This is a genomic window from Streptomyces sp. NPDC017246 (assembly GCF_044331325.1).
Lineage (GTDB): Bacteria > Actinomycetota > Actinomycetes > Streptomycetales > Streptomycetaceae > Streptomyces.
The window spans coordinates 112,306-226,285 of record NZ_JBIRMW010000003.1 but is presented as its reverse complement, the minus strand read 5'-3'; the positions used below and the strand labels follow the sequence as shown (position 1 = coordinate 226,285).

At 73.2% G+C, this 113,980-nt stretch carries 90 protein-coding genes and 4 pseudogenes (2 of these 94 running past the window's edge); 42 read left to right on the top strand and 52 right to left on the bottom strand.

Annotated elements, in window-relative coordinates; translation table 11 throughout:
* Positions 1-1,469: the 5' portion of a molybdopterin cofactor-binding domain-containing protein gene (locus ACH4MY_RS09575; protein WP_397999934.1), read on the bottom strand. It extends 925 nt beyond the left edge of the window; only the first 1,469 of its 2,394 coding nucleotides appear in the window; the start codon lies at positions 1,467-1,469; its stop codon lies off the left edge, out of view.
* 264 nt (positions 1,470-1,733) lie between these two features.
* The gene (locus ACH4MY_RS09570) at positions 1,734-2,081 is read right to left on the bottom strand and encodes a hypothetical protein (protein ID WP_397999932.1); all 348 of its coding nucleotides are present in this window, start codon (positions 2,079-2,081) and stop codon (positions 1,734-1,736) included.
* A gap of 181 nt (positions 2,082-2,262) precedes the next feature.
* Between ACH4MY_RS09570 and ACH4MY_RS09565 the strand changes: the two genes are divergently transcribed.
* Both ACH4MY_RS09565 and ACH4MY_RS09560 read left to right on the top strand, forming a co-directional pair.
* Positions 2,263-3,093 carry a type 1 glutamine amidotransferase gene (locus ACH4MY_RS09565; protein ID WP_397999929.1) on the top strand — a complete coding sequence of 277 codons (831 nt, stop codon included), beginning with the start codon at positions 2,263-2,265 and terminating at the stop codon, positions 3,091-3,093.
* Between the two features lie 104 nt (positions 3,094-3,197).
* Positions 3,198-3,635 carry an OsmC family protein gene (locus ACH4MY_RS09560; RefSeq protein WP_397999927.1) on the top strand — a complete coding sequence of 146 codons (438 nt, stop codon included), beginning with the start codon at positions 3,198-3,200 and terminating at the stop codon, positions 3,633-3,635.
* Between the two features lie 38 nt (positions 3,636-3,673).
* Here ACH4MY_RS09560 and ACH4MY_RS09555 read toward each other — a convergent pair whose 3' ends face one another.
* Positions 3,674-4,384: an RraA family protein gene (locus ACH4MY_RS09555; protein ID WP_397999924.1), complete on the bottom strand. Its 711-nt coding sequence runs from the start codon at positions 4,382-4,384 to the stop codon at positions 3,674-3,676.
* A 210-nt stretch (positions 4,385-4,594) separates the two neighbouring features.
* Here ACH4MY_RS09555 and ACH4MY_RS09550 point away from each other — a divergent pair, with 210 nt between their 5' ends.
* The gene (locus ACH4MY_RS09550) at positions 4,595-6,091 is read left to right on the top strand and encodes an APC family permease (RefSeq protein ID WP_397999921.1); all 1,497 of its coding nucleotides are present in this window, start codon (positions 4,595-4,597) and stop codon (positions 6,089-6,091) included.
* A gap of 1 nt (position 6,092) precedes the next feature.
* Positions 6,093-6,509: a universal stress protein gene (locus ACH4MY_RS09545; RefSeq protein WP_397999918.1), complete on the top strand. Its 417-nt coding sequence runs from the start codon at positions 6,093-6,095 to the stop codon at positions 6,507-6,509.
* Between the two features lie 147 nt (positions 6,510-6,656).
* On the opposite strand, the gene ACH4MY_RS09540 is transcribed toward ACH4MY_RS09545, so the two are convergent.
* The 3 genes from ACH4MY_RS09540 to ACH4MY_RS09530 all read right to left on the bottom strand — a co-directional run bounded on the left by ACH4MY_RS09540 (position 6,657) and on the right by ACH4MY_RS09530 (position 11,891).
* Positions 6,657-8,846 carry a sulfatase-like hydrolase/transferase gene (locus ACH4MY_RS09540; protein WP_398000568.1) on the bottom strand — a complete coding sequence of 730 codons (2,190 nt, stop codon included), beginning with the start codon at positions 8,844-8,846 and terminating at the stop codon, positions 6,657-6,659.
* Between the two features lie 277 nt (positions 8,847-9,123).
* Positions 9,124-10,566, bottom strand: coding sequence for a carboxylesterase/lipase family protein (locus ACH4MY_RS09535; protein WP_397999915.1), 1,443 nt, complete (start codon positions 10,564-10,566; stop codon positions 9,124-9,126).
* A gap of 101 nt (positions 10,567-10,667) precedes the next feature.
* Positions 10,668-11,891: an MFS transporter gene (locus ACH4MY_RS09530; protein ID WP_397999912.1), complete on the bottom strand. Its 1,224-nt coding sequence runs from the start codon at positions 11,889-11,891 to the stop codon at positions 10,668-10,670.
* 266 nt (positions 11,892-12,157) lie between these two features.
* On the opposite strand from ACH4MY_RS09530, the gene ACH4MY_RS09525 reads away from it, so the two are divergent.
* Positions 12,158-12,523 (top strand): hypothetical protein, encoded by a 366-nt coding sequence (locus tag ACH4MY_RS09525; RefSeq protein ID WP_397999909.1) that lies wholly within the window; start codon positions 12,158-12,160, stop codon positions 12,521-12,523.
* On the opposite strand, the gene ACH4MY_RS09520 is transcribed toward ACH4MY_RS09525, so the two are convergent.
* The 3 genes and pseudogenes from ACH4MY_RS09520 to ACH4MY_RS09510 form a co-directional block, all read right to left on the bottom strand.
* Positions 12,514-12,945: a DUF4440 domain-containing protein gene (locus tag ACH4MY_RS09520; protein ID WP_397999906.1), complete on the bottom strand. Its 432-nt coding sequence runs from the start codon at positions 12,943-12,945 to the stop codon at positions 12,514-12,516. The two genes, ACH4MY_RS09525 and ACH4MY_RS09520, sit on opposite strands and share 10 nt — an antisense overlap.
* A gap of 5 nt (positions 12,946-12,950) precedes the next feature.
* The gene (locus tag ACH4MY_RS09515) at positions 12,951-13,460 is read right to left on the bottom strand and encodes a DinB family protein (protein WP_397999903.1); all 510 of its coding nucleotides are present in this window, start codon (positions 13,458-13,460) and stop codon (positions 12,951-12,953) included.
* Positions 13,461-13,587: 127 nt separating this feature from the next.
* Positions 13,588-14,397: pseudogene (locus ACH4MY_RS09510) on the bottom strand (arylsulfatase); the annotation flags it as partial.
* Between ACH4MY_RS09510 and ACH4MY_RS09505 the strand changes: the two are divergent.
* Together ACH4MY_RS09505 and ACH4MY_RS09500 are read left to right on the top strand one after the other, a co-directional pair.
* Positions 14,395-14,565: pseudogene (locus tag ACH4MY_RS09505) on the top strand (TauD/TfdA family dioxygenase); the annotation flags it as partial. The pseudogenes ACH4MY_RS09510 and ACH4MY_RS09505 overlap by 3 nt on opposite strands.
* The gene (locus ACH4MY_RS09500) at positions 14,562-15,971 is read left to right on the top strand and encodes a sulfatase-like hydrolase/transferase (protein ID WP_397999900.1); all 1,410 of its coding nucleotides are present in this window, start codon (positions 14,562-14,564) and stop codon (positions 15,969-15,971) included. The pseudogene ACH4MY_RS09505 and the gene ACH4MY_RS09500, both read left to right, overlap by 4 nt.
* Before the next feature lie 65 nt (positions 15,972-16,036).
* Here the strand turns inward: ACH4MY_RS09500 and ACH4MY_RS09495 are convergent, their stop codons facing one another.
* Positions 16,037-16,408 (bottom strand): cupin domain-containing protein, encoded by a 372-nt coding sequence (locus ACH4MY_RS09495; protein ID WP_397999897.1) that lies wholly within the window; start codon positions 16,406-16,408, stop codon positions 16,037-16,039.
* A 371-nt stretch (positions 16,409-16,779) separates the two neighbouring features.
* Between ACH4MY_RS09495 and ACH4MY_RS09490 the strand changes: the two genes are divergently transcribed.
* From ACH4MY_RS09490 to ACH4MY_RS09480, 3 genes are all read left to right on the top strand, one after another.
* Positions 16,780-17,139, top strand: coding sequence for an SPW repeat protein (locus ACH4MY_RS09490; protein WP_397999894.1), 360 nt, complete (start codon positions 16,780-16,782; stop codon positions 17,137-17,139).
* Positions 17,140-17,333: 194 nt separating this feature from the next.
* Positions 17,334-17,687: a DUF805 domain-containing protein gene (locus tag ACH4MY_RS09485; RefSeq protein WP_397999892.1), complete on the top strand. Its 354-nt coding sequence runs from the start codon at positions 17,334-17,336 to the stop codon at positions 17,685-17,687.
* A 241-nt stretch (positions 17,688-17,928) separates the two neighbouring features.
* On the top strand, positions 17,929-19,218 hold the full coding sequence (locus ACH4MY_RS09480) for an ATP-binding protein (RefSeq protein ID WP_397999889.1): 1,290 nt from the start codon (positions 17,929-17,931) through the stop codon (positions 19,216-19,218).
* Here ACH4MY_RS09480 and ACH4MY_RS09475 read toward each other — a convergent pair.
* Complete coding sequence (locus tag ACH4MY_RS09475) at positions 19,196-20,134, bottom strand: carbohydrate kinase (protein ID WP_397999886.1); 939 nt, start codon at positions 20,132-20,134, stop codon at positions 19,196-19,198. The genes ACH4MY_RS09480 and ACH4MY_RS09475 overlap by 23 nt on opposite strands.
* 240 nt (positions 20,135-20,374) lie before the next feature.
* Between ACH4MY_RS09475 and ACH4MY_RS09470 the strand changes: the two genes are divergently transcribed.
* Positions 20,375-20,953: a YdeI family protein gene (locus ACH4MY_RS09470; RefSeq protein ID WP_397999883.1), complete on the top strand. Its 579-nt coding sequence runs from the start codon at positions 20,375-20,377 to the stop codon at positions 20,951-20,953.
* Positions 20,954-20,975: 22 nt separating this feature from the next.
* On the opposite strand, the gene ACH4MY_RS09465 is transcribed toward ACH4MY_RS09470, so the two are convergent.
* The gene (locus tag ACH4MY_RS09465; protein WP_397999881.1) at positions 20,976-21,500 is read right to left on the bottom strand and encodes a GNAT family N-acetyltransferase; all 525 of its coding nucleotides are present in this window, start codon (positions 21,498-21,500) and stop codon (positions 20,976-20,978) included.
* A gap of 94 nt (positions 21,501-21,594) precedes the next feature.
* Between ACH4MY_RS09465 and ACH4MY_RS09460 the strand changes: the two genes are divergently transcribed.
* Positions 21,595-22,272 carry an NADPH-dependent F420 reductase gene (locus tag ACH4MY_RS09460; RefSeq protein WP_397999878.1) on the top strand — a complete coding sequence of 226 codons (678 nt, stop codon included), beginning with the start codon at positions 21,595-21,597 and terminating at the stop codon, positions 22,270-22,272.
* A 397-nt stretch (positions 22,273-22,669) separates the two neighbouring features.
* Here the strand turns inward: ACH4MY_RS09460 and ACH4MY_RS09455 are convergent, their stop codons facing one another.
* Complete coding sequence (locus tag ACH4MY_RS09455) at positions 22,670-23,692, bottom strand: hypothetical protein (RefSeq protein ID WP_398000565.1); 1,023 nt, start codon at positions 23,690-23,692, stop codon at positions 22,670-22,672.
* 593 nt (positions 23,693-24,285) lie between these two features.
* Here ACH4MY_RS09455 and ACH4MY_RS09450 point away from each other — a divergent pair.
* On the top strand, positions 24,286-25,755 hold the full coding sequence (locus tag ACH4MY_RS09450; protein WP_397999876.1) for a PP2C family protein-serine/threonine phosphatase: 1,470 nt from the start codon (positions 24,286-24,288) through the stop codon (positions 25,753-25,755).
* Positions 25,756-25,941: 186 nt separating this feature from the next.
* On the opposite strand, the gene ACH4MY_RS09445 is transcribed toward ACH4MY_RS09450, so the two are convergent.
* Positions 25,942-27,435, bottom strand: coding sequence for a hypothetical protein (locus tag ACH4MY_RS09445; RefSeq protein WP_397999873.1), 1,494 nt, complete (start codon positions 27,433-27,435; stop codon positions 25,942-25,944).
* 233 nt (positions 27,436-27,668) lie between these two features.
* Between ACH4MY_RS09445 and ACH4MY_RS09440 the strand changes: the two genes are divergently transcribed.
* The 3 genes from ACH4MY_RS09440 (at position 27,669) to ACH4MY_RS09430 (ending at position 33,559) form a co-directional block, all read left to right on the top strand.
* On the top strand, positions 27,669-28,796 hold the full coding sequence (locus ACH4MY_RS09440) for an aminoglycoside phosphotransferase family protein (RefSeq protein ID WP_397999871.1): 1,128 nt from the start codon (positions 27,669-27,671) through the stop codon (positions 28,794-28,796).
* A 463-nt stretch (positions 28,797-29,259) separates the two neighbouring features.
* Positions 29,260-31,200, top strand: a complete 1,941-nt coding sequence (locus ACH4MY_RS09435) for an N-acetylmuramoyl-L-alanine amidase (RefSeq protein WP_397999868.1) — start codon at positions 29,260-29,262, stop codon at positions 31,198-31,200.
* Positions 31,201-31,360: 160 nt separating this feature from the next.
* The gene (locus ACH4MY_RS09430; protein WP_397999865.1) at positions 31,361-33,559 is read left to right on the top strand and encodes a germacradienol/geosmin synthase; all 2,199 of its coding nucleotides are present in this window, start codon (positions 31,361-31,363) and stop codon (positions 33,557-33,559) included.
* Positions 33,560-33,622: 63 nt separating this feature from the next.
* Here the strand turns inward: ACH4MY_RS09430 and ACH4MY_RS09425 are convergent, their stop codons facing one another.
* From ACH4MY_RS09425 to ACH4MY_RS09385, 9 genes are all read right to left on the bottom strand, one after another.
* Entirely contained in the window at positions 33,623-33,988 is a 366-nt protein-coding gene (locus tag ACH4MY_RS09425) for an RNA-binding S4 domain-containing protein (RefSeq protein WP_397999862.1), read from the bottom strand.
* A 17-nt stretch (positions 33,989-34,005) separates the two neighbouring features.
* Positions 34,006-34,506, bottom strand: coding sequence for a hypothetical protein (locus tag ACH4MY_RS09420; protein ID WP_397999860.1), 501 nt, complete (start codon positions 34,504-34,506; stop codon positions 34,006-34,008).
* A gap of 56 nt (positions 34,507-34,562) precedes the next feature.
* Positions 34,563-34,829, bottom strand: a complete 267-nt coding sequence (locus ACH4MY_RS09415; protein ID WP_397999857.1) for a hypothetical protein — start codon at positions 34,827-34,829, stop codon at positions 34,563-34,565.
* The gene (locus ACH4MY_RS09410; protein ID WP_397999854.1) at positions 34,747-37,689 is read right to left on the bottom strand and encodes an ATP-binding protein; all 2,943 of its coding nucleotides are present in this window, start codon (positions 37,687-37,689) and stop codon (positions 34,747-34,749) included. Before ACH4MY_RS09410 ends, ACH4MY_RS09415 begins: the two co-directional genes overlap by 83 nt.
* A 253-nt stretch (positions 37,690-37,942) precedes the next feature.
* The gene (locus ACH4MY_RS09405) at positions 37,943-38,335 is read right to left on the bottom strand and encodes an ACT domain-containing protein (protein ID WP_397999851.1); all 393 of its coding nucleotides are present in this window, start codon (positions 38,333-38,335) and stop codon (positions 37,943-37,945) included.
* A gap of 33 nt (positions 38,336-38,368) precedes the next feature.
* Positions 38,369-39,535 carry a thiolase domain-containing protein gene (locus ACH4MY_RS09400; protein ID WP_397999848.1) on the bottom strand — a complete coding sequence of 389 codons (1,167 nt, stop codon included), beginning with the start codon at positions 39,533-39,535 and terminating at the stop codon, positions 38,369-38,371.
* Positions 39,528-40,586, bottom strand: a complete 1,059-nt coding sequence (locus ACH4MY_RS09395; RefSeq protein ID WP_397999845.1) for a thiolase domain-containing protein — start codon at positions 40,584-40,586, stop codon at positions 39,528-39,530. The genes ACH4MY_RS09400 and ACH4MY_RS09395 overlap by 8 nt, the downstream gene beginning before the upstream one ends.
* On the bottom strand, positions 40,583-41,542 hold the full coding sequence (locus ACH4MY_RS09390; RefSeq protein ID WP_397999842.1) for a Zn-ribbon domain-containing OB-fold protein: 960 nt from the start codon (positions 41,540-41,542) through the stop codon (positions 40,583-40,585). The genes ACH4MY_RS09395 and ACH4MY_RS09390 overlap by 4 nt, the downstream gene beginning before the upstream one ends.
* A 132-nt stretch (positions 41,543-41,674) precedes the next feature.
* Entirely contained in the window at positions 41,675-42,475 is an 801-nt protein-coding gene (locus tag ACH4MY_RS09385; RefSeq protein WP_397999839.1) for a crotonase/enoyl-CoA hydratase family protein, read from the bottom strand.
* Between the two features lie 184 nt (positions 42,476-42,659).
* Between ACH4MY_RS09385 and ACH4MY_RS09380 the strand changes: the two genes are divergently transcribed.
* A complete protein-coding gene (locus tag ACH4MY_RS09380; RefSeq protein WP_397999836.1) occupies positions 42,660-44,306 on the top strand; it encodes an acyl-CoA synthetase in 1,647 nt (548 codons plus the stop codon).
* Here the strand turns inward: ACH4MY_RS09380 and ACH4MY_RS09375 are convergent.
* Positions 44,303-45,823: an alpha/beta fold hydrolase gene (locus tag ACH4MY_RS09375; RefSeq protein WP_397999834.1), complete on the bottom strand. Its 1,521-nt coding sequence runs from the start codon at positions 45,821-45,823 to the stop codon at positions 44,303-44,305. The genes ACH4MY_RS09380 and ACH4MY_RS09375 overlap by 4 nt on opposite strands.
* Before the next feature lie 102 nt (positions 45,824-45,925).
* Here ACH4MY_RS09375 and ACH4MY_RS09370 point away from each other — a divergent pair, with 102 nt between their 5' ends.
* The gene (locus tag ACH4MY_RS09370; protein WP_397999831.1) at positions 45,926-46,741 is read left to right on the top strand and encodes a pentapeptide repeat-containing protein; all 816 of its coding nucleotides are present in this window, start codon (positions 45,926-45,928) and stop codon (positions 46,739-46,741) included.
* 45 nt (positions 46,742-46,786) lie between these two features.
* On the opposite strand, the gene ACH4MY_RS09365 is transcribed toward ACH4MY_RS09370, so the two are convergent.
* From ACH4MY_RS09365 to ACH4MY_RS09355, 3 genes are all read right to left on the bottom strand, one after another.
* Complete coding sequence (locus ACH4MY_RS09365) at positions 46,787-48,589, bottom strand: protein kinase (RefSeq protein WP_397999829.1); 1,803 nt, start codon at positions 48,587-48,589, stop codon at positions 46,787-46,789.
* A gap of 101 nt (positions 48,590-48,690) precedes the next feature.
* The gene (locus ACH4MY_RS09360; RefSeq protein WP_397999826.1) at positions 48,691-49,485 is read right to left on the bottom strand and encodes a GNAT family N-acetyltransferase; all 795 of its coding nucleotides are present in this window, start codon (positions 49,483-49,485) and stop codon (positions 48,691-48,693) included.
* 119 nt (positions 49,486-49,604) lie between these two features.
* Positions 49,605-50,822 (bottom strand): cytochrome P450, encoded by a 1,218-nt coding sequence (locus ACH4MY_RS09355; protein WP_397999824.1) that lies wholly within the window; start codon positions 50,820-50,822, stop codon positions 49,605-49,607.
* A gap of 347 nt (positions 50,823-51,169) precedes the next feature.
* Between ACH4MY_RS09355 and paaK the strand changes: the two genes are divergently transcribed.
* Positions 51,170-52,465 (top strand): phenylacetate--CoA ligase PaaK, encoded by a 1,296-nt coding sequence (gene paaK / locus ACH4MY_RS09350; RefSeq protein WP_397999822.1) that lies wholly within the window; start codon positions 51,170-51,172, stop codon positions 52,463-52,465.
* A 115-nt stretch (positions 52,466-52,580) separates the two neighbouring features.
* Here paaK and ACH4MY_RS09345 read toward each other — a convergent pair whose 3' ends face one another.
* Complete coding sequence (locus tag ACH4MY_RS09345; protein WP_397999819.1) at positions 52,581-54,107, bottom strand: fatty acyl-CoA synthetase; 1,527 nt, start codon at positions 54,105-54,107, stop codon at positions 52,581-52,583.
* A 220-nt stretch (positions 54,108-54,327) separates the two neighbouring features.
* Here ACH4MY_RS09345 and ACH4MY_RS09340 point away from each other — a divergent pair, with 220 nt between their 5' ends.
* Positions 54,328-56,739, top strand: coding sequence for a penicillin acylase family protein (locus ACH4MY_RS09340; protein ID WP_398000562.1), 2,412 nt, complete (start codon positions 54,328-54,330; stop codon positions 56,737-56,739).
* Between the two features lie 48 nt (positions 56,740-56,787).
* Here the strand turns inward: ACH4MY_RS09340 and ACH4MY_RS09335 are convergent, their stop codons facing one another.
* Both ACH4MY_RS09335 and ACH4MY_RS09330 read right to left on the bottom strand, forming a co-directional pair.
* Entirely contained in the window at positions 56,788-57,885 is a 1,098-nt protein-coding gene (locus ACH4MY_RS09335; protein ID WP_397999817.1) for a calcium:proton antiporter, read from the bottom strand.
* 41 nt (positions 57,886-57,926) lie between these two features.
* Positions 57,927-58,331, bottom strand: a complete 405-nt coding sequence (locus tag ACH4MY_RS09330; RefSeq protein ID WP_398000559.1) for a MarR family winged helix-turn-helix transcriptional regulator — start codon at positions 58,329-58,331, stop codon at positions 57,927-57,929.
* Positions 58,332-58,507: 176 nt separating this feature from the next.
* Here ACH4MY_RS09330 and ACH4MY_RS09325 point away from each other — a divergent pair.
* Positions 58,508-58,687, top strand: a pseudogene (locus ACH4MY_RS09325) (TetR-like C-terminal domain-containing protein); the annotation flags it as partial.
* 66 nt (positions 58,688-58,753) lie between these two features.
* Here ACH4MY_RS09325 and ACH4MY_RS09320 read toward each other — a convergent pair.
* The 3 genes from ACH4MY_RS09320 to ACH4MY_RS09310 all read right to left on the bottom strand — a co-directional run bounded on the left by ACH4MY_RS09320 (position 58,754) and on the right by ACH4MY_RS09310 (position 62,254).
* Positions 58,754-59,455 carry a GNAT family N-acetyltransferase gene (locus tag ACH4MY_RS09320; RefSeq protein WP_397999815.1) on the bottom strand — a complete coding sequence of 234 codons (702 nt, stop codon included), beginning with the start codon at positions 59,453-59,455 and terminating at the stop codon, positions 58,754-58,756.
* Positions 59,456-59,597: 142 nt separating this feature from the next.
* Complete coding sequence (locus ACH4MY_RS09315; RefSeq protein ID WP_397999812.1) at positions 59,598-61,148, bottom strand: acyl-CoA synthetase; 1,551 nt, start codon at positions 61,146-61,148, stop codon at positions 59,598-59,600.
* Positions 61,148-62,254 (bottom strand): NAD(P)H-dependent flavin oxidoreductase, encoded by a 1,107-nt coding sequence (locus ACH4MY_RS09310; RefSeq protein WP_397999810.1) that lies wholly within the window; start codon positions 62,252-62,254, stop codon positions 61,148-61,150. Before ACH4MY_RS09310 ends, ACH4MY_RS09315 begins: the two co-directional genes overlap by 1 nt.
* Positions 62,255-62,372: 118 nt before the next feature.
* Between ACH4MY_RS09310 and ACH4MY_RS09305 the strand changes: the two genes are divergently transcribed.
* The gene (locus ACH4MY_RS09305; protein ID WP_397999807.1) at positions 62,373-64,205 is read left to right on the top strand and encodes a serine hydrolase; all 1,833 of its coding nucleotides are present in this window, start codon (positions 62,373-62,375) and stop codon (positions 64,203-64,205) included.
* Between the two features lie 18 nt (positions 64,206-64,223).
* On the opposite strand, the gene ACH4MY_RS09300 is transcribed toward ACH4MY_RS09305, so the two are convergent.
* The 7 genes from ACH4MY_RS09300 to ACH4MY_RS09270 form a co-directional block, all read right to left on the bottom strand.
* On the bottom strand, positions 64,224-65,147 hold the full coding sequence (locus ACH4MY_RS09300) for a LysR family transcriptional regulator (RefSeq protein ID WP_397999804.1): 924 nt from the start codon (positions 65,145-65,147) through the stop codon (positions 64,224-64,226).
* Positions 65,148-65,348: 201 nt separating this feature from the next.
* Complete coding sequence (locus tag ACH4MY_RS09295) at positions 65,349-66,548, bottom strand: glycine C-acetyltransferase (RefSeq protein WP_397999801.1); 1,200 nt, start codon at positions 66,546-66,548, stop codon at positions 65,349-65,351.
* A 3-nt stretch (positions 66,549-66,551) separates the two neighbouring features.
* A complete protein-coding gene (gene tdh / locus ACH4MY_RS09290) occupies positions 66,552-67,586 on the bottom strand; it encodes an L-threonine 3-dehydrogenase (RefSeq protein ID WP_398000556.1) in 1,035 nt (344 codons plus the stop codon).
* 237 nt (positions 67,587-67,823) lie between these two features.
* Positions 67,824-69,392: a phytoene desaturase family protein gene (locus ACH4MY_RS09285; RefSeq protein ID WP_397999798.1), complete on the bottom strand. Its 1,569-nt coding sequence runs from the start codon at positions 69,390-69,392 to the stop codon at positions 67,824-67,826.
* Between the two features lie 168 nt (positions 69,393-69,560).
* Positions 69,561-71,822, bottom strand: coding sequence for a tetratricopeptide repeat protein (locus ACH4MY_RS09280; RefSeq protein WP_397999796.1), 2,262 nt, complete (start codon positions 71,820-71,822; stop codon positions 69,561-69,563).
* Between the two features lie 26 nt (positions 71,823-71,848).
* A complete protein-coding gene (locus tag ACH4MY_RS09275; RefSeq protein WP_397999793.1) occupies positions 71,849-72,718 on the bottom strand; it encodes an oxygenase MpaB family protein in 870 nt (289 codons plus the stop codon).
* A gap of 27 nt (positions 72,719-72,745) precedes the next feature.
* Positions 72,746-73,156: a MerR family transcriptional regulator gene (locus ACH4MY_RS09270; protein WP_398000553.1), complete on the bottom strand. Its 411-nt coding sequence runs from the start codon at positions 73,154-73,156 to the stop codon at positions 72,746-72,748.
* A 48-nt stretch (positions 73,157-73,204) separates the two neighbouring features.
* Here ACH4MY_RS09270 and ACH4MY_RS09265 point away from each other — a divergent pair, with 48 nt between their 5' ends.
* Positions 73,205-74,080 carry an NAD(P)-dependent oxidoreductase gene (locus ACH4MY_RS09265; RefSeq protein WP_397999790.1) on the top strand — a complete coding sequence of 292 codons (876 nt, stop codon included), beginning with the start codon at positions 73,205-73,207 and terminating at the stop codon, positions 74,078-74,080.
* Positions 74,081-74,139: 59 nt separating this feature from the next.
* On the opposite strand, the gene ACH4MY_RS09260 is transcribed toward ACH4MY_RS09265, so the two are convergent.
* Entirely contained in the window at positions 74,140-75,510 is a 1,371-nt protein-coding gene (locus ACH4MY_RS09260) for an FAD-binding oxidoreductase (protein WP_397999787.1), read from the bottom strand.
* Positions 75,511-76,020: 510 nt separating this feature from the next.
* On the opposite strand from ACH4MY_RS09260, the gene ACH4MY_RS09255 reads away from it, so the two are divergent.
* On the top strand, positions 76,021-76,962 hold the full coding sequence (locus ACH4MY_RS09255) for an ADP-ribosylglycohydrolase family protein (RefSeq protein ID WP_397999785.1): 942 nt from the start codon (positions 76,021-76,023) through the stop codon (positions 76,960-76,962).
* Positions 76,963-77,002: 40 nt separating this feature from the next.
* On the opposite strand, the gene ACH4MY_RS09250 is transcribed toward ACH4MY_RS09255, so the two are convergent.
* Both ACH4MY_RS09250 and ACH4MY_RS09245 read right to left on the bottom strand, forming a co-directional pair.
* Positions 77,003-78,193 (bottom strand): acyl-CoA dehydrogenase family protein, encoded by a 1,191-nt coding sequence (locus ACH4MY_RS09250; protein ID WP_397999782.1) that lies wholly within the window; start codon positions 78,191-78,193, stop codon positions 77,003-77,005.
* Between the two features lie 313 nt (positions 78,194-78,506).
* A complete protein-coding gene (locus ACH4MY_RS09245; protein WP_397999779.1) occupies positions 78,507-78,707 on the bottom strand; it encodes a hypothetical protein in 201 nt (66 codons plus the stop codon).
* Positions 78,708-79,245: 538 nt separating this feature from the next.
* On the opposite strand from ACH4MY_RS09245, the gene ACH4MY_RS09240 reads away from it, so the two are divergent.
* On the top strand, positions 79,246-80,100 hold the full coding sequence (locus tag ACH4MY_RS09240) for a siderophore-interacting protein (protein WP_398000551.1): 855 nt from the start codon (positions 79,246-79,248) through the stop codon (positions 80,098-80,100).
* A 263-nt stretch (positions 80,101-80,363) separates the two neighbouring features.
* Here the strand turns inward: ACH4MY_RS09240 and ACH4MY_RS09235 are convergent, their stop codons facing one another.
* The gene (locus ACH4MY_RS09235; RefSeq protein WP_397999776.1) at positions 80,364-83,735 is read right to left on the bottom strand and encodes a BTAD domain-containing putative transcriptional regulator; all 3,372 of its coding nucleotides are present in this window, start codon (positions 83,733-83,735) and stop codon (positions 80,364-80,366) included.
* Between the two features lie 290 nt (positions 83,736-84,025).
* Between ACH4MY_RS09235 and ACH4MY_RS09230 the strand changes: the two genes are divergently transcribed.
* Both ACH4MY_RS09230 and ACH4MY_RS09225 read left to right on the top strand, forming a co-directional pair.
* Positions 84,026-86,110 carry a SpoIIE family protein phosphatase gene (locus ACH4MY_RS09230; RefSeq protein WP_397999773.1) on the top strand — a complete coding sequence of 695 codons (2,085 nt, stop codon included), beginning with the start codon at positions 84,026-84,028 and terminating at the stop codon, positions 86,108-86,110.
* A gap of 19 nt (positions 86,111-86,129) precedes the next feature.
* Complete coding sequence (locus tag ACH4MY_RS09225; RefSeq protein ID WP_397999770.1) at positions 86,130-87,155, top strand: PHP domain-containing protein; 1,026 nt, start codon at positions 86,130-86,132, stop codon at positions 87,153-87,155.
* Between the two features lie 74 nt (positions 87,156-87,229).
* On the opposite strand, the gene ACH4MY_RS09220 is transcribed toward ACH4MY_RS09225, so the two are convergent.
* Both ACH4MY_RS09220 and ACH4MY_RS09215 read right to left on the bottom strand, forming a co-directional pair.
* Entirely contained in the window at positions 87,230-88,627 is a 1,398-nt protein-coding gene (locus ACH4MY_RS09220; RefSeq protein WP_397999767.1) for an NADP-dependent succinic semialdehyde dehydrogenase, read from the bottom strand.
* Positions 88,628-89,142: 515 nt separating this feature from the next.
* Positions 89,143-89,829, bottom strand: a complete 687-nt coding sequence (locus ACH4MY_RS09215; RefSeq protein WP_397999765.1) for a ThuA domain-containing protein — start codon at positions 89,827-89,829, stop codon at positions 89,143-89,145.
* Between the two features lie 141 nt (positions 89,830-89,970).
* On the opposite strand from ACH4MY_RS09215, the gene ACH4MY_RS09210 reads away from it, so the two are divergent.
* Complete coding sequence (locus ACH4MY_RS09210) at positions 89,971-90,804, top strand: DUF3626 domain-containing protein (protein ID WP_397999763.1); 834 nt, start codon at positions 89,971-89,973, stop codon at positions 90,802-90,804.
* A 156-nt stretch (positions 90,805-90,960) separates the two neighbouring features.
* Positions 90,961-91,767: a class II aldolase/adducin family protein gene (locus ACH4MY_RS09205; protein ID WP_397999760.1), complete on the top strand. Its 807-nt coding sequence runs from the start codon at positions 90,961-90,963 to the stop codon at positions 91,765-91,767.
* On the opposite strand, the gene ACH4MY_RS09200 is transcribed toward ACH4MY_RS09205, so the two are convergent.
* On the bottom strand, positions 91,731-92,435 hold the full coding sequence (locus ACH4MY_RS09200) for a TetR/AcrR family transcriptional regulator (protein ID WP_397999758.1): 705 nt from the start codon (positions 92,433-92,435) through the stop codon (positions 91,731-91,733). The genes ACH4MY_RS09205 and ACH4MY_RS09200 overlap by 37 nt on opposite strands.
* A 102-nt stretch (positions 92,436-92,537) precedes the next feature.
* On the opposite strand from ACH4MY_RS09200, the gene ACH4MY_RS09195 reads away from it, so the two are divergent.
* Genes ACH4MY_RS09195 through ACH4MY_RS09185 form a run of 3 tightly spaced genes read left to right on the top strand, consistent with a single transcriptional unit; the run spans position 92,538 to position 97,057 of the window.
* The gene (locus ACH4MY_RS09195; RefSeq protein WP_397999756.1) at positions 92,538-95,264 is read left to right on the top strand and encodes an FHA domain-containing protein; all 2,727 of its coding nucleotides are present in this window, start codon (positions 92,538-92,540) and stop codon (positions 95,262-95,264) included.
* A 3-nt stretch (positions 95,265-95,267) separates the two neighbouring features.
* The gene (locus ACH4MY_RS09190) at positions 95,268-96,074 is read left to right on the top strand and encodes a hypothetical protein (RefSeq protein ID WP_397999753.1); all 807 of its coding nucleotides are present in this window, start codon (positions 95,268-95,270) and stop codon (positions 96,072-96,074) included.
* Positions 96,074-97,057, top strand: coding sequence for a serine/threonine-protein kinase (locus ACH4MY_RS09185; RefSeq protein WP_397999751.1), 984 nt, complete (start codon positions 96,074-96,076; stop codon positions 97,055-97,057). The genes ACH4MY_RS09190 and ACH4MY_RS09185 overlap by 1 nt, the downstream gene beginning before the upstream one ends.
* Positions 97,058-97,132: 75 nt before the next feature.
* Here the strand turns inward: ACH4MY_RS09185 and ACH4MY_RS09180 are convergent, their stop codons facing one another.
* Positions 97,133-98,506, bottom strand: a complete 1,374-nt coding sequence (locus tag ACH4MY_RS09180; protein WP_397999748.1) for a streptophobe family protein — start codon at positions 98,504-98,506, stop codon at positions 97,133-97,135.
* 307 nt (positions 98,507-98,813) lie between these two features.
* On the opposite strand from ACH4MY_RS09180, the gene ACH4MY_RS09175 reads away from it, so the two are divergent.
* Entirely contained in the window at positions 98,814-100,340 is a 1,527-nt protein-coding gene (locus ACH4MY_RS09175) for a DUF6777 domain-containing protein (RefSeq protein ID WP_397999746.1), read from the top strand.
* On the opposite strand, the gene ACH4MY_RS09170 is transcribed toward ACH4MY_RS09175, so the two are convergent.
* Entirely contained in the window at positions 100,325-100,576 is a 252-nt protein-coding gene (locus ACH4MY_RS09170) for a hypothetical protein (RefSeq protein WP_397999743.1), read from the bottom strand. The genes ACH4MY_RS09175 and ACH4MY_RS09170 overlap by 16 nt on opposite strands.
* Positions 100,577-100,677: 101 nt before the next feature.
* On the opposite strand from ACH4MY_RS09170, the gene ACH4MY_RS09165 reads away from it, so the two are divergent.
* Both ACH4MY_RS09165 and ACH4MY_RS09160 read left to right on the top strand, forming a co-directional pair.
* Positions 100,678-102,147 (top strand): PLP-dependent aminotransferase family protein, encoded by a 1,470-nt coding sequence (locus ACH4MY_RS09165; RefSeq protein ID WP_397999741.1) that lies wholly within the window; start codon positions 100,678-100,680, stop codon positions 102,145-102,147.
* Positions 102,148-102,264: 117 nt separating this feature from the next.
* Positions 102,265-102,768 carry an FBP domain-containing protein gene (locus tag ACH4MY_RS09160; protein ID WP_397999739.1) on the top strand — a complete coding sequence of 168 codons (504 nt, stop codon included), beginning with the start codon at positions 102,265-102,267 and terminating at the stop codon, positions 102,766-102,768.
* Between the two features lie 19 nt (positions 102,769-102,787).
* Here the strand turns inward: ACH4MY_RS09160 and ACH4MY_RS09155 are convergent, their stop codons facing one another.
* Entirely contained in the window at positions 102,788-103,990 is a 1,203-nt protein-coding gene (locus ACH4MY_RS09155) for an acyl-CoA dehydrogenase family protein (protein ID WP_397999736.1), read from the bottom strand.
* Between the two features lie 136 nt (positions 103,991-104,126).
* On the opposite strand from ACH4MY_RS09155, the gene ACH4MY_RS09150 reads away from it, so the two are divergent.
* Positions 104,127-105,311, top strand: a complete 1,185-nt coding sequence (locus tag ACH4MY_RS09150) for a CaiB/BaiF CoA transferase family protein (RefSeq protein WP_397999734.1) — start codon at positions 104,127-104,129, stop codon at positions 105,309-105,311.
* An 82-nt stretch (positions 105,312-105,393) separates the two neighbouring features.
* Positions 105,394-106,086, top strand: coding sequence for a GntR family transcriptional regulator (locus ACH4MY_RS09145; protein WP_397999731.1), 693 nt, complete (start codon positions 105,394-105,396; stop codon positions 106,084-106,086).
* 94 nt (positions 106,087-106,180) lie between these two features.
* Here ACH4MY_RS09145 and ACH4MY_RS09140 read toward each other — a convergent pair whose 3' ends face one another.
* A complete protein-coding gene (locus tag ACH4MY_RS09140; protein ID WP_397999730.1) occupies positions 106,181-107,596 on the bottom strand; it encodes a hypothetical protein in 1,416 nt (471 codons plus the stop codon).
* Positions 107,597-107,782: 186 nt separating this feature from the next.
* Between ACH4MY_RS09140 and ACH4MY_RS09135 the strand changes: the two genes are divergently transcribed.
* The 4 genes and pseudogenes from ACH4MY_RS09135 (at position 107,783) to ACH4MY_RS09120 (ending at position 112,097) form a co-directional block, all read left to right on the top strand.
* Entirely contained in the window at positions 107,783-108,553 is a 771-nt protein-coding gene (locus ACH4MY_RS09135; RefSeq protein ID WP_397999727.1) for a hypothetical protein, read from the top strand.
* An 86-nt stretch (positions 108,554-108,639) separates the two neighbouring features.
* Positions 108,640-109,197: pseudogene (locus ACH4MY_RS09130) on the top strand (exonuclease domain-containing protein); the annotation flags it as partial.
* A gap of 71 nt (positions 109,198-109,268) precedes the next feature.
* The gene (locus ACH4MY_RS09125; RefSeq protein WP_397999725.1) at positions 109,269-109,862 is read left to right on the top strand and encodes a TetR/AcrR family transcriptional regulator; all 594 of its coding nucleotides are present in this window, start codon (positions 109,269-109,271) and stop codon (positions 109,860-109,862) included.
* A gap of 147 nt (positions 109,863-110,009) precedes the next feature.
* Positions 110,010-112,097: a discoidin domain-containing protein gene (locus tag ACH4MY_RS09120; protein ID WP_397999722.1), complete on the top strand. Its 2,088-nt coding sequence runs from the start codon at positions 110,010-110,012 to the stop codon at positions 112,095-112,097.
* A 98-nt stretch (positions 112,098-112,195) separates the two neighbouring features.
* Here ACH4MY_RS09120 and ACH4MY_RS09115 read toward each other — a convergent pair whose 3' ends face one another.
* A complete protein-coding gene (locus tag ACH4MY_RS09115) occupies positions 112,196-113,512 on the bottom strand; it encodes a YncE family protein (RefSeq protein WP_397999719.1) in 1,317 nt (438 codons plus the stop codon).
* Between the two features lie 140 nt (positions 113,513-113,652).
* Between ACH4MY_RS09115 and ACH4MY_RS09110 the strand changes: the two genes are divergently transcribed.
* Positions 113,653-113,980: the 5' portion of a CBS domain-containing protein gene (locus ACH4MY_RS09110; protein WP_397999716.1), read on the top strand. It continues 296 nt past the right edge of the window; only the first 328 of its 624 coding nucleotides appear in the window; its start codon is at positions 113,653-113,655; its stop codon lies beyond the right edge, outside the window.

The window sequence follows — 113,980 nt, the reverse complement described above, 5'->3', positions numbered from 1 at the left end:
GTGAGGACCTCGCCGAGCGTGTACGTGGCGCGGACCCGGGAGGTGGACATGGGGTGCGTACGGCCCTGGCGGAAGTCGTCGGTGCGGTGCCACATCAGCTTGACGGCCTTGCCCATGGCGCGGGAGATCTCGGCGGCCTCGTGGGCGGCGTCGTGGAAGAGCTTGCGGCCGAAGGAGCCGCCGCCCTCGGTGACATGGACGCGGACGGCGGAGACGGGCAGACCGAGCTTCAGGGCGATCTGTTCCCGGGCGACGATCGGGGCCTTGAGCGAGGCCCAGATCTCGGCGGAGTCCTCCCGCACGTCGGCGATCGCGCAGTTGGTCTCCAGGGCGGCGTTGCTGGAGAAGTGGAAGGTGAAGCGGGCGTCGACCGCCTTGGTGAGCAGGGGCAGCGGCGGTACGACCAGGGGGAGTTCGGCGCGGCGGAGCTCCGCCAGGACGGTGGCGTCGGAGGCGCCTTCGGCGGTGCCGGGCCCCCAGTCGACCCGGAGGGCGCGCACCGCGTCGATGCACTGGCCGAAGGTGCGGCCGCGGACGGCGACGCCGGTGGAGACGGTGACGACGTCGGTGACGCCGGGCATGGCCCGTACCTCGGCGAGGTTGGCGACCGTGCGGACCGTGCCGTTGATGGTGGGCGGGCGGCAGACCATGGTGGGAAGGGCGTCCGGCACCTGGAGGTCCATCGCGAACCTCTTGCGGCCGGTCACCGCGTCGAGGGCGTCGACACGGCGCTGCCCGGTGCCGATGACCCGGAAGCGGGAGCGGTCCTTGAGGGTGACCGTGACGGCTGTGTCGGACACCGCGGCGGCCTTTTCGGCGAGTTCGCCGTAGCCGAGCAGCGTCCCGGACGGGGAGAGGACGGCGCCGGCCTTGGTGGTGAGGGTGGTGACGGCCTCGCCGAGGACGAGGGAGGCGGCCTTGAGGAGCCGGCCGCGCGCGACGGCGGCGGCAACCCGGATGGGGGTGTAGGTCGAGTAGGTGGTGTTGGAGCCGCCGGTCAGCTGGTTGAAGAGCAGCTCGGGCCGGGCGTCGGCGAGCGTCACCCGCACCTTGTCGAGGGGCAGGTCGAGTTCTTCGGCGACGATCATGGCGCTGGAGGTGGTGACGCCCTGGCCGACCTCGGCGCGCGGCAGGGCGAAGTGGGCGGTCCCGTCGGCGTCGATGCGGATGGTGATGAGGTGGCTGGTGGGGAGGGCCGCGAGGGTGAGCAGCTCGTTGAGGTCGAGGAGTTCGGCGGGTCCGGGGAGCGAGGGGATGAGCGCCGGCGCCGCGGCGGCCTCCCGGGGGGCGAGGGCCTCGGCGCCGAACTGGGCCGCGACGGTGAGGGTGGGTGCGGCGAGGACGTACCCGAGGAACCGGCGGCGGCCGATGCCGGGTGCGTCCTCGGCGTCCGCGGTCTCGGGACGCGCGGTTCCGTCCCCGGTGCCGCTCGTGGGGTGGTCGTCCCGCACGGGGTGCCGCCTCGCCATTCGGTGTGCCCTTCGTCATGGCCCCGAAGCCGACGCCCGGGTGCCTCCTCGGATGTGGTGATCATCGCTCATGCGGGTGACCTCCGAGGACTGTTCGGACGGACGGCTGTCAGGTCACCGTCAAGCCACTTCCCTCCTCCCCGCCCCCTCCTGGAGCGGTCGTGAGGGGTGGCCGACACCCGGCTGCCCCTCACGCCCGCTCACGAGCCTTTTCGCCGTCAGCGGGCGTACGACCAGGAGGTCACGCTCGACGTGTACCGCCGGTCACCGGACCGCGTCGCGGAGCAGCCGGCGGTGGCCGGTCTCGTCGGGTCGGCCCGTCCGGTGCGGGAGCCGCACCCCGAGGAGAGCACGCCGCAGGCCTTCCTCCTGGCGCGCGAGGCGCGCGACCGAGCCCGGGCGGCGCATCGCGCCCGAGCGGAGCTGGGCGGACGAGATCCGGGCGCGCTGGCCGCCGCCCGCGATCAGGGCGTTGACGGAGGCCATCGGGTCCCCGCCCACCGACCGGGCGATCAGGGCACCGAGCACCACGGGGCCGAGGGCGACGGCGAGGGCCGTGCCGGTGGCGGTGACGTGCTGGAGGGGGCGGGCGCGCCGGGCGTCGGAGGTCATGGTGACAGTCCAGCAGGGGACGGGGGCCGCCGTATCGGTCGAGGTACTCAGGTGTGCGTACGGGGCTACTCAGCCGCGCCGGCGCGGAGGCCCTGAGGGGTGCCGTGCGGGCACGTCTTCGGCGATCCTCTGGGAACGCGACCGGGCGCACCCGGGGGCAGAACGTGGAGGCGGAACAACCATGACGACGCAGACGGCGGAGACGACCCGGACGCCCGGGGCGAGCGAGGCGACCGGGGCGACCGGCATGCGGGTCGCGGACGGCGCCGTGCCCGTACCCCCGGTGCTGGTGGTGCAGCACGAGGAGGACGCGGGCCCGGGGCTCGTCGGCACCCGCCTGGTGGGCAACGGCCTCCGGCTCGACGTGGTGCGCGCCTGGGAGGGCGAACCCCTCCCGGCCGACCTGCGCGGCCACGCCGGACTGCTGGTCCTCGGTGGGAGCGTCAACTGCGAGGACGACGAGGCGGCTCCGTGGCTGCCCGGGGTCCGGGCGCTCGTGCGCGAGGCGGTGGCCGGAGAGGTACCGCTGCTCGGGATATGTCTGGGCGGCCAGATCGTCGCCGACGCGCTGGGCGGTTCGGTCGCCGTGCGGCCCGGGGGCCCTGAGGTGGGCGCGGTCCCGCTGCGGAGACTGCCGGCGGTGTCGGGCGACCCGGTGTTCGGCGCGGTGCCGGACGGGGCCCCGGCGGCCCAGTGGCACTGGGACGAGGTGGACCGGCTGCCGCCCGGGGCGGTGCCCCTGCTGACCGGCGACGCATGTCCGCACCAGGCCTTCCGGATCGGGAACGCGGGGTGGGCGGTCCAGTTCCACCCGGAGGTGGGCGGGGACGCGGTCGCGCGGTGGGCGGTCGACGACGCCGAGCGGATACGTGAGGCGGGCGGCGATCCGATCGCCGCGGTGGCATCGGTACGGGAGGCGGAAGCCGAACTCCACGCGGTCTGGGGCGCGGTGTCGGAGACGTGGGGGGCGGTGGTGCGGGCCCGTGCGGTCGTCTCCGCGAACCCGGCCTGATCGGCGGAACACGCTCCCCGGCGTGGAGGTGGTGGGGTTGCCCGGGCCGGCGACCGTACCGTACGGGAGAGCACACCGGCACGAGCACTGAGGAGACCGCCGCCATGGCCGACTACCGGATCGAGACCGTCCGCACCGGGTACCGGAACTGGACCGCCCGTAACGACCGGGGCGCGGAGGTCCGGATGGCCGCCGCGGACGACGCCGACGCCCAGCCCTCGTTCACGCCGGTCGAGTTGCTGCTCGCGGCGATGGGCGGCTGCGGCGGGCTCGTCGTGGACCGGACCGCGCGGGCCGTCGACCACGACGACCTGAGGATCGTGGTCGAGTCGGTCTCCGGGCCGGAGGACGACGGGCGGGTGGGACGTATCCGGGTGAGCTACGAGTTCGAGCTGCCGGACAACAACCCGCGGGCGGCCGAGGTGTTCGCCCGCGGGGTGCGGCTGACCCACGAGAAGTTCTGCACGGTGAGCCGGACCGTGGAGCACGGCGCGCGCGTGGCGGCGATCCTGCCGGACGGCACGGTCGGCTTCGAGGGCTGACGCCCCCGGGGCGGCGACGCCCGGCACCGCTCCGGGCGTCACTCCTCGATCGCGCCGCCGATCCGGCGCAGGTGCTGCCGGAAGGTGTACGAGGGGTCCTCGGCCCGGCCCGCCAGAAAGGCGTCGAACCGGGTCTGGGACCGGAGCGTCTCCCCCGCCCTGATGCGGCGGGCCTGCTCGCGCTCGGTGAGGAACAGGCCGCGGGCCGTCTCCAGGACGGCCTTCGCACGGTCGGCGGCCACGAACAGCACCCCGTCGTCGTCCCCGAGGACGACATCGGCGGCGGTCACCTCGTGCTCGCCGAACCGGGCCGTGGTCAGCGCGTCCGGGTCCCGGGGGTCGAGGCGTACGGGCCCGGGCGCGTGCCGTCCGTACGAGAAGACGGGCAGCCCGATCTCGACGAGGTCGGGGGTGTCCCGGTGCAGGCCCCAGACGACGACCGCGGCGATCCCGGCCGCCGCCGCCTCCAGGACGGCGAGGTCGCCGACGCAGGCCTCGTCGCGGCGGCCCGCGTTGTCGATGACGAGCACGTCTCCGGGTTCGGCCCGGGTGAACGCCTCCAGGAAGACGTCGACACTGCCGTAGTGCCGGACGGGCAGCGCCCGGCCCGCGACGCGCTGCCCGGGGACGACGGACAGGATTCCGGCGGGCGCGGCGCGCAGCGGCTCACCGAGGCGCACGCACGCGTCGGCGACGAGCGGGGTGGAGAGGCCGGCGAAGTCGGCGAGGTCGGCGAAGTCCTTCTGCATCGGGCGTTCCGTTCTTCGACGGGTGCGGTACGGCGGCTGCGCGATGCTATCGGGCGCGCGGCGTCCGTCGCGGCAGGGCCGGTGAGCCGACGGCCGTCACCTGGCGTGCGACCGGCGCCGGGCCTCCCTACCATGAAGGAAACGCACCTCTCTGTTCCGTACGAGGTGTTCTGCAGGGTGCCGAGCGGGCGGAACCGGAGCGAGGGACCAATGGCCGCAGAGGATGCCGCACCCGAAGGCCGGCCCGCGGGCCTGAAGGCGAACGCGATCGGTTTCGTCGACGCCCTCGTCATCGGGCTCAATTCGACCTCCCCGGCGTACTCGCTCGCGGCCGTCATCGGGCCCATCGTCGCTCTCGCCGGGATCTACGCGCCCGGGGTGATGTTCGCGTCCTTCGTCCCGATGCTTCTCATCGCTTCGGCGTTCTACTACCTGAACAAGGTCGACCAGGACTGCGGTACGACCTTCTCCTGGGTCACGCGCGCCATGGGCCCCTGGGCCGGCTGGCTGGGCGGCTGGGCCATCGCGATGACCGGCGTACTGGTCGTCGGCTCGCTCGCCGATGTGGCCGTGAGCTTCGCACTGCTCTCCTTCGGCCTCGACAGCTGGGTGGACAACGCCTTCGTACGCCAGTCGCTCACCGTGCTGCTGATCCTCGTGATGACGGCCGTGTGCGTCATCGGCACCGAGCTGTCGGCCAAGGTGCAGAACGTCCTCATCCTGGCGCAGGTCGCGTTCCTGCTGATCTTCGTGGGTGTGGCGCTCTACAAGGTGTACGCCGGAACGAGCGCGTACGACTCCGTCGAACCCGCCCTCAGCTGGCTGAACCCCTTCGGCGCCGGAGGCGCGGCGCTGACCGGCGGGCTGCTGCTCGGCGTCTTCATCTACTGGGGCTGGGAGTCGGCGGTCAATCTCACCGAGGAGGTCCAGGACTCCGCGACCGCCCCCGGCAAGGCGGGGCTCTGGTCGACCGTCATCCTGCTGGTCACCTATGTGTCGGTGGGGTTCGCGGTCGTCGCGTACGCCGGTCCGGCGTTCCTCGCGGAGAACGCGGGCGAAGAGGAGTTCATCTTCGCCCAGCTCGCCACCGACGTGCTCGGCGGCTGGGACTGGGTCCTGCTCCTGGCCGTCTCCACCTCCGCCATCGCCTCCACCCAGACCACGATCATCCCGGCGTCGCGCACCGCCCTGTCCATGGCCCGCCGCCGCGCGCTGCCCGCGCACTACGGGCACATCAGCCCGCGCTTCCGCACCCCCGACGTGAGCACCTGGTGGGTCGCCGGCATCGCCATCGCCTGGTACCTCGTGGTGAACCAGATCAGCGCCAACGCCCTCTTCGACTCGCTGACGGCGCTCTCGCTGCTCATCGCCTTCTACTACGCGCTCACGGGTGTCGCGTGCGCCGTCTACTACCGGCGCCATCTCTTCGAGAGCGTCCACAACTTCCTGCTGATCGGCCTCGGCCCCCTGGTCGGTGCCGGTCTGCTGACCTGGCTCCTGGTGAGGTCGGTCTCCGACATGTCCGATCCCGCGAACTCGTACAGCGGCACCTCCTGGTTCGGCCTGGGGCCGCCGCTCGTCATCGGTATCGGCATCGCCCTCACCGGGGTCCTCGTCATGATCGTGTGGCGGCTGCGGGCGCCCGCCTTCTGGGACGAGCGCCCGGGCGTGGCGGACCCCGACCTGGTGCACGGCAAGGAGCACTGAGATGTCGGTCGTCCTCGGTTACGACGAGTCCCCGGGCGCCGCCCGCGCCCTGCGCATCGCGATCGAGGTGGCCGCCGCGTTCGACGAGCGGCTGGTACTGGTCTACGGGGCGGCCGCCCCCGGCCCCCTGGGCGAGGAGTACCGCTCCCACTACGAGGCCATCCGCCAGGCCGGCCGGACCGGCCTCGAACACGCGGTCACGGAGGCCGACCGGGCGGGTGTGCCGACCGTCGTGGAAGTGCTCGACGACAAGCCGGCCCAGGCCCTGATCGACGCGGCGACGCGCCACGCGGCCCGTGTCATCGTGGTGGGCAGCTGGGGCGACAGCCCGATGCGCGGCGCGCTCCTCGGCTCCACGCCCCACAGACTCCTGCACATGTCGACCGTGCCGGTGCTCTGCGTCCCGCCGGAGCTGTGACCGGTCGGAGCCGCTCGACCCCGCCCGACCCCGGTCGGAGCCGCTCGACCCCGCCCGACCCCGGTCGGAGCCGCTCGACCCCGGTCGGCCCCGGTCGGAGCGTCGGCTGCCCGACTTCGAGCCGGGCTCCCTCACGCCCCCGCCCCGTCACACCCCCTGAACGACCGTGACGCGGGCCAGGGCCCAGGACGTGTGGTCGAAGGACGTCTTGCCGTCGGCGTCCGTCACCTCCAGCCGCAGGACCCGGACCCCCCGGACGTCCACGTCCACCGGGACGGGCCCGCCCGCGGCGGTCAGGACGGGGGTGGCGAGGAGGACGCGGTCGTCGCCGTACACCGTGGCGCGGGTGGCGCCGACGGAGCTCTGGCGGGCGGAGAAGTCGTCGATGCCGACCAGCGCGGTGAAACGGTCCCCGGCGGCGCCCAGGTGGAAGGCGACATCGCTGTGGGCGTGGACACCGAGCCCCTTGGGGTAGGTGGTGCCGCGGAAGGCGATCGGCGTGCCGTCCCCGGCGGCGTTCTTGCCGTTGGAGGCGTCGCGTTCGACAGGACCCCAGCCGTTGACGGCGTGGATCCAGGGGAGGTCGGAGAGATGGCTGTCACGGGTCGGGGCCGGTGGCGGGGTGGTGACGACACCCCTGGCCGGATACCGCACCGGGCCTCCGGGAGCGAGGGCGGTGCCCTCGGCGGTGAGCGTCCACGGTGTCGCGGCGGGGGCGCCGAGGGGCGGGGTGACCTGCCAGCCGGTGGTGAGCCTCGCGCCGGCGGCGAGCTGCCCGGCGGTGGTCGCCGTGGTGGCCCGTACGGTCCATCCGGCCGGTGCGCGCAGGGTGACGGCGGGAGAACTCCAGGCCCGTGCGGAGCCGTTGGCGAGCGTGGCGGTGACCGGGAAGGACTGTCCCGGTACGGCGAGCGGGGGGACCGTCAGGGACGTCCCGAAGGCGGTGCGCGGGTACTGCTCCTGCCAGGAGGACCGCATGAGCGCGACCAGTTCGGCGACCCGTGCGGGGTGCCGGGAGGCGAGGTCGGAGCTCTCGCCGACATCGGTGGCCAGGTCGTACAGCTCGACCTGCCACTGGTCGTCGGGCAGCGCGTGGTCGCGGACGGGGGCGAACCTGACCGCCTTCCAGCGGTCCTTGCGGAGCGCCTCGGCGAGCCAGGTGGCCCGCTGACGGTCCTGGGCGTCGGCGCGGGCGGTGACACCCCGCTCGTCGCGGAACCAGTAGAGGTGGCCGTGGCGGGCGGCGTCCGCGCCTCCGGTGAGCAGGGGCGCGACGGACAGCCCGTCCACGTCCGAGGGCGCGGGGGCGCCGCCGAGGTCGGCGAGGGTGGGGAGGAGGTCGGTGAGCGGGGTCGGGCGGTCGCTCGTGCCGGGCCGGACCCTGCCGGGGCCCCAGGCGATGAGGGGGACGCGGACGCCGCCCTCGTAGAGGTTGCGTTTGTAGCCGCGGAGCGGGCCGTTGGCGTCGAACAGGTCGGGATTGGCCCCGCCCTCCTCGTGTGGGCCGTTGTCGCTGGTGACGAGCAGGATCGTGTCGTCCTGGAGACCGAGGGCGCGCAGCCGGTCGACGATGTCGCCGACGAGGGCGTCGAAGAGGCTCACCTGCGCCGCGTGCCCCTTGTTGGCCGCGCTCCAGTTCCGGGAGGCGTACGCGCCGGTGTCGGGGATGTCGCTGGGGGCGTGGGGGACGGTGGGGGTCAGCAGCAGCAGGAAGGGTTCGGCCGCGTGACGGTCGATGAAGTCGAGCGCCCGCTGTCTCAGCAGGTCCGGCGCGTAGGCGCCCTTGGCGCCGCCCGCGTTGGCGGCGACGGGCTCCTTGGCACCGTTGTGCCAGAGGTAGGCGGGGTAGTACTGGTGGGCGTGGACGTGGTCGATGTAGCCGAAGAACTCCTCGAACCCACGGGCGTTGGGGTGGCTGTCCTGGTCGGCGCTCTCCGGCCCGAAGCCCCACTTGCCGATCACTCCGGTGCGGTAGCCACGGGCCCCGAGGACCTGGGCGAAGGTGGTGTCGGCCGCGCCGAGGGAGCCCTGCGCGCCGGAGGGGTTGGCCCGCACGGTCGCGTGTCCGGTGTGCAGACCGGTGAGGAGCGAGCAGCGGGAGGGGGCGCAGACGGCCGCCGTCGCGTACGCGTCGGTGAACCGCAGCCCTTCGGCGGCGAGTCCGTCGACGCGCGGGGTGGTGATGAGTTTCTGGCCGTACGCGCCGAGTTCGCCCCACCCGAGGTCGTCGGCGAGCACGACGACCAGGTTGGGCGGACGGGTCGGGTCTTCCGGGGCCCCTTCCGCGGCCGAGGCCGCGGGGGCGCCGCCGGCTGCGGTCGCGGGCAGGGCGCCCAGGCCGAGGGTGGCGGCGGACCCGGCGAGGAAACGGCGGCGGCTGGACGTCGGGGCTCCTTGGACGGGACGGCGGACACGGCCGGATCCCGGACGGCCGACGGCCGCCGACGACTGCCGCGGACCACGACGGACCGCCACGGGCGACGGCGTGCCAGGGGCGGACGAGGGCCTGTCGTCGCGCCCCTGGCCTGCTGCCGATCATCGGCGTACCCTCCGCCGCGGACCATGCACAGCGCATGAAGAACGTGTGACACGGTCCCCGGCGCGGCCGTCCTCCTCAGTCGAGCCAGAGCGCACGGACCCGACGCACCGGGTCCGCGGCGATCCGGGGCTCCGCGTCCCAGATCATCGTGGCGCGCTCCTCCGCCGTGTAGCGCGGCCAGTCGGCGCCCGGGTCCTGGTCGGTGACGAAGGCGACCCAGGCCCGGTGCAGGGCGTCGGCGAGCGCCCGCGGCGGCGCGGCGCCGGTGACGGCCGTGACTCCCTCGGCGTCCAGGAGGTCGAAGGCGAACGGCAGGTCCAGGCAGTGGAACGCGAGCCCGGTGACCGGTGAGCGCCAGGCGAACTCGTACAGCCAGGTGGGCCGTTCCCGTGCGGCACGGGCGTCGGCGACGGCGAGGTTCGGGGCACGGAAGGTCGCGTCGGTCAGCGCCTGGCCGAAGATCCGCTCCGGGCCGTCCTCCGCGTACGCCTCGACGAGAGCCTCGGCCCGCGTGGGGTCGAGGCCGAGGCCGCCGAGCAGCACGGGCAGCGGCGGGCCCTCGGGGCCCGGCGCGGGGAACATCGTGAACTCGTGCTCGGTGAAGCCGAGCATCAGCGGGACGTCCGCACCCGCCTCGCCCGTCGTGAGGGCGTCGAGGGCGGGGACGGGGATCAGCTCGCCGTCGGCGAAGGGGGCGAGGGCCAGCATCGGCGGCAGGCCCTCACGGTCGGGGCCGGGCTCGGCCAGGCGGTCCTGGAGGGCGAGGATCTCGTCGTCGCCCAGATCGCGGAGGGCGGCGGCGGTGGCCGGGACACCGGTGCGGGAGGTGAGGAGACGGGAGGCGGCGCGGGCGACCTCGGGGCCGTCGGGCCGCGGGACCGCGCCCGAGACGGAGAGGGCCCCCCGGAACAGGCCCCTGGCGGTGGGGACGGCGAGGAGCGTCTGGACGGCGCCGCCGCCCGCCGACTGTCCGGCGACGGTGACCTTGGCGGGGTCGCCGCCGAACGCGGAGATGTTGTCGCGGACCCACTCCAGGGCGGCGATCCAGTCCCGTACGCCCCGGTTGTCGGGGGCGTCCTCCAGGTGCAGGAAGCCCTCGATGCCGAGGCGGTAGCCCACCGAGACGAGGACGACGCCGTCCCGGTTGAAGGCGGCCCCGTCGTACCAGGGGCTGGCCGCCGAGCCGGCGACGTAGCCGCCGCCGTGGATCCAGACGAGGACGGGCAGCGCGGCGGCCGGGTCGGCGCCGGGAGTGAAGACGTTGAGGTTGAGGACTCCGGCGCCGGGGACGGAGGGCTCGGGGATGGTGGTGATCTCGGCGAAGGGGCGGCGCTGGGCCGTCGGCCCGTACGCGGTGGCGTCCAGCGGCGCCGACCAGGGCTCCGGGGGTACGGGCGCGGCGAAGCGCAGGTCGCCGACGGGCGGCTGCGCGTACGGGATGCCCAGGAAGCGGAGGCTGCCGTCGGCGCGGCGCTCGCCGCGGACGGGCCCTCGGGCGGTGGTGACGGTGGTGCTCATGGGTGCTGCTCCTTCTGCACGGGGCGCACGCGTTCTGCACGGGGGCGCACGAGGCCGGGAAAGGAGCCTGTCACCGGCAACTTACACGTGTCAATCCTGTGTCAGCCACGCACCGCCACAGACACCTCCTTCCGCGGGAGGAGCACCGGCGTCGCCAGCATCAGGACGCCCGCCAGGGCGATCGCCGCCCGGGGCCCGACGACCACGGCGAGCAGCCCCCAGAGCGCCGTCAGCCCCGCGATGCCGGCCTTCGCCGTGACGGACCAGGCGATGAGGGTACGGGCGACCCGGTCGTTCGCCGTCAGGTCGAGGCGATGGGCGGCGAGCACCGGGTTGAACACGCCCGAGCAGGTGATCAGCGCGAGCTCGACGGCCATCACGAGCAGCAGCCCCGTCGCACCGGGGTGGACGAGGGCCAGCCCGACGGGCCAGCACACGCGCAGCACTCCCGAGGTCAGCAGGACCCGGTGCCGGCCGAACCGCGCGACGAGCGGAGGGGCGAGCCGGGAGCCGATGAGCCCCCCGACGCACGGCACCGCGAACGCGAGCCCGTACTGCCAGGGGGCGAAGCCGAGCGGCCCCAGCATCAGGACGGCGAGGAGGGGTGCGGTCGCCATGATCAGGCCGTTGACCAGCACGGCGTTGAAGAAGAGCGGGCGCAGCACGGGGTGGCCGAGGATGTGCCGCCAGCCTTCGAGGAGGTCACCGGCCCTCGGCCGCAACGCCTCCCGGCGGGCCGGACGGGGCTCGCGCCTCCTGATCGCGCGGATGCCCGCGGCCGAGAGCAGATAGCTGAGGGCGTCGACGACCACCACCGCCACCGGGCCGAGCAAGGCGACCAGACCACCGCCGAGCGGCGGTCCGAGCACGGTGGCGGTCCAGGTGGTGGATTCGAACCGGGCCTGCGCGACGAGCCGGTCCTCCGGCCCCACGAGCCCCTTCAGGAACGCGCCGGACGCCGCGCCGAAGGTGATGTCGGACGCGGCGACCACGACGGAGACGACCAGGAGCTGGGGGAAGGAGAGCCGGTCCAGCGCGTACGCGGCGGCGACGCTCAGCAGCGCCGCGCAGCGGACGAGGTCCATGGCGATCATCACGGGCCGCTTGCGGCGGAACTCCACCCAGGGGCCGAGCGGCAGCGCGACCGCCGCACCCACGGCGGCACCGACGGCGGCCAGCGCGGCCACTTCGGCGGTGCCCTCGTGCAGCACGGTGATCGCGAGCAGCGGAAAGGCGTTGAAGGCGATCCAGGTGCCCAGGGTGCCGGCCGCGTACGCCGCCCACAGCCATCCGAAATCCCGCCCGAGGGACACCCTGCCCGCCATATCCGCACTCCTCTCGCCGACCGGACACCCAACCACGCGCCGACCGCCGACACCAAAGCGAGCCGGGGCCCGGGGCCTCGGAGCGGACGGCGAGGCCCGTGTCGCCGGCCCGCCGACGGGCAGGCGATCGCCCGCGCGCGGTTCCGTTCGCCGGAAGGCCGACATCCGGACACCCTCCCGGGGCACGGCACCGCGCACCCCGCCCCGAGCCATAAAATTCGGAGCGCCCGTACGGACGGGCAGGTCCAGGGGGAAGGCGGCCGGTGATGAGGTGGGACCCCGGTGCCGTGGTGGGGGTGCTCGTCGTCCTGCTCGGCGTGGGACTCGTGACCGCCGGTGTGGTCTGGAAGGGGCGGGCGGTCCGGCCGTTCGCGGCCTCGCGTGCGCGGTCCGTGGCCCAGCGGGAGTACGCCCGCGATCTCCAGCGGGCGGCCGACCAGGTGATCGCGGCGGCCCGCCGGTCCGCCGGCGAGGGCGAACCGGCGATCGTCACCGTCGAGGCCGTGGTGCGGGCGACGCAGGACCGCTACGGATACGCCGGGGTGGAGCGGCGGCACGCCGCCGCGGCGCTGCGCCGCCGGTACGAGCACGGGCGCTGCGCGGTCGACTGCGTCACGGACGCCTACGGCTGAACGTCGCTCCCGGGGACGGGAGTCCCCTGGTGGTAGTACATCCGCAGGCCCGAACCGGCCGGCGCGGCGGGGTCGCGGCGCCAGAGCGAGCTGCGCCGGGTCCGGTGCCCGTCGCGGAGCGTCTCGTACGTGAGGTGGACGAGGCCGGGCGCGAGGAGCGTCCCGGCGAAGGCCGTCGGCGTGTACCGCGGTCCGTCCTCGCCGCTTCCGGCCATCTCCGGGAGCGCGGCGAGCATCTCCTCGTACGTCCAGCGCCGCCCGGAGGCCCCGACCTCGACGAACTCCGGGTCGAGCAGCTCGGCGGCGCGGGCCCGGGAGACACGTACGGCCGGGTCCATCAGCAGAAGCTCACCGGCGACGGCCTCGGCGATCTCCGGGTCGTCGGGCGCGTCGGGCGCGTCGGGAGTACCGGACACGGGCATGCGGGTCACTCCCCCGTCGTGCCGTCGAGGCGTTCGCGCAGCAGGTCGGCGTGGCCGTTGTGGCGGGCGTACTCCTCGATCAGGTGGGCGAGGACGTAGCGCACGGAGTACGTCTCCCCGTCGTGGGTCGCGGTGACGTCGAGGGAGGCGGCCGCGGTCACGATCTCGCGGGCTCGGGCGCACTCCTCGCGCCAGACGGTGAAGGCCTCGTCCACGTCGGCCCCGTCCACGTCGAAGTCGGCCCAGTCGGTGGAGCCGGGCGGCGTCCAGGGGCTGCGGCTGTCCTCGCCGTTGAGCACGTTGCGGAACCAGCCGCGCTCGACCTCGGCGGCATGGCGGACGAGACCGAGGAGGGAGAGGCCCGAGGGGGCGACCGCCCGCGCCTTCAGCTGGTCGGGGGTGAGTCCCGCGCACTTCAGGGCGAGGGTGTCGCGCTGGAAGTCGAGCATGGCCGTGAGCGTGCCGCGTTCGTCGGCGGTGTGCGGCACGACCGTGCGGTGATCTTGGATCGTCATACGGGCATTGTGCCGCCGAGGCGGGCGGGCGGCCCGGGATTTTCGCCGGGGCCGCCGGGGCCGCCCGCCCGCCGACCCGGCCGCCCGCCCCGCCAGCCCCGCCCGGACCGCCCGGCCTGCGCGCGCTCTACTCGAAGGCCGCCGCGGCCTCCTCCAGCGCGGCGGCGACGGTCTCGGGCGCGTCGGGTCCGAGGGCTCCGGGCCGGTAGGTGACGGAGCGCAGGCGGCCGGTGAAGCGGAAGGAGCGGTGGCGTTCGAAGAGGGGCCAGGAGACGGGTGACTTGCGGTCGACGCCGACGCTGATGCCCTGGAAGGGCGCCATGCCGATGAGCTGGTGCACGCTGTCCGGGGCGGCGCGGTGCACGCCGTCCACGGTGACGGTGAGCCGCCAGCGCAGCCCCTCCTCGGCGGTCGCGGCGAGGAGGATCTCGTGCGGTCCGGGGCCGAGGGGGCCCGCGTCGGTCTCGTGGAGGTTGCCGTACTCGTTGTACGCGAGGACCAGCCGGCCGTTCTCGACGTAGAGGCTGTAGCCGCCGCCCTGGTCGCCGTGGGAGACGAGGACGCCGTCTCCGGCCTCGTCGACGGCCACGGCGATCTCGAAGGAGCGCAGGGCGACGAGCCGGGAGGAGCGGTACCGCTCCAGTTCCGGGGTGCCGGGAAGCAGGGTGACGGGGCGGGCGAGGCGCTCGTCGGCGGGGTTGCGGCGGGCGAGGGCTCCGCTGTGGTCGGGCAGGGGGAGGACGCCGTTGCGCCAGGCGGCGTCCTCCCAGGCGGCGGAGAGCTCCTTGACGAGTTCGGGGTGCCCGGCGGCGAGGTCGTGGATCTCGGTGGGGTCGGTACGGATGTCGTACAGCGCCCATTCCGAGTCGTCGTAGGGGGCGCCCGGCCGGTGGAGGGTGACGAGCTTGTGGTCGTCGCGGTAGTGGCTGCGGTTGTGTACGACTCCGACGACCATGTGCGCAAGCTGCGCCGGGTGACCATCGACGGCGACGTGCCGATCGGCGTGGACGGCCGCTCCTCGGCCCTGCTCGCGCCCGAGTCCGTCCCGGACCCGGCGTTCGGCATCGCCTCGGGCGGCTCCACGGAGGAGCCCGCCGTCGTATGACCGCCATCCCGCCCCGGGTGATCGTGGTCCTCACCGACCAGCAACGGTGGGACACCACGGGCGCCCACGGCAATCCGGTGGGGGTGACGCCCGAGTTCGACCGGCTGGCCCGCGAAGGCACCCTCGTCGAGCAGGCGATCACCCCCAACCCGGTCTGCGCACCGGCCCGTTCGGCGCTGCAGACCGGCCGCTGGCCGACCTCCACCGGGGTCTTCCGCAACGGCCTCCCGCTGCCGGCGGACACACCCACCCTCGCTTCCGTCCTCGGGGCGGCGGGCTGGGTCACCGGGTACATCGGCAAATGGCACCTGGCGGGCGAGGACGGGCCCGACGGCCCGGTACCTCCCGAGCGGCGCGGCGGCTACGGCCACTGGCTGGCCTCGGACCGGCTGGAGTTCACCTCGGACGCCCACCGCACGGTGGTGTTCGACGAGGAGGGGGAGCCGGTCCGGTTGCCGGGCTATCGCTCGGACGCCCTCGTCGACGCGGCGATCCGGTTCGTCGCCGACCACCACGAGGAGCCGTTCCTGCTCTTCCTCTCCCTGCTCGAACCGCACCACCAGAACGCGACGGACGACTACCCGGCCCCCGCCGGGTACCGGGAGCGGTACGAGGGCCGGTGGCTGCCGCCGGACCTCGCCGCGCTCAGCCCGTCCGCGCCGCAGGGCGGTGCGCACCGCCACCTCGGTGGCTATCTGGGGCAGATCAAGCGCGTGGACGAGGGGGTGGGACGGCTGCGCGACGCGTTGCGCGGCCTGGGCATCGAGGACGACACCGTGGTCGCCTGGACCGCGGATCACGGCTCCCACTTCCGCACCCGGAACTCCGAGTACAAGCGCTCGGCGCACGAGGCCTCGGTGCGGGTGCCGTGGGCGTTGACGGGTCCGGGCTTCAGCGGCGGGGGCCTCGTCCGTCGGCCGGTGTCCATCGTCGACCTGATGCCGACCCTCGTCGAGGCGGTGGGGCTCCACGTACCGGAGGGGGTGCAGGGCCGCTCGCTGCTGCCGCTGGTGGGCGGCGGGAGCGACCCGGGCAGGCCGTCGTCGGTCCTCGTCCAGATCAGCGAGGACCAGGTGGGCCGGGCGGTCCGGACGGAGCGGTGGAAGTACGTGGTGGCGGCGCCCGGAGCGGACCCGTGGCGGGAGGCGGCCGCGGATCTCTATCGGGAGACGGAGTTGTACGACCTGGCGGCCGATCCGTACGAGCTGGAGAACCTGGCGGGGCTCACCTCCCACCGCGAGGTGGCCGCCGGGCTGCGGGACGAGCTGTCCACCTGGCTGCTGCGGGTCGAGGGGGCCACTCCGGTGATCGAGGCCGCGCCCGCCCGGACGCTCGACCAGCGGCGCCCCGAGTCCTTCCCGGACGACCGGGTCCCGTGGGAGGGGGTGCGGTTCGGACACCGCTGACCGGGCGAAAGGGCCGGGTGGCGCCGCTGGGGGCGGGACGGACGGGTGCGGAAGGGTTCCGCGCGTCAGGAGCCGGACGGCTTCGCGTAGTCGCTGAAGCCGGTCCAGTCCAGGGCGACGCAGGCCTCGTCACCGAGGACCCAGGCGTCGTGGCCCGGCTGGACCTCCATGTAGTCCCCGGCGCCGTACTCCGTCGACTCGCCGTCGTCCATGACGACCTTCATCCTGCCGCTGGCGATGTAGCCCACGTGCGACGCCTGGCAGCTGTCGGTGCCGGCGATCGGTTTGACGTGCTTGGACCACTTCCACCCCGGCTCGAAGACGGCCCGGCCGACCGCACCGCGGCTGCCGCTCACCAGGTCGAGCCTGCCCTTGCCGTCCTCGAAGGGGCGGGTCTCGTCCGCCGCGTCGAAGCTCTTCTTCACGATGCCGGCCATCATCCGCTCCCGGCGTGGAGAAATCGGCCCCGAGTCCACTTCCAGGCTACGCCGGGATGCGGCGGGCCACCGTGCGCGGCGATGTGAAGGCCGGTCCGTCTTTCGCCGGGAAAGTTCTTGCTGCACAGGGATTGCCCTTTGGTGGTTCCCCGCATACCTGCAGCTCAAATTCTGTGCGCATCCCTTATCGGTCAGACCTACACATAAAGACCAGATAAGCGCACAATGAAGCAGTGGCATCATTCGTCACAAGTGCGGTCAGACGTGCATGACGCCAGAAGGAGGCGAGTCGTATGGCCGACGTCTCTCACCGTCCCGGTGATATCGCGGGGCACCCCGATGCGCCGGAAATGCGGGACCGATATGCCCGTATGCTCCAGACCCGAGGTGTCGCGGCTGTCGAGGAGCTCGTGATCCTCGCCGGAATCTACGCCGCGATCTCCGCCTGGACGGTCCACTTCTCCGCTGCCCAGCCCGCGCTCGCCCTCACCAACCTGGTCGTCGGCATCGCCCTCGCGGTCCTCGGCCTGTGCATGTCGATGGTCCCCGAGCGGTCGCAGGACCTCAACTTCGTCGTCCTGTTGATGGGCGCGTGGCTGATCATCGCCCCCTGGTTGGTCGGGCAGAGCCCTGACACCGGCACCATCCTCAGCAACGTGATCACCGGCGCGTGCGTCTGCCTGTTCTCGCTCACGGCCGGCGGACTGCTCATGACCAAGAGAAGGACGTGACGTTTCTTGATCCTTTCCCGGAACGGCGGCCCCTCCACCCCCGGAGGTGCCGCCGTTCACCGTTTCCCGACCCGGAACGGACACTGCACGGTAACGAATTGACCCATGTGGTTTCAGCCACCTAAGTTCTGCGTAAAGCTTGCTCCACAGGGACAGGCTCTCCTGCTCGCATACCCAGTCCTTGGGGGGACGAAGTGAACTGGTACATCGACGTCATCAAGAAGTACGCGGTCTTCAACGGCCGAGCGCGCCGCCAGGAATTCTGGATGTTCGAGCTTTTCAACATCATCATCGCGATCGTTCTCGCCATCATCGGCCTGGCGCTCGACTTCTCGCTGCTGAGCACGATCTACTCGCTGGCCGTCTTCCTGCCGTCCCTCGGTGTGACCGTCCGTCGTCTCCACGACACCGGCCGCTCGGGCTGGTGGATCCTCATCGGTCTGATCCCGCTCGTCGGCTTCATCATCCTCATCGTCTTCGCGGCGACCGAGGGCGAGCAGCACCAGAACGCGCACGGCCCGAACCCGAAGCTGGCGCCCGCCTACTGACGGTCCCGCCCCACTGAGGGCGTCGCTCACGCGCATCACCCCCGGAAGGAACTCCTTCCGGGGGTTTTCCGCGTCCGGGCCCCCCTCCATGAAGCCGGCGCGTGCGGAGCCGTATGGAGGAGCCGCATAGAGCCGGTACGGCACGTTCGCCCGTGCCACCTTGTGCAGGATGGCGCACGACCGGCGTCCCGGGCCCCGCCTAGCCTCGCCGCATCGGCACCAACGAGGGGCGGTACCACCGGTGAACTGGCACATCCACGACTACCGCGAGAGCGATCTCGCCGCCGTCGTCCATCTGATCGACACGACCGCGGAGCTCGGACAGGAGTCCGTGTTCTCGCTGCCGGAGTGCATCGGCGCCCTCACCACCCGCCAGCCGGCCGTGGTAGCCGTCCACCAGGGCGTGCCCATCGGCGCCGCTCTCGCCTGTGTCTCCGGCGAGCGGGCCTGGGTCATGCGGATAGCGATCTCCTCCGCCTGGCGCGGCCGCGGTCTCGCCAGCGCCCTGCTCGTGGAGTTGGAGCGCCGGCTCGTGGCGGCCCGCGTCGGGCGGATCGCGTACGTCCTGCCGGAGGAGGAGCTCCTCGGGGAGGGCCTGCTCAACGCCGGGTACACGCGCCGGCCCGCCGTCGCGTACTTCGAGAAGGTGGAGCCGCTGCACGGGCCGGCCGCCGGGCTCCTCGACGACCTGGGCGGCCGTCTCCTCGCCGGCGACCTGTGGGCCAAGGTCGCCGGGATGGAGCGGGAGAAGGATCTGATCGAGCGCCGGGTCGTGCTGCCGCTCGCGGAGCCTGAGCGGGCCGGGCGGCACGGGGTGCGACCGCCGCGTGCGGTCTGTCTGTTCGGCCCGCCCGGCACCGGGAAGACCACGTTCGCGCGCGGGATCGCCTCACGGCTCGGCTGGCCGTTCGTGGAGATCCTGCCGTCCCGGCTCGCCGACGAGGGGAATCTGGCCGCCGCCCTGCGCTCCGCGTTCGCGCGGATCGCCGAGCTGGAACGGGTCCTCGTCTTCATCGACGAGGTCGAGGAGATCGCGCCGGTGCGCTCGGAGCCGGCGCAGCCCGGCGGCATGCACGGGGTGACGAACGAACTCCTCAAGCTGATACCGGGATTCCGGGAGCGGGACGAGCGGCTGCTCGTCTGTGCCACCAACTCGATCCGCTCCCTCGACCCGGCGTTCCTGCGCCCCGGTCGCTTCGACTACCTCATCCCGATCGGCACACCGGACAAGGCGGCGCGGGCGGCGATCTGGGCCCGGTACACGGACGGCCGGGCAGATGTCGACATCGACGAACTGGTGCTGGCGAGCGACCTGTTCACGCCCGCGGACATCGAGCACGCGGCCCGGATCGCCGCCCAGGCCTCCTTCGAGCGAGATCTGCTCGCGGTCGGCGGCCGGGACGGCGACGGTCCGGTGCCCGGGGCGAGCACCACGGACTATCTGGAGGCCATCGGTCAGTGCCGGCCGACCGTCACCCCGGAGATGGTGGAGCAGTTCGCCACGGACATCACCACGCACGCCCGGGTCTGACGGTGAACCTCTCGCGGGCCGCGTCCAGTTCCGACCGGTCGGGCGGTTGGGCGCCGGCCCGCGAGACCGTGACGGCCGCCGCCGCGACGGCCTTCCGCAACAGGTCCGCGAGATACTCGGCGCCGAGCGTGCCCAGGGCGTCCCGCCCTCGCCCGCCGAGCGTGTCGAGGACGGCCGACATGAAGGAGTCGCCCGCTCCGACGGTGTCGACGACGGCGACGCGGGGCGCCTCGGCGGCGACCGTGCCGTGCCGGGTGAAGGCGAGCGCGCCGGCGGCGCCCCGGGTGACGAGGACGACGGCCGGGCCGAGGGCGAGCCAGCGGGCGGCGACCGTGCTCGGCTCCTCTCCGGGGTAGAGCCAGGCCAGGTCCTCGTCGCTCGCCTTCACCAGGTCGCTGAGGGCGATGCAGCGCTCGACGCGGACGACGGCCTCGCCGTGCTCCCCCATCAGCGCGGGCCGGACGTTGGGGTCGTAGCTGACGGTGGCCCGGTCGCGGAGCCGCTCGGTCTCGGCGAGGACGGTGGCCGCACCGGGCGCGGTGACGGCGGCGATCGAGCCGATGTGCACATGGTCGGGCACCAGGTCGGCGGGCGCTCCGCCCGTCAGCGTCCAGGCGATGTCGAAGGTGTACGAGGCCTGGCCGCTCGTGTCGAGTCCGACGACCGCCGACGGCGTCCTTACGGGCACGTCGCCGACCTCCACGCGGACGCCCGCGCCCTTGAGTCGGGCCTCGATGAGCCGCCCGTAGGGATCATCCCCGAGCTGGGTGAGCAGGATGACGTCGCGGCCGAGCCGGCCGAGGCCGTAGGCGACGTTGGCGGGGCTGCCGCCCGGGTGGACGCGGTCGGCGGCGCCGGAGCCTGCCGGGGCGCGGACGATGTCGGCGACGCACTCGCCGATCACCAGGAAGGACATGGGTCGGTGCTCCTCGGCATAGGTGTCCTGATGGCCGGCCCGGCCCCCGACTCGGGCGCCCCGGTGGACGATTGCAGATCGTACGTGGCCCCGTGCCGTACGAGGGCGGGGACCCGGGAGAACCTGTCCGCGCCGTCGGCGAGGGCGCCGTGAACCCCGCGTCCGGTGTCAATATCTTGGTCACGAGCGCTCCGGACAAGGCCCGCGGCGACGACCGACGACGACAGGGGGACCGGTCCGATGGAGCGGTACGACGGACTCGAGCTGATGACGGTCACGGAGACCGCCGAGCTGGAGTCATGGCTGGAGAGCCACCACGCCGACACCCCGGGCGTCTGGCTGCGGATCGCCAAGAAGGACAAGGGGGGCACGTCGCTGGCGAATCCGGAGATCCTCGACTGCATGCTCTGCTTCGGCTGGATCGACGGACAGCGCAAGGGCGGGGACGGGACGTACTACTTCCAGAAGTACACGCCCCGACGGGCGCGCAGTCTCTGGTCGCAGGTGAACGTCCGCAAGGTCGCCGTGCTCACGGAGGCGGGCCGGATGCGGGAGCCCGGGTTCGCCGAGGTGCGGGCCGCGCAGGCGGACGGCCGGTGGGCGGCGGCGTACCCGTCGCAGGCGGAGGCGACCGTACCGGACGATCTCGCGGCGGCGCTGGCGGCCGACGAGAAGGCCCGGGCCTTCTACGAGGGGCTCGGGAAGACCGATCAGTATCTGGTGATCATGCTGCTGTGGCAGGCCCGCACGCCGAAGGGCCGGGCGCAGCGTCTTGAACGGATGGTGGCGAAGCTGGCGGCCGGCGAGAAGGCCCGGTGAGCGACGGGGGCCGCCGAGGAGATCAGCGCCGACGCCGGTAGAGCACCTGGTGGGCCTCGTACTCGACGAAGGACGACACATGGGTCATGCCGACGGCTTCGAGGAGCCGTCGGGAGGGCCGGTTCGCCTCCTGCGTCAGCGCGACCACGCTCGGGGTGTCACGGAGCGTGGCGTCGAGGACCGCGGCGACGGCCTCGCGCGCGTAGCCCTGCCCCCAGTGCTCGGGCAGGAACTGGTACGAGACCTCCGTCTCCCCGTCCCGGGCCCCCGGCTCCACCGTCACGAGCCCGAGCAGCACCTCGTCGGCCGCCCGCACCACCGCGTGGACACCGGGCGCTCCGACGACGCGCCGCTGCCGGATCCGTACGACCTGCTCGGTGACCGGCCCGCCCAGGTGGCGGCGGACCTCGGGGTCCGTCCACAGGCGGGTGACGGACGGCACGTCGGCGGCCGCCACGGGGCGCAGCAGGAGCCGCTCCGTGGTGAGGAGGGCGCTCGACGCCGAAGCGAGGGCCGGGGTCGGGGTCGGGGTCGGCGAGGTGGGCATACGCCGATCATCTCAGGACGAGGTGACCTAGGACGAGGGACGGACCCGGTTACGGTCCCCCGGCCGAGGTGCCGGTGGGGCCGACGGCAGCAGGATGGCCCTCATGCGCATCGGAATTCTCGGAACAGGAAACGTAGGACAGGCACTCGCGACGGCGTGGGCGCGGGCCGGCCATGACGTGGTCCTCGGGTCACGGCGGCCGGACGACCTGGAGCTCCTCACGGAGCTGCGGGAACTCACCGCGGAGGGTGTACGGGTCGTCGGCTCCGCAGCCGCCGCCGAGCACGCGGAGGTGCTGGTGAACGCCACCCCGGGCGCGGCCTCCGTACCCCTGCTGCACACGATCGGCGCACAGGTCCTCGGCGGGAGGATCCTGCTCGACGTCGGGGTCGGCTTCCTCGCCGACGGGACGCTCTCGCATCCGGTCGTCAGCCTCGGCGAGGAGATCCAGCAGGCGTTCCCGCGGACGCGGGTGGTGAAGACGCTCTGCACGATCGACCGGAAGGTGATGATCGCGCCGGACTCCCTGGAGGGCCCCGGCACGGTGTTCCTCTCCGGCGAGGACGCGGAGGCGAAGAAGGTCGTACGCGGGCTGGTCGCCGATCTCGGCTGGCCCGACGACGCGCTGCTCGACCTGGGCGGCATCGCCACGGCACGGGGACAGGAGAACTTCGCGCTGCTCTTCATGGGGATCGCACAGGCGACCGGCACCTATGAGTTCGGCATCCGCGTCGTCCTCCCCACCTCGGGCGGGAGCGGCCCGGACCACTAGGACGACATCGCCGTCGAGGCTCCGCCCGCCCCCGGGCGGAGCCGTAACCCCTGACGCAGCCGCCATCCCGGGCGGAGGCGTAACCCGGCCGGAGGCGGAAATGACAGGACCCGCCGCGTCTTCCGGCCGTACTGGTGTCTGCCGGCCCGCCCCTTCGGCGGTGTGATCAGAAAGGCCTGGCTGAGCGCGGTGGGGACACACGCCGAGGCGCTGGCGCGAAGCCGACCGCTCCGCGCCCCCGTCGGCTCGACCCCGCCCGCGTCACCCCGCGGCGCGAGCCGTCAGGGCGGCCTTGATCGACGGCCACTCCGCTGCCGTGGGCGCGTGGGTCTCCCTCGCCGTGGCGATGTCCTTGTAGCCGCTCGACGTGGCCGCGGTTCCTCGGGCACGGGTCGTGTCAGCCCGACCGAGGTTCCTCGGCCAGGCGTCTGGTCAACGCCGCCAGGGCTCCGGGCCGGCGGCCCGGGACACGGCGCCGCAGGGCGACGAGCAGGGGGCCGAGGGCCCGGGCCCTCGCCGGGTCGGTGATCCGGCCCCACTGGTGGTGCGCCCGGTCCACGGCCCCCTCGACATCGGGGTCGTCGGTCCGCTGCCCCAGTCCCAGCCGGGCCTCCGCGGCGGTGAGCCACAGTTCGCAGCTGCGGGCGGGTTCACCGGCGAGGCGGGCGAGGTCGGCCCGCACCTCCGTCCAGTGGACGGCCTCCATGGACCGGTGCCCGTGGCGACGCAGGGCCTCGGACTCCCAGGCCGCGGCCACCGCCGCCGCCTCCCCGTGCCGGCCGGCCATGGCCGCGGCCAGGATCGCCGGGTGCGGGTCCTGCTCCACGACGGGCACGGGAGCCGGGGCGGGTGCCAGGAGCAGGGACTCGGGCGCGGCCGAGGCGGCGTGGGCGGCGGACTCCGCGTGGAGCGTGGCGTACGGCAGCCGGGCGCCGGAGCGCCAGAGTTCCGCCCAGGACCTCAGGTACTCGGGGGCCATCGGCTCGCCCCGGCGCGGGGCCGGGGCGACCCGCCCGTAGAACAGCGGTCCGGGCCCCAGGTGCAGCAGGTCGGGCGTGGTGGTGAGGCGTTCCCATACGGCGGGGTCCGCCGCGAGGTCCGCGACGACGGTCGTGGTGCCGGGGGCCCTGACGCCGAGTTCGCCGGCGAGCCAGTGCCAGGGCAGCGCCGTGTAGCGGAGGGTCGCCGGGGTGGTGCGGGCGAGCGCGAGGTGGGGCAGGTGCTGCCGGCGGTCGAGATGGAGCTGCCCCGCGAGGCAGAGGATCAGGGGACCCGGACTCGCGGCGGCGGCGCGCAGACGGGTGAGGACGGTCTGCGGGTCGAGCGGATCGGCGAGTTCGACGACCGTGGCGGTGGCGGTGCCGGTGAGGACCCCGGGCGGCACGGCGGCGAGGGCGGGGAGAACGGAGGCGGCGTCCATCGCGCGCCCGCGCCCGGCGGGCGCGGCGGCGAGCAGCACGGCGGTACCGACGGTGGCGGTCGCGGGTGCGGGTGCGGGTGCGGTCGTCGTACGCCGCTCGCCCGTCAGGCCGGTGGCGAGCGTGCCGTTACGCGTCCCGTCCGTCCCGCCGGCGATGCCCGGGCCGGAGGTACCCGGAACACCCGTACGCCCCTGAGCCGTCACGCCCGTCACTGCTGTCACACCCACCCCGCCCGTCACGCCCGGGACTGCCCCGGCGACTGGTCCCGCCACTCCCGTTCGCACCTCACGTGTCACGCCCGTCACTGCCACACCAAAGGCTCCTGACGTGCCCGTTCCCGTTCTCGTTCCCGCCCCGCCCGTGATCGCCGTGCGCGTGTCCGCCGTGCCGATTCCGTCGTCGTTCACCACCCCCGCACCGTAACGCGTCGGACCCTGGCCGATATTCGCTGGGCCTTTGACATATGTCAGAAGCACCACCGGATCGAGTGTTGCCAAAGCCCTTACGAGCTGTCCCGCGCTGTGCAACAGTCGTGTCCGGGCCTCACTTTCACACCTGGCCTGGCCGTGCCGCGCCTGTATCGGAGTACGACATGCCGTCCCCACTGTTCGCGGACCGCCCCGCCCAGCAGCCGGAGCCGGGCGCGGTGGACGCGCTGATCTCACAGACCCGCCGCCTGCGCGGCGAGCTCGTCGCCGTGCGCCAGGAAGCCGTGGTGAACGACGACGACCCCCAGCAGCGCTGGCAGCGCGCGCTCTGTGACCTGGCGGTTCACCAACTCGACGATCTGGGCGCCCACTTGGGCCAGCTCCGGGCGGGCGTACCGGAGGAGGTCGCCTCCGAGCCGGAAATCGGCGCCGCCTTCGACACGGCCCTCGCGACGGACCCCGGCACCGCGTACGGCGAGATCACCCCTGCGCGCACCGGCTCGCTGCTCTCCCGCGTCGGCAGCGCCGAGTGGAACCTGCTCACCGACGAGGTGAGTTGGTCCGAAGAGCTGTTCCAGATCTTCGGACGCACGCGCGAGAGCGGCCCCCTGTCGCTGGACGAGATGCCCACGATGGTCTTCGCCGAGGACCAGCCCGTCCTGCAGGGCATGGTGACGGACTGCCTGATCGACGGAAAGCCGATCGACGGCGAGTTCCGGATCGTCCGCACCGACGGCCGCGTGCGCACGGTGCACATGACGGGCGAGCCCGTCCTCGACGCCGACGGCTGCACCGCCTCGATGTGGGCCGTCCTGCGCGATGTCAGCGAACTGCGGCGCAGCGAGCGGGCGGTCCGGGAGAGCCGGGACAGCCTGGAGCGCAGCCGCCACATCGAGCAGACCGAGCGACGGGTCGCCGTCGAACTCCAGGAAGCGGTGCTCCCGCCGTGGCGCGGTTCGCTCCGCTTCGCCCACGACGGACCCGCCCCGCTCGATGTGGCCGCCCACTACCTCCCGGCCGCCAGCACCGGTCTCATCGGTGGCGACTGGTACGACGCGCTGGCCCTGCCCGACGGGGACGCGCTGCTCACCGTCGGTGATCTGACGGGCCACGGGGTCGCCGCGACCTCCTCGATGGCCATGCTGCTCGGCGCGCTGCGCGGGATGGCGGTGGCCGGGATCCGTCCGGCGGCCCTGATGGGTCACCTGAACCAGCTCCTGGAGACCTCCGTACAGCCCGCGCTCGGCAGTGCGATGTGCTGCCGTTACGACCCGGTCGCCCAGACGCTGACCTGGGCGCAGGCCGGCCACCCCGCCCCGCTGCTGTTCCGCGACGGGACGGGGCACGTCCTCCGTCGGCCCGAGGGTGTTCTCCTCGGGGCGACGACCGGGGCCGTGTACGGCGAGGCCGAGACACGGCTCCTCCCCGGCGACCTGCTGGTGCTGCACACGGACGGACTGACCCGTGGCAGCGGTCCGGACGACGACACGGGCACGCGACGGCTGCTCGCCCTCGGCCGCCGGCTCGCCGGGGCGCGGGACGCCCAGGACGGTGTGCGCGCGGTGGTCGAGGAGTTCGGCGAGGAGCAGCGCGAGGACGACGCCTGTGTGATGGTCGTCCGGGTCGGTCACTGAACCACCCGGCACCGGGCGCCTGTCGACGGCGTCCCGACGCGACCACCGCCGGACGGCGGCTCGCCATGTCCTTCGTACTGCCGTATCGGCTCGGCCTGTTGACGAACCGCCGTCTCCCGTACGCACATGTGTCGGGCTTGGCTCGTCGGCGACGGACTGTCGACCCCTGTGTCGTATCCGGCCCCCTCAGGCCTGCCCCGTCCTCGGCCGGTTGACCGGTGACCTCGGCAGGGCCAGCTCGATCTCCTCGCGCAGGTGCTCGATCCGCGCGTATCCGGCGTACTGCCCGGTGAGCCGGTACATCTCCCGCAGCCGGTCCCAGGTGCGGTGGGACGAGGTCTCCCCCATGGACATCAGGGCGAGCCGGGCGTACCGGTCGGCCTGCTCCGGGTCGTCGGCGATGAAGCAGGCCGAGGCGAGCGAGATGTGGTCGAAGAGCTTCGAGCGGTCGTGACCGCCACGCCTCAGTTCCAGCGCCAGCTTGGCGTGGCGCTGGGCGGGGACCGCCGCGGCCGGGTCGTGGTCGGCGAGGGTGCGGTACGCGAGGGCCTGCATACCGTGCATGTCGGCCTCGTCGAAGTTCTGCATCCAGCTCGGGTTCTTCTCGTCCCGCCGGTCGGACACGAACAGGTCCTCGGCCTCGCCCAGGGTGCGGCGCATGGCCTGCCCCCGTCCCATCGAGGCCTGCGCCCAGGCCTCGATCGTGTGGAACATGGCCCGGGTCCGGGGCAGCACGCGCTCCCCCGAACCGTCCTTGGCCAGCTTCATCAGGTCGAGGGCGTCGTCGGGCCTGCCCAGATGCACCATCTGCCGGGCGGCACGGGACAGCGCCTCGCCGGCCCGGGGCCGGTCGCCGCCCTCGCGGGCCGCGTGCGCGGCGATCACGAAGTACTTCTGCGCCGTGGGTTCGAGGCCCACGTCGTGCGACATCCAGCCGGCCAGGACGGCCAGGTTGGCGGCGACGCCCCAGAGGCGCCGCTGGAGGTGGTCGGCGTGGCGGTAGGCGAGCATGCCGCCCACCTCGTTGAGCTGGCCCACCACGGCCTTGCGCTGGAGACCGCCACCCCGGGAGGCGTCCCAGGCGCGGAACACCTCCACCGAGTGCTCCAGAGCCTCGATCTCCTCCGACCCGATGGGGGCGGCCTCGTAGCGGTCGAACCCGGCGGGGTCGGCGTGGAGGGGATCGATGGCCCGCTGGGGGCCGGCCTGGCGGTTGGGGTCGGTCTGCAGCCAGTCGTGCATGGCGTTGCTGAGTACGGAGCCGGCGGCAAGCGCGGCGCCCGCGCCCACCAGGCCGCGTCGGTTGAGCATGAGGTCCATTCCCGTGAATTCGGTGAGGACCGCCGCCGTACGATCGGGTGCCCAGGGCAGCCCGTCAGGGTTCTCCGTCTTCCTGACGTCCTGCCGCTTTCCGCTGCGCCCGTGTCGTACGAACCCGAGGTCCTCTATGGTCACGACACGGCCGAGTCGCTCGGTGAACAGTGCTGCCAGCACCCGGGGGACGGGATCGCGGGGCGTTTCGCCCCGGTCGATCCAGCGCCGGACCCGCGAGGTGTCGGTCGCCAGCTGGGGGTGGCCCATGGCCGCCGCCTGCCGGTTGACGAGTCTCGCGAGTTCGCCCTTGGACCAGCCGGCCAGGCCGAACAGGTCTGCCAGGCGGGTGTTGGTTTGTCCGGTCACGTCTAAGCCCCCAGGTTCTCGGCTGAGTTGACAGTAGCCCGCTGTCATAGGGCTGGCGACTATTCGCCAGGGTTCGCCAGGGTGCGCCCGATGTTCCGCCACCCGCGCCCGGGTGTCAGGTAGGAATGCGCCACCCCGCCCCGCCGACCGGCCCTCATTCCCCAGGGTGCGGACCGGGGGCGGGCGGGGCGACGCACGCAACTCGTCGGCACACGAAGGGATCTGTCACCTCCATGTACACAGCATCGTCCTCCGTGTCCGCCCCGCCCCGGCCGCAGCACCGCATCGTCCCGGCCGGCGCCGGACCCTACCTCGCTCCCGCCCCGCAGGCCCTCCGGCCGCGGCGCTGGGCGGCGGGCACGGGCACCCAGCCGATCAGCGGGAGAATCGATCTGTCGGGCCCCCAGGGGGCGCAGCTGAAGATGGCGATCGCCTCCGTCCACCGCATCTGCCCGGAGTTCAACCCGGTGCAGGTGCTGCGGCGCAGCGGGCGTTCCGTACTGATCGTCGGGACGACCGGGCGGACCACGGCGGTCGCGAAGTGTTTACTGGACCACTCCCCCGCGTGGGTCGAGCGGTTCCGGCACGAGATAGCTTCCTACCGCTCCTTCGTCCGCCACCGTCCGCCGGTGCGGGCGCCGCGGCTGATCGCGGCGGACCCGGAGAACTGCACGCTGGTGATCGAGCGGATGCCCGGACGGGCGGCGGCGCTCTCGCGCCACCCCGTCGAGGCGCCGCCCCGGGCCGATGTGCGGGCCGCGCTCGGCGCGATCGCCCGGCTCAACGCCTGGCGGCCGCCGGCCGGGACCTTCGACGCCCCGCTGGACTACGGCACCCGGATCGCCCGCTACCACGAGCTCGGTCTCTTCACCGACCGGGACCGGGACGACCTGCAGAAGCTGCTGCACGGCCTGTCGCACGCGGGTGGCCGTCAGGGCATGGGGCAGTTCTGCCACGGTGACGCCCTGCTCTCCAACATCCTCCTCTCCCCCGCCGGACCGGTCCTCGTCGACTGGGAGCACGCGGGCTGGTACCTGCCCGGCTACGACCTGGCGACCCTGTGGGCGGTGCTCGCCGACGCTCCGCTCGCCCGCCGCCAGATCAGTCAGCTCGCCCAGCAGGCGGGGGCGGCCTCCCGGGACGCCTTCCTGGTGAACCTGATGATCGTGCTGACGCGGGAGATCCGCACGTACGAGACGGCGGTGCAGCGCACGATGAAGGAGGCCCCGCCGGCCGGTTCCGTACCGGTGCCCGTGGGCGCGCTCGCGCCAGGTGAGGAACAGCGGCTGCTCCTGCGGCGGCTGCACGACGACTGCGCCATGGCACGGCGGGCCGTGCGCGCGGCGGTCGGGACGCGCTGAACGGGCGGGCCCGGCCGACGATACGGGGGAAGGGTGCGCCGTGCGCCCGGTGCCGACACACCGGGACGCGGCGCATCGGCATGTCCGCCTCCGGCTCGATTCCGGTGCCCGTCGGACCCGACGCCGGAGCTCGTCGAACCCGGCACCGGAGCCTGTCCGACCCTGTTCCGGAGCTTGTCCGGGCCGATTCCCCCACTTGTCCGGCCGATTCCGCATCGGCCCCGGGAGTCGGGCCAATGGTCCACTCCACTGACGCGTCCCAGGCCCGGGACCCGTCTCCGCGAAACTCCGCCAGATAGCTGCCGCTGCCGCTCTGACGTGGGAACTTCCGCTCGTGTGGGCGTGATTGACGGATCGTCCGGGAGCCGATACCCCTGTACGGGTTCGGCCCCGCACGCCCCGGTGTCACCCCCCGCCTCTGGAGGCTGCCTTGCTCCGTTCCGCGTCCCTCAGACGTACGACCGTGCGTCCTCCCGCCAGGACGGTGGGCGTCCTCGCGTCCGCCGTGCTCCTGTTCCCCCTGTTGTCCGTCGCCCCGCGGGCCGGCGCCGAAGTACCCGAGACGAGCACCCTGCAGGGGCAGTTCGCGACGGCGGCCGCGCGCCACGGCGTGCCCGAGAGTGTGCTGCTCGCCGTCTCGTACCTGCAGTCGCGCTGGGACGCCCACGGTGGTGCGCCGAGTGTGACCGGCGGCTACGGGCCGATGCATCTGACGGACGCGGTGACGGCGCTGACCGAGGCCGCCCCGCACCACTCGGAGGGTGCCGAGGACGCGCGCGGCGACTCCTCGCGCGCCGTGCGCTCCGGCGTGGCGGCGCCGGTCCCGTCCGCCGAGTCGCTGCCCGCGCGGCTGCGGACCCTGGAGCGGGCGTCCGCGCTGTCCGGGATCCCGGCCGAGGAGCTGCGGACCCGGACGGCGGCGAACATCGAGGGCGGGGCGGCGCTGCTCGCCGCCGCCCAGCGGGAGTCCGGCCTGGCGGCGAGCGCGGACCCGGCGGACTGGTACGGGGCGGTCGCGCGGTACTCCGGTGCGGACGACTCGGCGACGGCGGCGACGTACGCGAACGACGTCTTCGACGTGATCAGGACCGGGGAGTCGCGGACGACGGACAGCGGGCAGGTGGTGTCGCTGCCGGCCGCCCCGGCGGTCGCGCCCGCCACGGAGCAGGTCGCGGCCCTCGGGCTGCGCCGGCCCGCCGCCGGTCCCGTGGAGTGCCCGCGCTCGGTCGCCTGCGAGTGGATCCCCGCGCCCTACGAGGAGTTCGGCGACGGCGACTACGGGAACCACGACAAGGCGAACCGGCCCTCCTCCCAGTCGATCGACTACATCGTCGTCCATGACACCGAGGCCACCTGGGACGTCACCCTGAAGCTGGTGCAGGACCCGACGTACGTGTCCTGGCAGTACTCGCTGCGCTCCTCGGACGGGCACATCGCCCAGCATCTGCCGCTCAAGGACGTCGGCTGGCACGCGGGCAACTGGTTCGTGAACGCCAAGTCGGTGGGGCTCGAACACGAGGGCTTCCTGACCGCGCCGGACTCCTGGTACACGGAGGCCATGTACCGGACGTCGGCGCGGCTCGTGCGGTATCTCGCCGCCCGGTACGACATCCCGCTCGACCGGCAGCACATCCTGGGCCACGACAACGTGCCGGGCACCGTGACGTCCACGATCAAGGGCATGCACACCGACCCGGGGCCGTACTGGGACTGGGCGCACTACTTCCTGCTGCTCGGGCGTCCGATCACGCCGAGTGCCGGTCCGGGCGCCGGAGTGGTGACGATCCGGCCGGACTACACCGACCACCGGCCGGTGTACACGGGCTGTGTGACGGCGGGAGAGGCGTGCGCGCCGCACGGCAGCGGGGCGGTGCGTCTGTACACCGGGCCGAGCGCCGACGCGCCCCTGGTGAAGGACGTCGGCCTGCGGCCGGGTGGGCAGGACTCGACGACCGGGGTCAACGACACCGGGGCGCGTGCCTCGACGGGGCAGAGCTACGCGGTGGCGGAGCGCCTGGGCGACTGGACGGCGATCTGGTACCTCGGGCAGAAGGCCTGGTTCCACAATCCCCGCCGGGAGCCGACCGCGGTCGACAGCCGGGGTCTCGTCCTGACGCCCCGCGAGGGGCTCGCGTCGGTGCCGGTGTACGGGCGGGCCTACCCGGAGGCCTCGGCGTATCCGGCGGGTGTGCCGGTGCAGGCGGTGTCGCCGCTGCCGTACCAGCTGCTCGCGGGGCAGCGGTACGTGGTGGGCGACCGGACCCCGGGCGAGTACTACTTCGCGCCGGTGTTCGACAGCACCGGACACCGGGTCGTCCGGGGCCAGGAGGAGTACTACCAGATCCAGTTCGGCCATCGGGTGGCCTTTGTGAAGGTCGCTGACGTGCAGGTTTCCCGGGCCTGAGGGAGGTCTGGCCGAAAGGTGCGAGGTGGTGCCGGATGAACGGTCCGGCACCACCCTATCGGCGTTCATAGGACTATTCAGGAGATCGCGTGCGCCGTACGGGCTACGGGTAAAGGTGGGCCGGACAACAGCTCGTGCTCACCGGAAGGCCCCCCAGCACATGCCTCAGCCCTTCGTTATGCCGGATTTCTATGTTCCGTATCCGGCACGGCTCAACCCCCATGTGGAGGCCGCCCGCACGCACACCCGGGACTGGGCGCGGGAGATGGGGATGCTGGAGGGCTCGGGGGTCTGGGAGCAGCACGACCTCGACTCCCACGACTACGCGCTGCTCTGCTCGTACACGCACCCCGACTGCGGCGAGGAGGCGCTCGACCTCGTCACGGACTGGTACACCTGGGTCTTCTTCTTCGACGACCACTTCCTGGAGGTCTTCAAGCGTCCCCAGGACCGGGCGGGCGGAAAGGCGTACCTGGACCGGCTGCCGCTGTTCATGCCGGCGGATCCGGTGGCGGGCATGCCCGAGCCCACCAATCCCGTCGAGGCGGGTCTCGCCGATCTCTGGCTCCGGACCGTTCCCTCGATGTCCGAGGGGTGGCGGGTGCGGTTCGCGGAGGCGACGGAGCACCTGCTCTACGAGTCGCTCTGGGAGCTCGACAACATCAACGAGGGGCGTGTCGCCAACCCCGTCGAGTACATCGAGATGCGGCGCAAGGTCGGGGGCGCCCCCTGGTCCGCCGGTCTCGTCGAGTACGCGGCGGGCGCGGAGGTCCCGGCCCAGGTGGCGTACTCCCGGCCGCTGCGGGTGCTCAGGGACGCCTTCTCGGACGCCGTCCACCTGCGCAACGACCTCTTCTCGTACCAGCGGGAGGTGGAGGACGAGGGTGAGAACAGCAACGGGGTGCTGGTCCTCGAGCGGTTCCTCGGCTGTACGACGCAGGAGGCGGCGAACGCCGTCAACGACCTGCTGACCTCGCGACTCCAGCAGTTCGAGAACACGGCGCTCACCGAGGTGCCGCTGCTCGCCGCGGAGAAGGGGCTCGGCCCGGCCGAGTGCGCGGCCGTGGCGGCGTACGCCAAGGGGCTCCAGGACTGGCAGTCCGGGGGCCACGAGTGGCACATGCGCTCCAGCCGGTACATGAACGAGGGCATGGTCGCCGGGCCCTCGCGTCTCGACGGGGTCATCGGCACCTCCGCGCTCGACATCCGCACGCTCTTCGGACGCCCGGCCGCCTCCCGGCTGCGGGCGCTCACCCATGTACCGCACCAGCACGTGGGACCGTCGCTGCTTCCGGAGTTCTACCTGCCGTACCCGCTCACGATCAGTCCTCATCACGCCGAGGCGCGCCGGCTCTCCCTGGACTGGGCCGAGCGGTTCGGGCTCCTGGACGACATCTGGGACCGGCCGATGGCGGAGGGCTTCGACCTGGCCCTGTGCTCGGCCGGGCTCGATCCGGACGCCACCCTGGAGGAGCTGGAGCTCAGCGCCGAGTGGCTGACCTGGGGCACGTACGCCGACGACCACTACCCGGCGGTCTTCGGACGGACCCGCGACCTCCTCGGTGCCAAGGAGCAGACCGACCGGTTCAAGTCCTGTCTGCCGCTGGAGGATCCTTCCTCCGGGGCGGCGCTCGCCGTGAACGCCATGGAGCGTTCGCTCGCCGATCTCTGGGCCCGCACCGCCGGCCCGATGCCGCCCGGAGCCCGCGCCCAGCTGCGGTTCGCGCTCGACGTCATGCTGGACAGCTGGATGTGGGAGCTGCACAACCAGATGCAGCACCGGGTTCCCGACCCCGTCGACTACATCGAGATGCGCCGCAGCACCTTCGGCTCGGAACTGACCACGCTGATGTGCCGGCTCCGGCACACCGAGGTGCTGCCGCCGGAGCTGTACCGCTCGGGCACCGTGCGCGCCCTGGAGAACGCGGTCATGGACTACGGGACGCTGATCAACGACCTCTTCTCGTACCAGAAGGAGATCGAGGTCGAGGGCGAGGTGCACAACGGCGTTCTGGTGCTGCAGAAGTTCTTCGACTGCGACTACCCGACGGCCGTGGCCATGGTCCACGACCTGATGCGGGGCAGGCTCCGTCAGTACGAGCATCTGAAGGAGCGCGAAGTTCCGCTGCTCTACGCCGAGTTCGGTCTCGACGCGGCGGGCCGTGCGGCCTTCGGTGCGTATCTGCGGGAGCTGGAGGACTGGCTCGCGGGCATCCTCAACTGGCATCGGAAGGTGCGGCGTTACGGCGCCGAGGACGTGCACGTGGGCAGCGGCACCGCGCTGCTGCGGCGGGGCCCGACCGGGCTCGGCACCTCGGCGGCGCGGGTGGCGGAGCTCCTGGGCAAGGTGAGGCACTGACGCGCGGGAGAGGCCCCCGGGAATCCCTCCCGGGGGCCTCTCCCGCATCGGTTCGTACGAAGGTCAGGCGTGGCGGCCGCGGAGTTCGTCGAGTTCCCTGCGGTCGCGCTTGGTGGGGCGTCCGGCGCCCCGGTCGCGGACGGCCGCGACGGCGACGTGCTCGCGCGGCGGCGGGGGCGGGCTGTTGTCCACGTACGCCTCGGCGGCGACCGGCGGGCCGATGCGCTTGGCGTGGAGCACCTTGACCTCGACGATCCGCTCCCGCCCGCCGTGGAAGATCCGGACCTCGTCACCGGGCTTCACCGGCTGGGCGGGCTTGGCCCGTTCGCCGTTGACCTTGACGTGCCCGGCCCGGCAGGCCGCGGCCGCCTGCGAGCGGGTCTTGGTGAGGCGGACCGCCCAGACCCAGCTGTCGACGCGTGCGCTCATCGGCCCCCGCTCCCCCGTCAGCCCTGCTGGAACAGCTCGGCGGGCAGCGGCTTGAGCAGCGCGTACAGGTCGTCGGTGATCGGCCGGTCCCAACTGGCGATCGTCACGAGGACGTTGTCGCTGCGGTCGAACTGGACGCAGGAGATGCGGCTCTCGGAGAGCTTGAGGCGGCGGACGATGAGGAGGTTGTCGCCCTGCATCACGGGGCAGTCCTCGGTGTCGAGGACCTCGACCGGCTCGTCGTTCTCGAGGGCGGCCAGCAGCTGGGCCACCTCGAAGGGGATCTGGGCGTCCGCGAGCTCACGGGCCGGGGAGCCCTCCGGCAGATTGCCGATGATCATCGCGGGACCGCGGCCGCCGAACAGGTCGTAGCGGAGGAAGACGCCCTGACAGGAACCGTCGGGCGCGGGCAGCAGGCCGGCGCCGAGGTTGCCGGGCCAGTCCCCCGGATCCATGGCCAGGACGTCGAAGTCCGGGCCCGCGGGAGTGGCGGCGCTGCGGCGGCGGAGGAAGGACATACGGCCATGGTACGTGCCCCGGCGCGCGATGCGACGCGCCGGGCGGCTCCCGGCGCTCAGCCCCGTCCGGCGGGGTCCCCGGACTCCCGTCCCGTGTTCCCCAGGGCCTGCGCGAGGCCCGTGCGGTCGGTCCCCAGCTTGCGGTAGACGGCCGAGAGGAGGCGGCCGACGGCAGCCGCGTCGACACCGAGGACGGCGGCCGCGTCCTGGTCGCGGACGGTGAGATCGGCGGCCGCGCGCTCACGCGCGGTGAGCGTGTCGGTGCCGGCGGGGTGGAGCGCGCGAGGACGCAGTCCGGCCGCCGCGAGCTCGGCGCGCGCCACCTCGACCAGGGCGTCGGCGCCGCAGTCCTGGGCGGCCTCCAGGCCCCGGTAGAGGTGCTCGGCGGCCTCCCCGGCGCGCTCGGTGCGGCGCAGGGCCGCCCCGAGGGCGACGAGGGAGCGGGCCAGCTCGTACGCGGCGGGTGACTGGTCGAGCCAGTCGACGGACTCCTCCAGGAGCTTCACGCGCTCGGAGGGCTCGGAGACCTCGGCGGTCACCCGGAGCGCCTGGCCGATCGCGGAGGGCGCCCCGTACTGGCGGGCGCGGGCGACCGCGTCCTGCGCGGTGGCGCGGGCCCGGCCGGGGGTGGTGGCGGCCTCCGCGAGGGCCAGGTGCAGCTGCCAGGGGCACCAGGCGGGGTTGCGCATACCGCGCGGGTCGAGGCGGCGGCCGACGGCGGCCAGCTCGGCGGCGGCCTCCTCCGTACGCCCCCCGGGCGAGGAGCAGTTCGGCGTGGACGGTCTGGGAGTCGGGGAAGGTGACGGCGGCGGGGAAGGGCTCGCCGAAGTCGTGCGTGTCGGCGATCCGGGCGGCCTCCTCGACTCGGCCGCGGGCGAGCAGCACCTCGATGGTGACGCCGACCGCGTACCACTGGGCGGGGGTGCGCGGTCCGACGCGTTCGGCGAGCCGCAGACCCGCTCGGACGAAGTCCTCGGCCTCGACGAGACGGCCCCGCCGGTAGCGGATGTAGCCCTGCAGGGTGTAGGCGAAGGAGAGGTGCGCCCCGCGCCAGCCCTGGCTCTCGAACTCGGCGGTGCCCTCGGCGAACAGTTCCTCGGCGCGGCCCGGCCGGTCGGCGTACAGATGGGTGAGGGCGACGAGGACCGGCACCTCGAAGCCGCGGCTCTCGTCGGCCCAGCTCAGGCCGCCTTCGAGGGCGCGTTCGGCATGGCGGAGGGCGACCGCGGAGGGTTCGGCGCGCAGGGTGGCGTCCCAGGCGCGCAGGCCGATGATGTACCGCTCGGTGAGGTCGCGGCCGGTCAGCCGGTCGGCGAGGGCCGTCAGACGGCGGGAGCGCGCGGGCGACTCGGGTTCGTCGGCGCGGAAGGCGTCCCACATGAACTTCTCGGCCTGCATCCGCAGCCGGCTGCGGGCGTCGGTGGCCTGCCTGGCCTCACGGCCGAGGAGCTCGGAGGCCTCGACGAGCCGGTCGCTGTGGGCCAGGACCTGGGAGAGCCGGTAGACGATGCCGTGGCGCAGCGCCGGGTCGGCGACCGGCTCCTCCAGGGCGGCGCGCAGATGGTTGACGGTGGTGGCGGGCTCGGTGAGGAGCGAGGAGCAGCCGAGTTCGAAGAGGACGGCGGCCCGGTCGTCGGCGATGGGGGGCTCGCGCAGGGCGCGGGCGAGGAAGCGGCGGGCGGCGTCGGGGGCTCCGGCGCGGAGGTTCTCCCCGGCGGCGGCGCGCAGCTGGTTCACGACCCAGGGGTCGCCCTCGGGGTGGGTCTCCAGGAGGTGGCGGGCGGCGGCGGTGGGTCCGAGGCCCGCGTCGACGACGCACCAGGCGGCCTGGCCGTGCAGGGCCACCCGGGTGGCGGCGGGGATGGAGCGGTAGACGGTGGTCGCGATGAGGGGGTGGACGAACTGGAGCGGGTCGTCCGGCTCTTCGGTCTCGGCGAGCACCCGGGCCTCGCGCAGTCGCGCGGCGCATTCGGCGACCGCCTCCCCGCCGAGGCCGGCGACGGCGCCCGCGAGCTGGGGCGAGATCTCGGTGCCGAGGACGGCGCAGGCCCAGGCGAGCCGGACGGTGGCGGGGCCGAGCCGTTCGAGCCGGGTGACGAGTCCGGAGCCCTTGAGGGCGGCGGCGAGGTCGCGGAGTTCGTGGGCGCCGCCCGCGGTGGGTTCGAGGCCGTGGTCGCGGACCTTGGCGGCGAGTTCGACCGCCTCGAAGGGGTTGCCGGAGGTGACGGTCCAGAAGTCGCGGCAGAAGATGTCGTCGGCGTGGGCTCCGACCCGGTCGCGGACGAGCCGGGCGACGGCGGTGGAGGTGAGCGGGGCGAGGCCGAGGGGCCGCTGTCCGGACCGGTGTCCGGTGAACTCGACTCCCTCGTCGGGGAGTTCGTCCGGCCGGTAGGCGACGACGAGGAGCATCGGCAGCTCTTCGGCGCGCGGGGCGAAGGCGGCGAGCCAGCCGAGGGACTCGGGGTCGGCCCAGTGGACGTCGTCCAGGACGACGACGAGGGGCGCGCGGCGTACGGCGAGGTGGGTGAGGACCCAGTCGAGCCCGTCGCGGAGCCCCTGCGGGTCGGGCGGCGAGCCCTCTCCGGAGGCGCGGAGCCCGAGGGCGGGACCGACGATGTCGTACCAGGAGCCGAGGCGTTCGCGCAGTTCGGCGTCGGTGGCGTGGGCCAGCTGCGGCTGGAGGAGCTGCCGGGCGACGTGGAAGGCGACCCGCTGCTCCTGGTCGCCGCCGCGGGCGGAGAGCACGGTGCAGCCACGGGCACCGGCGCGCCGTCGGATCTCGGCGAGCAGCGTGGTCTTGCCGAGGCCGGCGGGGGCCGCGTACGCGAGGATGCCGCCGCGCCGGGTGACCGCGGACCGGCCGGTCGGCTCGGCCCCGGGACGGCCCGGCCGGAAGGTGTCGGGACCGCCTTGGCGGGGGGAGTCGGGACCACCGGGTCGGGAGGTGTCCGGACCACCCGGTCGGGGGGAGCCCGGGCCATCGGGTCGGGGGGTGTCGGTCCTGACCGCGACGAGGTGGGGACTTCGCGTGGCCTCGCGGGGTGCGGGGACGTGCTCGGGCCACGGTGGCTCGTCCGCCAGGCCCGTGAGGAGGTCGAGGGCCTCCTCGGCCGCGGTGAGCGCCGCCTCGCGCTCGAAGAGGCCGAATCCCTGACGGGCCGACCCGCCGTTCTGACGTGCCACGTTCCACCCCCACACCGGGGGCGCACGCCCGGCGCACGGTCAGGAGCGACGAGCGGAAGGCCCCGCGAAAGCCCCAGCGTACGCCCGTTGGAGTGGCCTGGGGCGGTCAAACGTCCAAGCCAGGGCGCTCGGCGGCGCGTACGGCTCATGCGGTTCGGCGGAGTGCGGTGGATCATGATCGGGGAAGAGCGGGGGACCACTGGGTCCCGTCCTCCTGGGTCCCGCGCTCCTCGGGGCCCGTCCGTTCCAGGTCTCAACTCCGCGCGAGCCGCTCCAGGACGGCCAACGCCTCCTCCGCACGGGCGTGTTCCACGAAGAGGTGGTCGTGGTGGAAACCGGCCACCACGTTGCAGCTCAGCCCCGCCCCGGCGAGCGCCCCCGCGACCGCGGCCGTCAGCCCGACGGCGTCGAGCGCGGAGTGCACGCGCAGTGTGATCCGGCCCGCCACGTAGTCGTACGGGAGGGAGGCGGCGTCCGCCTCCTCCTGGCGTACGACGAGGGTGAGCCCCTCGTCCTCGGCGACGGTGACCACCGGGACGACCCCGGGCGGAGCGGGGCCGTCCACCGTGGTGAAGACATAGCGCCGGGGGTCGAGTTCCGGCCGCATCCCGGCGAGGAGCCGGGTCAGATCACGTTCCGCGTTCATGGCCGCCACGGTAGGCGCCCCGGCCGGAGCGGCTCAGCCGGCGGGCGGGGTGTCCCCCACGAGCCACATGGAGAAGAACTGCGCGCCGCCGCCGTAGGCGTGCCCGAGGGCCCGGTGGGCGCCGTCGACCTGGTGCTCGCCCGCCTCCCCGCGCACCTGGAGCGCGGCCTCGGCGAAGCGGATCATCCCGGAGGCTCCGATGGGGTTGGTGGAGAGCACCCCGCCCGAGGGGTTCACCGGCAGGTCTCCGTCGAGTTCGGTCACCCCGGCCTCCGTGAGTTTCCAGCCCTCGCCCTCCTCGGCGAAACCCAGGTTCTCCAGCCACATCGGCTCGTACCAGGAGAACGGCACGTACATCTCGACCGCGTCGATCTCCCGCCGCGGGTCGGTGATCCCGGCCTGCCGGTAGACGTCGGCCGCGCAGTCCCGGCCGGCCCGGGGCGAGACGAAGTCCTTGCCGGCGAAGAGGGTGGGTTCGCTGCGCATCGCCCCGCCGTGCACCCAGGCGGCCGGGCGGGGCGCACGGGCGGCGCCCGCGCGGTCGGTGAGGACCATCGCGCAGGCACCGTCCGAGGAGGGGCAGGTCTCGGAGTAGCGGATGGGGTCCCAGAGCATCGGGGAGGCCTGCACCTTCTCCAGGGTGAGGTCGTGCTCGTGGAGGTGGGCGTACGGGTTCTTCAGCGCGTTGCGCCGGTCCTTGTACGCGACGAGGGAGCCGACCGTGTCGGGGGCGCCCGTGCGGCGCATGTACGCCCGGACGTGCGGGGCGAAGAAGCCTCCGGCGCCGGCGAGGAGCGGCTGCTGGAAGGGGACGGGCAGGGAGAGGCCCCACATGGCGTTGGACTCGGACTGCTTCTCGAACGCGAGGGTGAGGACGGTCCGGTGGACACGCGCGGAGACCAGGTTGGCGGCGACGAGCGCGGTGGAGCCGCCGACCGAACCGGCCGTGTGCACCCGGAGCATGGGCTTGCCGACGGCGCCGAGCGCGTCCGCGAGGTAGAGCTCCGGCATCATCACGCCCTCGAAGAAGTCGGGGGCCTTGCCGATGACCACGGCGTCGATGTCCGCCCAGGTCAGCTCCGCGTCCGCCAGGGCGCGGACGGCGGCCTCCCGGACGAGTCCGGCGATGGAGACGTCACGCCGGGCGGCGACGTGCTTGGTCTGGCCGATGCCGACGACGGCGACGGGCTCCTTAGGCACGGTTCTCCCCTTCCAGGACGGCGACCAGGTTCTGCTGCAGGCAGGGGCCGGAGGTGGCGTGGGCGAGGGCGCGGTCGGAGTCGCCCCGGTGGATGCGGGCGGCGGCCTCGCCGAGCCGGACGAGCCCGGCGGCCATGACGGGGTTGGCGGCGAGCGCTCCGCCGGACGGGTTGACCCGCACCCTCTCGTCGAGGTCGAGGGCACGGCGGAGCACGACCTCCTGGGAGGTGAAGGGCGCGTGGAGTTCGGCGGTGTCGACGGGCCGCTCGAAGGCTCCGGCGCGTTCGGCGGCGAGTCGGGTGGAGGGCGAGTCGGTGAGGTCGCGGACCCCGAGCGAGTGCGCCTCGATCCGGTGGTCCATGCCCCTGATCCAGGCGGGTCGGGCGCAGAGTTCCCGGGCCCGGTCCCCGGCGGCGAGGATCACGGCGGCGGCTCCGTCGCCGATGGGCGGGCAGTCACCGGTGCGCAGCGGCCGGACGACGTATCCGCCCTGGGTGCGGGCCCCGCGCAGCTGGGCGTGGGAGTTGTCCGCGGCGTCCTCGCGGCTGCGGGTGGCGATCGCGGCGAGGGCGGGCTCGTCGGTGGCGCCGGCGTCGACCAGCGCCTGTGCCTGGAGGGCGGCGAGGGCGACGGAGTCGGGCCAGAGCGGGGCGAGGTAGTACGGGTCGAGCTGGCGGGTGAGGACGTCGCGGACGGAGCCGGGCGAGGACTTGCCGTACGCGTAGACGAGGGCGGTGTCGGCCTCACCGGTGAGGAGCTTGACCCAGGCCTCGTAGAGCGCCCAGGCGCCGTCGGTCTCGACGTGGGACTCGGATATCGGGGGCCAGGCGCCGACGCCGTCGAGGGCCATGGTGAAGGAGAAGGCGCGCCCGGCCAGGTAGTCGGAGGAGCCGGAGCAGGTGAAGCCGATGTCGGAGGTCTTGAGGCCGGTCTGCCGGAGGACCTCGTGCAGGACGGGCATGACCATCTCGACCTCGGAGAGGTCGTCGGTGCGACGGCGGTGGTCGCTCTGGGCGAAGGCGACGATCGCCACCTCTCGGTCCGGCCTCACAGCAGCTCCTTGAAGGTGTTGTAGTCGGCGTCGGGCTCGCCGGTGGGCCGGTAGTGGTCGGGGTAGCGGCCGTCCTCGCTCCACACGGGTTCGACGCGCAGGCCCATCCGGACCTGGTCGTAGGGGATGCCGCCGATGCGCCCGTGGAGGGCGAGCCCCGCGCCGTCGAGGGCGATGTGGGCGTAGACGTAGGGCACGTCGATCTCGGCGTTCTTCGCCTTGATGTTGACGATGCAGAAGGTGGTGACGGTGCCTGCGGGGCCGACCTCGACCCGGTCGGTGGTGGCGATGCCGCAGGTGGGGCAGGCGCCACGGGGCGGCACGTACACCTTGGTGCAGGAGGGGCAGCGTTCCCCGACGGTACGGCGTTCGGCGAGGCCGTGCAGATAGCGGGTCTGGGCGGCACCGGGGCTGTAGGTGTAGTCGAGCCTGGCGGGGGCGACGATGCCGGTGACGGCGTCGTCGAACAGGCCGTCGTGGGGCCGGTGTTCGACGACGGGATCGCTGTCGTACGGTTCGAAGCAGGCGATGTCCGTGATGGCGCCGGAGCGTTCGGCGGCCCAGCGGATCCGGACCCGCAGTCCGGTGCGGACGGCTTCGGGGCCGGGTGCGTCGAGGGCGTGCAGCAGGGCGGTGTCGGCGCCGTCGAGACGGACGAGGACCCAGGCGAAGGGGGTCGTGAGGGGCTGGCCGCGCCGCGGCTCGGGGTTCCAGGCCCAGGTGGTGACGGTGCCGGTGACACCCACTTCCACGAGGTCGCGGAGTTCGGCGGCGGTGGCGGGGTCGTATTCGACGGGCGGGACGAGCACCTCGCCCGTCTCGGTGCGGACCCCGAGCACGGTCCGCTCGCGCAGCCCGGTGAGGAAGGCGGACTGGACGGGGCCGAGGGAGCGGGTGAAGGGGAACTCGACGACGAGGGGGGCGCGGAGGATCTCCGGGGGTGGGGTGACGGTCATGGGGGCGGCTCCTTGGTCGCGGTGGGCGGTGGGTGCGGCCGGGACGGGTGCGCGGGGCCGTTTCCCCGCCCCGCCGCTTCCCGGTCCGGGGGCTGAGGCCCCGGTCGCGGAAAGGCGCGGGGTGGGGAGGGGTCACTCCCGGCGGTACTCCGGTGCCCGCTTCTCCGCGAACGCCCGCGCCCCTTCCTTCGCGTCCGCCGTGTCGAAGATCGGCCATCCCCGCTTCAGCTCCGCTGCCAGCCCCTCCGTCTCGGTCATCTCGGCGGTCTCGTAGACCGACGCCTTGACCGCCTCGACGGCCAGCGGCCCGCAGGCGTTGATCCGTTCGGCGATGTCGAGGGCCGCGTCCAGCGCAGTGCCGTCGGGGACCACCCGCCCGACCAGCCCGATGCGGGCGGCCTCCTCCGCCGAGTAGGGGCGGCCCGTGAGGAGCATTTCGAGGGCGTGGGTGCGGGCGATCTGGCGGGGCAGCCGGACGGTGGACCCGCCGATGGGGAAGAGGCCGCGCCGGACCTCGAAGAGACCGAAGGTGGCGGAGGCGGCGGCGACCCGGATGTCGGTGCCCTGGAGGATCTCGGTGCCGCCGGCGACGCAGTACCCCTCGACGGCGGCGATGACGGGTTTTCTGGGGCGGTGGTGGCGCAGCATCGCCTTCCAGTGGAGGTCGGGGTCGGCCTTGAGCCGGTCCCGGTACCGCTCGCCCTCCATTCCCCTGCCGGCCAGGGCCTTGAGGTCCATGCCCGCGCAGAAAGCGCCGCCCGCGCCGGTGAGGACGACCGAGCGGATGCCGTCGTCGGCGTCGGCCTCCAGCCAGCCGTCGTGGAGGCCGACGAGCATCGGCAGTGACAGGGCGTTCTTGGCCTCGGGCCGGTTCAAGGTGAGTACGAGCGTGGCGCCTTCGCGCCGCACGTCGAGGTGTTCGGTGCCACCCATGGGGGTCTCCCGTCTCCAGTTCTGGAACAGGTTGCAGGAGGCGGGGGTCCAGTTCAATAGTTTTCTGACACTCAGTCAGATTCTTCTGCGCACCCCCTTCCGCCCGTGACCGGTCGGCGCTCTAATGACCGCCGAGTCAGTGCGCACCCGTACGAGTCAGCGCGAGCCGGGGTCAGGAGGAACGGTGGAGTACAACCTTGCCGACCTGTTCGAATCGGTGGTCGACGCGGTACCCGACCGCGAGGCGCTCGTGTACGTCGACCATCCGGGGACGGGCGAGGAACGCCGGCTCACCTACGCCGAGCTCGACGCCGCCGCCAACCGGATCGCGCACCACCTCGTCGACGCGGGCATCCGGGCCGGTGACCACCTCGGCCTCCACCTCTACAACGGGGTCGAGTACCTGCAGACCGTCCTCGCCTGCCTCAAGGCGCGGATCGTGCCGGTGAACGTGAACTACCGGTACGTGGAGGAGGAGCTCGTCTACCTCTACCGGGACGCCGACCTGGCCGCACTCGTCTTCGACGCCGAGTTCACCGACCGGGTCGCGGCGGCGCTGCCGCAGACGGAGAAGCTGCGGCACCTCGTGCGGGTGGGGACCCCGCCCGAGGGAGCGGCCGGCCTCGACTGCGTGCCGTACACCGCGGCGGAGGCCGGCGGATCGCCCGAGCGGGGCTTCGGCCCCCGCTCGGGCGACGATCTCTTCATCATCTACACCGGCGGCACGACCGGGATGCCCAAGGGCGTGCTGTGGCGCCAGGAGGACCTGTTCTTCGCGGGGCTGTTCGGCGGGGATCCCTCGGGCGAGGCGGTGAAGCGGCCGGAGGAGCTGGCCGAGCGGGTCGCGGCCGGCGGGGCCGGCATCACCTTCTTCCCCGCGCCGCCGCTCATGCACGGCACCTCCACGCTGACCGCCTTCATCGCCTTCAACTACGGCCAGCGGGTCGTCCTGCACCGCAAGTACGTCCCGGAGGAGGTCCTGCGCACCCTGGAGAAGGAGCGGGTGTCCAGCATCTCCCTGGTCGGGGACGCGATGCTGCGGCCGCTCGTGGACGCCCTGCGCGGACCGCTGAAGGGCACGGACCTCTCCGCGCTGTTCAGCCTGTCCTCGTCCGGGGCGATCATGTCCGAGACCGTTCGGGCCCAGCTCCAGGAGCTGATGCCGAACGTGCTGCTCCTCAACAACTTCGGCTCCACCGAGTCCGGTTCCAACGGCCGTGCCACCGACGACTCGGGACCCGCCAAGGGCTTCCGGCTCCACGTCAACGAACGAACCCAGGTCGTCGACCCCGCGACCCGCGTCCCCGTCGCCCCCGGCGAGACCGGCCGGCTCGCCCAGCGCGGCCACGTACCGCTCGGCTACTACAACGACCCGGCCAAGACCGCCGAGACCTTCTTCGAGCGGGACGGGGTGCGGTGGGTGCTCCTCGGCGACATGGCGACCGTGGACGAGACCGGGGTGGTCACCGTCCTCGGGCGCGGCTCCCAATGCATCAACACGGGCGGCGAGAAGGTCTACCCGGAAGAGGTGGAGCAGGCCCTGAAGTCCCACCCCGACGTGTACGACGCGCTGGTCGCCGGGGTGCCCGACGCCCGCTGGGGCAACCACGTGGCCGCGGTCGTCCAGCTCCGCACGGACGCCCCGCCGCTGGACCTGGAGTCCCTGCAGACCCACTGCCGGCCCCGCCTCGCCGGGTACAAGGTGCCCCGCCAGCTGGTCCTCACCGACCGCATCCAGCGCTCCCCCAGCGGCAAGGCGGACTACCGCTGGGCCCGCTCGGTGGCGGTGGACGCCGACGCGGCGGACCCTGCTGCGGGAGCCGACTCCTAGAGGCCGAACTCCCGCAGGACGGCCAGGAACGCGGCCGGCTGCTCCTCGTGGACGAGATGCCCCGCCTCGATCGTGACGAGGCGGGCGTCGGGGACACGCTCGGCCAGCCAGGACAGCTGGTCCTGGGGAATGCGACTGGACGGGCCGCCGGTGAGGACGAGGGTGGGGGCCTTGACCGCGGGCAGCTCCTCGCGCCAGGCGGGGTCCGGGGCGTTCAGCTGCTCGTTCGTGGCCGGGACGATCTCCCAGTCGAAGCCGAGGGTCTCCTCGGGACGCGCCGACGGGGGCCGCGGCGGGTCGAGCGGGAAGAAGACCGGCGGCTCCTCCAGGACGAGCCTGCCGATCAGCTCGGGCTCGCGCTGGGCGAGCAGATACGCGGCGCCGGCGCCCATCGAGTGGGCGACGACGGTGACGCCGCTGAGGCCCAGCGCCTTGAGGAAAACACCGAGCTCGTCGCGGAAGACGTCGAAGCCGTAGCGGCCCGGCCGGTCGCTGAGTCCGTGGCCGCGCAGGTCGACCGCGTACACCCGGTGGTCGGCGGCTAGCTCCGCCGCGATCCGGTTCCATGTGGTGCTGTTCTCGCCGCGGCCGTGGACCAGGACGACGGGCGGGGCGTCCTCGGAACCCCGTACCCGGTAGGCGAGGCGTACCCCGTCCACCGTGACCGTACGGACCTCCGGGTCGAGGAAGGCGGCGATCGGGCGGACGAAGGCCTCCGCGTCGTCCACCCAGGGGAAGTGTCCGGCGCCCGGCAGGACGACCAGCTCGGCGTGGGGGAAGCAGGCGGCCGCCTCCGCCGCCTTGGCGGGGGTGGGGCCCGCGTCGTACTCCCCCGCCAGGACCAGGACCGGCGCCGTGAGCGCGGTGAGCGCACGGCGGGTCGTCTCCGGGTCGTACGCCCCCTCGCCGTGGTAGGCGGCGACGGCGTCCCAGCGCATCTGCCGGTCCGCGCCCGCCGCGTGCTCCCGGGCGGCCTCGTCCCAGCGGCCGTAGGCGAAGGGCGCGACGATCTCCAGGACGCGCGGGAGCGGGGTGTCCGGGCCGATCGTGCCGAGCGCGGCCCTCGCCTCCGGGTACCAGGGCCGGTCGGCGAAGACCTCGACGGCCTCGTCCCACTCCTCGTCGGTGGTCTCGACACCGACCGCCCGGCCCGCGGAGGTGACGAGGACGAGGGAACGGACCCGCTCCGGGTGGGCGGCGGCGTACAGGGTGGCCAGGTTCCCGGACGCCGAGTGGCCGAGGAGGTCGATCCGCTCCAGGCCGAGGTGGACGCGGAGCGCCTCGACGTCGCCGACCTGGCGGTCGCAGCGGTACGTGCCGGGGTCGGCGGGCTCGGCGCTGGCTCCGGTGCCACGGGTGTCGAGGAGGATCAGCGCGCGGTGGGCGGAGAGTCCGCCGAGATCGCCGAGATAGGCGGCGTCGCGCATCGGTCCGCCCGCCAGACACACCAGCGGCTCACCTTCTCCCTCGATCCGGTAGGAGAGTTCGGTTCCGTCATACGAAATGATCTTCGGCATGGGGTCGATCCTCACGGGCCACGGACGGTCTTCGCAACGGGTTTCACCGAGAGCGCGATACGGTGAGTGGACCCGTCCGACCAGCGAAAGAAGCGCTTCACCGTGCCCGAGACCCGGGAACCCGCACTGCGCGGCGACTGCGCCAACTGCTTCGGCCTGTGCTGTGTGGCGCTGCCCTTCGCGAAGTCGGCCGACTTCGCCGTGAACAAGGCGCCCGGAGAACCCTGCCGGAACCTCCAGGAGGACTTCCGCTGCGGCATCCACACCCGGCTGCGCACCAGCGGATTCCAGGGCTGCACGGTGTACGACTGCTTCGGCGCCGGCCAGCAGGTCTCCCAGGTGACCTTCGGCGGCGTGTCCTGGCGCGAGGCGCCGGAGACCGCGAGCCGGATGTACGACGTGTTCTACGTGATGCGCCAGCTCCACGAGCTGCTGCGCTACCTCACGGAGGCACTGGCACGGCCGGCGGCCCGCCCGGTCCACGCCGAGCTGCGGGACGCGCTCGACCGGGTCGGGGAGCTCACCCGGGGCTCGGCGGACGACCTGGAGAAGATCCGGGTGCCCGAGGTACGCGCCGAGGCGAACGTACTGCTCCTGCGCACGAGCGAGCTGGTCCGCGCCACGGCAGGCGGGAAGCCCGGGAGCCGGCGCGGGGCGGACCTGATCGGGAAACGGCTGCGCGGGGCGAAGCTGCGGGGCACCGACCTGCGCGGGGCCCTGCTGATCGCCGCCGATCTGTCGGGGGCCGATCTGTCGCTCACGGACCTGATCGGCGCCGACCTGCGGGACGCCGACCTGTCGGGGGCGGATCTGACGGGCGCCCTCTTCCTGACCCAGCCCCAGCTGAACGCGGCGCGCGGGAACGCGGAGACCCGCCTCCCGGAGGGCTTCGAGCGCCCCGCGCACTGGACGTCCTGACGGCCGGAGCCCGCCGCCACAGGGTGGACGACGGGCTCCGCGCCGCTACGACGACGGCGCCGCGTTGCGCCAGACCTTCAGGTCAAGCGTCAGATACGTGCTGGGCGAGTCCTCCGGGGAGATGCCCTTGACGGTGACGAGGCCCAGGTGCCCCGAGCCGGTGGTGACGCAGACCTGACGGCCCGTCGTCAGCTTGTTCACGTAGACCTCCTGGGTGAACCGGGTCTCCGCGCGGCAGACGGCGAGGGAACCCTGCTGCCCCGGGTCGAGGAGGACCAGGCTTCCGCCGCTGCTCTCGGCGTCGAGGTATCCACCGGTGTCGTAGGAGAGTTCGTACCCCCCGTCCTCACCGTCCTGGGGCCGTACGACCTCGTCCCCGAGGGTCAGGTGATAGCCGGCGGTGAGGTTGATGCCGTTGAAGTCGGTGGGCTTCGGGTCCGCGGCGGCCGAGGGCTTCGTACTCGGAGTGCCGCTGCCGCCGGTGCTCCCGCCCGTGGTGCCCGACGTCGTCGTTCCGCCCGGGCCGCTCGGCTTGTCGTTCTCCGAGGCGTTCGTGTCCGCCTTGTCCTTCAGGAGCGTGTAGGCCGTCACACCGCCGACGACGCCGAAGGCGAGCACGGCGGCGACGGCGACGAGCAGCCCCTTCCCGGCCGTGTTCCGCGGGGCGACGGGGCCCGTGGGCATCGGCCCGCCCGGGGCGCCGGGGTACGGATAGGACGACGTGGGAACCGGCCCGTGCGTCGGCGCGTAGGCGTGGCCCGGCGCCGTGTGGGGCGCGGGCGCGTGGTACGGCCCGGGCGGCGGCGTCTGCTGATGTCCGACGGGCGGCCCGTACGCACCGGGCGGGGCGGACGGCCCAGCCGGAGCGGTGGGCGAGTACCCGGCGGGTGCGGTCGCCGGGGGCGGCGGCGTCTGGACGGGCGCGGGGGCCGCCGTGCGCGCCGTGATGTCGGCGGAGACCGGCGCCGGCAGCCAGTCCTCGGGCCGGCGGAGCACGGTCGCCGCGTTCGCCGCCTGGCAGAGCCGGATGACCTCGGCGAGCGTCGGCCTGGCCTCGGGATCCTTCGCGAGGCACCGTGCGACCAGCTCGCTCAGCCGCTCCGGCACCGCGCCGAGGTCCGGCTCCTCGTGCACGATCCGGTAGAGGACGCCGTGCGAGGTTCCCTCACCGAACGCCGGAACCCCGGTCGCCGCGTAGGCCGCGACCTGTCCGAGCGCGAAGATGTCGGTGGCCGGGGTGATCTTGCGCCCCGCCGCCTGCTCGGGGGCCATGAAGGACGGGGTGCCGATGGTGACGCCGCTGCCGGTCAGCGAGGTCGCGTCGGCGGCGTGGGCGATGCCGAAGTCGATGACGCGGGGCCCGTCGGCGGCGAGCAGCACGTTGGACGGCTTGAGGTCGCGGTGGACGATCCCGGCGCCGTGGATCACGTGCAGGGCCTCGGCCATCCCGGCGACGAGCAGCAGCACCGTCTCCACGGGCAGCGCTCCGTGGGCGACGACCGCGTCGGCCAGCGAGGGGCCGGGCACGTAGGCGGTGGCCAGCCAGGGCTGCGCGCCCTCGGGGTCGGCGTCGATCACGGGCGCGGTGAACAGTCCCTGCACGCGCTGCGCGGAGCGCACCTCCTGGGCGAAGCGACGGCGGAACTCCGCGTCCTCGCCGAACTCGGGGCGGATCAGCTTGATGGCGACGGGCCGGCCGCCGGGTGTGTACGAGAGGTACACCTTGCCCATGCCGCCGGCGCCCAGTTTGGCGGCGAGCCGGTACCCCGCGACGGTGGTGGGATCGTCCGCCGCCAATGGCTGGAAGACCTCGCCCGCGCCGCCGCGCCCCGACTGCTGATCACTCATGAATCCGTGTCTCCCCACGCAGACCTCGATTGCCGGTCGGCACCCTACCGTTCCCGGACACCCCGTCCGGCCCGCGCCGACGGGCCGGGCGGTGGATCGGCCTAACCGCCGTACGCATAGGGGGTCGTGGTGGAGAGCGTGAGGAAGCCGAGGCGGTGGAGGATCGGCCGGCTCGTGTCGGCCGCGTCGACCTGGACGTAGCGGTGACCGCGTTCGGCCGCGATGCGGGCGCGGTGGGCGACCAGGGCGCGGTAGAGGCCGCGGCCGCGCCAGTTCTCGACGGTGCCACCGCCCCACAGGCCCGCGAAGTCGGTGCCGGGGCAGAGTTCGAGGCGGGCCGCGCTGACGGGTTCGCCGTCGGCGAGGGCGACGACGGCGGTGACGGTGTCGGGGTCGGCCGCGAGCCGGTCGAGGAGCTGCCGTCCGATGTGGGTGCTGTCGGTGCCGAAGGCGCGTTCGTGGACCTCGACCACCTGGCGTACCCCCGGTTCGTCGGTGACGGCACGGAGTTCGACGCCCTCGGGCAGCGGTACGTCGTGGGGCAGCGCGGCGGCTTCGGCGACCAGCAGGGTCTCGGGGTCCTCCGCGGTGAAGCCGGCGGCGAGGAGGCGGTCGCCGAGGTCCGCGGGGGTGTCGTGGGCGTACAGCTTCCACTCGAAGGACAGGCCCGCGGCCCGGTAGTGGTCGATCTGCCCTGCGATGGCGCCGTCGGCGTCGGCGGCGTCGAGACCCGACCAGAGCACGCCGTTCCAGGCGTGCGCGGGTCCGGTCTGGCGGACGACGTCGCCGACGCGTTCGACACGGCAGCCGGGACCGTCGGGGCGCGCCTCGCGGCGGAGCTGACGGTCGTACAGATCACGGAGGTGCTCGGGTCGCACGAGATGCTGGGGTTCCATACGGGCCACTCCAACATCGCCGCTCAGGGACCTGCAACGGGATTACCCGGCCGTCCGCGCCTCCTGGGCCCGCGGCCGCCTGGTCAGGGCGCGGCGGCTGTCACGGGTGCCGGCTCCTCTCACCACGTGACCGGGAGGGTCTCGGGGCCGCGGATGAGGGCGCCGCGCCGCCAGCGGAGCCGGTCCTCGGGCACGGCGAGCCGTAGGTTCGGGAAGCGGGACCACAGGGAGTCGACGAGGATCTCCGACTCGATGCGGGCCAGGTCGGCGCCGGGGCAGGAGTGGGGTCCGTGACCGAAGGCGACGTGCGGGTTGTAGCCGCGGTCGAAGTCGAGCCGTTCGGGCTCGGGAAAGACGGCGGGGTCGCGGTTGGCCGTCAGGTAGGAGACGTAGACGGGGTCGCCGGAGGGGATGACGACCCCGCCGACCTCGACGTCCTCCAGGGCGATCCGGGAGAGGCCGACGGCGTTGCGGTGCGGGATGTAGCGGAGGAGTTCGTCGACGGCCCGCGGGAGGACTTCGGGTTGCGCGCGCAGCCGGGCGAGGTGCTCGGGGTGGGTGAGCAGCGCGTACACCATGTTGGCGCTGTTGTTCCGGACGGCGTGGGCGCCGCCGATCTGGACGAGGAGGGCGAGTCCGGCGGCCTCGTGCTCGGTGAGGGTGTCCTCGTCGACGGCGTCGGCGAGGACGGCGGCCAGGGTCTCCTTGCCGGTGCCGTGGTTGCGGCCGACGAGTTCGGTGAAGTAGCGGCCCATGTCGGCCTTGGCCCGCTCGCCGGCCTCCCGGCCGGCTCCGGCGGAGAGCACGGTGTCGGACCAGCGGGCCGTCAGCGGCCGGTCGCCCTCGGGCACGCCCATGAGTTCGCTGACCACGGCGAACGGGAAGGGCCGGTGGACGAGTTCCATCAGGTCGGCGGGGGCGCCGTGTTCCTCGACCCGGTCGAGGAGCCGGTCCATGACCTCCTGGGCGTGGGTACGGAGGGAGTTCAGGGCGCGGGCACCGAAGGCGCGGGCGACGGCGTGGCGCATCCGGGTGTGGTCGGGCGGGTCGGCGAAGCCGACGTCGCCCTCCATCGGGATGAGGTGGCGGGCGACCCGGGTGACGGAGCGGCCCCGGACGGCCCGGCGGCTGAAGCGGGGGTCGGCTGAGACGAACTTGACGTCCTCGTACCGGGTGACGAGCCAGGCGTGGCCCTCGCCGTGCGGCAGCCGGACCTGGGTGACGGGATCCTCGTGCAGCAGCTTCGCGAGCAGTGGGTCGAAATCGAGACCGGTGAGGTCGGGCACGGCCCAGAAGTGGCCCTGGGGGGTGTCGGCGTCAGGAGCGGTCGTGGTCACGTGGCCACCCCGTCGGGGGCGGCCGCGGCGGGGCGGCACAGCTCGGGCATGACGTTCGCTTTCGTCCGGGCACGCGGGCGGGCCCGCCGTCCGGGACCGGATGGCGGTACCGAGACCGGGCGGACCTCGGCTGATCCAGCCTTCCCCGCTCCGGACGCCCTCCCCGACCGGGCCCGTCGAAAGACACCCCAAGGGGTGATGACCGGCCCGCGGCCGACCGTGCCGTACGCGGGTGGAAATGTTCCTCCTCCCCCTTGCCAACCCCCCGGTACCTCCGGTTTTACTGACCCGGAACGGATCTACCGAATGATCGGTAGTCCGTTTTACGAACCGTGGAGGGTGACGCGATGACGGAACTGCTGGACAGTGGCGAACGGCTCGGACGCGAGGAGCTGGCCGCGCTTCAGCTGGAGCGGCTGCGCGCGACCCTGCGCCACGCGTACGAGAACGTGGACCACTACCGGCGCTCCTTCGACGCGGCCGGGGTCACCCCGGACGACTGCCGGACGCTCGCGGACCTGGCCCGCTTCCCCTTCACTACGAAGGCCGACCTCCGCGAGCACTACCCCTTCGGCATGTTCGCCGTCGACCAGTCCCGGATCCGGCGCATCCACGCCTCCAGCGGCACCACCGGCCGGCCGACCGTCGTCGGCTACACCGACGGCGACCTGGACATGTGGGCCGACGTGGTGGCCAGGTCCCTGCGCGCGGCCGGAGCCCGCCCCGGCCACAAGGTGCACGTGGCCTACGGCTACGGCCTGTTCACCGGCGGCCTCGGCGCCCACTACGGCGCCGAGCGTCTCGGGTGCACGGTGATCCCCGCATCGGGCGGGATGACGGCTCGGCAGGTGCAGCTCATCCAGGACTTCCGGCCCGAGATCATCATGGTCACCCCCTCGTACATGCTCACGCTGCTCGACGAGTTCGAGCGGCAGGGCGTGGACCCCCGGTCGACCTCCCTGAAGGTGGGCGTCTTCGGCGCCGAACCGTGGACGGAGGCGATGCGGAAGGAGATCGAGGAGGCCTTCGCGATCGACGCGGTCGACATATACGGACTGTCGGAGGTGATCGGCCCCGGTGTGGCGCAGGAGTGCGTGGAGACCAAGGACGGTCTGCACATCTGGGAGGACCACTTCTACCCGGAGATCGTGGACCCGTTCACCGGCGAGGTGCTGCCCGACGGCGAGGAGGGCGAACTCGTCTTCACCTCGCTCACCAAGGAGGCCATGCCGATCGTCCGCTACCGGACCCGCGATCTGACCCGTCTGCTGCCGGGGACCGCGCGGGTGTTCCGGCGGATGGAGAAGGTGACCGGGCGCAGCGACGACATGATCATCCTGCGCGGGGTGAACCTCTTCCCCACCCAGATCGAGGAGATCGTCCTCCGTACGCCGGCCGTGGCCCCGCACTTCCAGCTGCGGCTGACCCGGGAGGGGCGGCTCGACGCCCTCACCGTACGGGCCGAGGCCCGCGCGGGGGCGACCGCCGAGGAGCGGACGGAGGCGGCCCGGACGATCACGGCGGCGGTCAAGGACGGGATCGGGGTCTCGGTCGGGGTCGAGGTGGTCGACCCCGAGACCCTCGAACGCTCGGTGGGCAAGATCAAGCGGATCGTGGACCTGAGGGAGCCGCGGGAGTCCTGACGGAGGCGGGCCCGGTCGGGACGACCGGCCCTGACGGAGCCCCTGCCCGGACGGGACCCTCGGCCCGGACGGGGATCACCGGCCCGGGCCGGGGTAACACCGCCCGGGCCGGGGCTCACTCGTCGTCGCCGTCGGCGCCCGCCGCCGCGTACCGTTCGCGCAGCTCCCGCTTGAGGATCTTTCCGCTGGCGTTGCGGGGCAGTTCGGGGGTGAAGTGGACGCGCTTCGGGGCCTTGAAGCCGGCGAGCCTCTCCCGGGCGTGGGCGAGGAGTTCCGACGCGGTGATGTCACCGCGCGGGACGACCACGGCCGTGACCGCCTCGATCCAGCGGTCGTCGGGGAGGCCGATCACGGCCACCTCGGCGACGCCCGGATGGGTGTAGAGCGCGTCCTCGACCTGGCGCGAGGCGACCAGGACTCCCCCGGAGTTGATGACGTCCTTCACCCGGTCGACGATCGTGAGGTACCCCTCGGCGTCGCGCACGGCGAGGTCGCCCGAGTGGAACCAGCCGCCCCGGAAGGCCGCCTTGGTCTCCTCGGGCTTGCGCCAGTAGCCTTCGCACAGCTGCGGCGAGCGGTAGACGATCTCGCCGGGGGTGCCGTCGGGCACGTCCTTGCCGTCCTCGTCGACGACCCGGGCCTCGACGTGCCGGACGGGCCGTCCGCAGGATTCCATCCGGCCCTCGTGCTCGTCGGGGCCGAGGACGGTGGCGAGCGGACCGATCTCGGACTGGCCGAAGCAGTTGTAGAAGCGCAGTCCGGGCAGCCGGGCGCGCAGCCGCTCCAGGACGGGGACGGGCATGATCGAGGCCCCGTAGTAGGCCTTGCGCAGCGCCGACAGGTCGCGGCCGGTGAAGTCGGGATGGTTGGCGAGGCCGATCCAGACCGTCGGCGGCGCGAAGAGGCTGTCGGCCCGGCCCGCCTCGACCAGGTCGAACAGAACGGCCGGGTCGGGTCCGTCGACGATCGTGTTCTCGGCGCCGACGGCGAGGTAGGGCAGCAGGAAGACGTGCATCTGCGCCGAGTGGTACAGCGGCAGCGCGTGCACCGGCCGGTCGTCCTCGTGGAGGTCGAGGGCCTCGATCGCGCTCGCGTACTCGTGGACCAGGGCCAGGTGGGTCATCATCGCGCCCTTGGGCAGGGCGGTGGTGCCCGAGGTGTAGAGCAGCTGGACGTACTCCCTCGCGTCGCGATCGGCGTCGTACGTCTCCGGTACGGCGAGCGCGTCGAGGAGTGAACCGGGCGCGTCCCGCAGCGCCTTGACCGCGAAGCCGTCCGGTACGCGCTCCGCGAGGGCGGGGTCGGCGAGGACGAGGGAGGTCTCCGACTGCTCCAGGAGGTACGCGAGGTCCTCACCGGTCAGATGGTGGTTGACCGGCACGTGGATCAGGCCCGCCCGGGAGCAGGCGAGGAACGCGATGAGGTAGGCGTCGGAGTTGTGGCCGTAGGTCGCGACCCGGGCGGACTCGGGCAGGCCGAGGTGGTGCGGTTCGCGCAGGACGGCCGCGGCGGTGGAGACGGCCGCGTCCAGCTCGGCGTACGTCCAGGTGCGCTCGGCGTAGCGGACGGCGATCCGGTCGGGGACGCGCTGGGCGCTCATGCGCAGGACACCGTCGACGGCGCGGCTGAGGAGTCGATCCATGCGGTGATCCTCGGCGTGCGGCGGGCGGGAGGTCAAGTACCGTGCGCCGCGCCGCACATGCCCGGACCTCGGATACCGAACGGCATGTTGACAACGGGGGCGCCCGGCTGCGTGCATGGTCGGACCCGCAGTGCTCATCCTTCCGTCGGGAGGCACCTTGCACCTCCACACTCGTCCGTCGGGTATCCGACCGGCCCGCACCCGGCCCTTCCGTGCCCGCCTGTTCGGTACGCGGCCGTTCCGTTCGCGGCTGGGGCGTCCGGCGCTCACCGCCGCGGTCCTCGCCGTGCTGACCGCCACGCTGCCCGGGGCGGCGGCGGCCGATCCCGGGGGCCGGGTCTCCCACCCGTCCGACCGGGGCCTGTCGGCCGTCGTCCGGTACACCGAGTACGGCATCCCCCACATCGTGGGCAAGGACTACGCGAGCCTCGGCTTCGGCACGGGCTGGGCGCAGGCCGCCGACCAGATCTGTACGCTCGCGGACGGCTTCCTGACCGTGAACGGTGAACGCTCTTGGTACTTCGGCCCGGACGCCGCCACGGACGGCTCGCTCTCCTCCGCCGCCACGAACCTCTCGAGCGACCTGTACTTCCGCGGGGTGAAGGAGGCCGGAACGGTCGAGGCACTGCTCGGGACTCCCGCTCCGGCAGGCCCGAGCCACGACCTCAGGGAACTCATGCGCGGCTGGGCGGCCGGATACAACACCTGGCTGCGCGGGAACCGGATCACGGATCCCGCCTGCGCACGGGCCGACTGGGTCCGCCCGGTGACCGCCGTCGACGTGGCCCGGCGCGGCTACGCCGTCTCGGTGCTCGGCGGACAGGGCCGTGCCGTCGACGGCATCACCGCCTCCCGGCCGCCCGCCGCTCCCCCGGCCCCGCTCACCGGCGTCCCCGGGCGGGCGCCCGATCCCGAACGCGCCGCCGAGGCCGCCCGGGCGCTGTTCGCCGCCGAGAACGCGACCATGGGTTCCAACGCCGTCGCCTTCTCCGGGGCGACGACGGCGAACGGCCGGGGACTGCTTCTGGGCAATCCGCACTACCCGTGGCAGGGCGGCCGTCGGTTCTGGCAGTCGCAGCAGACCATCCCGGGCGAGCTGAACGTCTCGGGCGCCTCGCTCCTCGGCACGACCGTCGTCAACATCGGTTTCAACGACAGGGTGGCCTGGAGCCACACCGTGGCCACCGGAGTCCCGCTCAACCTGCACCAGCTGACGCTCGCCCCCGGCGACCCGACCTCGTACCTGGTGGACGGCCGGCCGGAGCGGATGACCCCACGTCGGGTGACGGTGCCGGTCAAGGGCGGCCCGCCCGTCACCCGTACCCAATGGTGGACGCGGTACGGCCCGGTCGTCGGCGCCCTCGGCGCCCAGCTTCCGCTGCCGTGGACCACGGCCACGGCGTACGCGCTCAACGACCCCAACGCGGCCAATCTGCGCGCCTCCGACACCGCCCTCGGCTTCGCCAGGTCCCGCTCCGTCCAGGACATGGCCGACACCCTGCGGCGTACGCAGGGGCTGCCCTGGGTCAACACGATCGCGGCGGACTCGGCGGGGCACTCCCTCTTCACCCAGGCCCAGGTGCTCCCCAGGATCACGGACGAGCTCGCCGCGCGGTGCTCCACCCCGCTCGGCCGGGCCACCTATCCGTCCTCGGGAGTCGCGGTGCTCGACGGCTCGCGCGCGGACTGCGCGCTCGGCTCCGACCCGGACGCGGTCCAGCCGGGCGTCTTCGGCCCGGCGCGGATGCCGGTGCTGCGGGACACCCCGTACGTGGAGAACTCCAACGACAGCGCCTGGCTCACCAACGCCGACCGGCCTCTGACCGGTTACGAGCGGATCTTCGGGACCGTCGCGACGCCGCGCTCGCTGCGCACCCGGGGCGGTGTCGAGGACGTGGCGGCGATGGCGGAGCGCGGCGACCTGACGGTGGCCGACCTCCAGCGTCAGCAGTTCGCCGACCGGGCCCCGGCCGGTGCCCTGGCCGCGGCCGACGCGGCTCGGGCCTGTGCCACGGCGCTGCCGGGCGATCCCGAGACCTGCCGGGTGATCGGCGCGTGGGACCGGACGGTGAACTCGGACAGCCGGGGCGCGCTGCTCTTCGACCGCTTCTGGCGAAAGTTCACGGCCTCGACGCCGCCGGCCCAGCAGTGGACGGTGCCGTTCTCCCCGACGGACCCCGTCCGCACCCCGAACACTCTCAACACGGCGGCGCCCGGCTTCGCGAAGGCGCTGGCGGACGCGGCGGCGGAGCTGCGGACCGCGGGGATCCCGCTGGACGCGCCGCTCGGCGGGCATCAGTTCGTCGTGCGGAAGGGGGACCGCATCGCGGTGAGCGGCGGCACGGAGTCGCTGGGCGTCTGGAACAAGACCGAGCCCGTGTGGAACGCGGCGGGCGGCGGCTACACGGAGGTCACCGCGGGGAGCAGTCATGTGCAGGCGGTGGGCTGGGACGGCAGCCGGTGTCCGGTGGCCCGCACGCTGCTCACGTACTCCCAGTCGTCCAACCCGGCGTCGCCGCACTACAGCGACCAGACCCGGCTGTACGCGGGCGAGCGCTGGGTGACCTCCCGGTTCTGCGAGAAGGACATCCTGCGCTCGCCGGCGCTGCGGGTGGTGATCGTCAGGGGCTGAACGGTTCTTCGCGGCCCCGGGGCCGAACGGTCCTCCGGGGCCCCGCAGTCAGGGGCTGAAGGACAGGAACACGAAGGCGGCGAAGATCGCGAGGTGGACGCCGCCCTGGAGGAGCGTGGCCCGTCCGGGCACCACGGTCAGGGCGCTCACCACACCGGTGAGGACGAGCAGCACCATGTGGAGCGGGCCGAGCCCGAGCACCAGGGGCCCGGACAGCCAGATCGAGGCGAGCGCGATCGCCGGAATCGTCAGACCGATGCTGGCGATCGCGGAGCCGTACGCGAGATTGAGGCTGGTCTGGACACGGTCCCGACGGGCCGCACGGACGGCGGCGAGGGTCTCGGGCAGCAGCACCATCAGCGCGATCACGACACCGACGACCGCCTTCGGCAGGCCCGCCGACTGGACGCCGTCCTCGATGGTCGGCGAGATCAGCTTGGCGTTGCCGACGACGGCGACGAGCGCGACGACGAGGAGGCCGAGGCTGGTCCAGGCGTCACGCCTGGTCGGCGGGTCGGCGTGCTCGTCCTCCGAGTCCTGGCCCGGACGCGGCACCGGGAGGAAGTAGTCCCGGTGCCGGACGGTCTGGACGCCGACGAACACGGCGTACAGGCAGATGGAGGCGACGGCGGCGAAGGCGAGCTGGACGCCGGAGAACTCGGGGCCCTGATGGCTGGTGGTGAAGGTCGGCAGGACCAGCGTCATCGTGGCCAGGGTGCAGACGGTGGCGAGCGCGCCGCCGGAACCCTCGGCGTTGAAGACCGCGACCCTGTTGCGGAGCGCGCCGACGAGGAGGGAGAGGCCGACGATGCCGTTGCAGGTGATCATGACGGCGGCGAACACGGTGTCCCGTGCGTAGGTAGAGGTCTTCTCACCGCCTCCCACCATCAGCGAGACGATGAGTCCGACCTCGATGACGGTGACGGCCACGGCGAGGACGAGCGAGCCGTAGGGTTCGCCCACCCGGTGGGCGATGACCTCGGCATGGTGGACGGCGGCGAGGACGGCGGCGATCAGACAGAGCGCGATGAGTCCGACGGCGAAGCCCGGGAGATCGCGCCCCCAGGCCGCGACAAGGACAAGCGCCGCCACCACCGGCCCCCAGGTGGTCCACTGCCGCGTCAATGACGCCGTGCTCGAACTCATGATCCGCATCCTGCCACAAAGGGGGCTTTCGCCCGGTTCGGTCAATCCAGGGGGTCGCTGAGGCCGCGCTCGTACGCCGTGAGGGTCTCCAGGAACATGCGCCGTTGCGCCGCGTCGAGCGGGGCGAGCGCCGCGCGCCAGGCGCCGGCGCTGCGGCCCAGCCAGCCGTCGATGGCGGCACTGTGCGCCGACGCGATGGAGACGATTTTGCGCCTGCGGTCGGCGGGGTCCTCGACCCGCTCCAGCACGCCCTTCTTCGCCAGGTCCCCCACCATCAGACTCACGGTCGTGGGGGCGATCTCCAGCCGGCCGGCGAGCTCGTTGACGCTCAGTGGCCCGTCGAACAGGAGATAGGCGAGCAGGGAGAGATGGCGGGGCGCGAGCGTGAGCGACTGCAACTCGTCGGGGATTCTGATGCGCTTGGCCCGTCCGACCATCCGAGGCATGAGCAGCAGCAAGGTGCGTACGGCCTCGTCCAGGTCCGGCCCGAGGGCGGCCTCGTCCCCCTCGTGTGCGGTTGACACCCTGCACCCTCCCTTTTAGTTTTGCTTTCAAAGCAAATGGATCTGCCGGAACCGATGCTACCGGAAGGCACAGCCATGTCCGATTTCAACCAACAGGTCATCGAGGAGTTCCGGGCCAACGGCGGCCGCGTGGGGCGCTCCACCGGTTCCTGACCTTCTGGACCCGGATGCACGGCGTCCTGTCCCTGGAGCTCGCCGGCCACTTCACGGGCATGGACCTCGATCCGGCGCTGCGCTTCGCCGCCGAACTGGACGAACCGGCGGCACCCCGGGCCTGAGTCCGGCGTGCCCCGGATCCGAGGGCGGCGCACCCCCGGGCCCGAGCGCGGCCCGCGCCGCGCCCGCTAGGGCGTTCGGAACCCGCGGAAGGTCACCTGCTTGCGGGTCACGAAGCCGAGCTTCTCGTAGAGGGCGATCGCCCCGGTGTTCGCCTCGGCCACATGGAGGAAGGCCCCTTCGCCCCGCGCCTCGACGCGTGCGGCGAGCGCGCCGACCAGACGGGCGGCGTATCCCTGCCCGCGGGCCTCGGGCGCGGTGCAGACCGCGCTGATCTCGGTCCATCCCGGGGGCTTGAGGCGCTCGCCGGCCATGGCCACCAGCGCGCCCTTCTCGCGGATGCCGAGATAGGTGCCGAGTTCGGGGGTGCGGGACCAGAACGGCCCCGGCCGGGTGCGCTCGACGAGGTCCAGCATCTCGGGCACGCTGTCCGCGCCCAGTTCGACCACGCCGTCGTCCGTCTCGTCGCCCGCACCCTCGGCGGCGCCGCCCGGCCGGATCATCTGGCGGCCTTCCAGGACGAAGACGGGCTCCCAGTCCGACGGAGGGAGCACCGGGCAGCTGAACATGTCGGCGAACCCGCCCCGGCCGAGGAGTTCGGTGAGGTCGGTCCACCTCGCCGGATCCGGGTCGGTGGACACGGCGGCGAAGGTCGAGACGTCCGGCAGATAGGTCCAGGCCCGGCCCACGCGGCGGGCGAGATGCGCGTGACGGTCGCGGAGGGACTCACCCACCGGGTCGTCCAGTACGAAGGCATCGCGGCCCACCATCGTGTAGTCCCTCTCGTGTCCATGCCGAACGGAGAAGGCGCGGTCACCGTGGGAGCCCCCTCGCAGCCGAAGTCTAGGCGGGCGGGAATCCGGCCGGTGGCCGTGGCATGCGCGGCCGGGACGAAGAGCGCCCGGACCGTTCCTAGAGCGGGCGCTCGTGGCCCTCCCAGTAGGGATCGCGCAGACGGCGCTTGTAGAGCTTGCCGTTGGGGTCGCGGGGCATGGCCGCGACGAAGTCGACGGACTTCGGGCGCTTGAAGCCGGCGAGACGGTCGGCGCAGTGGGCGAGGATCGCGTCGGCGAGCGCGGGGCCCGGTTCACGGCCCTCGGCCGCCTCGACGACGGCCTTGACCTCCTCACCCCAGTCGGCGTGCGGGATGCCGAAGGCGGCGGCGTCCGCGACGGCGGGGTGGGCGAGGAGCGCGGCCTCGATCTCGGCCGGGTAGATGTTGACCCCGCCGGAGATGATCATGTCGATCTTGCGGTCGCGCAGGAAGAGATAGCCGTCCTCGTCGAGGACGCCGAGGTCCCCGACGGTGAAGAAGTCGCCGATGCGGTTCTTCGCGGTCTTCGCCTCGTCCTTGTGGTACTGGAAGCCGCCGGTGTTCATCTTCAGGTAGACGGTGCCGAGTTCGCCGGGCGGCAGCCGTACCCCGTCGTCGTCGAAGACGGCGAGTTCGCTGATGGGCCAGGCCCTGCCGACCGTGCCGGGCTTCTTCAGCCACTCCTCGGCGGTGGCGAAGGCGCCCCCGCCCTCGCTGGCGGCGTAGTACTCCTCGACGCACCGGCCCCACCAGTCGATCATCGCGCGCTTCACGTGTTCGGGGCAGGGTGCGGCGCCGTGGATGGCGTGGCGCATGGAGGAGACGTCGTACCGCTCCCGTACCTCCGGGGGGAGGGAGAGCAGCCGGTGGAACTGGGTGGGGACCATATGGGTGTGGGTGCAGGCGTGCCGGTCGATGAGGCGCAGCATCTCCTCGGGCGTCCACCGGTCCATCAGGACGAGCGGGTGCCCGATGTGGAGGGCGGCGGCGGCGAACTGGAGTACGGCGGTGTGATAGAGCGGCGAGCAGACGAGGTGGACGTTTCCGTCACCCGGCCGGATGCCGAAGATGCCGAGGAATCCGCCGAGGTGGGTCTCCTCGGGGAGCTTTCCGGGGAGCGGGCGGCGGATGCCGCGGGGCCGTCCGGTGGTGCCGGAGGTGTAGTTCATGACCCAGCCGAGGGTGCGGTCGGCGGGGGCGGTCCCGTCCTGGTCTTCGAGCAGTTCGGCGTACGGGCGGAAACCGGGGATCGTGCCGACGGCGTACCAGTGGGTGGCGGCGAGTCCGGCCTCGTCGGCGGCGAGGGTCACGGTCTCGGCGAACCGCTCGTGGGCGAGGAGGACCTTGGCGCCGGAGTCGGCGACGATCCAGGCGATCTCGGGGCCGACGAAGTGGTGGTTGACGGGGACGAGGTAGAACCCGGCCTGGGTGGCGGCGAGATGGGCGGTGAAGAACTCGGGGCCGTTGGGCAGGACGACGGCGAACGCGTCGCCGCGTTCGAGACCGGCGGCGCGCAGCCCGTGGACCAGCCGGTTGGCCTCGGTGTGCAGCCGGCCGGCGGTCCACTCCTCGCCGTCGGGTGCGACCAGGACCGTACGGCCGGCGTCCGCGGCGGCCTGCGCCCAGAATCCGGGGGCTGCTCCGCTCATCATTCGTCCCTTCCGGCGATGCGGTTGATGCGGTCGACGGCCTTCTCGAAGCCGCGGGTGAGCTCGTCCACGACCTGCTGGACGCTGCGCTCGGAGTTCATCCGGCCGACGATCTGGCCGACGGGGGTGCCGAGGAGCGGTTCGACCTCGTGGCGCTGGATGCGGGAGACGGCCTCGGCGACCAGAAGTCCCTGGAGCGGCATGGGGAGCGGGCCCGGCCCCGCCGGGTCGTCCCAGGCGTCGGTCCACTCGGTGCGGAGCTGACGGGCGGGCTTGCCGGTGAGGGCGCGGGAACGGACGGTGTCGCCGGAACCGGCGGCGAGGAGCTTGGCGGTGAGGGCGCGGGAGTGCATCTCGGCCTCGGTGGTGGTGAGCCAGATCGAGCCGAGCCAGACGCCCTGGGCGCCGAGGGCGAGTCCGGCGGCGATCTGTTCGCCGCTGCCGATGCCGCCGGCGGCGAGCACGGGCAGCGGGGACACGGCGTCGACGACCTCGGGGGTGAGGACCATGGAGGCGATCTCGCCGGTGTGGCCGCCTGCCTCGTATCCCTGGGCGACGACGATGTCGATGCCGGCCTCGGCGTGGTGGCGGGCGTGGCGGGCGCTGCCGGCGAGGGCGGCGACGAGGACGCCGTGGTCGTGGGCGCGGGCGACGACGTCCGGGGGCGGGGAGCCGAGGGCGTTGGCGAGGAGTCTGATCGGGTAGTCGAAGGCCACGTCGAGCTGGTTGCGGGCGACCTGCTCCATCCAGCCGGTGATGCGCCAGCCGGAGGCCTCGCCCTCGGCGAGTTCGGGCACGCCGTGCTTGGCGAGGGTGGCGCGGACGAACGCCCGGTGCTCCTCCGGGATCATGGCCTCGACCTCGGCCTCGGTCACCCCCTCGACCTTCTTGGCGGGCATCACGACGTCGAGGCCGTAGGGCAGGCCGTCGGTGTGCTCCTGCATCCAGTCGAGGTCGCGGGCGAGCTCGTCGGGGTCGGTGTAGCGCACCGCTCCGAGCACTCCGAATCCGCCGGCTCTGGTGAGTGCGGCGGCCACCGCGGGGAAGGGCGTGAAGCCGAAGATGGCGTGCTCGATCCCCAGTGTGCGACTCAGCTCCGTCTTCATGGGCGGCAGGATGCCGCAGCGGCGCGCCGGAGGGAAGAGGTTTTCTGATGCATCGTCAGATTCTTTGCGGAACGGCCTGTCGACGTTTCACCGCCGCCCGGGGTGGGAGAGGGTGGGAATGGCGACGGATGCGACGAGAGGCCGGGGCGGACTGAGCCGCCGCACGTTCGGCGGCGGGCTGCTGGCCCTGGGAGGTGCGGTGGTGATCGGTACGGTGCCGGGGGCGGCGGCCGCCCCCGATCCCGGGTCCGGGGGTGGTACCGGGAGCGGCTCCGGGTTCGGGCGCGGGGGCTCCGCCGAGCGGCGGACCACGCTGCGGCGGGGCTCGGCCGAGCGGGCCGGGCTGCTCTCGGGACACCTGGACCGGCTCGTCACGGAGGCCGAGCGTTTCCTCGGCCCCTCCCCCGTCCACCCCTGGTACGCGGGAGCCGTCCTGCTGGCCGGGCGCGGAGGGACCGTCGCCCTGCACCGGGCGATCGGTTCGGCCGTGCGGTACGCGGGCTACGACGAGAAGACGGACACGGGGATCGAGCTGCCGCCGGAGCGGCAGCTCCCCATGACCGAGGAGACGGTCTTCGATCTGGCGTCGGTCTCCAAACTGTTCACGTCGATCCTGGCCGTGCAGCAGATCGAGCGCGGAACCCTCGACCTGGAGGCGAGGGTCACGGCGTACCTTCCGGAGTTCGGCGGGGGCGGGAAGCAGGAGGTGACGGTCCGGCAGCTCCTCACCCACACCTCCGGCTTCCGGTCCTGGATCCCGCTGTACAAGGAGCCCACACGGGAGGGGAAGCTGCGACTGCTCTGGGACGAGGTTCCGGCGAGCCCTCCGGGCTCCGCCTACCTCTACTCCGATCTGAATCTGATCTCACTTCAGCTGATCCTCGAAGAGATCACCGGTCACGGTCTGGATGTCCTGCTCCACGACGAGATCACCGCTCCGCTCGGGATGCACCGCACTCGTTTCAATCCACCGCTCTCCTGGCAGCCCGGAATCGCCGCCACCGAGGACGCCCGGCCGCCCTGGTCCGGCCTCGACCGGGGCATGGTGTGGGGCGAGGTCCACGACGAGAACGCCCACAGCCTGGGCGGGGTCGCCGGCCACGCCGGGATCTTCTCCCGCGCCTGGGACCTCGCGATCCTCGCCCGGACCCTCCTCAACGGCGGGGCGTACGGCCGGGCCCGCATCCTCTCCCCCGCCTCGGTGGAGCTGATGTTCACCGACTTCAACACGGCCTTCCCCGGCGACGAGCACGGACTCGGCTTCGAGCTCTACCAGCACTGGTACATGGGCGCGATGGCCACGCCCCGGACGGCCGGGCACACCGGATTCACGGGCACCAGCCTCGTCCTGGACCCGACGACCGACTCCTTCCTGATCGTCCTCGGCAACTCGGTGCATCCGGTGCGCTCCTGGCGCTCGGGCTCCGCGCCGCGCGTCGCGACCGCGGACCGGCTGGCGAGGGCCGTGCCCGTACGGCCCGCCCGGGGCCGTACGGCCTGGTTCTCCGGGATGGGGAGCGGTGCCACCGGCACCCTCACCCTGCCCCCGGTGCCGGGGGCGGCCCGGTTCGAGTGCGCGCTGTGGTGGGACACCGAGCCGGGCACGGACTCCGCCCGGCTGGAGGCCTCCGCGGACGGCGGGGCGAGCTGGGAACCGGTGCCCTTCGTGACCGTGCGCCCGGGGGAGGAACCGCTGCCGCATCCCTCGGGCGCCGTGAGCGGCTGGTCGGGCCGGGTCTGGCACCGGCTCACGGCCGAGGTGCCGGAGCCCGGCGCCGCCCCCGTGCGGCTGCGCTGGCGGTGCACGACCGACAGCCGGTACGTCGGGCGCGGGGTGTACGTGGACGGGGTGCGGGTCCTCGACGCGGCCGGTCGGCCGCTCTTCGACGAGGCACGGCCCGCGGACGGCGCACGGCTGGAGGCGGTGGGGTGGACGGCGTCCGCCGACTGAGCGGCGCGGACCGGGCCGTCAGTGCGCCGCGTCCGACCGTTCCGGTTCCGCCGCCTTGCGCAGCTCCGTGAGGAGGGGGCTGATCAACGGGTGCTCCTCGGCTCCCCGCCGTACCGCGGCGAACACCCGGCGGGTGGGCGCGACCCCGTCCACGGGACGGATCACGACCTGGCTGAGGTCCGTCCCGCGCAGTGCCGAACGCGGCACGAGCGCCACTCCGGCGGCGGCGGAGGCGAGGGCGACGACGGCCCTGAAGTCGTCGGAGACATGGGCGAACCGGGGGGCGAAGCCCGCGTACTCGCAGGCCAGGACGGTCACGTCATGGCACGGGTTGCCGGTGGACTGGCCGATCCAGCTGTCCTTGGCCAGGTCGCCGAGCGCGACCCGTTCCTCGCCCGCCAGCGGGTGGCCGGGCGGCAGAACGGCGTCGAAGGCCTCCGCGTAGAGCGGGACGCGGGTGAGCCGGGCGTCGTCCTCGCCGGGGGCGCCCCGGTACTCGACCGCGACGGCCACGTCCACCTGCCGGTCGAGGACCATGAGCAGACTCTCGTCGCCCTCGGCGTCCTGCACCCGGACCCGGATGCCGGGCGCGGTACCGGCCAGGGCCCTGAGGGCCGGGGCCACCACGAGTCCGATGCCGGTGGCGAAGGCGGCGACCGTGACCGTACCGGCCTCGCCGGAGCTGTAGGCGGCGAGTTCGGACTCGGCGCGCTCCAGCTGGGCCAGAACGGCGTTGGCGTGGCTGAGCAGGATCTCGCCGGCCGGGGTGAGACGGGCGCCGCGGGCGCTGCGGTCGACCAGGCGATGGCCGGTCTCCTGCTCCAGGGCGGCGAGCTGCTGGGAGACGGCGGAGGGGGTGAGGTACAGCGCGGCGGCCGCCGCCGTGACCGTGCGGTGGTCGGCCACCGCACGGAGGATGTGCAACCGCCGCGCTTCGATCATGCCCCTAGTCTCGCAGGCCGCGAGACCGCTGCTCACCGCGACCGCGCGGGCCGTGGTCCCACCCGCCCGCGGCGACCGGGCAGGCCGTGGGACCACCGCCCGCCGCGACCACGCAGGCCCCGGGGACAGGCTCCCGCCGAGGCCGAGCGGGGCGGGAGCCGCCCCGCTCGGCGACGCGGGGCGGCTCCCTCCGTGCCGCCGTCAGCCGCGCAGGGCGGCGCGGGCGTCGACGAAGGCGTCGACGGCCCGGTTCACGTCCTCCGTGGAGTGCGCGGCGGAGAGCTGCACGCGGATGCGGGCCTTGCCCTGCGGCACGACCGGGTACGAGAAGCCGATCACGTACACGCCGCGCTCCAGGAGCAGCTCGGCCATGCGGCCGGCCTCGGACGCGTCGCCGATCATGACGGGGGCGATGGCGTGGTCGCCGGGGAGGATGTCGAAGCCCTCCGCCGTCATCCGGGTCCGGAACAGCTCGGTGTTGGCGCGCAGCCGGTCGCGCAGGTCACCGGCGGACTCCAGGAGGTCGAGGACCTTGAGGGAGGCGGCGGCGATCACCGGGGCGAGGGTGTTCGAGAAGAGGTACGGGCGGGACCGCTGGCGCAGCAGGGCGACGATCTCGGCGCGGGCGGCGACATAGCCGCCGGAGGCTCCGCCGAGGGCCTTGCCGAGGGTGCCGGTGATGATGTCGACGCGGTCCATGACGCCGTGCAGCTCGGGGGTGCCGCGGCCGCCGGGGCCGACGAAGCCGACGGCGTGCGAGTCGTCGACCATGACCATGGCGTCGTAGCGCTCGGCCAGATCGCAGATGTCTTCGAGCGGGGCGACGTAGCCGTCCATCGAGAAGACGCCGTCGGTGACGATGAGCTTGCGCCGCGCGCCGCCCTCCGTGGCCTCCTTCAGCTGCTGCTCCAGGTCGGCCATGTCACGGTTGGCGTAGCGGAAGCGGCGGGCCTTGGAGAGGCGGATGCCGTCGATGATGGAGGCGTGGTTGAGGGCGTCGGAGATGACCGCGTCCTCGGGGCCGAGGATCGTCTCGAAGACGCCGCCGTTGGCGTCGAAGCAGGAGGAGTAGAGGATCGTGTCCTCCTGGCCGAGGAAGGAGGAGAGGCGCGCCTCCAGCTCCTTGTGCACCTCCTGCGTGCCGCAGATGAAGCGGACGGACGCCATGCCGTAGCCCCAGCGGTCGAGGGCCTCGTGGGCGGCGGCGATGACCTCGGGGTGGTCGGCGAGGCCGAGGTAGTTGTTGGCGCAGAAGTTGAGCACCTCGCCGGGGCGGCCGCCCGAGGTGACGGCGACGGTGGCCGACTGGGGGGTGCCGATGACCCGCTCGGGCTTGTGCAGTCCGGCCTGCCGGATCTCTTCGAGGGTGGTACGGATGTCGTCGCGTACGGAATCGAACATGGGTCAGGCTCCCGCAGTCCAGTCGAGGATGATCTTGCCGCTCTTGCCGGAGGCCGCGTCGTCGAAGGCGGCCTCGAAGTCGGTGTACGCGTAGCGCCCGGTGACCACGGGGGCGAGGTCCAGGCCACCCTCCAGGAGCACCGACATCGCGTACCAGGTCTCGAACATCTCGCGTCCGTAGATGCCCTTGACCGTGATCATGGAGGTGACGATCTTCGCCCAGTCGACGGCGAAGTCCTCGCTGGGCAGGCCCAGCATGGCGATCTTTCCGCCGTTGGTCATGTTGGCGACCATGTCGCGCATCGCGCGAGGGTTGCCGGACATCTCCAGGCCGACGTCGAAGCCCTCCTTGAGCCCGAGGGTGCGCTGGCCGTCGGCGATGGTCTGCTCGGCGACGTTGAGGGCGAGCGTGACGCCCGTCTTGCGCGCCAGGGTCAGGCGCTCCTCGCTGACGTCGGTGATCATGACGCTGCGTGCGCCGGCGTGCTTGGCGACGGCGGCGGCCATGATGCCGATCGGGCCCGCGCCGGTGACCAGGACGTCCTCGCCGACGAGCGGGAAGGAGAGCGCCGTGTGCACGGCGTTGCCGAACGGATCGAAGATCGCGGCGATGTCGAGGTCGACGGGGACGCGGTGCACCCACACGTTGGACGCGGGCAGTGCCACGTACTCGGCGAAGGCGCCGTCGCGGCCGACGCCGAGGCCGATGGTGGCGCGGCAGAGGTGGCGGCGGCCGGCCAGACAGTTGCGGCACTTGCCGCAGACGAGGTGGCCCTCGCCGCTGACCAGGTCGCCGATGTTGATGTCGGCGACGTCACGGCCGACGGAGACGACCTCGCCGACGAACTCGTGCCCGACGGTCAGCGGCGTGGCGATCGTCTTCTGCGCCCAGCCGTCCCAGGAGCGGATGTGCAGGTCCGTCCCGCAGATACCGGTCCGCTTGACCTTGATCAGTACGTCTCCGGGGCCGGTCTCCGGCTCGGGCACGTCCGTGAGCCAGAGTCCCGGCTCCGCCTTCAGCTTGACCAATGCCTTCAATGCCACGGCTCCCGACGTGCGTGTCCTGTGATGTTCGGGGTACGGGCGCGACTGCGCGCCCAAGATCCCTGGAAGAGAATCTCCCGTACGGAGCGCTCGCGGTCCATCGAGGATTTCTTAAGCGCGCTCGCAGATCAGCTTCACACCACGGGCGGGGGCGGGGCGACGTCAACGGGGCCGAACGGAGAGCCCACCGTCGGGGACGCCGCCGTGCCGTCCCCGAGGCGGACGTCCCCGTCAGTGGCCCAGCGCCGCCATCGCGGCGTTGTGACCCGGGATGCCGCTCACTCCCCCGCCCCGGACCGCGCCCGCTCCGCACAGCAGCACGTTGGCGTGCCGGGTCTCGACGCCCCAGCGGCCCGTGCCCTCCTCCGCGTAGGGGAAGGAGAGGTCCCGGTGGAAGATGTGGCCGCCGGGCAGCCGCAGTTCCCGTTCGAGGTCGAGCGGGGTCTTCGCCTCGATGCAGGGGCGGCCGTCCGCGTCGACGGCGAGGCAGTCGGCGATCGGCTCGTCCAGATGGGCGTCGAGCTGGTCGAGCGTCGCCCTGAGGAGCGCGGCCCGGGTGCCGTCGTTGTCGGCGGTGAACAGCCGGGCGGGGGTGTGCAGCCCGAACAGGGTGAGGGTGTGGTGTCCCGTGGCGGCGAGTCCGGGGCCGAGGATCGTCGGGTCGGTGAGGGAGTGGCAGTAGATCTCGGAGGGCGGGGCGGAGGGCAGCCGGCCGGCGGCGGCCTCGGCATGGGCGGTGGCGAGCTGTCCGTACCCCTCGGCGATGTGGAAGGTGCCGGCGAAGGCCTCGTGCGGGTCGACGGAGCGGTCGCGGAGCTTCGGCAGCCGGGTGAGCAGCATGTTGACCTTGAGCTGGGCTCCTTCGGGGGCGGGCGGGGGCGCCTCGCCGAGGAGGGCGGCCAGGTCGCGGGGTGAGGCGTTGACGAGTACCTGGTCGGCGTCGACGGTGCCCTCGCCGTCGGCGGTGCGGTAGGTGATCGCGGCGTGACTGCCGTCGGTCTCGATCCGGGTGGCCTCGTGGCCGGTGAGGATGTGGGCCCCGGCGGCGCGGGCCGCGTCGGCGAGGGCGTCGGTGAGGGCGCCCATGCCGCCGACGGGCACGTCCCAGTCGCCGGTGCCGCCGCCGATGACGTGGTAGAGGAAGCAGCGGTTCTGCAGGAGTGTCGGATCGTGGGCGTCGGCGAAGGTGCCGATGAGGGCGTCGGTGAGGACCACACCGCGGACGAGGTCGTCGGCGAACTCCCGCTCGACGGTGACCCCGAGGGGGTCCTCGAAGAGCATCCGCCAGGTCTCGGCATCGTCCACGCGGGCCTGGAGCTCGCCGCGGCTCGGAAGGGGCTCGGTGAGGGTGGGGAAGACGCGGCGGGCGGCGCGGGCGGTGCGGTCGTAGAAGGCCTGCCAGGCCTCGTACTCGCGGTCGGAGCCGGTGAGCGCGGCGAACGAGGCGCGGGTGCGGTCGGGGCCGCCGCCGACGAGCAGGCCGCCGTCGCCCTTCGGCGTGTACGAGGAGACGGACCGCTTCCGCACGGCGAACCGCAGTCCGAGCTCGCGCACGATCTTCTCCGGGAGGAGCGACACGAGGTACGAGTACCGGGAGAGCCGTGCGTCGACCCCGGCGAAGGGCCGGGTGGAGACGGCCGCCCCGCCCGTGGTGCCGAGCCGTTCGAGGACGAGGACGGAACGCCCGGCGCGGGCCAGATAGGCGGCGGCGACCAGGCCGTTGTGGCCGCCTCCGACCACGACGGCGTCGTACGAGCGGGAGGCTGCCTGGGCACCGGAGAGCATGTCGGGGGCGGTCATGGCTCATGCTCACACGGCGGCGGCGGCCGGGGAAGACCGACCGCACGGGGACGCCCGGCAGGGAGCGCCTCCCTGTGACGACGGGGTGTCGCCGGGGCGACACGGCCGCCGCAGCGCCCCCGGCGATGCGCCAGGCCGGTGGACGTCCGCGGCATGCGGACGGCCCGATCAGCCAGGCGGCGGGGTGGCCGCTCTCAGGTGGAGGGCGGCCGCCTCGGCGTGCCGGCCCAGGCGCTCCAGGCAGTGGGCCTCGTCGTCGAGGGCCGCGAGGGTGTCGGGGTGGGCGGGGCCGAGGAGCCGGGTACGGGCCGCGGCGACGGCACGGTGGGACACGAGCGCCTCCTCCCGGCGGCCGAGCCGGCCGAGGGCGACCGCGGTCTCGCGGCGGCTCAGGAGGGTCTCCGGGTGGTCGGGCCCGAGGACCCGAAGCCGGTCGGCGTGGACGCTCTCGGACTCGGCCAGCGCCTCCTGCCAGCGGCCGAGCCTGCCGAGGTTGACGGCGAGGGCGTGCCGGGCGCGAAGGGTCTCGGGACCGTCGGCGCCCTGCGCGCGGGTGCGGGCGGCGACGAGGTCGCGGCAGACGTCGAGCGCGTCCGCCGCCTGGCCCAGCCGGCCGAGACAGACCCCGGTCTCGTAGCGGGCGGCGAGGGTGTCGGGATGGTCGGGGCCGAGGGCCGCGGCGCGCGCGTCCTCGACCGCGCGGTACTGGGCGAGCGCCTCATCGCCCCGCCCCAACCGGCCGAGCGTGTACGCCACTTCCTGCCGGGTCAGCAGGGTGTCGGGATGGTCCTCGCCGAGGAGCCGGGCCCGTGTCTCCGCGACCTCCCGCGCCGTGCGGTACGACTCCTCGACGCGGCCGAGGCGGCCGAGGGTGAAGGCAAGGTTGTGCCGGCAGCGCAGGGTGTCGGGGTGGTCGGGGCCCACGGTGCGCTCACGGGCGGCGAGGACGGAGACGTACACCTCGTACGCCTCGGGGTGCCGTCCGAGGCGGCCGAGCGCGTACGCCCGCTCCTGCCGGGCAGCCAGGGTGTCGGGGTGGTCGTCGCCGAGGACGCGGGCGCGGGTCGCGGCGACCCGCTCGAAGACGCGCAGGGCGTCGGTGGGGCGGTCGAGCCGCGCGAGGGCGAAGCCGACCTCGTAGTGGCTGGCCAGGGTGTCGGGGTGTTCCTCGCCGAGGGCCGCGGCACGGTGCTCGGCCACGGACCGGTGGACGGACTCGGCCTCGCCCCAGCGGCCGAGGCGTCCGAGGCCCATGCCCGCCCGGTACCGGCCGGCGAGCACCGCGATCAGCTCGGCTGAGGGGACGACGCGCTCCGGCGTACGCGCCTCGGGCGCGGGCATGGCGGTGGTGGGGGCGGCGGCCGAGGTGGTCCACTCGGTGGTGAGTACGGCCGCGGCGGGGTCGTGGGCGACCGGGCGCTGGGTGGCGCCGGCGTCGGCGGGCCGGTGCCCCCCGGTGATCGCCCGGATCCAGGCGGGCACGGGCGCGGGCACGCCGGGGCCGAAGCCCGGGCCGGGGCCGGGCACGACCGTGGCCCCGGAGAAGGACGGACCGGCCGGGAGGGCGGGAAGGGACGGCGCGACCCGGCCCGAGACGATCCGGCGGCGCAGGTCGCCCGCGTCGGCCGGCCGCTCCTCCGGCGTCTTGGCGAGCAGATCGACGACGATCCGGTCGAAGTAGTCCGGGAGTTCGGCGCGGTGCGCGCGCGGCGGACTCGGCACCGTGTCCCGGTGGCCGATGAGGATCGCCCAGGAGTCGCCCAGGTCGAAGGGCGGCACGCCGGTGGCGAGCTCGTACAGCACGCACCCGAGCGAGTAGAGGTCGCTGCGGTGGTCGACCTCGCCGCCGCCGATCTGCTCCGGTGACATGTAGTGCGGCGTGCCCATGGCGATGCCGGTCCCGGTGAGCTTGGACGTGAAGCCCACGTCCGCGCCGAGGCGCGCTATTCCGAAGTCGCAGATCTTCACCGTCCCGTCCCGCAGCCGCATGATGTTCGCGGGCTTGAGGTCGCGGTGCACGATCCCGTGGCCGTGGGTGTACGCCAGGGCGTCGGCGACCTGGTCGGCGATCTCGACGACGTCCTGGACGGGCAGCGGGTGCTGTGCGTTGGCGGCGAGGAGCTGGCTGAGGTTGCGCCCTTCGAGGAGCTCCATGACGAGGAAGAGCACCCCGTCGTACTCGCCGAAGTCGTGGACGACGGTGATGCCCCGGTGCTGGAGCGCGGCGGCCGCCCGGGCCTCGCGCCGGAACCGCTCGCGGACCACGGTGAGGACCTGGGGGTCCTGCTGCGGACCGAGCGGTTTGAGGCACTTCACGGCGACGCCGCGGCCGAGCGCCTCGTCGGTGGCGCGCCACACCTCGCCCATACCGCCGCGGCCGATGACCTCGTGCAGGCGGTATCGGCCCTGGATCAGTCTCGAGTCCCCCATCGTGTGCTGCCGCCCCCGTCGATTTCCTACGCCTTCCCCGGCTTCTCCAGTATGGACGCCGGGTCGGACAGTGGGTACGGGGCGGGGTACACGTATGGGTCGGGCCGGGTCTCCGGGCCGAGCCGGTCCATGGCGCGGAGGATGTGGCGGGGCGGCAGCCGCCAGCGCAGTCGGGCGGGGACGCAGCGGAGCAGGTTGGCCGTGGCGACGAGACGGTGGGTGACGGTCTCGGGCGGCGGGGCGGGGCGGCCGTAGAGCGCATGGGCGTACGGGGGCAGAGTGTCGTACGCGAGCGCCGTGACGCGCCGCCAGATCACCTCGCGCGCCGGTACGAGCGCCGGTTGGACGGGCGGCCGGCGGAGGAAGTCCTCGACGGTGCGGGCGTCCGGCCCGGCGGCCAGCCGGGGCCGTACGCCGTCGAAGTAGGCCGCGAGTTCGGCGGCGGACGCGGGGACGTCGGCCGGGTCGAGCCCGACGAGCCGGGCCGAGGTGCGGTGCTCGTCCACGTACCGGTCGGCCTGGGCGTCGGAGAGCGGGATGCCGGAGCGGCGGGCGACCGAGAGGTACGAGTCGGTCTCGGCGCAGTGCACCCAGAGGAGCAGCTCGGGGTCGTCCACGCCGAGCCGCCGGTGGATCCGGCGTACCCGGGCCCCGGCGGACTCGGCGGCCTCGGCGGTCCCGTAGCTCAGGGTCCCGACGAAGGTCGCGGTCCGCATGAGCCGCCCCCAGGGGTCCTCGCGAAAGCTGCTGTTGATCATGACGCCGCGCACGGCGACGGGATGCAGCGCCTGCAGCCACAGCGCCCGGACCCCCGCGATCCACATGACCGGGTCGCTGTGCACCTGCCAGGTCACGGAGCGTGGCCCGAAAAGCCCCGGGTCGGCGTCCTGCCTCATGGCCCGTCCTCCCTCGTCCTGTTCAGGCTATGCCGGAACCCGCCCGTCCAGGTCGGCCTCGTCGAAGGGCGGATAGTTCTCGGCTCCCGAGCGCTCGGCCGCGTCGATGTAGTCGGCGAGCGCGCCGCGGGACCGGGCGAGCCGCTCCATCTGGTCGTCGATGCGCCGCATCCGCGACCGCATCGCCGCCAGCAGCTCGGGGCACCCCAGGAGTTCGGGGACCTCGCCGACGGCGCAGGGCAGCAGGTACGCGATGTCCTCGGAGGAGAGACCGGCGCCGAGCAGGTGCCGGATCTGCCGCACCCGCAGCACGGCGCTCTCGTCGTACTCGCGATATCCGTTGGCGCCGCGCTCCGCCTCCAGGAGGCCCTGGGCCTCGTAGTAGCGCAGCTGGTGGGTGTGGACACCCGTCCGACGGCCCAGTTCCCCGATCCGCATCGCACCTCGCTTGACCTTCATACCGGTATCAACGTTGAGGATGCTGCCATGACCAACCGAACCGCCGCACCTGTGACCGTCGTCGGACTCGGCCTGATGGGCCGGGCACTCGCCACCGCCTTCCTCGGGGCCGGGCATCCCACCACCGTCTGGAACCGCTCGGCCTCCAAGGCCGCCGAGTTGGTCGCCGAGGGGGCGCGGTTCGCGCCCTCGGTCGGCGCCGCCCTTCGGGCGAGCCCCCTGACGGTCGTCTGCGTCACCGACTACCGCGCCGTGCGCGAACTGCTCGGCGCGAGCGAGCACGAACTCGCCGGTACCACGCTCGTCAACCTGACCTCGGGCGACTCCACCCAGGCCCGGGAAACCGCCCGCTGGGCCGCGCAACACGGCGCCCGCTACCTGGACGGCGCCGTCATGGCCGTCCCCCCGGTCGTCGGAACCGCCGACGCTACGATCCTCCACAGTGGGCCGCGCTCCGACTTCGAGGCGCACAGGACCACCCTCGAAGCGCTCGGCACCGTCACCCATCTCGGCGAGGACCACGGTCTCGCGGCCCTGTACGACGTCGCCGGTCTCACCATGATGTGGAGCGTCCTCAACGCCTGGCTCCAGGGCACCGCCATGCTCCGGACCGCCGGCGTCGACGCCGCGACCTACGCGCCGTTCGCCCGCCGGATGGCCGCCGGCGTCGCCGACTGGCTCCCCGGCTACGCGGAACAGATCGACCGGGGCTCGTTCCCCGCCGAGGTCGCGGCCCTGGAGACCGACGCACGGGCGATGGCGCACCTGATCGAGGAGAGCGAGGCCCTGGGCGTCAACGCCGAACTCCCCAAGCTGTTCAAGGCGATGGCCGACCGGGCGATCGCCGCCGGGCACGGCGGGGAGCAGTACCCGGTCCTGATCGAGGAGTTCGGCAAGCCCTGACGGGCCGCCCCGGCCGCGGCGTGTCCGCCGCCGGCCGGGCCGGACTCACCGGACACGCCTCACGGCCTGATGTTCTGGTTCAGATGGAACAGGTTCCCCGGGTCGTACGCCCGCTTCACCTCGACCAGGCGGTCGTAGTTGCCCTTGTAGTTGGCCCTGATCCGGTCCTGGTCGTCATCGGCCATGAAGTTGATGTAGCCGCCCTCCTCCGAGTGCGGGGCGGTCGCCTCGTAGTAGTCGCGGACCCACCCGATGTTGGCCTCGTTGGCGGCGGGGTCGGGCCACATCCCGGCGATGACGGTGGCGAAGGAGGCGTCCCGGTAGGCGAAGGCCGTGGCGTCCGGTGCGACGCGGTGGCAGGCGCCGTTGATCGGGTAGATGTGGACCGTCGAGTTCACGGCGGGCAGGCCCGGGGCGTGTTCCACGTGGGCCGCGATGGCGGCGTCGGTCAGCTCGGTCACGAAGTTGGCCTTCCAGTAGTGCTGGAGGCCGGGCGGTACGAGCGCGTCGAAGGCGCTGTTGAGCGCCGGGTACGGCATGGGGCCGACGTGTTCGGCGACCACCGGCGCGAAGTCGTGGAAGGCCCGCAGGGCGCGTTCCCCCTCGTCGAGCGGACCGGACCAGCACGCCACGATCAGGGCGAAGGTGTCACCGTGCCGGTCCTCCGGGATGAACGGGAGCGGCGGGGCGATCTGGAAGGCCGGGAAGCCGCCCAGCTGTTCCGGCGCGTCGGTGATGTACTCGCCGAAGGACCGCACGACGGTGGCCGCGTCCTCCAGTTCGAAGAGCATGGGGCCGCCGTAGATGTCCTTGACGGGGCTGAGCCGGTACTCGAACGAGGTCACGGCGCCGAAGTTCCCGCTTCCGCCGCGCAGCGCCCAGAAGAGGTCGGCGTTCTCCTCCTCGCTCGCGACGACGAGCCGGCCGTCGGCGGTCACCACATCGGCCGAGATCAGGTTGTCGCAGCTGAGGCCGAGTCCACGGGCCAGGTAGCCGATGCCGCCGCCGAGGGTGAGTCCGCCGACGCCGGTGGTGGAGATGATCCCGCCGGTCGTGGCCAGTCCGAAGGCGTAGGTCGCCGCGTTGAAGTCGCCCCAGGTCGCGCCGCCCTCCGCGCGGCCCGTCCGGCGCACCGGGTCGACGCGGACACCGCGCATCCCGGAGAGGTCGGCCACCACGCCGTCGTCGCAGGTGCCGAAGCCGGGCACGCTGTGCGCGCCGCCGCGCACCGCCAGATCGAGTTCGTTCTCGCGGGCGAAGTCGACCGCGGCCATGACGTCGCCCGCGTTGACGCAGTGCACGACGGCGGTCGGTCTTCTGTCGATCATGGCGTTGTGCACCGCGCGGGCCTCGTCGTAGGCCTCGTCGTCGGCCGTGACGACCGCCCCGCGTACCCGTTCGCGCAACTGGTCGATCGAGAGCTTGCCCATGGCCACCGCTCCTCGTGCCTCATCCAGCCGACTGGGCCCCGGAGAGCGCGTGCCGAGCGACAGGGAACTCTGCGGAGCAGCCAGGACGTCCCGCGGTCAGGACGTACAGCCGCCCGCCGAAGGACCGAATCATTTCCACGCTACGCCGATGGCACCAGGGCTCAACCCGAGACCGTGATCGTGGTCAGTCCACCCCGGGAGGGCCCTTGGGCCGATCCTCGGGCCGGTCCACAGGCCGGTCCACGGAGGTACCCGCCCCGGACCCCGGCGGCGCACCCCGGTTCGCCCGGTCCGCCCGCTGCGCCCGCAGGGCCTCTCTCGCCGTCGCCACCTCCCGCTCGATCTCCTCCGTCAGCAGGCGTATGCGGGCTGCCCGCTCCGCGCCGGTCAAGCCTGTGAGGCCCAGCCTGGCGTCGCGTTCCTCCTGGGACACGGGCCCGTCCTTTCCTCCGTACGTCCATCGCCGAAATCAGAGTGCCAGGCCCCCGGTGCTCTTGTGATACTGCTCCGATGATCACCGTCCCCGCTCCCGCGCTGGACTCGTTGAACGGGCTCGCCTTCGGCGACGCCTTCGGCGACCGTTGGTTCGGCATCCTCCGCCGGGAGGGTCCGGCCGCCCTGGAGGCCCGGACGCCGCCGCCGGAGCCGCTGTGGCAGTGGAGCGACGACACCGCCCAGGCGCTCGTCCTCGTCCGGGAACTCGCCGAGGGCGGCGGCACCGTCGACCAGGACCGCCTCGCCCTGCGCTTCGCGGAGGCCTACGCCGACGACGCCCACCGCGGATACGGGGCCTCGATGCACGACGTGCTCCGTCGGATCGGTGCGGGCGAGCCCTGGCGGGAGGTGGTCGCCGGACAGTTCTGCGGCCAGGGGTCCTGGGGCAACGGGGCGGCGATGCGTGCCGCCCCGCTCGGCGCCTGGCACGCCGACGATTTCGACGTTGTCGCCGAACAGGCCGCCCGCCAGAGCGTCGTCTCGCACCACCACCCGGAGGCGGTCACGGCTGCGGTGGCGGTGGCCCTCGCCTCGGCACTGGCCACGCGCAGCCGGGGCGGGCCGGCTCCGGCACGGCCCGACTTCCTCCGGGCGGTCGCCGAACGGCTCCCCGACAGCGACGTGCGGTCGGGGGTGCGGGTCGCGGCCCGGATGCCGGAACACACCTCGGTCCGGCACGCCGCGGAGGTCCTGGGCTCCGGCTACCGCATGTCGGGGCCCGACACCGTCCCCTACGCGCTGTGGTGCGCGGCGGGACACCTCGACGACCTGCAGGAGGGCCTGTGGTCGACCGTCGCCGGGCGCGGCGACATCGACACCACCTGCGCCGTCGCGGGCGGGGTGATCGCCGCCCGCACGGGCGTCGCCGCCCTCCCCGCCGCCTGGCACGCGGCCCGTGAGCCGCTGCCCCCGATCGTGCCGCTGCCCGCGATCGTGCCGGAGTCGACGCGGAGTTGACGCGGAAGGCGCCGGCCGGAGCGGCCCCGGGCCCTCCTCCCTAGCGGCGGACCCGGGGCATGCCCAGCCCGATCCAGGAGATGATCTCGCGCTGGATCTCGTTGTTGCCGCCGCCGAAGGTGAAGATGACCGCCGAGCGGTAGCCGCGTTCCAGTTCACCGTGGAGGACCGTGCCCGCCGAGCCCTCCTTGAGGGCGCCGGCGGCGGCGACGACCTCCATGAGGGCCGCGTAGGCGTCGCGGCGGGCCTCGGAGCCGTAGACCTTGACGGCCGAGGCGTCCTGGGGGGTGAGGGTGCCGTGCTGGACGGCGTTCACCATCTGCCAGTTGAGGAGTTTCATCGCGTCGAGCCGGGCGTGGGTGCGCGCGAGAGTGCGGCGCACCCACGGCAGGTCGATGACGCGGCGGCCGTCGGTGAGCGGGGTGTCGGCGGCCCAGCGCTGGACGTCGTGGAGTGCGCGGATCGCCATCGTGCCGTGGGCCGCCAGGGTGACGCGTTCGTGGTTGAGCTGGTTGGTGATGAGGCGCCAGCCCTTGTTCTCCTCGCCGACCCGGCGCGAGGCCGGGACCCGGACGTTGTCGTAGTAGCTGGCGGTCGTGTCGTGCGAGGCCAGGGTGTTGATGATCGTGCAGGAGTAGCCGGGGTCGCTCGTGGGGACCAGGAGCATCGTGATGCCCTTGTGCGGCGGGGCGTCCGGGTCGGTGCGGACCGCGAGCCAGACCCAGTCGGCGGTGTCGCCGTTCGTGGTCCAGATCTTCTGGCCGTTCACCGTGTACGTGCCGGTGACCTCGTCCCCCTCCCGTACCGCGCGCGTCTTCAGGGCCGCCAGGTCGGTGCCCGCGTCCGGCTCGCTGTAGCCGATGGCGAAGTCGATCTCACCGGAGAGGATCCCCGGCAGGAAGTGCGCCTTCTGCTCGTCGGTGCCGAAGCGCATGATCGTCGGTCCGACCGTGTTCAGCGCCATCAGCGGCAGGGGCACGCCCGCCTGCGCCGCCTCGTCGAAGAAGATGAACTGTTCCATCGGGGTCAGCCCCCGGCCGCCGTACTCGGTCGGCCAGCCCACCCCGAGCCAGCCGTCGGAGCCGAGCCGCCGCACGGTCTCCCGGTAGAACCGCTTCTGCGCGGCCGGGTCCGCGTAGCGGGTGTGGACGTCCTCCGGGACCAGCTCGGCGAAGTACGCACGCAGCTCGGCGCGCAGGCGGTTCTGGGCGGGCGTGTACTCGAGGTGCATGGGGGCCTCCCGTGGCGGCGGTCCTGCGGCGTCCTCGGTGCGGTGCGACGCGCGACGGCGGCCACGGTAGAACGTGTTCCATAAATGCGGAAGCCTCGGGGCGGGGCGAGTCGGTGGCGCGGTTCGGGGCGGGGTCGGGTGGGTCGCGGTGGAGCGGGTCCGGACGGCCCGCGGCCCCGGTTCGGTGCTGCCGAACCGGGGCCGCAGGGTCCTACGGGTGCTTCGAGGTACTGCCAGGTACCGAGGAGAGGATTCCGAGGATCGGGCCGATGCCTTGGGGCCGTGCCCGGCCGATGTCCCGGCCGGGCCGAACCTACGGCAGGAGCTCGTCCATGGAGGCACGACCCTTCTCCGCCATACGGCGTTCCGCCCAGGCGAGGGTCTTCGGATTCACGTCACGGCCGGAGGCGAGGACCAGGTCCTCCGGCGTGAATTCGCCCTCCGATCCGGCGTGCAGCAGCCGGTCGGGAGTCGGGAGGTCCCCCAGGGACGTCTTGTCGGGCTCAGCGTTCATGCCGCCTCCTACGTGTTCTTCCGGCACTCGCCATTCTCGTGTCCGGCCACCGGGAGCGCATCCGGGCGGACCGTCGGGCAGCACCCGACCGCCGGGCGCGGAGGGGGCGCGGTCGCCGTGGGAGGGCGCCCACGCAGGCATGCCCGGGGCGCGGAACCGAGCCAGCGCCCCGGGCCGGACGCGATGCGGCGGAGCGGCGGTCCCCCGCGTGAGTACTGCCGAGGTTCCGCCACAGCCTCAGGCCGTCAGAGGCCGCGTCCGGGCCGGGCGCCGCCCGATCACACCTGGCCCCGACGCCCGAACCGGCTCCCGGGCAGACGGGCGAGCCGCGGCCCGGCCGAGCCTCGTCACCGCCCGCACACCCCCGCTCCGTCTCCGTGCCCCACCCCCGTGTCGACGCGGTGTCGGTCTCGCGTCGGCGGGGCCCCGCAGGGTGGAGGACACCGCCGACCCCACCCACCAGGAGTGCCCGATGCCCCATCCCCCGACTCAGCCCGAGCCCGCGGCCAAGCCCGCGCCCGCGCCCAACCCCCTGCCTCTGGCTCCGCCTCTGCCCCTGCGACTCCTGCGCGTGGTCGCCACCCGCCGCATCACCCCCCGCATGCGGCGCATCACCCTCGGAGGGCCGGGCCTCGGCGGCTTCGTCCTCGCCGGGGCCGATCAGCAGGTGAAGCTGTTCTTCCCCCGGTCGGGGCAGACCGAGCCCGTCCTTCCCGCTCCCGGACCCGACGGGGACGTGATGCGCTGGTACGCGGCGTACTCGGCGCTCTCCGAGGCCGAGCGGCCGTGGATGCGGAGCTACACCTTCCGGGCGTACGACCCCGCCGGCGCGACCGTCGACGTCGACTTCTTCCTCCACGGGGACGGGGGTGGCCCCGACGACGAGGGGCCCGCGACGCGTTGGGCACGGTCCGCGCGGCCCGGGGACGCGGTCGGCATGTTCGGTCCCTCCGCCGTCTTCGCGCTGCCCGTCGATCCGGGCGCGGGCGAGTGGACGCTCCTGTACGCCGACACCTGCGCCCTGCCCGCGCTCGCCACCGTCGTGGCGGCGCTGCCGCCCGGACGGCGGGCCGTCGCCTACGTTCAGGTCCCGGACCCGGCCGAAGTACAGCCCCTGCCCACGGCCGGTGACCTGACCGTGCGCCCGCTGTACGGCGAGACCTCGGCCGTCGACGCCCTGCGGGCGGACTCGCTGCCGGACGGTCGGCCGTACGTCTGGCTGGCGGGTGAGGCCTCGGCCGTACGGGCGCTGCGGCGGCACCTCGTGGAAGAACGCGGGGTCGACCGGCAGTCGGTGCACTTCACCGGATACTGGCGTCGCCGCCTCGCCCAGGACGACGCACCGACCCCCGAGGATCTGGCGGAGGCGAGTGAGCGCCTGACCGCCGGCTGAACAGACAGGCACCCGGAGGGACGGACGGACAAGCAAGCGGGGGACCTCCGAGGGCGGTTCGCACCGGTGTCCCGCGATGCGGCTCGTGAACCCCCGTCATCGCGCCCGGATCCTGCCGGCCCGCAGCCCCTTCCCGAGAACGGCGAGGAAGTGACCTGGGACGAGTCGGACGAGCGCGCCTACCAGGACGTGGTCGGCTCGGGCCGCTGTGAGCCTCCGGCGGCCCGCTGGCACCGCCGGCTCGGCTGACCGCGTTCGGAGGTTCAGGCGCCGTCCGCTGTCTCTCCGGAGTCGCGGACGAGTGCCGCCGCCGTGCGCAGAGTGAGCCCGGCGCCTTCCGCATGACGGCGGGTGTACGTCTCCGGGGCCAGTCGAGCGCGCAGGACCTCCTCGGCCCGCGCTCTGATCCCGGCCTCCGTTTCGCGGGTGAAGGGGCGGAAGCCGCCGTCCTCGTCGGATCCGCCGTGCGCGTCGTACGCGCCGAGAAGCCGGGCCCCCGTCTCGGCGTCACCCGGCCCGCCCCGCCCGCCGAGGGCCCACGCGGCCGTCGCGAACTGGGCGACGACCAGGTACGGGGCGACCAGGTGGGCGAGGGTCTCGACATCCGCGACGGCCCGGGACAGCCGCTCCGTCGCCCGGTCGTACGCACCGTCCAGGCAGTCGAGCCATGCCCACGTCCCGCCGGCGAGACCCCAGAAGAGCGCCGGGGTCACGTCCCCGAACTCGCCCTCCAGCCGGGAGAGCTGCGCACGGGCGAGACCGGTCCGACCGGTGTGCCCGTAGTGCTGGGCGAGCAGCAACCGCGCGGAGCCCGCCGCCTCGGCCCCCCACTCCGCCGCCTCGTCGGCGGCTTCGGCCAGGAGCTGTTCGGCCGCCGGGTCGCCCTCGGGGCGGAGCCGGAGCCGTACGGCCGCGAGGCGTGCGGTGTAGAGGGGCACCTGGGAGCGCGCGCCCACGCGGGCGGCTGCGGCCGAGGCCCGCTCGAAGTCGGCGGCGGCCTCGGGGAGCCGGCCGGTCCGCTCATAGGCCTCGCCCCGGGCGGCGAAGGACTCCGCGATGCCCCAGGAGTCCCCGGCCGCCTCGAAGAGGGCGAGCGCCTCGGCGGCGTCGTCGGGGCCGTGGCCGACGAGCTTGGCCCGTACGACGAGGGCGAAGGCCAGGTCCCAGCCGGGGGCGTGCACGCGACAGGTGTCGACGATCGCCGTGAGGGCCTCGTCGAGGCCGGTGAACTCCCCGGTCATGAGTCGGGCGAAGTACCACATCGTCCCCGGCTGCCGGCAGGTCTGCGGGAGGCCGGGGCGGTACGCCGACACGAGTCCGGCGAGCCGGGCGCGGGTCTCGGGGTGGTCGAGCGCGGTGGCACCCCGGCCGCCCTGGGTCGCGAGCGTGTAGAGGTGGCCGCCGCGCCGGGCCTCCCGGAGCCGCTCGTCGTTCCACGGTGGAGGGACGTCCACGCACCGGCCGGCGAACGGCTCGGCGGGACGGACGGGTTCCCGGAAGGGGTCGGGGCCGAGACGGGCCGCCTCCACGGCCCAGGTGCGGGCGTCGGTCTGGTGATGGCGCAGTTGCCAGAACCAGCTCAGGGAGTGGACGAGACAGAGCACCTCCTGTTCGTCACCGAGTGCGACGGCCGTCCGCAGGGCGCCGCGGAGGTTGTCGTGCTCGCGCTCCAGGAGGTCGATCGCGGACACCTGTCCGGCGCCGCGCAGTTCGGGGTCGGCACGGCGGGCGAGTTCCCGGTAGTACGTGAGATGACGCCGCTCGGTCGCGGAACGCTCCCCCGACTCCTCCAGCCGCTCCCTCGCGTACTCCGCCACCGTCTCCAGCAGCCGGAACCGCATACCGTCACCGTCCCGCCCGGGACCGGCCACCACCAACGACTTGTCGACAAGGGCCCCCAGCGCATCGAGAACGTCGAGCGCCACGTCGTCGGCGCACACCGCCTCCGCCGCCGCCAGATCACAGCCGCCGGTGAACACCGCAAGCCGACGCAGGGCCGCCCGCTCAGGCCCCTCCAGCAGCTCCCACGACCAGTCCACCACCGCCCGCAAGGTCTGCTGCCGCGGCAACACCGTCCGCGCCCCCGACGTCAGCAACCGGAACCGGTCGTCCAGACGATCCGCGATCTGCCGCACCGACAACACCCTCAACCGCGCCGCCGCCAGCTCGATCGCCAACGGCAGCCCGTCCAGCCGACGGCACACCTCCTCCGCCGCCCCCGCGTCCTCACCCACCACGAACCCGGGGCGCGCCGCCGCACCCCGCTCCCCCAACAACCGCAACGCCATCCCCACCGGCAACGGAGCCAACGGCCGCACCACCTCCCCCGGCACCCCCAACGGCTCCCGACTCGTCGACAGAACCCGCAACTCCGGACAGCGCGCGAGGAGCGTCTGCGTCAGTTCGGCCACCGCGGAGACCACCTGCTCGCAGTTGTCGAGGACCAGCAGCATCCGCCGCCCCGCGCAGAGCTCGACCAGCTCCGCGAAGGGTTCCTCCGGATCCGCGCCGGGGACCGAAGGGCGGTGCCACATATGGGTCTCGCGGGCCCCGAGCGCGTTGAGGACGGCCGCCGCGACCGTGGACTCCTCTCGTACGGAGGCGAGTTCGGCCAGATGGACCGGGCCGTCCTTGTAGGTCTCCGCCGCCTCAAGCGCGAGCCGGGTCTTGCCGACACCGCCCGGTCCGGTGAGGGTGACGAGCCTCCGTTCCTCCCACACGGCGGCGAGCTCTTGCAGTTCGTCGGCCCGGCCGATGAACGAGGTCAGCCGGGCGGGGAGGGCGGCCCGGTGGCGCGGGTCCGGCACCACCGGCACCACTGGCACCACCGGAGGCACCGGCGCCACCGGCGGAGGGGTGGCGGTCCCGTCCGTCAGCAGTTCGGCGTACAGGGTGCGCAGCTCCGGCCCCGGGTCCGTGCCCAGTCGTTCCGCGAGGCCCGCGCGCACCTGCTCGTACGCGACCAGGGCCTCGGCGGACCGCCCTGCCGCCCGCAGGGCGCGGATCCGCAGGGCCTGGAGCGGCTCGTCCAGCGGCTGTCCGGCCGCCAGGGCGGCGAGCGGTGCGAGGACGTCGGCGGCCCGTCCCAGGACGAGGTCGGCGGCGAGACGGTCGCGGCGCGCCTGGGTGTGCCGCTGTTCGGCCCGTACGACCAGGGGGTCGGTGTCCCGGTGGGGCAGGTCGGCGAGCGCGGGTCCCCGCCAGAGCCCGAGGGCCTCGTCGAGGAGCACCGCGGCCCGCGCCGGGTCCCGGCCGGCGAGGGCGGCGGAGCCCTCGGCGGCGAGGCGTTCGAATCGGTAGAGGTCGACGGCGTCCGGGTCCGCGGCCAGCCGGTAGCCACCGCCGGGCGCGGAGACGACGGCCTCCCGGCCCAAGGCTCTGCGCAACCGGCCCACGAGGGCCTGGAGCGCGGCCGTACGGTCCCCACCCCGGCCCCGGTCCTGGTCCCAGTCCTCGGAGCGGTCGGCCTCGGCCCACACCTGTTCGATCAACGCGCGCGTGCCCACCGCCCGCCCGCCGGCCGCGGCGAGCGCGGCGAGCAGCGCGCGGAGCCGGAAACCGCGCAGGACGACCTCCGTCCCGTCGTCGGTACGGAAGGCCTGGCAGGGACCGAGAACACGGTAGGGCGGCTGCACCGGCCCATTCTGCCCCGCCGGGCACCGCCCCCCTCACCGGCGTGAGGCACGGAGCCCCCAGTCACGAACCCGCCCCCGGCACGAGCCCGCCCCCTGACGCACACCGTCTCGTGCCGGCCGCCCGCCCGTGGGTTCGTGCGTCCGTCCGTGCGTCCCCCGTCCATCCGTCCGCCCCACCCGCCCGTCCCGCCCCACGGGTAGCCGTCGCACCCCGCTCCGCTGAGGCGAACTCACGCCACGCCGTGTCATCGCCATGGCGTCGGCGGGGTGCGGGTTCGACAATGGTGGGGATGACCGATGAAGACCGGCCTACGCGCAATGGCGAGATCGGGCCCGCCGAGTGGCTCGCCATGAACCGGACCGGCAGCTTCGACTGGGATCTCGACACGGGCACCATCGATGTCGACAGGTCCGGGCTGCTGGTCTTCGGGGTTGCCCCGGACGCCTACGACGGCCGTCCGGTGTCGCTGATCGCCCGCCTCGCCCCGGACGAGCGGGCCAAGCTGGAGGAGGTCGTGCGGCAGGCGGTCACCAGTGGCGAGGTCTCGTACGCGGCGCACTTCCCCATCCCGCAGAACGACGGACCACCCCACTGGACGCATGTGCAGGCACGGATCCTGCGCTCGCCGGACGGACGGGCGAAACGGATCGTCGGCGTCGTACGGGACACGACCGCCGAGGTGACACGCTTCGCGTTCGTCCAGGAGCTGGAGAAGCGGCGCGCGGTCCAGACGAACATCGTCGAACGGACCACGAACGCGCTGTCGCGAGCGGTGACGGTCGACGACGTCACGGCCTCCCTGACCGGCCCCGGCGGACTCGCCCGGCTCGGCGCCGACGGACTGGCCCTGGGTCTGGTCGAGAACGGCTCGCTCAACATCATCGCGCTGAGCGGCGAATCCCTCGACGTACTCAACGACTTCCGTGTCCGGCGCCTCGACCGGGGGATGCCGCTGGCCGAGGCGGTGCTGAGCGGCCGGCCCCGGTTCGTCTCCTCGTTCCCGTCGCTCGGACGGGACTTTCCCGAGCTCGCCCCCTACCTGGCACGTCTGCCGTTCCGGGCCGCCTGCTATCTGCCGCTGGTGGCGCAGGCGCGCTCCCTAGGCGGGATGGCCCTGTTCTACCGGGGCCGCACCTCCTTCAACGCCGACGAGCGCAACCTCGCGCTCGGTCTCGCGGCGATCGTCGCCCAGTCGCTCCAGCGGGCGACCCTCTTCGACGAGGAGCGGGAGCTGGCGACCGGCCTCCAGGCGACGATGCTGCCGCGCCGGATCCCGGACATCACCGGCGGCGAGATCGCCGTCCGGTACCACGCGGCCTGGAGCGGCCGGCAGGTCGGCGGCGACTGGTACGACGTGATCGCGCTGCCCCGCGGCCGGGTCGGGATCGTCGTGGGCGACGTCCAGGGTCACGACACCCACGCCGCCGCCATCATGGGGCAGCTGCGCATCGCGCTGCGCGCGTACGCGGGTGAGGGCCACGCCCCTTCGACGGTGCTGGCCCGCGCCTCCCGTTTCCTCGCCGAGCTCGACACCAACCGCTTCGCCACCTGCACGTACGCCCAGGTCGACCTGGGCAGCGGCACCCTGCGTGCCGTACGGGCCGGGCATCTCGGGCCACTGATCCGGCACACCGACGGCCGGGTCGGGCAGCCCAAGCTGCGGGGCGGGCTGCCGCTGGGGCTGGCGACCGTGTTCGGCGACGAGGAGTTCCCCGAGACACGGCTCGACCTCGTGCCCGGGGAGACACTCGTCCTCTGCACGGACGGGCTCGTCGAGCAGCCCGGCTCGGACATCGAGACCGGCCTCGCCGCCCTCTCGGAGGCGATCAGCAGCGGCCCGCCGCAGGCGGAGGCACTCGCCGACCATCTCTCGGAGCGGCTGTGGGAGCGCTGGGGCTCGGGCGACGACGTGGCACTCCTGGTGCTGCGGCGCAGCCCGGACCCGGGCACCCCCCGGGCGCCGCGCATCCACCAGTACATCCATCAGGCCGATCCGCAGGGCCTCTCGGACGCGCGCGCCGCCGTGGGGCAGGCGCTGCGCGACTGGGGCATGACGGAACTCGCCGACGACGCGGAGCTGTTGACTGGCGAGCTGCTCGTCAACGTGCTGCTGCACACCGAGGGCGGTGCGGTACTGACCCTGGAGGTGCTGCCCGAGCCGGTGCGGCGCGTACGGCTCTCGGTGCAGGACCGGTCGAGCGCCTGGCCCCGGCGGCGTACCCCCGGCGAGGCCGCGACCTCGGGGCGGGGACTGCTGCTGCTCGACGCCCTGGCGTCCCGGTGGGGCGTCGAACCGCGCGGTGAGGGCAAGGCGGTGTGGTGCGAGATCGGTCCCGCGGCGGTGCCGGCCGACTCCGCCGCGCACGGCGCCTGAGACAGGACGGAGGGACGCCATGGACCCGGTGGCCGCCCTGAACAGGATCGCGTTCCTCCTGGAGCGCGCCCAGGCGCCGGGGTACCGGGCGCGGGCCTTCCGTACGGCCGCCTCCGCGGTCGCCGCCCTGCCCGAGGGCGAGGCGGCCGCCCGTGCGGCGGCGGGCACCCTGGAGTCCCTGAAGGGGCTCGGGCCGAAGACGGCCGCGGTGGTGCGCGAGGCGCTCGACGGGCGGATCCCGGAGTACCTGGCGGGGCTTGAGGCGGAGCTGGAGGAGTCCCTGCGGACCGCCGACCCCACGAGCGGGGGCGAGGCACTGCGGGCGGCCCTGCGCGGCGACTGTCATCTCCACTCGGACTGGTCCGACGGCGGCGCCACGATCGAGGACATGGGCCGGGCGGCGGCGGGTCTCGGCCACGAGTGGGCGGCGCTCACCGACCATTCGCCCCGGCTCACGGTGGCACGGGGTCTGTCGCCCGAGCGGCTGCGGGAGCAACTGGACGTGGTGGCGCGGCTGAACGAGGAGTGGGCGCCGTTCCGTCTGCTCACCGGCATCGAGTGCGACATCCTGGAGGACGGTTCGCTCGACCAGGAGCCCGAGCTGCTGGACCGCCTCGACCTGGTGGTCGGCTCGGTCCACTCGAAGCTCCGGATGGACGCGAAGGCGATGACCCGACGGCTCGAACGGGCCGTGCGCAACCCGCTGATGGATGTGCTCGGGCACTGTACGGGCCGTCTGGTGGCGGGCGGGCGGCTGCGGCCGGAATCGGAGTTCGACGCGGAGCGGGTGTTCGCCGCGTGCGCCGAGTCCGGGACGGCCGTCGAGATCAACAGCCGCCCGGAACGGCTCGATCCGCCGCGGCGGCTGCTGAGGCTCGCGGTGGCGGCGGGCACGTACTTCGCCGTGAACACGGACGCGCACGCGCCCGGCCAGCTGGAGTGGCAGATCCTCGGCTGTGCCCGGGCGGAGGAGTGCGGGGTCCCGGAGGACCGGGTGATCAACACCTGGCCGGCGGACCGGTTGTCGGAGTGGACGCGGACCTGAGGCGCGAGACGACGGGCGACGGGCGACGGGCGACGGGCGACGGGCGACGGGCGACAACGATCCGCCGGCGGGTGTCAGGCGCGCTGCCAGACCGTGGTCGCGTTGCAGAACTCGCGGATGCCGTGGCCGGAGAGCTCCCGCCCGTACCCGGAGCGCTTCACCCCGCCGAAGGGGAGGGCGGGGTGCGAGGCCGTCATGCCGTTGACGAACACGCCCCCGGCCTCCAGGTCGCGCACGAAGAAGGCGATGTCCTCCGGGGTCCGGGTCCAGACGTTGGAGCTGAGCCCGAACGGGGAGTCGTTGGCGACGGCCACGGCCTCCTCGATGTCACTGACCGGATAGACCGTGGCGACCGGCCCGAAGGCCTCCTCGTGGTGGATCCGCATCTCGGGGGTGATGCCGGTGAGGACGGTGGGCCGGTAGTACCAGCCGTTCGCGAGCTCCGGCTCCTCGGGGCGGTGGCCGCCGCACAGGGCGGTGGCGCCCCGCCGTACGGCGTCGTCGACGAGCGCCTCCAGGTCGGTGCGGCCCTGCTCGGTGGCGAGGGGGCCGACGTCGGTGGACTCCTCGAAGGGGTCGCCGACGGTGAGGGCGTTCATGGCGGCGGTGAAGCGCTCGGAGAAGTCGTCGTACACGTCCTGGTGCACGATGAACCGCTTGGCGGCGATGCAGGACTGGCCGTTGTTCTGCACGCGCGCGGTGACGGCGGTCTTCACCGCCCCGACGATGTCGGCGGAGGGCATGACGATGAACGGGTCGCTGCCGCCGAGTTCCAGGACGGTCTTCTTCACCTCGTCGCCCGCGACGGCGGCGACGGCCCGGCCGGCCGGCTCACTGCCGGTGAGGGTGGCGGCGACGACCCTGGGGTCCCGCAGGACACGCTCGACGTCGCCGGAGCCGATGAGCAGGGCCTGGAAGCAGCCCTCGGGGAACCCGGCCCGGCGGAACAGGTCACCGAGGTAGAGCGCGGTCCTCGGCACGTTGGATGCGTGCTTGAGGAGGCCGGTGTTGCCCGCCATGAGCGCGGGCGCGGCGAAGCGGATCACCTGCCAGAGCGGGAAGTTCCACGGCATGACGGCGAGGATCGGCCCGAGGGGCCGGTAGTGGACACGGGCCACGTCCGCACCCGAGTCCTGGACGTCGCTGTCGGCCGGATGCTCGTCGGCGAGCAGCTCCTCGGCGTTGAGGGCGTACCAGCGCATCGCCTTGGCGCACTTGCCGGCCTCCGCGCGGGAGGCCGCGATCGGCTTGCCCATCTCGAGGGTCATGATGCGGGCGATGTCCTCGGTGTCCTCGTCGAGGAGATGCGCGGCGGCACGCAGAAGTCGGGCGCGCTCGGCGAAGGACGTGGTGCGGTACTGGCGGTACGTCTCGTGCGCGGCGGCGATCCGCCGCTCGACCTCCTCGGGCCCGTGGGCCTCGTAGATGCGCAGCGTCTCGCCGGTCGCGGGGTTCACGGTGGCGATACCCATGACCTGTCTCCTCCTGCCATCGGCCCCCACTGCAACCTTCCGCCTCGCACGGCCGGGCGCAACAGGGGCGGCGCGGTGGGGTGACCCGGAGAAACCGAAGACGGCCAACGCGTGACCACACCCCGCGCCACGCATCCATGCCCAGCCGCCCGCGGGCGGCTGAACCACGAGCCCGATCCGGCTCTGCGTCACCGCTTGGAGGGGTGCCGTCACACAGTCCGAACCATGGGGCCGCCGATGCGGTCAGCCCGGATGCGTGGCGCCGCGCAGGTACGACGGCGCGGGGTCGTGTGGGAGGAGTGGGAGGAACCCCACACTGCCGTCTCGTCGGAGATCGAGACAGAGAGGTAGACCTTGCACGCCTTCCCTGCAGCCGCGCCTTGGTCACTGAGTCCCTCACCGAGGTCCAGCAGCTCTGGCCGCACGCGAACAGTGAAGGCCGTACCGCCGTACCGAAAACCCCGGACGAGTGATCATCAGGTCCGCCTGTTCGAGGTCGGACGTAAACGACAGGCTCAGGCGGTGAGCCAGGTCAGCGCGCCCCTGAGGTGGGCGCGGAAGGTCGGGTCCCGGTAGGTCTCCGGGGCGTGGCCGAGGGCGGTGAAGAAGACGCGTCCGCGGTCGATCTCCCGGCACCAGACGAGCGGGTGGTCGTCTCCGTGCGTGCCGCCGCGGTACGAGCTCTCGTCGGCCCGGGCGAGGACCCGTACGCCGGTGGGGCCGGTCCCGTCGGCGCCCGCGCTCCGCCGCGGGTCGGCGGTGAAGTTGTACCACTCGTCGGTCCACTCCCAGCGGTCCGGGAGCGGGGCCGTCGCCGGATGGTCGTGGTCGTCGACGAGGACGACGCCGGGCTGGATCTCGGGGTGGCCGTCGAAGCGGGTGCCGAGCAGCTCGCCGTAGAAGGGCCAGTCCGGTTCGGCGTTCGCCGCCGCGTGGACGGCGAGGAGGGCGCCGCCGCCCCTCAGGTACGCCTCGAGGGCGGCGCGCGCCTCGGGCGTCAGGACGTTCCCGGTCGTGGACAGCAGGACGACGACGGCGCAGCCGGCGAGCCGAGCGGAGGTGAGGACGCCCGGGTCCTCGGTCGCCTCGGCCGGCCGGCCGAGCTCTCGGGCGAGCTCCGTGAGCGCGGCGGCGCCGTCGGGGATCGAGTCGTGGCGGTAGCCCGTGGTGCGGGTGTAGATCAGGACGTCGGCGGTACGCACGCTGTGGACTCCAAGCGGGCCGTTGAAGCAGGGGGTCGGACGGCGGAGCAGCCCCGAGGGGAAAGCGCTTTCCGTACGGCGCCGACCGTAGCCATCGAAAAGCCCGGGCCGCAACCCCCGCCCCTCCGGCACACTGCCCGGATGACGCCGATCCACGCCCGAGCGCACACCCACGCCGCCGCGCGGCGGGCCCTCGCCCATGTGGCCGACCGCTCCACCGGCGAGGCGCTCGCCCCTTCCCTCCGGGTCACCCTCAACTTCCACCCGCATTTCCTCCACGAGCTGGCGGACGACGGGGTCTACCGCTCCCAGTTCGTCACCGGCACCAGCAACGGCGGTCTCACCGCCCGCCCCGGCGGGGACCGCTGGCGCTGGGAGAGCCGGATCTTCGGCGGGGCGTACGACGAGGCCCCCGCGGACACCCGCCCCGTCTACGGCGCCCTCGACTTCCGCCGTCGCTCCTTCGGTGCGGCGCCCCGCTTCGGCTCCGCCCATCTGCGGCTGACGGCCGCCACCCTGGAGCGGGCGACCTTCTGCTATCCGGACAGCTTCCTGGAGCCCACCGACTTCGGTGTCGCACACCGCATGCGGCTGATCGCGCTCGCCGAGGCCGACGACAAGGACCCGCTCGACGACTACATAGAGGCACAGATCCACGGCCCTGTGCTGGTGGGGCGCGACGTGCAGGCGCTGGTCCTGGACCCGAGTCACCGGGGTACGGAGGTGGAGGCGGCGGCCCGGCGTCTGCCGTGCCCCGTCGAGTGGCACGGCGGCTTCCGGCTCTCCGTCGACACACTGCGGCGGCACCCCGGCTTCCGCGGTCCGCAGTACGTGGAGCTCGGCGCCCGGATCGCCGTCGACGGATGGCTCGACCCCAGGATCGTGCAGGAGGCGGCGGGTTCGGGGCGGTACGACCCGCAGGACGTGAAGAAGGTCTGGCACCACCTGGCCCGGTTCGGGGCACCGGCCGACTGAGCGACGTACTCCTCGGCACGATCCGCTCGCGCCTCGCGCCGAGGAGTACGTCGGAGCGACGTGCGGGTCATCGGATGCGTTGTCGTATCGGATACATCTCTGTATCTTTTGGCGCGCCGTGCACACTCGTGCCCACCCGCTCATCGAGGAGCCGCCATGAGCACCGTGCCGCCCGCGCTCGCCGCCGCCGTCGGGCCGTTGCCCGACGGGGTCGTCCTGCCGCTGCCGCCCACCTTCGACTCGGTCGAGGAGGAGCGCCGGTACCGCAAGGAGCAACTCGCCGCCGGGTTCCGGATCTTCGGACGGTTCGGCTTCTCCGAGGGGGTCGCCGGGCACATCACCGTCCGCGATCCGGGAGACCCGAACGCCTTCTGGGTCAATCCCTTCGGGATGAGCTTCGGTCAGATCAAGGCCTCCGACCTGATCCTGGTGGACCACGAGGGGACCGTGCTCGAAGGGCGCAGGCCCGTGAACCGGGCCGCGTTCGTCATCCACTCACGGGTCCACGTGGCCCGGCCGGACGCGATCGCCGCCGCGCACTCCCACTCCCTGCACGGCAAGGCATTCTCCAGCCTCGGCATACCGCTCGACCCGATCACCCAGGACGCCTGCGCGTTCTTCGAGGACCACGGGATCTACGACGACTACCGGGGCGTGGTGAACGAGACCGAGGAGGGCGAGCGCGTCGCCAAGGCCCTGGGCGACCACAAGGCGGTGATCCTCAAGAACCACGGCCTGCTCACCGTCGGCCACTCCGTCGCCGAGGCCGTGTGGTGGTTCGTCACCATGGAGCGCTCGTGCCAGGCGCAGCTCCTCGCGATGGCGGCGGGCACGCCGCAGCTCATCGACCGGGAGACCGCCCTTCTCACCCGGGGGCAGATCGGCGGGCATCTGGCCGGCTGGTTCCAGGCCCGCCCGCTGTGGGATCAGATCACCGCGTCCGACCCGGACCTCTTCGACTGACCTGCCGGACCGGGACCGGGACCGACACCCTCGCCGGGGCGGGACTCGGGCCCCCGGCCCGGGATCTCGCGCGTCGACACCTCCAGGAGTGGAGCGAGGAACTGCCGTTCCAGGCTGCCCGGCGGCAGCTCCGCCGGTTCCACGTAGCTCTGCGCGAGACCGCCCTCCCGCAGGGCGATGAGGAGTCGCGCGAAACGGTCGGCGTCCACCGTCAGTTCACGCCCGGCCCGGCGCAGGACGAGGGTGAGGCCGCGGGCGATCTCGGCCCGCAGCCGCTCGTCGTGACGGGCCAGCACCCAGGCGGCCTGCGGGTCACGGATGGCGTGCAGGGTGAACTCGGTGGTCACCAGGTACCAGTCCCGCTCGTCCGGTTCGACGCGGGCGGCCAGCTCCGCGAGCCGGGTGAGGGTGTACTCCTCGGCCGTCAGCGCGTCGATCGCCTCGCCGAGCCGCCGCACGGTCCGGTCGCTGTGCTCGTCGAAGAGCGCGAGGAAGAGTTCTTCCTTGCTGGCGAAGTTCGAGTAGTACGCGCCCCGCGTATAGCCCGCCCGCTCGCAGATCTGCTCGATCGTCGTGGCGTGGAAGCCGTGCTCGGCGAAGGTCTCCAGGGCGGCCTTCAGGAGTGCCGCACGGGTACGGGGCCGCCGCCCGGTGACACCTTTCGGCACGGGTGCTCCCTCCTTCGTCGGGACCGCGTCCTGCGGCGGACGCCCACCCTACCGGCGACTCCATCCCGGGCACGGATGAGCACCGGCGGATAAAATTCACGCATGGGAGAGCGGCCCGTCGCGCCCGCGGCGCCAGATCTGGTCCTCGAGATCGACGGGGACGTGACACGTATGAACCCGAGCCGCGTCTATCGCATCGGGCGCGACCCCACCAGCGACATCGTCCTCGCGGACGCCCGGGCATCCTGGCACCACGCGGTGCTCAGCGCCTCCAACAGCCACTGGACCCTGGCGGACGAGGGCAGTACGAACGGCACCTACACGGACGGCCGACGGGTGGCCGGCACGAAGGAGGTGGGGGCCGGGACGGTCGTACGGTTCGGGCATCCCGAGGACGGGCCGCGCGCGGTGCTGTCGGCGGGCGGGCAGGCCGGTCCGGCGGAGCCGCGGGCCGCGGCCGTACGGGAGTCCCCGGCCCCACCGGAGCCCCCGGCGGCCGTACCGGCCGCGTCCGAACCTCTGGCCGCGCCGGAGCCTCCAGCCGTGTCGGAGGCCTCACCGGGGGTGGAAACACCGGCCGCGCCCGAGCCCGTGGCCGCCTCCGAGCCCGAGCCCCTGGCCGCCCACGCCCCCGTACCCGAACCCCTGGTCGTACCGGAGCCCCCGACCGAGCCCGAGCCCCGCCCCGAGCAGGAGCTACGGCCCGAGCCCGGGCCCCGGCCCGAGCAGGAGTTTCGGCCCGGTCCCCAGCCGGAACCCCAGCCCCACGGCGAAGCGACGCCCGGCGCCCCGTCCGGGTACGCGGCACCGCCCCGGCCGTCCTCCGTCTCGTACCCCGCCGCCACCGGCACGTTCCGGCGGCCGACCTCCGTCCGGCCGTTGCCGGCCCACAGCATCCGGATCGGCCGTGCCCCCGACAACGACGTCGTCGTCCCCGATCTCGTCGTCTCGCGGCGTCACGCCGAGCTCCGTGCCCACCCCGACGGCACGTACTGGATCCATGACCTCGGCAGCCACAACGGCACCTTCCTCAACGGCCGCCCCGTCGTCGACGCCCGCGTGACACCGGACGACATCGTCGGTGTCGGCCACTGCGCGTTCTGTCTGATCGGCGGGCAGCTCGTCGAGTTCACCGACACCGGCGAGGTCTCCCTCGACGTCCAGTCGCTCGCCGTCACCGTCGACCACGGCCGCAAGACGCTGCTCGACGAGGTGTCGTTCCCGGTCGGACAGAAGTGTCTGCTCGGCGTCGTCGGGCCGTCCGGTGCCGGGAAGTCGACGCTGCTGGGCGCGCTCACCGGCCAGCGCCCCGCCGACCGGGGCACCGTGCTCTACGACGGCCGTGACCTGTACCGGGACTACGCCGAGCTGCGGCAGCGCATCGGGCTCGTCCCGCAGGACGACATCCTGCACCTCCAGCTCACCGTGCGCCGGGCCCTCGGGTACGCCGCCGAGCTCCGCTTCCCCGAGGACACCGTGCCGGCCGAACGGCGGGCCCGGGTGGACGAGGTGATCCGGGAACTGGGCCTCGTGGAGCGCGCCGAGCAGCCGATCCACAGCCTCTCGGGCGGCCAGCGCAAGCGGGTGAGCGTGGCCCTCGAACTGCTCACCAAGCCGTCGCTGCTCTTCCTGGACGAGCCGACATCCGGTCTCGACCCGGGCATGGACCGGTCCGTGATGCACATGCTGCGCGGGCTCGCCGACGACGGGCGGACGGTCGTCGTGGTCACCCACAGCGTGCTCAGCCTCGACGTGTGCGACCGGCTGCTCGTGCTGGCGCCGGGCGGGCGGGTCGCCTACTACGGACCGCCCGGGGACAGTCTGGGCTTCTTCGGTTACGAGCAGTGGCCGGAGGCCTTCGAGGCCTTCGAGAACGACCGGGAACGCGACTGGGCCGGCCAGTACCGGTCGTCGCACTTCCAGCGCCGCTACATCACGGACGCGACGGCCCGCCCGGACGTCCCCGTCCCCGGCAGCGCCCCGGCATCGGCGGAGCCGGCCCCGCCGCCGAAGGCGCAGAGCTGGGGATCCCAGCTGCGGACCCTGGTGCGCCGGTACACGGCCGCGCTGTCCGCCGACCGCACCTTCCTCGCCATCATGATCGCGCTGCCGTTCGTGATGGGCGCGATGGCCCGGGCCCTGTCCGAGGGCAGTCTGAACCCCGAGTCGACCTTGAACGTGCTGCTCATCCTGTGTGTGGGCGGAGTGCTCACGGGCGCGGCGAACGCCGTGCGCGAGCTGGTCAAGGAACGCACGATCTACCGGCGCGAGAGAGCCGTGGGCCTGTCCCGCTCCGCGTATCTCGCCTCCAAGGTGGTGGTCCTCGGAGTCATCACGGTCGTCCAGGCGGTCGTGCTGACCCTGGTGGCCCTGATCGGCGTGCCGCTGAACGTGCCCGGCGGCAAGGGTGTCCTGATGCCCCCGCTCGTGGAGATCACCCTCGCCGTCGCGCTCCTGTCCTTCACGGCGATGATGCTCGGTCTGCTCGTCTCCGCCCTGGTCCGCAAGGAGGAGGTGACGATGCCCCTGCTCGTCCTCCTCGCCATCGTGCAGGTGGTGTTCTGCGGGGCGCTCCTGACCGTGCGGGGCACCCCGGTCCTGGAGCAGCTGGCCTGGCTGGTGCCCTCGCGCTGGGCGTTCGCGGCGATGGGGGCGACGATCGACATCGGGAAGGTCGCGCCGAGCGACAAGACGTCGGATCCGCTGATGGAGCACACGGCACAAGCCTGGTTGTTCGACATGGGCATGATGGTGGTGCTCTGTCTCGTCCTCGGCCTGGTCGTGGCGCGGCTGCTGCGCCGCCACGAGCCGGTCGTCATGCGGAGGTAGGCCGTGAGCGTCCCCGTATCCGAGTACGTGCCGGACTTCCGGCCCACCCATGTCGTGCCGCGGTCCGGTCTCGACACCTGGGAGGCGCCGGACCCGGGGCTGCCCACGACCCCGCTCGACGCGTTCCTTCCGGTGCGTCTGGAGGAGCGGGCCGGTGACTGGGGGCGGATCCTCTGCTCCAACGGCTGGACCGCGTGGGTCGACGCGCGGCTGCTCGTCGCCGTCCCGGACGACCCGCCGGCGGGCGGGCCGCTCACCCGGACCGCCGATCCCCGTCCGCTGATCGCCCGCGCCGAGGACGCGCTCGGCCGCTACCGGCGGGCGGCGGAGGAGCTGGGAGCGGGCCGTCTCGACGGCGAGAACTTCCGGCTCCGGACGCGCGGCCTGCGGGTGGGCATGGTCGTCGACGGCGAATCGGTGTGGCTGTACGACGCGGAGCACGAGCGCTGGGTGTACTGCGACGGCGTGGGACTGAGTACGTACGCGGCTTCGTCCACCCCTTCGGTGGCGGCGTCCCCCGGGCCGGCCGTGGGTCCCGGGCCCGCCGTCGGCTCGGGCGCCCCCGAGGAACCCGACGACGAACCGGCCGATGCCCCTCCGCCCGCACACGAGCCGACCCAGGTCGTCCTTCGGGGCGACCCCCCGGTGGCCGCCGAGCCACCGGCGCCGACGCAGGTCGCTCCCCGGGTGGATCCCGCCGCCGGGCCGCCGCCGACGCAGGTGGTGCCGCAGCCGGCCCCGGACCCCGCCGCCGGACCGCCGCCCACACAGGTCGTGGAGCGGCCGCCCGAACCGGCCGGTGAGGGCTGATGGCCGGCGCACCGCGCGACGAACCGGAGCTCCCCGCGGGCCGCCCCTCGGGGCTCCTCGGCAAGGAGATCGCGGGCTACCGCGTGGAGGGCGAGATCGGGCGCGGCGGGATGGCGGTCGTGTACCGGGCGCGCGACCTGCGGCTGGGCCGGACGGTGGCGCTGAAGCTGCTCGCCCCCGAGCTGGCCCGCAACGACACCTTCCGCAAACGCTTCGCCCACGAGTCACGGGTCGCCGCCTCGATCGACCACCCCCACATCGTGCCCGTCTTCGACGCGGGCGAGACGGAGGGCGTGCTCTACATCGCCATGCGGTACGTGGCAGGTCAGGACCTGCTGGCGCTGCTCGACCGCGAGGGGCCGCTGCCGCCGGCGAAGGCGGGCAGGATCGCCGTACAGGTGGCTTCCGCCCTGGACGCGGCGCACGCGCACGACCTGGTGCACCGGGACGTGAAGCCCGGCAACATCCTGGTGGCGGAGGGCACCGACCGTGACCACCCGGAACACGTCTACCTCACGGACTTCGGTCTGACGAAGAAGTCCTTGTCGCTGACGGGGTTCACGACGGTGGGCGAGTTCGTCGGCACGCTGGACTACGTGGCACCCGAGCAGATCTCGGGGAAGCCGGTGGACGGCCGGTGCGATGTGTACAGCCTGGCGTGCGTGGTGTTCGAGACGCTGGTGGGGGCACCGCCGTTCCGACGGGACACCGACTGGGCGGTGCTCTGGGCTCAGCAGTACGATCCGCCGCCACCGCTCTCCGAGGTGCGGCCGGGGCTGCCGGAGGCGGCGGACGCGGTGTTCGCCAAGGCTCTGGCGAAGACCCCGGAGGAGCGGTACGGGACGTGCCTGGAGTTCGTCGCCGAGCTGCGCAACGCACTGGTAGCGGGTGGGGAAGGGCCGGTCGTGACCAAGGGGCCCCAGCCGCTGGGGCCGCCGCGCGACCCGCCCGCCTGGGCGAAGGCGGTCTTCCACGAGCTGTAGGGAGGGCGGCGGTTCGCCGGAAGGCTGTGGCCGTGGAATGCGGTCACTCCGCTACGGAGTCGGAGTCGCCGGACGTCACTTTCCCGCGGAGTCACCGGGCGTCGAGGTTCCCGCGGAGTCACCGGGCGTCGCGGTCTCGACCTCGCCCTTGCGGTGCACCCGGCTCGCGAGCAGGCCGCCGAGGAAGCCGAAGAAGGCGCCCCAGAGGAGGGCGAGGCCGACCGTCTTCCAGATGTGGGGACGCAGGATCACTTCCCCGCCGAGGGAGTCGAGTTCACCGATGCCGAGCACCGAGAGGCCGAAGCGGGCCTCGACCAGGGTCAGCGGGACCGCGACCAGCATGGCCAGGGCGAACGCGATCCCCAGGTGCACCGCGTGCTGCCAGAGCTTGATCCTGGCCGGGGAGCGGACCGCCGCCACGAAGGCGGCGGCGAGGACGAGGACGGCGGCGACGGGAAGCAGCCACCAGGCGCGGCCGTCCTGCGCGGCGAGCGAGTTCAGGTCGATGGTCGAGAGGTCCGTGCTGTCGCCCGAACCGCCGCCCTGGCGCATGACGGCGTCGAGGACCTGCGGCATCGGCAGACCGAAGGGGCCGTCGACCCTGCCCTCCCAGGAACCGCCGATGCCCACGCCCAGGGCGAGCCAGGCGACGTTGGGCAGGCCGAGCAGGAGGACGGCGAGGGTTTCGGCGGCGTGCCCCTTGGTGGCCGCGACGACCACGCCGATGACCAGGCCGATGACCACGTAGGCGAGGAGCAGCAGGAGCATCGCGTACGCCGCGGGCCGTACCGGCTCGTGGTAGCGCACGAGCCGGGCCGGCAGCGGTGTCCTGCGGGAGACGAGAAGCGCGACGACGAGCACGCCGACGATCCACAGCAGCCCGTAGAAGAGCGTCGGCCCGACGTCGGTGCGGAATCCGACGGTGGGATTCACGGCGTCGAGGAGCTCGCCGAAGATGTCCATGAGCGAGCCCTGCTCGTCCCCGCCGCCGAGGGTGAGGGGGAATTCGTGCCGGGCGACGGCGGAGACGCCCGCGAGGGCGATCAGCCAGAGGACGACCGTGGTCACGGCGCGCAGCAGGAGTTCACGCGCGCTGGTCACGGCGTGGTGGCGCAGGGGCCGCAGAAAGCAGAAACCGGTGACCAGTGCGCCCACCAGGGTGACGGTGAGGGGCATGGCGGTCAGTTCGGCCTGGGTTCCGGCGAGGGCCCCGGCGTCGCCGGAGAGTTCGATCTTGCCGCCCGTGGCCATGACGACGACCGCGGCGAGGATGGCGGTGAAGCCCCGGGGCAGGTCGGCCGCGCCCGCGGCCCAGAGGCCGAGGCCCGCGGTGACGCCCATGGCGACGTACCCGGCGACGACGGCGGCCAGGGCCTGGAGGCCGACGCGGGCGAGGGACCCGGTGGAGGTCGCGGCGGGCCGCGTGGAGGTGGGGAGCCGACTGCTCACCCTGACCACGCTAGTACCGGTGACGGTCGTCCGCAGACCGGTGACGGTCCGACCGCAGCACCGGTGACGGTCCGACCGCAGTACCGGTGACGGTCCGACCGCACTGCCGGCGGTGGTCCGACCGCACTGCCGGCAGCGGTGGTTGCCGGGGCCGGTACTGGGGGCCGGTCGCTCGCCATGCCTGCGGGCGGTCGGCCGACCGCCCGCAGGACGGCTGTCCGGGCGTACCGCCGTCCGAGCGTCTCCGCTTGCGGGCGGGCGCCGTTCGGCGCACACAATGGGCCCGGAACGGAAGAAAGGGAAAAACGTGACTTCCCACCCGCCGTCCGGCCCTCCGTCGGTCCCTCCCGCAGGTCCCCCCTCCGGCCCCCTCTCGGGCCCGAGCACCCGCCCGGGGACCGGCGGTCCCCCACCGCCCCCCGGGCCGCCCCACGGAGGTTCGGGGGGCGGATCCGGCGGCGGCGGCGGTTCGTCGGGCGGCTCCGGCGGCGGCGGTTCGTCGGGCGGCTCCGGCGGTGGCTCCGGTGACGGAGGCGCCGGTGGCGGCGGCGCGGGCGCTCCCGGGAACGGCGGCCCCGGCAAGGGCCCCTGGTGGCGCTCCGTCCCCAAGGTCGCCTCGGTCACCGCCATCGTGGTCGCGGTCGCGGCCCTGGCCGTCGTCCTCACCAACCGCCCCGACGACAAGGGCGACACGGCGGGATCCGGTGGCGGCGAGGTCTTCCTCCAGAACGCGGCAGCCTCCGGCCCCGACCCGTTCACCCGGTCCACGGCCCGTGCGAACACCACGTCCGCCTCGCCGGCCTCGCTGCCTCCCCGGACCACCTCGGCCACCCCCGAGGTGTCGGGCTCGACGCCCGGTCTCTACGGCGGGACGCAGTCCGTGGCCAGCTGCGACGTGGAACAGCAGATCCGCTACCTCTCCGGCGAGCCCGCGAAGAACACCGCGTTCGCCTCCGTCCTGGGCATCTCCGCCAACGAGGTACCGGGCTATCTCCGCTCCCTGACCCCGCTGCAGCTCCGCGCCGACACCCGGGTCACGAACCACGGCTTCCGGAACGGCTCCGCCACCACGTACCAGGCGGTGCTCCAGTCCGGCACGGCCGTCCTGGTCGACAGCCGCGGGGTACCCCGGGTGCGCTGCGCGTGCGGCAACCCGCTGACCCAGCCGGTGGCGCAGAAGTCCCCGAAGACGACGGGAACGCCGTGGCAGGGGTTCAGCAACGACCAGGTGGTCGTCGTGGCGCCCTCCGTCACCGTCGTGAACGTCTTCGTGGTGTACGACCCCGAGGACGACAGCTGGTTCGCGCGACTTCACGGCGACCACGGCCAGCACGACAAGCCGACCCCGCCGCCTCCCCCGCCGGCCTCCCTGTCCCCCTCGGCCTCGAAGTCCCCGTCGACCTCCGCCTCCCCGTCCACCTCCTCGTCGTCGCCCGTGCCGTGCGTGACGGTCACCGGCACGGAGACCCCGACGCCGAGCAACGGGGTCACGCCGTCGCCGTGCCCTTCGACGCTCTCCCCCGCGCCGTCGACGTCGACGCCGTCCACGCCCGCGTCGGACACGACCCCGTCGACCGACACCTCCTCGCCCGACGAGTCGCCCGACTCCTCGCCGCCGACCCAGTCGTCGGGTCCCGAGTCCGCTCCCGTCACGGACGGTCCGGCGGATCTGACCACCAGCCAGTCGGCCTCGGGCAGTTCCCCGGCGAACGTCGCACCGCTGTCGCCCCCGGCGGACTCGGCGCCGAACCCGGGCTCCGTCCCGGTGCCGGCCCACGGTCCGGGCGCGGCGCCGTGGTCCGCCGCCGGGTCGGACCGTCAGCCGTTGGCCTGATCGAGCTCCACGAGACGTACCCCCGTGCCGGTCGGTCCCCTTCGACCGGGTGCGGGGGTACGGGCGTTCCCGCGCAGCACCCGGGCCTCGACCGGCACGGTCGGCACCGGGCCGGTCGGCCACCCGGCGGAACGAAGGGCCCTGAGCCAGGTTCCGAGCGGCAGGGGCCGGGTCGCCCGCTCCTCCGCACGCTGCTGCCACATCCGCTCGTCACGGTCGGTGAAGTGTCCGGACATCGGTCGTCCCCTTTCCCTTGTGGAAGGCGGCCACCAGGCCACTGGAAAGGAGTCTGTAGTCTTATTGGCCTGGACAGCAGAGCCAATAAGGAGTGATTGGCATGGCCGTGGCACGCGTGGTCCATACAGCGGACCGGACCCTGACGGGCCGCCAGCTCGCGTCGCTCCTCACCCCTCCCCCCGAGGGCCGGTTCGGCTACCGCGAGCTCGCACGGGCCGTACGCGAGGCCCTGCTCGACGGCCGGGTGGCCCTGCGGCTGCGGCTGCCCGCCGAGCGGGAGCTCGCCGCGGTGCTTGCCGTGAGCCGGACGACGATCACCGGGGCGTACGACCTCCTCCGGGAGAGCGGGTACGCGCACAGCCGGCGCGGCGCGGGCACCTGGACCGCGCTCCCGGAGGGCCAGGCACCGGCCTCCCTCGGCGGCTTCCTCGGTGACGCCGGGACGGCCGTCGACCTCGCCCTGGCCGCACCGGAGGCCCCGGCCGAGGAGCTCTCCGCCGCCCTCACGTCGGCCGCGGCGGAGCTCCCCCGCTACGCCGGCGCACAGGGCTACCACCCGTACGGGCTGCCCGCGCTGCGCGCGGCCGTCGCCGAGCGCTACACCGCCCGGGGCCTGTCGACCCGCCCCGAACAGATCCTCGTCACCACGGGTGCGCAGCAGGCTCTGTCACTGGTGCTCACCCTGCTCGGCCGGGCCGGTGACCGGGTTCTCGCCGAGAACCCCTCGTACACCAACGCGCTCGACGCGATGCGGGGCCGCATGCTCCGCATCACCCCGGTACCGGTCACCGAGGCGGGCTGGGACACCGGTCTCGTCGACGCGGCACTCCGGCAGACCGCGCCCCGGCTGGCCTATCTGATCCCGGACTTCCACAATCCGACGGGCCACCTGATGCCGCAGGAGCAGCGCCGGGACATCGCTCGGGCGGCGCGGGCCACCGGGACCTGGCTGGTGGTGGACGAGACGCTGACGGACATGGCCCTGGACGTGCCGGCTCCGCTGCCCTTCGCGGCGACCGCCGCCGGGGGTGACGGCGAGCAGATCGTCTCCGTCGGCTCGCTGAGCAAGAGCTGCTGGGGCGGTCTGCGGGTCGGCTGGGTTCGGGCCTCGTCCCGGGTCGTGACCGAGCTGGCGCGGGTACGGATCACCGCCGACCTGTCGGGTTCCGTGCTCGACCAGCTCGTGGCCGTCGCCCTGATGGAGCGCCTCGACGTGATCCTGCCGAAGCGCGTCGGGCAACTGCGGCTGCGCCGCGACGCCCTGATCTCCGCCCTGGCCCGCCATGTGCCCGAATGGCGGTGGACGGTGCCGCCGGGCGGGATGTGCCTGTGGATCGACCTGGGCCGCCCGGGCGCTTCCGCCCTCGCGGCCCGCGCCCTGCGGCACGGGGTGCGGGTGGAGGGCGGCGCCCGGTTCGGTGTGGACCCGGGAACCCACGAGCACCGGCTGCGCATCCCGTACACCCTGCCGGAGGAGGTGTACGAGCCGGCGGCGGAGCGCCTCGCGGCGGCCCTCGACGGCGCCCCGGGGGTCTTCACGGACCCGGCGGCGCCGGACTGGGTGGCCTGAGGGGCGCGTACGCGGCCGCCCGCCTGCGCGCAGCGCGTACGCGGCCGCCGTCTGCGCGCGCTCGGTCACCACCTTATTCGGATGCCCGTCCGCGAGGGTGCCTGTACGGTCCACCGAGTGGAACCATTGACCGACAAACAGATCCGCTCGTCCTTCGTGAACTGCACCAAGGGCGAGGCGGCACGCCTCAAGCTGCCGCTCGACTTCGCCGAACTCCCCTGGGAAGAGCTGGACTTCCTCGGCTGGGTCGACCCGGGTGCGCCGCTCCGCGCGCATCTGGTCGTCCCGCGCGAGGACGGGCCGGTGGGGGTGACCCTGCGGGTGCCGGCCTCCGGCCGGACCAGCGCCGTGAAGTCGAGCATGTGCCAGGTCTGTCTGACCGGGCACGCCTCCTCGGGCGTCATGCTGCTCGTCGCGCCGCTCGCCGGGGCCCGCGGACGCGAGGGGAACACGGTCGGCATCTATCTCTGCGCCGACCTGGCCTGCTCCCTGTACGTCCGGGGCAAGCGGCAGCCGAAGCTGCGCGGCAGCCGCCACGAGGAGTCCCTCACCCTCGACGAGCAGGTCGCCCGTCTGACGGGCAACCTGGACGCCTTCGTCGACCGGGTGACGTCGGGCTGAGCGACCGTGGCGCCTCCGCTCAGCGGAAGGCCTGCTCGCCGGTGAGCGCCTTGCCGATGACCAGGGAGTGGACCTCGCTCGTGCCCTCGTAGGTGAGGACCGACTCCAGGTTGTTGGCGTGGCGCAGCACCGGGTACTCCAGGGTGATGCCGTTGGCGCCCAGGATCGTGCGGCACTCGCGGGCGATGGCGATGGCCTCGCGGACGTTGTTCAGCTTGCCGACGCTGACCTGCTCGGCGGTGAGCGCACCCGCGTCCTTGAGCCGCCCCAGGTGGAGGGCGAGCAGCATGCCCTTGCCGAGCTCGACGGACATGTCGGCGAGCTTCTGCTGGGTCAGCTGGTACGAGGCGAGGGAGCGCGCGAAGACGATGCGGTCGCGGGCGTACGAGATCGCCGTCTCCAGGCAGTCGCGGGCGGCGCCGAGCGCGCCGAAGACGATGCCGAAGCGGGCCTCGTTGAGGCAGCCGAGCGGGCCGGAGAGGCCCCGGGCCTCCGGGAGCATCGCGTCGGCCGGGAGACGCACGTCCTCCATGACCAGTTCGCTGGTGACGCTCGCCCGCAGCGACAGCTTCATCTTGATCTCCGGGGCGCTGAACCCGGGGGTGCCGGCCGGGACGAGGAAGCCCCGTACGCCGTCCTCGGTGCGGGCCCAGACGACGGCGACATCGGCCACCGAACCGTTGGTGATCCACATCTTGGTGCCGTTGAGGATCCAGTCGGAGCCGTCCCGCTTGGCGTGGGTGCGCATGGCGCCCGGGTCCGAGCCGGCGTCGGGCTCGGTGAGGCCGAAGCAGCCGATGTACTCACCGGCCGCCATCTTCGGCAGCCAGCGCTGCTTCTGCTCCTCGGAGCCGTACTTCCAGATCGCGTACATGGCGAGCGAACCCTGTACGGAGACGAGGGAGCGGAGTCCGGAGTCGACCGCCTCCAGCTCCAGACAGGCGAGGCCGTACGCGACGGAGTTGGTGCCCGCGCAGCCGTAGCCCTCCAGGTGCATGCCGAGCACGCCGATGCCGCCGAGGGTGCGGGCGAGTTCACGGGCGGGGATCTCGCCCTTCTCGAACCAGCCGGCGACGTGCGGGCGCAGCTCGCGGTCGGCGACGGCGCGCACGGTGCGGCGGATCTCGCGCTCCTCGTCGGTCAGCAGTCCGTCGACGGCGAGCAGGTCGAAGGGATGGACGGGTGCGGTGCTTGACGGCGACGACGACTGCGACGACTTCACGGACGGCCTCCTGGCGGCTGTGGCGACTCGGCGAGCCGAAGCGTAGCCGTAGATCGGATATTGGATCCAGTATTGAAAATCCGATGTCCGCGCCCTACGGTCCGACTGGATCCGATCGCCAGTGAGGGAGAGCGGAATGCGCGCAGATCAGCCGGGTACGCCGACGGCGGGCGCCCTGTCCGGGATCGTCGTCGCCGACTTCGGCCGGGTCCTCGCGGGGCCGTACATGACGATGCTCCTCGCCGACCTGGGTGCGGACGTGATCAAGATCGAGCGGCCCGGCTCCGGCGACGACACGCGCGCGTGGGGGCCGCCGTTCGCCGACGGCCGGGCGACGTACTTCCTCGGGGTGAACCGCAACAAGCGCTCCGTCGCCCTCGACCTCACGGACCCCGAGGACGTGGCGGCGGCGCGGGCGATCGTGGACCGCGCGGACGTCCTGGTGGAGAACTTCCGCCCGGGCACCATGGAGAGGCTCGGCCTCGGCTACGAGGACGTACGGACGTCCAATCCCGGGCTCGTGTACTGCTCGGTGACCGGCTTCGGCGCCGCGGAGGGTGCGCGGCTGCCCGGCTACGACCTGCTCGTCCAGGCCATGGGCGGACTCATGAGCGTGACCGGCGAGCCGGACGGGCAGGGGACGAAGGCGGGAGTGGCCCTGGTCGACGTCATCACCGGCCTTCACGCGGGCCTCGGCGTCCTCGCCGCCCTCCGGCACCGTGACAGGACCGGCGAGGGTCAGCGGGTCGAGGTCTCGCTGCTCTCCTCCCTCCTCTCGGCGCTCACCAACCAGGCCGCCGCCCATCTCGGGGCCGGCGTCGTGCCGCGCGCGATGGGCAACCGGCACCCGAGCATCGCCCCGTACGAGGTGTTCGAGGCGGAGGACCGGCCGATGGTCCTCGCCGTGGGCAACGACCGGCAGTTCCGGACCCTGTGCGAGCGGCTCGGTCTTGCCGGGCTCGCCGAGGACCCCCGCTTCGCGACCAACACGGCCCGGGTCGCGCACCGGGAGGAGCTGGTCGCGGCCCTCGCCGGGCCGCTGGGCACCCGCACCGCCGACAGCTGGTTCGAGGAACTCACCGCGGCCGGGGTGCCGTGCGGGCCGATCAACGACCTGGCCGCCGCGTTCGACCTGGCCGAGCGGCTGGGCCTCGCCCCCCGGGTCCCGGAGTCCGCGGCCGGCCCGGGTCAGGTCGCCCACCCGATCCGGCTCGACGCCACCCCGGCCACGTACCGCTCCGCTCCCCCGGGCCTGGGCGAACACACGCAGGACCTGTCGGCCCCGCCGCGGGACGGGACGGCCCGCGGGCGGAACCCGTAGTCCCGCGCGCATAGGAAGATGGTCGGCACCGGCGGAGAGATCCACCGGTGGGCAATGCGAGGGAAACGGAAGGTCACAGGCGATGAGCAGCGCGGTGCAGAAGCGGCGGCCGCAGACCGCCCAGCAGTTCGTCCTGGAGGAACTGCGGCGCGCCATCACCAGCGGGGAGCTCAGGCCCGGCGGGCAGATCCGTCAGGACGCCCTCGCGGCCCGGTTCGAGGTGAGCCGGGTGCCGCTGCGCGAGGCCCTGAAGGCCCTGGAGGCCGAGGGTCTCGTCGTCCATCACATACACCGGGGCTACTTCGTCGCGGAGCTCTCGCTCGCCGACCTGGAGGAGATCTACCGGATCCGCGAACTCCTGGAGACCGAGGCGGTCCGCACGGCGGTGCGTCGGATGCCGGACGGCATCGTGGCCGCCCTCGAACGCATCCAGCGCGAGGTGGAACGGGCCGCCGACGAGGGCGACGTGCCGGCGATGGCCGCCGCGAACCGGCTCTTCCACTTCACGCTCGTCGAGGCCTCGGAGATGCCGCGCCTGGTCCGCCTGATCGCCACCCTGTGGGACTCCACCGACGCGTACCGCTCGCTCTACTACACGGAGGACCCGCACCGGAAGCAGGCCGTGCGCGAGCACCGTGCGGTCATCTCCGCCCTCCGCCAGGGCGACGAGGAGGCCACGGTCCGGTGGCTCGACGAACACCGCGCCCACGCGGTGGCGGCCCTGCGGGAGGTGCTGGCCCCGGAGCGGTCGGGAGCGGGGCCGGAGGAAGGCTGAGCCCGGCCCGGGAGCCGAGGCCGAGCACGGCCCGGGACGGCGGACGAGCCTGAGCCGGTCCCGGACCGGCGCCGAGCCGATCCGGGACCGGTGGTCAGTCCGAGGCGGCGACGGGCTTGCGGCCGCCCGCGCGGCGGTGGCCGCCGCCCAGCACGAGGAGCACCGACACGATCGCCAGGGCCCAGGGCGCGCCGCCGGTCGCGTACAGAGGATCGGTGAACATGCTCGCGGCGGCGAGCCCCAGGAAGGCTCCCGAGGCCACCAGGCCCGTGCCCGCGGGCATGGGACCCGCCGTACGCCAGTTCCTGCGCGGGATCCACAGCCGCAACAGGTCCACGACGACCGCCAGGGACACCAGACGGGCCGTGACGCCGAACCACAACGGGGTGGCGTCGGTCTCTCCCGCGCCCAGCACCGTCGTCATGGCGAAGAGCGCGACGGGGACGAGCCAGCCGAAGCTCGCCCGGGCACCCGGCTCCTGGGCGACGCCGGCGACGTCCGCGTCCTTCGACCCGGATTCCGGGGAGTCCGAGGCCCCCGGGCCGGAACTGCCGGAGCGGCGGGCCGGAACGACCGGCGGTACCGCCGGTGCGGCGCGCATCGCCCCGGACCGCGCCCGGCGGTCGCGCAACCCCAGATCGCCGTACCGGTGGACATGGGCTGCCAGCTCCGCCTGAAGGGCGAGCAGCCGCTCCCCCATCGCGTCGAACTCGGCCCTTCGCCGGTCGGCCTCCTCCTGCCTCTCGTGCTCGACGCCGGTCAGCGCTTCCCGCTTCTCCGCGTACACCTCCTCGACTTCCGCGCACGCGGCCTCCGCCGTCCTGGGAACCTCGGCCAGTTCCCCCTGGAGGCGGATCCGCTCGTTCTCGATGATCTCCTCGATGCGATGCCGCTCGTCGGCCGGGAGCTCGTGCGGCGCCCGGGCCTCCGCCCGGGCCACGGCAGCCTTCCGCCACTCCACGAGCGGCCGGCCGCGGTGCTCGCCGATGCCGTTGATGTGGACCTTCCGCCCCTGCGTGCGGTGGATGTACAGCACGTCGCCGCCACGGCCGTTGGGGGCCTTGCCCCAGCTGACGCGCCGGAAGTCGGCGGCCGTCGTGATGCCCTGGGCCGCCAGGTCGCGGACGAGTCCGCTGCCGATGCCGTTCACCTGGCTCGCGGTCAGACGCGTACCGCGCAGCGACTGTTCGATCGACGTGCGCCGCAGCACGGCGAGGGCCTGGCGCTCCCGGCCGGCGCGCTTGCCGTCCAGGCCGTTCAGCTTGTTCGTCAGCGACCGTTCACGTCGGGTGCGCTTCTCGTGGATGCGGTGCAGGGCCTTGCCGCGCCGCGCGTCGGCCCGGTCCCGGTCCCCGGCCTCGCGCTGAAGTCGCCTCCGGTCCGCGAGTTCGAACGGGCGCCGCGCCGTCAGCAGCCTTCGGTGAGCACGGATCGACTCGACGATCCGCCGGCGCTCGGCGCGTATCTCGGCCCGCTGGGGAGCCTGGAGGGAGGTGGTGCTGTCGATCACAGAGGCACTCTTCGGGAAGTGGCGCGGTCAGGGGGTCTCATTATGGCCATCGGTGAACTCGATGACATGACTCCGCCCCCCTCGGTTCCTCTGTGCTCGGTGTCCGCAACCGCCGGGCCGAGTGGCGCGTCTTCGCCCCTGTCGGCCGGTGGACGGTCGGCGGGATCCGGCAAGGGGGAACCTGCGGTGAACAGAACCAGGAGCTGGTCGGCACGCGGAGCATGGCTGGTCGCGGCCCTCGCACTGGCCGCGGGTGCGGTGGGGTGCCAGGACTCGAACGGCAGTGGTACGGGTTCGGGGACCGGGCCCGGGAAGCCCGCCGCTTCCTCGAAGGCGCCCGGCGACACCCCGGGTGCGGGTACGGACAAGGGGAAGGGCAAGAGAAAGGAATCGGCCACGCCGTCACCGGACTCCTCGAAGGAGCCCGGCCCCACGAAGAAGCCGGGTTCCACCAAGAAGCCCGGCGGCGGCGACGCGGCCGGAGCGCTCACCTGCGACCTGTTGCGGAACGCAGAGTTGCAGAACTCGTCCTTCCGGTTCCCCGACGCCCCCGAGGGGACCATCGCCTTCACGGACGGCCGTTGGGAGGGGGACGGCGTGGTGGTCGAGCTCCAGCCGCAGTGCGGCATCGGGGACATGACCGGTGACCCGGCGGCGGACGCCGTGGCCGCCGTCAAGGTCACCACCGGGGGCACGGGCCGCTTCTTCGGCCTCGTCACCTGGCGGAACGACGGCGGGACTCCCGTACCCGCCGCCGTGGCCTCGCTCGGCGACCGCACGCCGGTGGTGTCGATCGACGTCTCCTCCCCCGCGGCACGCCAGGCGACGGTCGTCTACCTCACGCGCGGGGACGACGATCCGGCGGCCGTGGTGAACCTCCGCCGCACGGCCGTCTACCGGGTGGCGGAGCCCGCCATGGCCGAACTCCACCACAGCGACGCGCCGTACACCCCCTGACCCATCCCCTGGGCAGGCGCCGGGTCCCGTGTCCCCCCACCTAAATCGGATGCCGGGAGCCCTGGACGACTCCTAGGCTCCTCGGCATGCATCACGGGGGATTAATCAACGTAGTCGACGTCGAGGCCACCTGCTGGGACCGCGAGCGGCCGCCCGGCGCGGTCAGCGAGATCATCGAGATCGGGCTGACCGTGGTCGACCCGGCCGCCGGCGAGCGGGTCTCCCGGCACCGGATCCTGGTCCGGCCGGCCCGCTCGCGCGTCAGCGCGTTCTGCACCGAACTGACCGGGCTCACCCAGGAGGAGGTCGACACCGGCCTGGACTTCGCCGCCGCCTGCCGGCTGCTCGCGACCACGTACGAGGCCGGCAGGCGCCCGTGGGCGAGCTGGGGCGACTACGACCGCAACCAGTTCACCCGTCAGTGCCGGGTCACCGGCACCCCGTACCCCTTCGGGCGTCACCACACCAACGCCAAGGCCGTGTTCACCGAGGCGTACGGACTGTCCAGGCGTCCCGGCATGGCGCGCGCCCTGGAGTTCGCGGGTCTGCCCCTCGAAGGACGACACCACCGGGGCGAGGACGACGCGTGGAACATCGCGGCGCTCGTCCTTCTGCTCTCGGGTCGCGGCGCCTGGCCGACGCCGGGGGGCCGGGGCCGTTCCGTAGGAGGCTTCGGCGGCGGGGGCTACCCTGGCGCCGGACGCGAGGAGGAACCATGGGGCGGATGCCGTCGGCCGAACGACGCACGCAGCTGGTCGAGGCGGCGATCAGGGCGATGACCAGGGACGGTGTCGCCCGGACCACCACCCGGTCGATCTGCGCGGAGGCGGGTGTCTCGCTGAGCGTCTTCCACTACTGCTTCGAGTCGAAGCAGGCCCTCCTCGAAGCCGCCATCGAGACGATCACGGGGAACTACGTGACGCGCGTGCTGTCGGCGGTCGAACCGGGCGCCACGCTGCGGGAGACCATACGGGGGGCGCTGCAGACGTACTGGGACCACGTCACGGCCCGTCCGGGCGAGCACATGCTGACGTACGACCTCACCCAGTACGCCCTGCGCGAGCCGGGGTTCGAGCATCTGGCGCGTGCCCAGTACGAGCAGTACGTGCTCTCGGCGGGCGCGATGGTCGAGCAGGTCCGCGCGCAGCGCGGTCTTGAGCCGCGGGTTCCGGTGGAGGCGATCGCGCGGTACCTGGCAGCGACGATCGACGGCCTCACGCTGCAGTTCCTGGTCCTCGGCGACGAGAGGACCGCCGCCGACCAGCTGGATCTGACGGCCGATCAACTCTTGCTGATGTTCGAGGAGTAGGGCCTCCGGCGGATCCGTCGGCGCCGCTCCCGTCGGGCCTCTGTAACCGCCAGTAGGTCATTTGTCCCGGACTCTTGACTCACTCCGCCAACACCGCGATCCTCGGGGCGCCCGGTACTCCCCCACCGACCGGAGGCTTCGCCGACCATGACCCGACCCATTGCACGGATACGACCTGTTTCGCGCGGGACCGGCGGCAGATCCGCCCTCCTGGCGCTGTTCCTCGCCCTGGCCGCCGTCCTCTTCGGCTCCGCCCCCGTCCCCGCGGCCGCCACCGGCGGTTCGTGGTGGGAGCCCACGGCCCGGCCCGCGGCCGACTCGCAGATCAATGTCACCGGCGCGCCGTTCACGGGAACGGACGCGCAGGGGAAGGTCCGCGGCTTCGTCGACGCGCACAACCACCTGATGTCCAACGAGGGCTTCGGCGGCCGGCTCATCTGCGGCCAGACGTTCTCCACGAGCGGTGTCGCCGACGCGCTCAAGGACTGTCCCGAGCACTACCCGGACGGTTCGGGCGCACTGTTCGAGAACATCACCGGCGGTGCCGACGGCCACCACGACCCGGTCGGCTGGCCGACGTTCAAGGACTGGCCCGCCCACAACTCCCTGACCCACCAGCAGAACTACTACGCGTGGGTGGAGCGCGCCTGGCGCGGCGGGCAGCGGGTGCTCGTCAACGACCTGGTGACGAACGGACTGATCTGCTCGATCCTGCCCCGGGACCGGAGCTGCGACGAGATGACGTCGATCCGCCTCCAGGCCCGCAAGAGCTACGAGCTGCAGGAGTACGTCGACGGGATGTACGGCGGCCCCGGCAAGGGCTGGTTCCGTATCGTCACCTCCTCCGCGCAGGCACGTTCGGTGGTCGAGCAGGGCAAGCTCGCCGTCGTCCTGGGCGTGGAGACCTCGGAGCCGTTCGGCTGCAAGCAGATCCTCGATGTGGCCCAGTGCAGCAAGGCGGACATCGACCGCGGGCTCGACGAGCTGTACGGGCTCGGGGTGCGGAGCATGTTCCTGTGCCACAAGTTCGACAACGCCCTGTGCGGTGTCCGCTTCGACTCGGGGGCCATCGGGACGGCGGTCAACATCGGCCAGTTCCTGTCGACGGGCACCTTCTGGGCCACGGAGAAGTGCGCGGGCCCTCAGCACGACAACCCGATCGGACTCGCGGCCGCCCCGGTGATGGCCACCAAGCTGCCGGTCGGAGTGAGTGTCCCGTCGTACGCCTCCGACGCGAAGTGCAACACCCGCGGCCTGACCCGGCTCGGTGAGTACGCCCTGCGGGGCATGATGGACCGCGGCATGATGCTGGAGCTCGACCACATGAGCGTCAAGGCCACCGGGCGGGCACTCGACATCCTGGAGTCCCAGGAGTACCCGGGCGTGCTCTCCAGCCACAGCTGGATGGACCTCGACTGGACCGAGCGACTCTACCGCCTGGGCGGTTTCGTCGCCCAGTACATGAACGGCGGCGAGGGCTTCGTCGGCGAGGCGGGCCAGAAGGCCGCGCTGCGCGCCAAGTACAACGTCGGTCTCGGCTACGGCACCGACATGAACGGGGTCGGCGGCTGGCCGGGCCCGGTCGGCGCCGACGCCCCGAACGCCGTGAAGTACCCCTTCCGCAGCGCCGACGGCGGCTCGGTCATCGACCGGCAGGTGACGGGAGAGCGCACCTGGGACGTGAACACCGACGGCGCCTCGCACAACGGCATGGTGCCGGACTGGATCGAGCAGGTCCGGCTCACCGGCGGCGGCGGTCAGGGCGTCGTGAACGAACTGGCCCGCGGTGCGGAGTCGTACCTGACCACATGGAAGGCGACCGAGAACCACGAGCCGGGGGTCAACCTCGCGGCGGGCGCGCCCGGTTCGGCGAGCTCCTCGGAGTGGAACCCGTTCACGAGCTACGCGCCGGGCCGCGCCGTCGACGGCGACGTGGGCACACGCTGGGCCAGTGACTGGTCGGACGACCAGTGGATGGGCGTGGACCTCGGGGCCGTACGCCCGGTCGGTCGGGTCACCCTCGACTGGGAGCGCGCGTACGCGCGTCAGTACCGGATCGACGTGTCGGAGAACGGCACGGACTGGCGGACGGTGTGGTCCACGGACGCCGGGGACGGCGGGTACGACACGGCGGAGTTCGCGTCGACCCCTGCCCGGTACGTGCGGATCCACGGCGAGCGGCGGGCGACGCAGTGGGGCTATTCGCTCTACGAGGTCGCGGTGCACAGAGCCTGAGGGCCGCGAGGGTCCGGCGCCGCGCGCGGATACGGGGCCGGACCGGGAGCGGGGCCGGCCGGATCGGTGATCGATCCGGCCGGCCCCGCCGCCTTCGCTCAGCTCCCCGTCGGGCCGGTCCAGTCGGCGGGGACACGGGCGAGGCGCACGCGCTGGGGGTGGTCCCCGACGTCCACGGAGACCACCCGCCGGCCGGTGGCGAAGTCGATCGCGGTCACCCGGTCGGCGCCGCTCTCGGAGATCACACAGTGCCGCCCGTCGCCGCTCACGGTCGCCCAGTACGGCTTGGACGCCTCGACGCGCGGGCCCTCCTGGAGGGTGGCGCGGTCGACCACGGTGGCGTAGTCGTCCATCGTTCCCGCGACGCAGAGCTTGGTGCCGTCGGGACTCATCGAAAGGCCGTGGTGGCGCGAGTCGTTGACCCAGGTGGTGCGGTCGGGGTCGGTCGCCGGGTTGCCGGGGAGGACCTTGGCCCGGGTGATCCGGTCCGTGGCGATGTCGTACTCCAGGAAGCCGTTGTGGAAGGAGACCTGGAAGTAGAGCTTCCGCTCGTCCGGGGTGAAGGCGACGGGCCGGACGGCGTCGGAGAGGTCACCGCGGCCGAAGGCGTCGAGCCGCTCGCGCATGTCGATGACGCGGACGGTCCTGAACGTCGTGGCGTCGACGACGGTGATGCGTCGGTCGCCCTTGGTCCAGTCGAGCCAGGGGGCGTCGAGGGCGGTGGTGACCTCGCCGATGGACATGTTCCAGAGGAGTCCGTCGGAGGTGAAGACGTTCTCGTGCGGCTTGTCCCCGGTCTTGAAGGAGCCGATCTCCCGGCCGGTGCCGATGTCGAGGACGTGCACGGTGTTCGCGGTGGAGGCGGAGACCGCGACCCGGGTGCCGTCGGGCGAGACGGCCATGTGGTCGGCGCGGAACCCGGCCACGGGGAAGCGCCAGTTGATGCGTCCGGTGCGCAGGTCGAGGGAGACGACGTCGGCGAAGCTGGGCCGGGAGACGACCATCGAGGAGCCGTCGGGGGTCGCGTACATGTCGTCGACGAACTGGTCGTGCCCCTCCCCTGGTCCGCTGCGGACGCCGAGGAAGAACGCGAGTTTGATCGGGTTCAGATAGATCTCGCGGAGGCGTTCCTCCTTGTCGGGGACGACGTTCACTCGGCCGATGCGACGGAAGTCGCCGGTGGAGGCGATGACGTCGGCCGTTCCGTCCCAGTTGTTGCCGACGAACATCGCCTCGCGGAGCCCGGTGGGCACCGGCCCCCCGGGGGCGGAGTCCGCGGCGGCGGAGCCTTCGGGCGCGGAGCCTTCGGGCGCGGCCGACCCGGTGCCGCCGGCGGTGGCGACGAGGGCGAGGGCGACCGCGAGGGCCGCGGCGAGGCGGCGGGGGCGGGTGGTCGACGTGCGGGGAGCGGTCATGCGGGGGTCCTTCTTCCGGCTCACGGGGGCGACTTACCCGAAGTAACCATGTCCATGACAACCCTGCAAGCCCTTCGGTCCCATTCCGGCCCACAGTGAGAGATCATGGGATCCGGAACCCAGAAGGGACGTAACGGACGATGAGGCACCGCAGTGTCGCCGACCTGATGACGCCGACCGCCGTCGCGGTGCAGCCCGGGACGTCGTTCAAGGAGATCGCGCGGCTCCTCGACGAGTACGGCATCACCGCCGTCCCGGTGGTCGACGAGGAGAACCGGCCGGTGGGCGTGGTCTCCGAGGCCGACCTGCTGCGGAGACACACGGCGAAGGACGGGCCGAGCACCGCGGAGGCCATGATGTCGAGCCCCGTCGTCACGGCCCGGCCCTCGTGGACGGCGGTCGAGGCGGCCCGCCTGATGGAGCGGCACCGGGTGAAGCGGCTGCCGGTGGTGGACGCGGAGGGGCGGC

What these genes read in the sequence shown, in the direction of transcription:
- ACH4MY_RS09205 (WP_397999760.1), top strand. Translation starts at nt 90,961, where the DNA reads ATGAGCACCGTGCCGCCCGCGCTCGCCGCCGCCGTCGGGCCGTTGCCC.
- ACH4MY_RS09220 (WP_397999767.1), bottom strand. Translation starts at nt 88,627, where the DNA reads ATGGGTATCGCCACCGTGAACCCCGCGACCGGCGAGACGCTGCGCATC.
- ACH4MY_RS09170 (WP_397999743.1), bottom strand. Translation starts at nt 100,576, where the DNA reads ATGTCCGGACACTTCACCGACCGTGACGAGCGGATGTGGCAGCAGCGT.
- ACH4MY_RS09375 (WP_397999834.1), bottom strand. Translation starts at nt 45,823, where the DNA reads ATGCCGAAGATCATTTCGTATGACGGAACCGAACTCTCCTACCGGATC.
- ACH4MY_RS09270 (WP_398000553.1), bottom strand. Translation starts at nt 73,156, where the DNA reads ATGCGGATCGGGGAACTGGGCCGTCGGACGGGTGTCCACACCCACCAG.
- ACH4MY_RS09285 (WP_397999798.1), bottom strand. Translation starts at nt 69,392, where the DNA reads ATGACCGCCCCCGACATGCTCTCCGGTGCCCAGGCAGCCTCCCGCTCG.
- ACH4MY_RS09165 (WP_397999741.1), top strand. Translation starts at nt 100,678, where the DNA reads ATGGCCGTGGCACGCGTGGTCCATACAGCGGACCGGACCCTGACGGGC.
- ACH4MY_RS09565 (WP_397999929.1), top strand. Translation starts at nt 2,263, where the DNA reads ATGACGACGCAGACGGCGGAGACGACCCGGACGCCCGGGGCGAGCGAG.
- ACH4MY_RS09345 (WP_397999819.1), bottom strand. Translation starts at nt 54,107, where the DNA reads ATGGATCGACTCCTCAGCCGCGCCGTCGACGGTGTCCTGCGCATGAGC.
- ACH4MY_RS09430 (WP_397999865.1), top strand. Translation starts at nt 31,361, where the DNA reads ATGCCTCAGCCCTTCGTTATGCCGGATTTCTATGTTCCGTATCCGGCA.
- ACH4MY_RS09300 (WP_397999804.1), bottom strand. Translation starts at nt 65,147, where the DNA reads ATGATCGAAGCGCGGCGGTTGCACATCCTCCGTGCGGTGGCCGACCAC.
- ACH4MY_RS09460 (WP_397999878.1), top strand. Translation starts at nt 21,595, where the DNA reads ATGGCCCTCATGCGCATCGGAATTCTCGGAACAGGAAACGTAGGACAG.
- ACH4MY_RS09320 (WP_397999815.1), bottom strand. Translation starts at nt 59,455, where the DNA reads ATGGTGGGCCGCGATGCCTTCGTACTGGACGACCCGGTGGGTGAGTCC.
- ACH4MY_RS09385 (WP_397999839.1), bottom strand. Translation starts at nt 42,475, where the DNA reads ATGGGTGGCACCGAACACCTCGACGTGCGGCGCGAAGGCGCCACGCTC.
- ACH4MY_RS09425 (WP_397999862.1), bottom strand. Translation starts at nt 33,988, where the DNA reads ATGAGCGCACGCGTCGACAGCTGGGTCTGGGCGGTCCGCCTCACCAAG.
- ACH4MY_RS09295 (WP_397999801.1), bottom strand. Translation starts at nt 66,548, where the DNA reads ATGTTCGATTCCGTACGCGACGACATCCGTACCACCCTCGAAGAGATC.
- ACH4MY_RS09465 (WP_397999881.1), bottom strand. Translation starts at nt 21,500, where the DNA reads ATGCCCACCTCGCCGACCCCGACCCCGACCCCGGCCCTCGCTTCGGCG.
- ACH4MY_RS09335 (WP_397999817.1), bottom strand. Translation starts at nt 57,885, where the DNA reads ATGAGTTCGAGCACGGCGTCATTGACGCGGCAGTGGACCACCTGGGGG.
- ACH4MY_RS09265 (WP_397999790.1), top strand. Translation starts at nt 73,205, where the DNA reads ATGACCAACCGAACCGCCGCACCTGTGACCGTCGTCGGACTCGGCCTG.
- ACH4MY_RS09490 (WP_397999894.1), top strand. Translation starts at nt 16,780, where the DNA reads ATGCTCCAGACCCGAGGTGTCGCGGCTGTCGAGGAGCTCGTGATCCTC.
- ACH4MY_RS09495 (WP_397999897.1), bottom strand. Translation starts at nt 16,408, where the DNA reads ATGGCCGGCATCGTGAAGAAGAGCTTCGACGCGGCGGACGAGACCCGC.
- ACH4MY_RS09310 (WP_397999810.1), bottom strand. Translation starts at nt 62,254, where the DNA reads ATGAAGACGGAGCTGAGTCGCACACTGGGGATCGAGCACGCCATCTTC.
- ACH4MY_RS09470 (WP_397999883.1), top strand. Translation starts at nt 20,375, where the DNA reads ATGGAGCGGTACGACGGACTCGAGCTGATGACGGTCACGGAGACCGCC.
- paaK (WP_397999822.1), top strand. Translation starts at nt 51,170, where the DNA reads ATGACGGAACTGCTGGACAGTGGCGAACGGCTCGGACGCGAGGAGCTG.
- ACH4MY_RS09210 (WP_397999763.1), top strand. Translation starts at nt 89,971, where the DNA reads ATGACGCCGATCCACGCCCGAGCGCACACCCACGCCGCCGCGCGGCGG.
- ACH4MY_RS09115 (WP_397999719.1), bottom strand. Translation starts at nt 113,512, where the DNA reads ATGACCGCTCCCCGCACGTCGACCACCCGCCCCCGCCGCCTCGCCGCG.
- ACH4MY_RS09420 (WP_397999860.1), bottom strand. Translation starts at nt 34,506, where the DNA reads ATGTCCTTCCTCCGCCGCCGCAGCGCCGCCACTCCCGCGGGCCCGGAC.
- ACH4MY_RS09125 (WP_397999725.1), top strand. Translation starts at nt 109,269, where the DNA reads ATGGGGCGGATGCCGTCGGCCGAACGACGCACGCAGCTGGTCGAGGCG.
- ACH4MY_RS09475 (WP_397999886.1), bottom strand. Translation starts at nt 20,134, where the DNA reads ATGTCCTTCCTGGTGATCGGCGAGTGCGTCGCCGACATCGTCCGCGCC.
- ACH4MY_RS09535 (WP_397999915.1), bottom strand. Translation starts at nt 10,566, where the DNA reads ATGAGCACCACCGTCACCACCGCCCGAGGGCCCGTCCGCGGCGAGCGC.
- ACH4MY_RS09500 (WP_397999900.1), top strand. Translation starts at nt 14,562, where the DNA reads ATGACCGCCATCCCGCCCCGGGTGATCGTGGTCCTCACCGACCAGCAA.
- ACH4MY_RS09315 (WP_397999812.1), bottom strand. Translation starts at nt 61,148, where the DNA reads ATGAGCGGAGCAGCCCCCGGATTCTGGGCGCAGGCCGCCGCGGACGCC.
- ACH4MY_RS09405 (WP_397999851.1), bottom strand. Translation starts at nt 38,335, where the DNA reads ATGAACGCGGAACGTGATCTGACCCGGCTCCTCGCCGGGATGCGGCCG.
- ACH4MY_RS09390 (WP_397999842.1), bottom strand. Translation starts at nt 41,542, where the DNA reads ATGACCGTCACCCCACCCCCGGAGATCCTCCGCGCCCCCCTCGTCGTC.
- ACH4MY_RS09525 (WP_397999909.1), top strand. Translation starts at nt 12,158, where the DNA reads ATGAGGTGGGACCCCGGTGCCGTGGTGGGGGTGCTCGTCGTCCTGCTC.
- ACH4MY_RS09275 (WP_397999793.1), bottom strand. Translation starts at nt 72,718, where the DNA reads ATGAGGCAGGACGCCGACCCGGGGCTTTTCGGGCCACGCTCCGTGACC.
- ACH4MY_RS09145 (WP_397999731.1), top strand. Translation starts at nt 105,394, where the DNA reads ATGAGCAGCGCGGTGCAGAAGCGGCGGCCGCAGACCGCCCAGCAGTTC.
- ACH4MY_RS09530 (WP_397999912.1), bottom strand. Translation starts at nt 11,891, where the DNA reads ATGGCGGGCAGGGTGTCCCTCGGGCGGGATTTCGGATGGCTGTGGGCG.
- ACH4MY_RS09260 (WP_397999787.1), bottom strand. Translation starts at nt 75,510, where the DNA reads ATGGGCAAGCTCTCGATCGACCAGTTGCGCGAACGGGTACGCGGGGCG.
- ACH4MY_RS09440 (WP_397999871.1), top strand. Translation starts at nt 27,669, where the DNA reads ATGTACACAGCATCGTCCTCCGTGTCCGCCCCGCCCCGGCCGCAGCAC.
- ACH4MY_RS09250 (WP_397999782.1), bottom strand. Translation starts at nt 78,193, where the DNA reads ATGCACCTCGAGTACACGCCCGCCCAGAACCGCCTGCGCGCCGAGCTG.
- ACH4MY_RS09185 (WP_397999751.1), top strand. Translation starts at nt 96,074, where the DNA reads ATGGCCGGCGCACCGCGCGACGAACCGGAGCTCCCCGCGGGCCGCCCC.
- ACH4MY_RS09225 (WP_397999770.1), top strand. Translation starts at nt 86,130, where the DNA reads ATGGACCCGGTGGCCGCCCTGAACAGGATCGCGTTCCTCCTGGAGCGC.
- ACH4MY_RS09305 (WP_397999807.1), top strand. Translation starts at nt 62,373, where the DNA reads ATGGCGACGGATGCGACGAGAGGCCGGGGCGGACTGAGCCGCCGCACG.
- ACH4MY_RS09280 (WP_397999796.1), bottom strand. Translation starts at nt 71,822, where the DNA reads ATGGGGGACTCGAGACTGATCCAGGGCCGATACCGCCTGCACGAGGTC.
- ACH4MY_RS09120 (WP_397999722.1), top strand. Translation starts at nt 110,010, where the DNA reads ATGACCCGACCCATTGCACGGATACGACCTGTTTCGCGCGGGACCGGC.
- ACH4MY_RS09255 (WP_397999785.1), top strand. Translation starts at nt 76,021, where the DNA reads ATGATCACCGTCCCCGCTCCCGCGCTGGACTCGTTGAACGGGCTCGCC.
- ACH4MY_RS09365 (WP_397999829.1), bottom strand. Translation starts at nt 48,589, where the DNA reads ATGAGTGATCAGCAGTCGGGGCGCGGCGGCGCGGGCGAGGTCTTCCAG.
- ACH4MY_RS09450 (WP_397999876.1), top strand. Translation starts at nt 24,286, where the DNA reads ATGCCGTCCCCACTGTTCGCGGACCGCCCCGCCCAGCAGCCGGAGCCG.
- ACH4MY_RS09520 (WP_397999906.1), bottom strand. Translation starts at nt 12,945, where the DNA reads ATGCCCGTGTCCGGTACTCCCGACGCGCCCGACGCGCCCGACGACCCG.
- ACH4MY_RS09560 (WP_397999927.1), top strand. Translation starts at nt 3,198, where the DNA reads ATGGCCGACTACCGGATCGAGACCGTCCGCACCGGGTACCGGAACTGG.
- ACH4MY_RS09555 (WP_397999924.1), bottom strand. Translation starts at nt 4,384, where the DNA reads ATGCAGAAGGACTTCGCCGACCTCGCCGACTTCGCCGGCCTCTCCACC.
- ACH4MY_RS09360 (WP_397999826.1), bottom strand. Translation starts at nt 49,485, where the DNA reads ATGGAACCCCAGCATCTCGTGCGACCCGAGCACCTCCGTGATCTGTAC.
- ACH4MY_RS09515 (WP_397999903.1), bottom strand. Translation starts at nt 13,460, where the DNA reads ATGACGATCCAAGATCACCGCACGGTCGTGCCGCACACCGCCGACGAA.
- ACH4MY_RS09245 (WP_397999779.1), bottom strand. Translation starts at nt 78,707, where the DNA reads ATGAACGCTGAGCCCGACAAGACGTCCCTGGGGGACCTCCCGACTCCC.
- ACH4MY_RS09550 (WP_397999921.1), top strand. Translation starts at nt 4,595, where the DNA reads ATGGCCGCAGAGGATGCCGCACCCGAAGGCCGGCCCGCGGGCCTGAAG.
- ACH4MY_RS09195 (WP_397999756.1), top strand. Translation starts at nt 92,538, where the DNA reads ATGGGAGAGCGGCCCGTCGCGCCCGCGGCGCCAGATCTGGTCCTCGAG.
- ACH4MY_RS09230 (WP_397999773.1), top strand. Translation starts at nt 84,026, where the DNA reads ATGACCGATGAAGACCGGCCTACGCGCAATGGCGAGATCGGGCCCGCC.
- ACH4MY_RS09570 (WP_397999932.1), bottom strand. Translation starts at nt 2,081, where the DNA reads ATGACCTCCGACGCCCGGCGCGCCCGCCCCCTCCAGCACGTCACCGCC.
- ACH4MY_RS09330 (WP_398000559.1), bottom strand. Translation starts at nt 58,331, where the DNA reads ATGCCTCGGATGGTCGGACGGGCCAAGCGCATCAGAATCCCCGACGAG.
- ACH4MY_RS09455 (WP_398000565.1), bottom strand. Translation starts at nt 23,692, where the DNA reads ATGGACGCCGCCTCCGTTCTCCCCGCCCTCGCCGCCGTGCCGCCCGGG.
- ACH4MY_RS09150 (WP_397999734.1), top strand. Translation starts at nt 104,127, where the DNA reads ATGCGCGCAGATCAGCCGGGTACGCCGACGGCGGGCGCCCTGTCCGGG.
- ACH4MY_RS09545 (WP_397999918.1), top strand. Translation starts at nt 6,093, where the DNA reads ATGTCGGTCGTCCTCGGTTACGACGAGTCCCCGGGCGCCGCCCGCGCC.